Source organism: Frankia sp. QA3 (genome assembly GCF_000262465.1).
Lineage (GTDB): Bacteria > Actinomycetota > Actinomycetes > Frankiales > Frankiaceae > Frankia.
This window is the reverse complement of sequence record NZ_CM001489.1, coordinates 2,507,295-2,622,637: the sequence shown is the minus strand read 5'-3', so window position 1 is coordinate 2,622,637 and position 115,343 is coordinate 2,507,295. Positions and strand designations below refer to the sequence as shown.

General features: G+C 70.5%; 77 protein-coding genes and 9 pseudogenes (1 of these 86 only partly in view). 46 read left to right on the top strand and 40 right to left on the bottom strand.

What is annotated here, in order from left to right:
* The first annotated feature begins 30 nt into the window (after positions 1–30).
* Complete coding sequence (locus tag FRAQA3DRAFT_RS10685) at positions 31–609, top strand: DUF2867 domain-containing protein (protein WP_009739065.1); 579 nt, start codon at positions 31–33, stop codon at positions 607–609.
* A gap of 62 nt (positions 610–671) precedes the next feature.
* Positions 672–2,603 carry an acyltransferase domain-containing protein gene (locus FRAQA3DRAFT_RS10680; RefSeq protein WP_009739064.1) on the top strand — a complete coding sequence of 644 codons (1,932 nt, stop codon included), beginning with the start codon at positions 672–674 and terminating at the stop codon, positions 2,601–2,603.
* A gap of 169 nt (positions 2,604–2,772) precedes the next feature.
* Here FRAQA3DRAFT_RS10680 and FRAQA3DRAFT_RS10675 read toward each other — a convergent pair whose 3' ends face one another.
* Positions 2,773–3,351, bottom strand: a complete 579-nt coding sequence (locus tag FRAQA3DRAFT_RS10675; RefSeq protein WP_009739063.1) for a YdeI family protein — start codon at positions 3,349–3,351, stop codon at positions 2,773–2,775.
* A 434-nt stretch (positions 3,352–3,785) separates the two neighbouring features.
* Between FRAQA3DRAFT_RS10675 and FRAQA3DRAFT_RS35935 the strand changes: the two genes are divergently transcribed.
* Entirely contained in the window at positions 3,786–3,989 is a 204-nt protein-coding gene (locus FRAQA3DRAFT_RS35935; protein ID WP_035920832.1) for a DUF6011 domain-containing protein, read from the top strand.
* 32 nt (positions 3,990–4,021) lie between these two features.
* Here the strand turns inward: FRAQA3DRAFT_RS35935 and FRAQA3DRAFT_RS34885 are convergent, their stop codons facing one another.
* The 3 genes from FRAQA3DRAFT_RS34885 to FRAQA3DRAFT_RS10660 form a co-directional block, all read right to left on the bottom strand.
* On the bottom strand, positions 4,022–4,207 hold the full coding sequence (locus tag FRAQA3DRAFT_RS34885) for a hypothetical protein (protein ID WP_009739062.1): 186 nt from the start codon (positions 4,205–4,207) through the stop codon (positions 4,022–4,024).
* Positions 4,186–4,482 (bottom strand): hypothetical protein, encoded by a 297-nt coding sequence (locus tag FRAQA3DRAFT_RS34880; RefSeq protein ID WP_157467279.1) that lies wholly within the window; start codon positions 4,480–4,482, stop codon positions 4,186–4,188. Before FRAQA3DRAFT_RS34880 ends, FRAQA3DRAFT_RS34885 begins: the two co-directional genes overlap by 22 nt.
* 578 nt (positions 4,483–5,060) lie before the next feature.
* Positions 5,061–6,008, bottom strand: a complete 948-nt coding sequence (locus FRAQA3DRAFT_RS10660; protein ID WP_232292000.1) for a helix-turn-helix transcriptional regulator — start codon at positions 6,006–6,008, stop codon at positions 5,061–5,063.
* Between FRAQA3DRAFT_RS10660 and FRAQA3DRAFT_RS10655 the strand changes: the two genes are divergently transcribed.
* From FRAQA3DRAFT_RS10655 to FRAQA3DRAFT_RS10645, 3 genes and pseudogenes are all read left to right on the top strand, one after another.
* Positions 5,994–6,611, top strand: a complete 618-nt coding sequence (locus tag FRAQA3DRAFT_RS10655; protein WP_009739059.1) for a class I SAM-dependent methyltransferase — start codon at positions 5,994–5,996, stop codon at positions 6,609–6,611. The genes FRAQA3DRAFT_RS10660 and FRAQA3DRAFT_RS10655 overlap by 15 nt on opposite strands.
* An 11-nt stretch (positions 6,612–6,622) precedes the next feature.
* Positions 6,623–7,570, top strand: coding sequence for a daunorubicin resistance protein DrrA family ABC transporter ATP-binding protein (locus FRAQA3DRAFT_RS10650; RefSeq protein WP_009739058.1), 948 nt, complete (start codon positions 6,623–6,625; stop codon positions 7,568–7,570).
* Positions 7,567–8,423, top strand: a pseudogene (locus FRAQA3DRAFT_RS10645) (ABC transporter permease). Before FRAQA3DRAFT_RS10650 ends, FRAQA3DRAFT_RS10645 begins: the two are co-directional and overlap by 4 nt.
* A 46-nt stretch (positions 8,424–8,469) precedes the next feature.
* On the opposite strand, the pseudogene FRAQA3DRAFT_RS10640 reads toward FRAQA3DRAFT_RS10645, so the two are convergent.
* Together FRAQA3DRAFT_RS10640 and FRAQA3DRAFT_RS10630 are read right to left on the bottom strand one after the other, a co-directional pair.
* A pseudogene (locus FRAQA3DRAFT_RS10640) lies at positions 8,470–9,646 on the bottom strand (IS3 family transposase).
* 274 nt (positions 9,647–9,920) lie between these two features.
* Entirely contained in the window at positions 9,921–10,589 is a 669-nt protein-coding gene (locus FRAQA3DRAFT_RS10630) for a thiopeptide-type bacteriocin biosynthesis protein (RefSeq protein ID WP_009739056.1), read from the bottom strand.
* On the opposite strand from FRAQA3DRAFT_RS10630, the gene FRAQA3DRAFT_RS10625 reads away from it, so the two are divergent.
* From FRAQA3DRAFT_RS10625 to FRAQA3DRAFT_RS37065, 9 genes and pseudogenes are all read left to right on the top strand, one after another.
* Entirely contained in the window at positions 10,530–10,778 is a 249-nt protein-coding gene (locus FRAQA3DRAFT_RS10625; RefSeq protein ID WP_035920824.1) for a type II toxin-antitoxin system RelE/ParE family toxin, read from the top strand. The two genes, FRAQA3DRAFT_RS10630 and FRAQA3DRAFT_RS10625, sit on opposite strands and share 60 nt — an antisense overlap.
* Positions 10,771–11,067: a helix-turn-helix domain-containing protein gene (locus FRAQA3DRAFT_RS10620; RefSeq protein WP_009739055.1), complete on the top strand. Its 297-nt coding sequence runs from the start codon at positions 10,771–10,773 to the stop codon at positions 11,065–11,067. Before FRAQA3DRAFT_RS10625 ends, FRAQA3DRAFT_RS10620 begins: the two co-directional genes overlap by 8 nt.
* Positions 11,068–11,356: 289 nt before the next feature.
* On the top strand, positions 11,357–11,587 hold the full coding sequence (locus tag FRAQA3DRAFT_RS10615) for a hypothetical protein (RefSeq protein WP_009739054.1): 231 nt from the start codon (positions 11,357–11,359) through the stop codon (positions 11,585–11,587).
* A gap of 822 nt (positions 11,588–12,409) precedes the next feature.
* On the top strand, positions 12,410–16,360 hold the full coding sequence (locus FRAQA3DRAFT_RS10610; RefSeq protein ID WP_083873572.1) for a WD40 repeat domain-containing serine/threonine protein kinase: 3,951 nt from the start codon (positions 12,410–12,412) through the stop codon (positions 16,358–16,360).
* Between the two features lie 71 nt (positions 16,361–16,431).
* Positions 16,432–17,343 (top strand): tetratricopeptide repeat protein, encoded by a 912-nt coding sequence (locus FRAQA3DRAFT_RS10605; RefSeq protein ID WP_009739052.1) that lies wholly within the window; start codon positions 16,432–16,434, stop codon positions 17,341–17,343.
* A gap of 185 nt (positions 17,344–17,528) precedes the next feature.
* Positions 17,529–18,980 carry a protein kinase gene (locus tag FRAQA3DRAFT_RS10600; RefSeq protein WP_198287067.1) on the top strand — a complete coding sequence of 484 codons (1,452 nt, stop codon included), beginning with the start codon at positions 17,529–17,531 and terminating at the stop codon, positions 18,978–18,980.
* A gap of 337 nt (positions 18,981–19,317) precedes the next feature.
* Entirely contained in the window at positions 19,318–19,782 is a 465-nt protein-coding gene (locus tag FRAQA3DRAFT_RS10595) for a hypothetical protein (protein ID WP_009739050.1), read from the top strand.
* Positions 19,783–19,921: 139 nt separating this feature from the next.
* Positions 19,922–20,053: a hypothetical protein gene (locus FRAQA3DRAFT_RS38055; RefSeq protein ID WP_255347007.1), complete on the top strand. Its 132-nt coding sequence runs from the start codon at positions 19,922–19,924 to the stop codon at positions 20,051–20,053.
* A pseudogene (locus FRAQA3DRAFT_RS37065) lies at positions 20,017–20,322 on the top strand (IS630 family transposase); the annotation flags it as partial. The gene FRAQA3DRAFT_RS38055 and the pseudogene FRAQA3DRAFT_RS37065, both read left to right, overlap by 37 nt.
* Before the next feature lie 25 nt (positions 20,323–20,347).
* On the opposite strand, the pseudogene FRAQA3DRAFT_RS34870 reads toward FRAQA3DRAFT_RS37065, so the two are convergent.
* Positions 20,348–20,569: pseudogene (locus FRAQA3DRAFT_RS34870) on the bottom strand (hypothetical protein); the annotation flags it as partial.
* Positions 20,570–20,816: 247 nt separating this feature from the next.
* Positions 20,817–21,326: pseudogene (locus FRAQA3DRAFT_RS38670) on the bottom strand (LysR family transcriptional regulator); the annotation flags it as partial.
* A gap of 183 nt (positions 21,327–21,509) precedes the next feature.
* Between FRAQA3DRAFT_RS38670 and FRAQA3DRAFT_RS38665 the strand changes: the two are divergent.
* From FRAQA3DRAFT_RS38665 to FRAQA3DRAFT_RS34855, 3 genes and pseudogenes are all read left to right on the top strand, one after another.
* Positions 21,510–22,237, top strand: a pseudogene (locus tag FRAQA3DRAFT_RS38665) (SDR family NAD(P)-dependent oxidoreductase).
* Positions 22,238–22,881: 644 nt separating this feature from the next.
* Positions 22,882–24,120, top strand: coding sequence for a hypothetical protein (locus FRAQA3DRAFT_RS10565; protein ID WP_009739048.1), 1,239 nt, complete (start codon positions 22,882–22,884; stop codon positions 24,118–24,120).
* Positions 24,121–24,674: 554 nt separating this feature from the next.
* Positions 24,675–25,469 carry a hypothetical protein gene (locus tag FRAQA3DRAFT_RS34855; protein ID WP_083873570.1) on the top strand — a complete coding sequence of 265 codons (795 nt, stop codon included), beginning with the start codon at positions 24,675–24,677 and terminating at the stop codon, positions 25,467–25,469.
* 711 nt (positions 25,470–26,180) lie between these two features.
* Here the strand turns inward: FRAQA3DRAFT_RS34855 and FRAQA3DRAFT_RS31460 are convergent.
* From FRAQA3DRAFT_RS31460 to eccCa, 3 genes are read right to left on the bottom strand one after another with little or no spacing between them, the layout of a single operon-like run.
* Positions 26,181–27,488 carry a hypothetical protein gene (locus FRAQA3DRAFT_RS31460; protein ID WP_009739046.1) on the bottom strand — a complete coding sequence of 436 codons (1,308 nt, stop codon included), beginning with the start codon at positions 27,486–27,488 and terminating at the stop codon, positions 26,181–26,183.
* Between the two features lie 2 nt (positions 27,489–27,490).
* Positions 27,491–28,360 (bottom strand): hypothetical protein, encoded by an 870-nt coding sequence (locus tag FRAQA3DRAFT_RS10550; protein ID WP_009739045.1) that lies wholly within the window; start codon positions 28,358–28,360, stop codon positions 27,491–27,493.
* Positions 28,357–32,484 (bottom strand): type VII secretion protein EccCa, encoded by a 4,128-nt coding sequence (gene eccCa / locus FRAQA3DRAFT_RS10545; RefSeq protein ID WP_051054258.1) that lies wholly within the window; start codon positions 32,482–32,484, stop codon positions 28,357–28,359. Before eccCa ends, FRAQA3DRAFT_RS10550 begins: the two co-directional genes overlap by 4 nt.
* A 238-nt stretch (positions 32,485–32,722) precedes the next feature.
* Here eccCa and eccD point away from each other — a divergent pair, with 238 nt between their 5' ends.
* From eccD to FRAQA3DRAFT_RS10525, 4 genes are all read left to right on the top strand, one after another.
* Positions 32,723–34,135 carry a type VII secretion integral membrane protein EccD gene (gene eccD / locus FRAQA3DRAFT_RS10540; RefSeq protein WP_051054256.1) on the top strand — a complete coding sequence of 471 codons (1,413 nt, stop codon included), beginning with the start codon at positions 32,723–32,725 and terminating at the stop codon, positions 34,133–34,135.
* A gap of 60 nt (positions 34,136–34,195) precedes the next feature.
* Positions 34,196–35,650: a type VII secretion protein EccB gene (gene eccB, locus FRAQA3DRAFT_RS10535; RefSeq protein ID WP_009739042.1), complete on the top strand. Its 1,455-nt coding sequence runs from the start codon at positions 34,196–34,198 to the stop codon at positions 35,648–35,650.
* A 123-nt stretch (positions 35,651–35,773) separates the two neighbouring features.
* On the top strand, positions 35,774–36,115 hold the full coding sequence (locus FRAQA3DRAFT_RS10530) for a hypothetical protein (protein WP_009739041.1): 342 nt from the start codon (positions 35,774–35,776) through the stop codon (positions 36,113–36,115).
* Positions 36,116–36,157: 42 nt separating this feature from the next.
* Positions 36,158–36,472: a WXG100 family type VII secretion target gene (locus tag FRAQA3DRAFT_RS10525; RefSeq protein WP_009739040.1), complete on the top strand. Its 315-nt coding sequence runs from the start codon at positions 36,158–36,160 to the stop codon at positions 36,470–36,472.
* 26 nt (positions 36,473–36,498) lie between these two features.
* On the opposite strand, the gene FRAQA3DRAFT_RS10520 is transcribed toward FRAQA3DRAFT_RS10525, so the two are convergent.
* Positions 36,499–38,208: a right-handed parallel beta-helix repeat-containing protein gene (locus FRAQA3DRAFT_RS10520; RefSeq protein WP_009739039.1), complete on the bottom strand. Its 1,710-nt coding sequence runs from the start codon at positions 38,206–38,208 to the stop codon at positions 36,499–36,501.
* A gap of 116 nt (positions 38,209–38,324) precedes the next feature.
* Between FRAQA3DRAFT_RS10520 and FRAQA3DRAFT_RS10515 the strand changes: the two genes are divergently transcribed.
* The 5 genes from FRAQA3DRAFT_RS10515 (at position 38,325) to FRAQA3DRAFT_RS31455 (ending at position 46,325) form a co-directional block, all read left to right on the top strand.
* Entirely contained in the window at positions 38,325–38,981 is a 657-nt protein-coding gene (locus tag FRAQA3DRAFT_RS10515) for an SseB family protein (RefSeq protein ID WP_009739038.1), read from the top strand.
* A 227-nt stretch (positions 38,982–39,208) separates the two neighbouring features.
* On the top strand, positions 39,209–39,622 hold the full coding sequence (locus FRAQA3DRAFT_RS10510) for a YbaB/EbfC family nucleoid-associated protein (protein ID WP_009739037.1): 414 nt from the start codon (positions 39,209–39,211) through the stop codon (positions 39,620–39,622).
* A complete protein-coding gene (locus FRAQA3DRAFT_RS10505) occupies positions 39,609–39,959 on the top strand; it encodes a hypothetical protein (protein WP_009739036.1) in 351 nt (116 codons plus the stop codon). The genes FRAQA3DRAFT_RS10510 and FRAQA3DRAFT_RS10505 overlap by 14 nt, the downstream gene beginning before the upstream one ends.
* A gap of 28 nt (positions 39,960–39,987) precedes the next feature.
* Positions 39,988–44,397 (top strand): hypothetical protein, encoded by a 4,410-nt coding sequence (locus FRAQA3DRAFT_RS10500; RefSeq protein WP_009739035.1) that lies wholly within the window; start codon positions 39,988–39,990, stop codon positions 44,395–44,397.
* Positions 44,394–46,325: an SMI1/KNR4 family protein gene (locus tag FRAQA3DRAFT_RS31455; protein ID WP_009739034.1), complete on the top strand. Its 1,932-nt coding sequence runs from the start codon at positions 44,394–44,396 to the stop codon at positions 46,323–46,325. Before FRAQA3DRAFT_RS10500 ends, FRAQA3DRAFT_RS31455 begins: the two co-directional genes overlap by 4 nt.
* A gap of 237 nt (positions 46,326–46,562) precedes the next feature.
* On the opposite strand, the gene FRAQA3DRAFT_RS38660 is transcribed toward FRAQA3DRAFT_RS31455, so the two are convergent.
* On the bottom strand, positions 46,563–48,194 hold the full coding sequence (locus FRAQA3DRAFT_RS38660) for a hypothetical protein (RefSeq protein ID WP_369809409.1): 1,632 nt from the start codon (positions 48,192–48,194) through the stop codon (positions 46,563–46,565).
* A gap of 65 nt (positions 48,195–48,259) precedes the next feature.
* Between FRAQA3DRAFT_RS38660 and FRAQA3DRAFT_RS38655 the strand changes: the two genes are divergently transcribed.
* Complete coding sequence (locus tag FRAQA3DRAFT_RS38655; RefSeq protein WP_083873568.1) at positions 48,260–48,577, top strand: CATRA system-associated protein; 318 nt, start codon at positions 48,260–48,262, stop codon at positions 48,575–48,577.
* Between the two features lie 110 nt (positions 48,578–48,687).
* On the opposite strand, the gene FRAQA3DRAFT_RS10485 is transcribed toward FRAQA3DRAFT_RS38655, so the two are convergent.
* Positions 48,688–50,643 carry a M13 family metallopeptidase gene (locus FRAQA3DRAFT_RS10485; protein ID WP_009739032.1) on the bottom strand — a complete coding sequence of 652 codons (1,956 nt, stop codon included), beginning with the start codon at positions 50,641–50,643 and terminating at the stop codon, positions 48,688–48,690.
* Positions 50,644–51,456: 813 nt separating this feature from the next.
* On the bottom strand, positions 51,457–52,128 hold the full coding sequence (locus FRAQA3DRAFT_RS10475; protein WP_009739030.1) for a TetR/AcrR family transcriptional regulator: 672 nt from the start codon (positions 52,126–52,128) through the stop codon (positions 51,457–51,459).
* Between the two features lie 105 nt (positions 52,129–52,233).
* Between FRAQA3DRAFT_RS10475 and FRAQA3DRAFT_RS10470 the strand changes: the two genes are divergently transcribed.
* The 3 genes and pseudogenes from FRAQA3DRAFT_RS10470 to FRAQA3DRAFT_RS37060 form a co-directional block, all read left to right on the top strand.
* On the top strand, positions 52,234–53,187 hold the full coding sequence (locus FRAQA3DRAFT_RS10470; protein ID WP_009739029.1) for a zinc-binding dehydrogenase: 954 nt from the start codon (positions 52,234–52,236) through the stop codon (positions 53,185–53,187).
* Positions 53,184–54,635: an MDR family MFS transporter gene (locus FRAQA3DRAFT_RS10465; RefSeq protein WP_009739028.1), complete on the top strand. Its 1,452-nt coding sequence runs from the start codon at positions 53,184–53,186 to the stop codon at positions 54,633–54,635. The genes FRAQA3DRAFT_RS10470 and FRAQA3DRAFT_RS10465 overlap by 4 nt, the downstream gene beginning before the upstream one ends.
* 394 nt (positions 54,636–55,029) lie before the next feature.
* A pseudogene (locus FRAQA3DRAFT_RS37060) lies at positions 55,030–55,201 on the top strand (Uma2 family endonuclease); the annotation flags it as partial.
* 338 nt (positions 55,202–55,539) lie between these two features.
* On the opposite strand, the gene FRAQA3DRAFT_RS32915 reads toward FRAQA3DRAFT_RS37060, so the two are convergent.
* From FRAQA3DRAFT_RS32915 to FRAQA3DRAFT_RS10450, 3 genes are all read right to left on the bottom strand, one after another.
* Positions 55,540–56,019: a DUF4760 domain-containing protein gene (locus tag FRAQA3DRAFT_RS32915; RefSeq protein ID WP_009739026.1), complete on the bottom strand. Its 480-nt coding sequence runs from the start codon at positions 56,017–56,019 to the stop codon at positions 55,540–55,542.
* Between the two features lie 289 nt (positions 56,020–56,308).
* Positions 56,309–57,163, bottom strand: coding sequence for a glycosyltransferase family 2 protein (locus FRAQA3DRAFT_RS10455; RefSeq protein WP_009739025.1), 855 nt, complete (start codon positions 57,161–57,163; stop codon positions 56,309–56,311).
* Between the two features lie 104 nt (positions 57,164–57,267).
* Positions 57,268–57,723, bottom strand: coding sequence for a hypothetical protein (locus FRAQA3DRAFT_RS10450; protein WP_009739024.1), 456 nt, complete (start codon positions 57,721–57,723; stop codon positions 57,268–57,270).
* 251 nt (positions 57,724–57,974) lie between these two features.
* On the opposite strand from FRAQA3DRAFT_RS10450, the gene FRAQA3DRAFT_RS10445 reads away from it, so the two are divergent.
* From FRAQA3DRAFT_RS10445 to FRAQA3DRAFT_RS10430, 4 genes are all read left to right on the top strand, one after another.
* On the top strand, positions 57,975–58,844 hold the full coding sequence (locus FRAQA3DRAFT_RS10445; RefSeq protein WP_009739023.1) for a LuxR family transcriptional regulator: 870 nt from the start codon (positions 57,975–57,977) through the stop codon (positions 58,842–58,844).
* Positions 58,845–59,231: 387 nt separating this feature from the next.
* Complete coding sequence (locus FRAQA3DRAFT_RS10440) at positions 59,232–60,206, top strand: DUF2637 domain-containing protein (RefSeq protein WP_009739022.1); 975 nt, start codon at positions 59,232–59,234, stop codon at positions 60,204–60,206.
* 368 nt (positions 60,207–60,574) lie between these two features.
* Positions 60,575–60,991 carry a hypothetical protein gene (locus FRAQA3DRAFT_RS10435; RefSeq protein WP_009739021.1) on the top strand — a complete coding sequence of 139 codons (417 nt, stop codon included), beginning with the start codon at positions 60,575–60,577 and terminating at the stop codon, positions 60,989–60,991.
* Between the two features lie 22 nt (positions 60,992–61,013).
* The gene (locus tag FRAQA3DRAFT_RS10430; RefSeq protein ID WP_009739020.1) at positions 61,014–63,704 is read left to right on the top strand and encodes a hypothetical protein; all 2,691 of its coding nucleotides are present in this window, start codon (positions 61,014–61,016) and stop codon (positions 63,702–63,704) included.
* A gap of 794 nt (positions 63,705–64,498) precedes the next feature.
* Here the strand turns inward: FRAQA3DRAFT_RS10430 and FRAQA3DRAFT_RS10425 are convergent.
* From FRAQA3DRAFT_RS10425 to FRAQA3DRAFT_RS10370, 12 genes are all read right to left on the bottom strand, one after another.
* The gene (locus FRAQA3DRAFT_RS10425; protein ID WP_009739019.1) at positions 64,499–65,353 is read right to left on the bottom strand and encodes an ABC transporter permease; all 855 of its coding nucleotides are present in this window, start codon (positions 65,351–65,353) and stop codon (positions 64,499–64,501) included.
* Positions 65,350–66,300: an ABC transporter permease gene (locus tag FRAQA3DRAFT_RS10420; RefSeq protein WP_009739018.1), complete on the bottom strand. Its 951-nt coding sequence runs from the start codon at positions 66,298–66,300 to the stop codon at positions 65,350–65,352. Before FRAQA3DRAFT_RS10420 ends, FRAQA3DRAFT_RS10425 begins: the two co-directional genes overlap by 4 nt.
* Positions 66,297–67,337: an ABC transporter ATP-binding protein gene (locus FRAQA3DRAFT_RS10415; RefSeq protein WP_009739017.1), complete on the bottom strand. Its 1,041-nt coding sequence runs from the start codon at positions 67,335–67,337 to the stop codon at positions 66,297–66,299. The genes FRAQA3DRAFT_RS10420 and FRAQA3DRAFT_RS10415 overlap by 4 nt, the downstream gene beginning before the upstream one ends.
* On the bottom strand, positions 67,338–68,423 hold the full coding sequence (locus FRAQA3DRAFT_RS10410; protein WP_009739016.1) for an ABC transporter ATP-binding protein: 1,086 nt from the start codon (positions 68,421–68,423) through the stop codon (positions 67,338–67,340).
* Positions 68,420–69,685 carry a zinc-binding dehydrogenase gene (locus tag FRAQA3DRAFT_RS10405; protein WP_051054254.1) on the bottom strand — a complete coding sequence of 422 codons (1,266 nt, stop codon included), beginning with the start codon at positions 69,683–69,685 and terminating at the stop codon, positions 68,420–68,422. The genes FRAQA3DRAFT_RS10410 and FRAQA3DRAFT_RS10405 overlap by 4 nt, the downstream gene beginning before the upstream one ends.
* Positions 69,682–71,394 (bottom strand): nuclear transport factor 2 family protein, encoded by a 1,713-nt coding sequence (locus FRAQA3DRAFT_RS10400; RefSeq protein ID WP_009739014.1) that lies wholly within the window; start codon positions 71,392–71,394, stop codon positions 69,682–69,684. The genes FRAQA3DRAFT_RS10405 and FRAQA3DRAFT_RS10400 overlap by 4 nt, the downstream gene beginning before the upstream one ends.
* A gap of 61 nt (positions 71,395–71,455) precedes the next feature.
* Positions 71,456–73,036 (bottom strand): ABC transporter substrate-binding protein, encoded by a 1,581-nt coding sequence (locus FRAQA3DRAFT_RS10395; protein ID WP_009739013.1) that lies wholly within the window; start codon positions 73,034–73,036, stop codon positions 71,456–71,458.
* A gap of 385 nt (positions 73,037–73,421) precedes the next feature.
* Complete coding sequence (locus tag FRAQA3DRAFT_RS10390) at positions 73,422–75,038, bottom strand: nuclear transport factor 2 family protein (RefSeq protein ID WP_009739012.1); 1,617 nt, start codon at positions 75,036–75,038, stop codon at positions 73,422–73,424.
* A gap of 154 nt (positions 75,039–75,192) precedes the next feature.
* Complete coding sequence (locus FRAQA3DRAFT_RS10385) at positions 75,193–76,848, bottom strand: ABC transporter substrate-binding protein (protein WP_198287065.1); 1,656 nt, start codon at positions 76,846–76,848, stop codon at positions 75,193–75,195.
* 89 nt (positions 76,849–76,937) lie between these two features.
* Positions 76,938–77,906, bottom strand: coding sequence for an ABC transporter permease (locus FRAQA3DRAFT_RS10380; protein WP_157467273.1), 969 nt, complete (start codon positions 77,904–77,906; stop codon positions 76,938–76,940).
* Between the two features lie 8 nt (positions 77,907–77,914).
* Positions 77,915–78,829 (bottom strand): ABC transporter permease, encoded by a 915-nt coding sequence (locus FRAQA3DRAFT_RS10375; protein ID WP_232291999.1) that lies wholly within the window; start codon positions 78,827–78,829, stop codon positions 77,915–77,917.
* A gap of 522 nt (positions 78,830–79,351) precedes the next feature.
* Positions 79,352–80,020, bottom strand: coding sequence for a TetR/AcrR family transcriptional regulator (locus FRAQA3DRAFT_RS10370; RefSeq protein ID WP_009739008.1), 669 nt, complete (start codon positions 80,018–80,020; stop codon positions 79,352–79,354).
* Between the two features lie 68 nt (positions 80,021–80,088).
* Between FRAQA3DRAFT_RS10370 and FRAQA3DRAFT_RS38650 the strand changes: the two are divergent.
* From FRAQA3DRAFT_RS38650 to FRAQA3DRAFT_RS10345, 5 genes and pseudogenes are all read left to right on the top strand, one after another.
* Positions 80,089–80,346: pseudogene (locus tag FRAQA3DRAFT_RS38650) on the top strand (integrase); the annotation flags it as partial.
* A 397-nt stretch (positions 80,347–80,743) separates the two neighbouring features.
* On the top strand, positions 80,744–82,045 hold the full coding sequence (locus FRAQA3DRAFT_RS31450) for an alpha/beta hydrolase-fold protein (RefSeq protein WP_051054252.1): 1,302 nt from the start codon (positions 80,744–80,746) through the stop codon (positions 82,043–82,045).
* Between the two features lie 445 nt (positions 82,046–82,490).
* On the top strand, positions 82,491–83,837 hold the full coding sequence (locus tag FRAQA3DRAFT_RS10355) for a phosphotransferase (protein WP_009739006.1): 1,347 nt from the start codon (positions 82,491–82,493) through the stop codon (positions 83,835–83,837).
* A gap of 410 nt (positions 83,838–84,247) precedes the next feature.
* Positions 84,248–85,453, top strand: coding sequence for a patatin-like phospholipase family protein (locus FRAQA3DRAFT_RS10350; RefSeq protein ID WP_009739005.1), 1,206 nt, complete (start codon positions 84,248–84,250; stop codon positions 85,451–85,453).
* A gap of 368 nt (positions 85,454–85,821) precedes the next feature.
* Positions 85,822–86,682, top strand: a complete 861-nt coding sequence (locus FRAQA3DRAFT_RS10345; protein ID WP_009739004.1) for an SAM-dependent methyltransferase — start codon at positions 85,822–85,824, stop codon at positions 86,680–86,682.
* An 84-nt stretch (positions 86,683–86,766) separates the two neighbouring features.
* Here the strand turns inward: FRAQA3DRAFT_RS10345 and FRAQA3DRAFT_RS31445 are convergent, their stop codons facing one another.
* Entirely contained in the window at positions 86,767–88,206 is a 1,440-nt protein-coding gene (locus FRAQA3DRAFT_RS31445) for a WD40 repeat domain-containing protein (protein ID WP_369809457.1), read from the bottom strand.
* Positions 88,112–90,265, bottom strand: a complete 2,154-nt coding sequence (locus FRAQA3DRAFT_RS31440) for an AAA family ATPase (protein WP_083873563.1) — start codon at positions 90,263–90,265, stop codon at positions 88,112–88,114. Before FRAQA3DRAFT_RS31440 ends, FRAQA3DRAFT_RS31445 begins: the two co-directional genes overlap by 95 nt.
* A gap of 499 nt (positions 90,266–90,764) precedes the next feature.
* Here FRAQA3DRAFT_RS31440 and FRAQA3DRAFT_RS38645 point away from each other — a divergent pair, with 499 nt between their 5' ends.
* Both FRAQA3DRAFT_RS38645 and FRAQA3DRAFT_RS32895 read left to right on the top strand, forming a co-directional pair.
* Positions 90,765–90,992, top strand: a complete 228-nt coding sequence (locus FRAQA3DRAFT_RS38645; protein WP_051054247.1) for a helix-turn-helix domain-containing protein — start codon at positions 90,765–90,767, stop codon at positions 90,990–90,992.
* Positions 90,986–91,186 (top strand): annotated as a pseudogene (locus tag FRAQA3DRAFT_RS32895) (hypothetical protein); the annotation flags it as partial. The gene FRAQA3DRAFT_RS38645 and the pseudogene FRAQA3DRAFT_RS32895, both read left to right, overlap by 7 nt.
* Here the strand turns inward: FRAQA3DRAFT_RS32895 and FRAQA3DRAFT_RS10330 are convergent.
* The 8 genes from FRAQA3DRAFT_RS10330 to FRAQA3DRAFT_RS10295 all read right to left on the bottom strand — a co-directional run bounded on the left by FRAQA3DRAFT_RS10330 (position 91,161) and on the right by FRAQA3DRAFT_RS10295 (position 107,306).
* A complete protein-coding gene (locus FRAQA3DRAFT_RS10330; protein WP_009739002.1) occupies positions 91,161–93,407 on the bottom strand; it encodes an ATP-dependent RecD-like DNA helicase in 2,247 nt (748 codons plus the stop codon). The pseudogene FRAQA3DRAFT_RS32895 and the gene FRAQA3DRAFT_RS10330 overlap by 26 nt on opposite strands.
* A 35-nt stretch (positions 93,408–93,442) precedes the next feature.
* A complete protein-coding gene (locus FRAQA3DRAFT_RS10325; protein ID WP_009739001.1) occupies positions 93,443–96,898 on the bottom strand; it encodes an AMP-binding protein in 3,456 nt (1,151 codons plus the stop codon).
* Positions 96,895–100,152, bottom strand: a complete 3,258-nt coding sequence (locus FRAQA3DRAFT_RS10320) for a non-ribosomal peptide synthetase (RefSeq protein ID WP_009739000.1) — start codon at positions 100,150–100,152, stop codon at positions 96,895–96,897. The genes FRAQA3DRAFT_RS10325 and FRAQA3DRAFT_RS10320 overlap by 4 nt, the downstream gene beginning before the upstream one ends.
* Complete coding sequence (locus FRAQA3DRAFT_RS10315) at positions 100,149–101,717, bottom strand: carbamoyltransferase C-terminal domain-containing protein (RefSeq protein WP_009738999.1); 1,569 nt, start codon at positions 101,715–101,717, stop codon at positions 100,149–100,151. The genes FRAQA3DRAFT_RS10320 and FRAQA3DRAFT_RS10315 overlap by 4 nt, the downstream gene beginning before the upstream one ends.
* A 134-nt stretch (positions 101,718–101,851) precedes the next feature.
* Positions 101,852–102,457 carry a deaminase gene (locus FRAQA3DRAFT_RS10310; protein WP_157467271.1) on the bottom strand — a complete coding sequence of 202 codons (606 nt, stop codon included), beginning with the start codon at positions 102,455–102,457 and terminating at the stop codon, positions 101,852–101,854.
* A gap of 216 nt (positions 102,458–102,673) precedes the next feature.
* Positions 102,674–103,723 carry a radical SAM protein gene (locus FRAQA3DRAFT_RS10305; protein WP_009738996.1) on the bottom strand — a complete coding sequence of 350 codons (1,050 nt, stop codon included), beginning with the start codon at positions 103,721–103,723 and terminating at the stop codon, positions 102,674–102,676.
* Between the two features lie 478 nt (positions 103,724–104,201).
* Positions 104,202–105,239, bottom strand: coding sequence for a hypothetical protein (locus tag FRAQA3DRAFT_RS10300; protein ID WP_009738995.1), 1,038 nt, complete (start codon positions 105,237–105,239; stop codon positions 104,202–104,204).
* A 765-nt stretch (positions 105,240–106,004) separates the two neighbouring features.
* A complete protein-coding gene (locus FRAQA3DRAFT_RS10295) occupies positions 106,005–107,306 on the bottom strand; it encodes a glycosyltransferase (RefSeq protein WP_009738994.1) in 1,302 nt (433 codons plus the stop codon).
* A 3-nt stretch (positions 107,307–107,309) separates the two neighbouring features.
* Between FRAQA3DRAFT_RS10295 and FRAQA3DRAFT_RS10290 the strand changes: the two genes are divergently transcribed.
* From FRAQA3DRAFT_RS10290 to FRAQA3DRAFT_RS10275, 4 genes are all read left to right on the top strand, one after another.
* On the top strand, positions 107,310–107,540 hold the full coding sequence (locus tag FRAQA3DRAFT_RS10290) for a hypothetical protein (RefSeq protein ID WP_157467269.1): 231 nt from the start codon (positions 107,310–107,312) through the stop codon (positions 107,538–107,540).
* Between the two features lie 252 nt (positions 107,541–107,792).
* The gene (locus FRAQA3DRAFT_RS31430) at positions 107,793–109,349 is read left to right on the top strand and encodes a DUF2397 family protein (protein WP_009738993.1); all 1,557 of its coding nucleotides are present in this window, start codon (positions 107,793–107,795) and stop codon (positions 109,347–109,349) included.
* The gene (locus FRAQA3DRAFT_RS10280; RefSeq protein WP_009738992.1) at positions 109,346–110,650 is read left to right on the top strand and encodes a DUF2398 family protein; all 1,305 of its coding nucleotides are present in this window, start codon (positions 109,346–109,348) and stop codon (positions 110,648–110,650) included. The genes FRAQA3DRAFT_RS31430 and FRAQA3DRAFT_RS10280 overlap by 4 nt, the downstream gene beginning before the upstream one ends.
* On the top strand, positions 110,647–115,343 hold the 5' portion of the coding sequence (locus tag FRAQA3DRAFT_RS10275; protein WP_009738991.1) for an SbcC/MukB-like Walker B domain-containing protein. Its footprint extends 280 nt past the window's final position; the window shows 4,697 of its 4,977 coding nt (coding positions 1–4,697); the start codon lies at positions 110,647–110,649; its stop codon lies off the right edge, out of view. The genes FRAQA3DRAFT_RS10280 and FRAQA3DRAFT_RS10275 overlap by 4 nt, the downstream gene beginning before the upstream one ends.

Here is a 115,343-nt window from a genome sequence, read left to right as displayed (position 1 = left end):
GGTTATTCACCCGGTGAGGAGAACACTTTCATGAGAATCCTCAACTCCGAGTTCATCGACCGCCCGTGGCGAATTCACGAATTCGCCGGTGACTTTGTGGTGGAGGATGTGTGGTCGCTGCCCACTCCGGGCGGGCCGGATGATCTGGCCCGATTCGCCCGGGGATTCACCGCCCCGGGCACCGACGAGATCTCGGACCGGGCGACGAAGGTCCTGTTCGCGATTCGGTGGAGGCTCGGCCGAATCTTCGGCTGGGACGGCGAGGACAAGGGCGTGAACAAGCGTGTCGTCAGCCTGCGCGATCGGCTGCCCGAGGATCTGCAGGCCGGGGACCGCGGCCCGGACTTCTCCGACGTCCCGTTCCGCTCGGTGTACCTGACCCACACGGAGTGGGTGTCGGAGATCGCCAACCGGACGGTGCATGCGCTCATGCACGTCGGCTGGGTCGAGGACGGCAAGGGCGGCTACCACGGGCAGATGACGGCGTTGGTGAAGCCAAACGGCGCCTTCGGGAAGTTCTACATGATCGGAATCAAGCCGATCCGCTACAGAATTGTCTATCCGCAGCTGATCCGGTCGATCGGCAAGCACTGGCCACGCTATACCTGATTGCGGCTGGTGCCAGCTGTTATCCACCGGGAGTGTGGGTAACGAGGACAAGGCGGCACACTGTGACAGAAGTGCCGGGCTGGAACTTTGACAAGTTCGCCGCGGGTATCCGCGCGATGGGAGTCGGTGACGTGCCGGTTTCCGGGGTGATCCCGGGCGCCCAGCACGGCACCGACACGCTCATCTCGAACTTCGCCTCGGTGAATCTGCTCAACCTCCAGCGCCGCGACGACGTGATGAACTGCCTCATCGACGCGCCCAGGAAATACGGAGTCGGCAGCGGTGGCACCCGGGTCATCCAGGGCATTACCCCTGCGCACGTCGACATGGAACGGACCGTCGCCGCGTACCTGGGCAAGGAGGCGGCGATCAGCTTCGCCACCGGCACGGTCGCGAACATCGGTTTCGCCAACGCGATGGCCGGCACGCACCAGTTCATGCCGGGCCTTGCGATGGTCAATCGGGATGTCGTCTTCGTATTCGACCGGGACGCGCACTGGTCGCTGTGGAAGGCCGTCGAGCGCGGCGAGGGGGGCGGAGTCGTCGTGCTCAAACGGGCCGCCGACGCGCTCGCCGATGGCGACCCGATCTACTGCCTGCTGCTCGGCGGCGCGGTGAATCACGACGGCGCGAGCCAGGCGCTGACCGTTCCCGACACCGACGCGCAACATGCCCTGCTGAGCGCCGCTTACCGGCAGGCTGGCGTCGAGCCCGGGCAGGTCCAGTACGTCGAGCTGCACGGCACCGGCACCCGGGCGGGCGATCCGGTGGAAGCCCGCGCTCTGGGCAGGGTGCTCGGCGCGAGCCGGCCGGCGGGGCGGCCGCTGCTGGTCGGCTCGGTGAAGACGAACATCGGGCACCTCGACGCGGCGGCCGGCGCGGCCGTTCTGATCAAGGTCGCGCTATCGGTACGGCACGGCCTGATCCCGGCGAGCCTGAACTTCGCCGAGCCACACCCGTCGATCCCGCTGGTCGAGTGGAACCTGGCGGTGAACATGGCGGCGCGGGCCTGGCCGGGGGGCGGGCCGGCACTCGCGGGTGTCAGCTCGTTCGGCGTCGGCGGCGCCAACTGCCATCTTGTGGTCGGCGCACCGCCCGAGCCGGCATCGGACCCGGGTGAGCGAGAGCGGCCGGCCCGCGCGGTGCCGGTCGTGGTGTCCGCGGGTTCCGCAGCGGCGCTGCGCGCCCAGGCATCCCGGCTGCGCGACTGGCTGAGAGCCAACGAGGAGCTGGGAGTCGACGACGTCGGCTACTCCATGGTCACCACCCGCTCCCTGCTCGGCCACCGTGGCGTGGTCGTCGCCGAAGACCGCGACGAGCTGCTCCGAGGCCTGGAGGCGCTGGCCAACGACCTGCCCGCGGCGAGCGTCGTGACAGGCGGTGCGACCGGCGCGGCCTCGGCTGCCGCCTCGGGCGTGGTGTGGGTGTTCCCTGGCCAGGGCTCGCAGTGGGTCGGCATGGCGCTGCGACTGTGGGACGTCTCGCCGGTGTTCGCGGCCCGCATGGCCGAGTGCGCGCAGGAGCTGTCCGGGCTGGTCGACTGGTCGCTGCGGGCGGTCCTCGCCGACGAGGAGGCGCTGACCCGGGTCGACGTAGTGCAGCCGGCGCTGTTCGCGGTCATGGTGTCGTCGGCCGACGTGTGGCGCTCGGCGGGTGTCGTGCCGTCCGCGATCGTGGGCCACTCCCAGGGTGAGCTCGCGGCCGCCTGCGCGGCCGGCATCATCTCCCTCGCCGACGGCCTGCGCCTGGCGGTGGCTCGCAGCCGGGCGATAGCCGTTGGCCTGTCCGGCAGCGGCACGATGGCCTCGCTGGAGCTGCCCGGCGGCCCGGACCGCCAGGCGTTCGGAACGCTTGCTCTCCTCCGTGGACAATGTTCTGATCGGCACGATCACCGAGCATCGTCCCTGTTCGGGGCCCGCGTAGGCCTTGCTGGGCGACGACGCATAGGCCGCCGGTGCATACCGCGGTGCTTCCCTCGCCCGTGGCGCTGGTGAAGGCACTGATTGCCCGCCAGCGTTCCCCATCCCCATCGCGACCCAGCGAAGACGGCGTGTTTGACCTCCGCTGGGCGCGCGGCGGCCGAGCACTACGGACATCATCGACCAGGCCACGCCCAGCCGACACCGCCATCGCCACGATCTTCCTCTCCCTACCTCGCCCAGGTCACAAGATGATAGCTGCTGCCTGACTCACCTCATGCTGACGGATAGGGTTGGCCCGGGTCTGGTCCTTCTTGGCGCTGGTCACCCACCAGATGGCGGCCCTGCGGTAAGAGGCGGGCTGGCCCTGGAAGAAGGTCCACGCCAAGTCGTCGGCCTTCAGCCGCTTCTCCGGGTCGGGCTCGAAGGCGACAGAGTCCCTGTCCTGCTCGTAGGAATACGACCCGGCCTTCGCCTCGGACCGATCCTGGAGCGCCTTCTCCCCGGCGGGCCGCCTCCGCCCCTCGGCGCGCAGCTCCGCCACACGCCTGCGGTTCACGTCGCTCCACACGTTGCCGGGCTTGCGCCGCGTGAACCGGATGACGTAATACTGCTCATCCACCCTCTGGCGCCTGCCGTCGATCCACCCCACGCACAATGCCTCGTCGACCGCCTGGGCCCACGTGATGCCGGTCTTGTCTGCTCCCTTCTGGTAGAAGCCGACCCACGCCTCGCCCGCCGTCTCGTGATTCGCCTCCAGCCAGCTGCGCCATTCGTCGGAATCCGTGAAGTACGTGGCCTTGGGCTCCGGGCTACTGGACAAGACCCCTCCCGGGAGATCGCTGTTGCGGCCGACGCTACCCGGCTTGTGACGTGCGCCGGGGCTCGGCCGCCGAAGCGGGAAATCCGGTCGGCTGTCGGCTGGAGCGAGCCCGGCGGAGCCGCCTGTGTGGATGACCGTGCGGAGGTACGGACTTCTACCATCGAGTGGGATGTCTTGCCGGGCGTGAGCTTCCCACGCCGACTGAATGAAGCTGACCGAGAAAGCCGTCCGCCGGCCATGATCTCTTTCATGGCGAGGTTCGGAGATGGGGTGGATTCGTAGGCGGCCGGAACCTCCGCGCAAAGGCGGCCGGCCCTCATCTCCCGTCTACGACATCCACCCAAAGGTCATCTACGGGGGACTGACCTGACCTCGTTCCTGTTGCCAGCCGTCCAGCCATCCACCATCGTTCCCGTCCGAAAGGGCGTGCACGAATGACCACCACCATCAAGGCCGGCGTCACCTGCCGGCGCTGCGGTCGCCCCCTGAACTCTGCTCCGTCCCGAGCATTCGGCATCGGCCCCGGCTGTTCCCGCGTGCTGCATCCGGCGACCCTCGAAGCCCTCGCCGCCACGGCCGCGAGGACAACCGGCCAGATGCCCCTGGAATTCGGCGACGACGGCCGGGCGGCAGCATGACGGCCCGGCCAGCCTTCACAACCCAGACCGCGTCACTCGTCCGGCGTCGGCTCGTTCTTCGGAGGAGGGATCGGGTCGCCGGGCTTCCACGGCTTGCCGTCCGGGCCGTACGCGATGCTTTCACCCGGGCCACCGACGAACCGCTCGAACCTGTCCGGCAACTCGTCATCCGACCCCTGATCATCGTTCCGGTGCATCACGTTCTCCTTCGCCACCATCGCCGCTCGGGCAGAGCCTCGGCGACCACCACGGCCGGCAGTCGCCGGGAGTATGCGTCGTACTCCTCGTCTCCCGGATACAGCACGGTCGGGATGAAACAAGCGATGAACTCCTCGGTGGCCTCGGCCGTATACGCCAGGATCCCAAGGTCGGCGAGCCGGCGCGGCACCACTTCATCTGGCCCGGGCACATCGCAATACCGCCGCGCCCGTGGACCCGGCACCCCGTCCTCAACGTCCCAAGGCTCCAGCCCCTGCCGTACGTCCCCCGTCACCCGGACATCGTATGGTCGGCGTCGGCAAAGGCGTGAAGGCGGCGGTCGTCGTGCTCGCCCCCGCTACCGGGCACGCCATCGATGTCTACCTCGACGGCCGAGTCGACGGGCCGCTGTTTGCCACGTCAACCGGGCGGCGCCTGGACCGGCCGGCGGTGTGGCGCAAGGTTCGCCAACTCGCCCGCCACGCGGGCCTGCCCCAGACCCGACTCTCCCCGCGCTCGACGCGGGCCACCGCCATCACGCTGCTGCTCGACGCCTCGCACACCCCACCTGAGACACGCTCTTACCAGCGGAAACAGATGACGGTGATCCCGTCGGGAAAGGTCCCTGAGTGGTGGTACCCGGTTGGTCCCCAGAACGGCTTGCTCGGGGGATGGCCGCCGACACCGTCCTGGCCGCCCCGTGCCCGTCGAGCGCAGCAGATGCGCGTACAGGCTCCCCGGCACCGATGTCGAAGAGCGACCAGGCCTCTTCGACGAGATCGTGACGTCGACTCCCTTGCCGAGCAGGATCGACGCCGACCCGTGCCGAAGGTCGCGCAGCTGCTTGCGCGGACAGCAGCCGGTCTCCGATTGTCAGGGGCGTGATCCTTCCCGTACGTGATGGCGGTAGTCGCTGGGGGACTGGCCGGTGTAAGCGGTGAAGGCGCGAGCGAACGCGCTGGGGCTCGCGAAACCGACGTCGGTGGCGATGCGCAACACGGTGCCCTCGGTCTCGGCCAGCATCGTCATGGCCCGGAGCAGCCGGCTGGTGAGCAGGTACTGCCGCCATGTCATGGCGGTCTCGGTGGCGAACCGACGCCGCAGCGTCCGTTCGGAGACGGCGGCGGCCGCGCAGACGTCGGCGATGCCGACCGTGCGCAGGTGGCTGTCGGTGTAGCGCATGGCCGCGGCGACGACCGGATCGTTGCTGGTCGGCAGATGGAAGGGCACCTCGTGCTCCAGCCAGCCTGCCACCAGGGTCGCCATGGCGCGGAAGAAGAGGTCCGCCGCGGGATCGCTGCACTCACGGTCGATCGGCCAGCGGACGGCGTATCTGATCATCTCCCGCAGGACGGGTTCGATCGCGAGCACGCGGGCACGCTCGCCGGCTTCGGTGACGGTTTCGGGCTCGAAGAACACCGAGACCGTGCTGACCTTCTTGATCGTCGTCCGGTGGGCCAGACCCGCTGGGATCCAGACCGCTCGCTGGGGTGGCAGCACGTAACGGGTGGTCGAGGTCTCGACCTGGACCACGCCTTCGATCGCGTACTCGATCTGATGAAGATCGTGGACGTGCCAGTCGGTCGTGAGGTCGACGGCGGTGTAGGGGTACGTCCCGGCAGCCACTGACGTGGTGGAGCGTGGCGAGATCATCGTGGCAGTGGCCGCGAAAGGCGCATCATCGGCCGATAGTGCGGCGACGGTCATAGTTGAGAACAGTATCAATACTGGCATGACATTTTTGTTCCTGACCGGATCTGACGACGCCGATTCCAGCGACACCGATTCCAGTTGGGCCGTGGCGCTGTGAACCAGGGGCATCTGGACTACCTGGCGAGCCCCGAATGGGCGGCGGCACTGCGAACCGACCTGCTGCCCTGGCTCGAGACGGTCGCCGAACTGGGCGACGACGTCCTCGAGATCGGCCCTGGCCCGGGTCTGACGACCGATGTGCTCCGGGAACGCTGCGCATTGGTCACCGCCGTCGAAATCGACAGCGGTCTCGCCGCGGCCCTGGCCGAGCGGCTCATGGGGACGAACGTGGTGGTGATCTCCGGTGACGCGACGGAGGTGGAATTGCCGCCAGGCCGGTTCTCCGCCGCGACCTGCTTCTCGATGCTGCACCACATGCCGTCCCCTCAGGCCCAGGACCAGCTGTTCGCCGAGCTGCACCGGGTGCTGCGCCCTGGCGCGCCGCTGGTCGGGGTCGACTCGGCGGACACCGATCTGGTTCGGGGCGCTCACGTCGACGACATCTTCGTGCCGCTCGAACCCGAGACGTTGGGCGAGCGCCTTCACGCCGCCGGTTTCACCGCCGTGACCGTCACCGCGGCCGGACCGCACCAGATCCGTTTCGACGCCCGCAAGCCCGAGGCGGCACCGGGCGCTGGCCGCCCGGCCTCCGGGCACGGCGGTGCCGCGTAAGTACGCCGGTCATCGAGGCCGAGGGCCTGACGAAACGCTACGGGGAAACCCAGGCGCTGGCCGGCGTCTCGCTGGCCATCGCCCAGGGAACCGTGCTCGGCGTGCTGGGCCCCAACGGCGCCGGCAAGTCGACGACCGTCCGGGTACTGACGACGCTGACTCGGCCGGACAGCGGGTCGGCCCGTGTCGCGGGGTGGGACGTACGCGCCGATCCGGGCGAGGTCCGGCGCCGGATCGGGGTGACCGCCCAGGACGCGACCGTCGACCAGGCGCTGACCGCACGCCAGAACCTGATGATGCTCGCCAGTCTGAGCGGCCTGCCGCGCTCCCGTGCGGCGGCGAGAGCGGCCGAGCTGCTGGAACGCTTCGAACTCGGGCACGTCGCGAACCGGGCGGTGAAGGGGTACTCGGGCGGGACACGTCGCCGCCTCGACCTGGCCGCGGGGCTGGTGGCACGTCCGCCCGTGCTGTTCCTCGACGAACCGACCACGGGCCTGGACCCGGTGAGTCGGCAGCGGATGTGGGACGTCGTGCGCGAGCTCGTGCAGGAGGGCACGACCGTCCTGCTCACCACGCAGTACCTCGACGAGGCCGACACCTTGGCGGACCAGATCGTCGTCATCGACCACGGCCGCGTCATCGCCGCCGGCACTCCCCGCGAGCTGAAGAGCACCACCGGCGGCGCGCGCCTGGAGGTGACACTCAGCTGCGCACACGGCGCGGCAGCGCGGGCTTTGGGACCGCTCGTGACGGGGACGGTCGAGGCCAGTCAGGACGGTCGGCGGCTGCGGGCCGCCGTCGAGGGGGGCGCGGGTCTGGCTACCGCGGTCGTCCGGGCGTTGGACCAGGCCGGAGTCCTCGTCGACGACGTCGCCGTCCAGCCGCCGTCGTTGGACGACGTGTTCCAGGCCCTGACCGGCACGCCGGTCGACTCCGACCGAACGGTGGTCTCCGCATGACGTCCAGCCAAAGCGTCGCGGTCCCGACCAGCGCGCTCGGCGCGGTCGACCCCGGCAACGCCCTTCGGCGCCTGAGTCGCGAAGTGTCGGCGCTCACTCACCGTAACCTTGTGCACGTGGCTCGCGAGCCGCTGCAGCTGTCGGACGTCACCATCCAGCCGGTCGTGTTCAGCCTGCTGTTCGTCTACGTGTTCGGCAGCGGCGTGACGATCCCGGGCGGCAGCTACCAGGATTTCGCGCTCGCCGGGCTGCTCGCGCTCAACCTCACCACTGCGACGAGCGGGACGGCAGTGGGCCTGAGTACGGACCTGACCACCGGCGTCATCGACCGCTTCCGCACGCTGCCGATGTGGCGTGCCACCGTCCTGGTGGCACGCTCGTTCACCGACCTCCTGTCGTACATCGTCTGCCTGGCTGTGGTCTGGTCACGGGTCTCGCGATCGGCTGGCGCCCGGACGCGTCGCCGGGATCGACGGTGGCGGGACTCGCCATCCCGCTGTTGTTCACCTATGCGCTGTCATGGATGACGGCCTGCATCGGCATGGTCGCCGAGGGGCCGGAGAGCGCGCAGAGTCTCGGTCTGGTTCTGTTGTTTCCGCTCGCCATCGTCTCCAACGCCATGGTTCCCACCCAGGGCATGCCGGGTTGGCTGGAGACCGTCGCCAACTGGAATCCGGTCAGCGCCGTCACCGCGGCCGCTCGCGACCTGCTCGGAAACCCCAACCCCTCCAGCGGACTCGACGCCTGGCCGATGCAGCACCCGCTCGCCGCCGCACTCATCTGGTCGTTCGCGATCATAGGAATCTGCGCGTCGCTCGCCGCCGTTCTGTACGGCCGGCGCACCAAGGACTGAGGTGCTGCTCGTTCCACGGACACACGATAGTTGGACTATATCAGCGTTATGCCGCCTCTGGTATCGATGTTTGCCTCGTCAGGTAGAGGTGCTCGATGTGTTCCGGGGTGTGGTAGCCGAGGGTGGAGTGGAGTCGCTGCCGGTTGTAGAAGACTTCGATGTATTCGGTGATCGCGGTGCGGGCGGCGCGGCGGGTGGGATAGTTTTCCCGGTGGAAGAGTTCGTTTTTCAGGGTGCCGAAGAAGGATTCGGTGGCGGAATTGTCCCAGCACACGCCGGTGGCGCCGGCGGAAGGTCGCACGCCGTGCCGTGTCAGGATGCGCTGGTAGGCGTCGGACGTGTTTGCGCGCCGCGGTCGGAATGAAAGATCGCGTCGGGTGTGAGGGCGGTGCGGGAGGTGGCCATGGTGAACGCGTCGATGATGAGGTCGGTGCGCATGTGGTTCGCCATCGACCAGCCGATGACTTTGCTGGAGTACAGGTCGATGACGGTGGCGAGATACAGCCATCCTTCGCCCGTGCGGATGTAGGTGATGTCCCCGACGAGCTTGGCGTCGGGCCGGGTGGCGGTGAAGTCGCGGCGGAGGAGGTCGGCGGGCGCGGGGGCCTGGCCGGGGATGGTGGTGCGCCGGTAGGCCCTGGGCTGGCAGGGCTTCAGCCTGGCCCGGCGCATGATCCGCCGGGCGAGGCGGACCGAGGTGGGCTGGCCCGACGCGGTCAGGGCTGCGGCGATCCGCCGCGCGCCGTAGGTCTGGCGGGACGCGGTGAACAACGCCCGTACCTGGGTGTCCAGGGTGGTGCGCCGGCGGGTCCTGGGCGGCACCGGCCGGCGGTACCAGTCGTAGAACCCAGACGTGGACACCACGAGCCGCTGGCACATTTTGCGTATCGGGTAGGTGTCCTTCTCCACGGCGATCAGCTCGTACTTGTCGGTCACTGATGGCGTTGCGCGAAGAAGGCTGCCGTTTTCGAGGGGAACTCGCGCTCCATCCGGAGTTCCCGGTTCTCCTTCTCCAGCTCCTTCAACCGTGCGCGTTCGGACAACGACAGCGGCTCTTCTTCGTGCTGGTGGGCGCGGCGCCAGGTGGCGACCCAACTCCCCAGGGTTCCCTCGTTGATGCCGAGATCCTTCGCGATCGCCGACACCGGCCGACCCGAATCGATGACGAGTTTCACGGCCTCGTCCTTGTACTCGGGCGTGAACCGCCTTCGCGACTGACTCATTGATCTCCTCCGCCCACGGATCGATTATCCCACATAGGGATCACTGTCCGAAGAACGGGGACCACCTCAAGTGGTCATCAACGTGTCCTTGTCGGAGGGAGAGTTGGTCGCGAGGGATGCAGCAGGGGACACCGTTGATCGGAGCAGGGGGCGCGAACAGCGGCGCGTCGGTCCGGTTGCGAGTCCGGCAGGCCCGTCCTCCGCCCATGTCCGCCGGTTTCTCCGCCGGGAACGGAACGGGCCGGAATCATCGGCCGGTAGTGAACGGGCGCGCTCATGCGGGTGCCGCCTGGTGGGAGGTGCGCCAGGCGAGCGCGGCGCCGCGGGCCAGCCGAAGGCAGGCAGCCTCGTGGTCCCGGTTGATCCCGCGGTGCCGATTGTAGGAGAGGTGCAACAGGGACCCCGCGACCGTCACGGTGTCCATCTGGCCGGGTAACGCCGCACGGTAGACAATCAGAGCCTTAGCACGGGCCGCCCAGGCATCGGCGAGGTCGCCGAGTAGGTGCGGCAGGTCGCGGGGTACGCCGTGGCGGGCCAGCCGGGTGGTCTCGCCGACGATCCGGTGATCGATGGTCTGCGGTTTGGCGATGACCCGTGCGGTCAGATAGTCGGCGGCCGGGCGCATGCCGCCGAGGAAGGCGGCGGCGATGTCGAGCATCGACAACGCCACGACGGTGTCGCGATGCAGGCCGGCCGGTGGCTGGCGCAGCGAGATGATCGCGGCGGTGGTGTCGGCGCAGAAAACGGCCTCGGCGGCCGCGAGAGCCGCGTCGGCACCGTAGCGGCCCGCTTCCGGGAAATAGGTATCGAACGCCACCTGCCCGGCGGCGCCGGTCCTGGCCAGCGTCGCGGCCCACGCGCTGAGGGCAGTCGCACGGGTCGGATGGTTCGGCCCCCGTACACGCGGCAGCTCGACGGCAAGCTGCGGGAGCTGCGGTTTCATCTGGAGGGCCGGGCGATCCGGGTGACCTACTGGATCGCGCCGGGTCGGAGGGTGGTGCTTCTGACGGTGTTTGCCAAGTCGCGGATGAGGGAGGTCGCCGAGGTGTCCAGGGCGAGGCGCGCGCTGGCACGCTGCCCGACAGGGCCGCACACGGTGAGTGAGGACGAGGGGGGTGACGGCGATGGCTGAGCGGGCGGGCTGGGCGGGGCTGAGGGAACGCCGGATGGACGAGCCGGGCGCGCGCGAGGCCTACCAGGCAGCCAGGCTGGCATTTGAGCTGGGTAGATCGGTGCGGGAGCTGCGCCAGCGGCGCGCCTGGAGTCAGGCCGAACTGGCCCGCGCGGCGGGCATGACGCAGTCGGCGGTGGCGTGGTTCGAGGCCGGTGGCACCGTACCGACATTGCCTGTGCTGGAACGGCTCGCCGAGGCTCTCGACGCCGACCTCGACGTCCGAGTCATCCCCCGTTCAGCGGCGTAGCGGGTGTCCTGGCATGCCGCTCGCCCGCACGTGAGCCGGTAGTTTTCCGCCCGCCTCGCCGGGCCAGCTGCATGCGGCGAGTGAGACCCGGCCACGATTATGGTCACCAGGCGGGCCAGGGCGGGCGTCCGGACCCACCAGACCCGCGGAACGCGGGTTCGACTCGATGGATGATGTTGTCGACCGGAGACTCACGGGACCTCGTCCCTGACCAGGAGCCTCGTGGAGACCGGTCGGACAGTGATTTCGGGTCCCTGAACCAAGATCAAAGGGTTCTTATTGTGGTGCGTTGACCACGTTCAGCCTATCCAGACTCTTCGCCGCCATCTACCCCGAAGCGGTCGACATCGCCGCAATCCTCACCTCGACCAACTGGCGCCAGGTCGTCACCGAGAACACGCACCGACAGCAGCATGTCGCCGCAGAGATCGGCCGCCGCATCAGCCAGCCCAATTACTACCCCTACCAGCCTCCCCAGCCTGATGACGACCAGCCACCCACCGACCCGGTCATACGCTGATCCAGACCGACGGCGGCCAGCTTCCCATCCGACCGCCGGCCCTCTTCACCCCCGCGCGTATTCGCCGTCCCAGCCGCGTCAACGCGACAAACCGAGCAATGCTGCGCGGACACGGCAATCGAGTCCACTGGTTCGCGCGTGACCGCGACCCCCGCCACGCCCTTCTCAGCCACCAACACCTTCGACCCGTCCTCACCAGCCGGTCAGTCATAAGCCCGATCCGAGCAGCACGACAACCATCCTGACCGGCGGGAGGACCTCCGCAGCCGTTCAAGCCGCCAGGTAATTCTGGACAACTCGGCGGCCAGCCGTCCGGACCCATCTGGCGACGCCCAGCTCGGCGCGCACGCTGTTCGCCATCTGCGCCTGGACAGGACACGTGCGACCGACGGCGCGGTCGCCGACGTCGGCGCCGAGCGGCCTCAGCCTGAGCGCGACCCCACGATCGCGGTCACCAGACAGCCCGCAGGCTCCGGACCTACCAGGTGTGCGGAACGTGTGTTCGACTCGGTCGCTGACGCCGCCGGCCGGGCGGTCGCCGGGCATCGCCCCTGGCCGGGTGTCGTGCGGAGACCGGTCGGACGGTGATTTCAGGACCTTGATTCAAGATCAAATAGTCGGATTGTGGTACGCAAGGTCCATCACAATCTGTAACTAGTGCGTGGCCTTGCCGACGCGTCCACCCCTCCAACACATCGCGCTGAGCGGCGACAACATGATGGGTTCCGCGCCAGCGGGCCGAGGAGGACGGCGATGCGCGGTGTCGTGTTCTGGACTCCATTGCGGGAGGTTAAGTCGGATTCTTCGTGACAGAATTCGCGCATGGTTGATGCGCAACGCGGCCGGAACTTCACGGCCGGCGGGTCAGCCCGCACGTGGCGTGTCGGCGAGGTTGTGCTCCGTCTCTACGACGTTGTCGATGTCGTCCGGACTGGCGGGATGGGCCTGGTGTACAAGGTCCGGCACCGTGGCTGGAACATCGACCTGGCGGTCAAGACACCGCGCCCGGAGTTCGTCGCCTCGGAACGTGGCCGGGTCGCTTTCGAGGCCGAGGCCGAGGCATGGGTCGGCCTCGGCCTGCATCCGCACGTCGTCAGCTGCGCCTATGTCCGTCGACTCGACGGTGTGCCGCATGTGTTCGCCGAGTGGGTGGACGGCGGCAGCCTCGCCGATGCGGTACGGAACCGGCGGATCTACCGGGGTGGGCCGTCGGCGGCCCTGCGCCGCGTCCTCGACGTTGCGATCCAGTTTGCGTGGGGGCTGGCCCACGCCCACCAGCACGGGCTGGTTCACCAGGACGTGAAGCCGGCCAACGTGATGCTGGCCCGGGACGGAACCGCCAAGGTCACCGACTTCGGTCTGGCCAAGGCGCGTGTTCTGGCCGGCGAGCGGGCGAACGCGGCCGGACAGGCGATGCCGGTCGGCGGGACCGTGCTGGCCACCTTCGCCGGCCGCACCCCTGCCTACTGCTCTCCGGAGCAGGCGGACGCGGCGGCAGGCCGGTACGTCCGGGTGAGCCGTGCGACGGACGTCTGGTCGTGGGCGGTGAGCGTGGTCGAACTGTTCGCCGGAGAACCGTTGACGAGGTTCGGTCAGGTCGCGGGCGAGGTGTTCGAGGCGTTCGTCAAGCAGCCACCGGCGGCCCCGGAGCTGCCGGCGCTTCCCCCCGAGCTCGTCAGCCTGCTGCGACGCTGCTTCCAGGAACAGCCCGCGGCCCGTCCCTCGGGGATGGACGAGCTCGCCGACGAGCTGATCGGCATCTACCAGCGGGTCACCGGCGAGACCTACCCGCGAGCCCGGCCGTCCGGCGTGCACCTGCTCGCCGACGGCCTGTCCAACCAGGCGTTGTCGATGCTCGACCTCGGCCATCCCGAGCAGGCCGAGGCGCTGTGGGCGCAGGCCCTGCAGGCCGACCCGCACCACGCGCCCGCCATCTACAACCGAGGCCTGCACCGGTGGCGCGCGGGCCTCGGCTCCGACGCACAGCTCGTCGCCGAGCTCGAGGATGTGCGGACAGGGCACCGCCGCCAGCAGGCCTGGGGCGACGACTACCTGCTCGGATGCGTGCACCTGGAGCGCAATGATCCGGACAGTGCGATCCCGCTGTTCGAGGCGGCGGCCAGGCGGTCAGGCGACGGCGACGACGCGGGATCCACGGTGGGAGTCGCGGAGGTGGACACCGCACTGGCGCGCGCACGGCGGATGCCGAAGCCGCGTCAGCCCGAGGTGCTCACCGGCCACGGCAACTGGGTGGCGGTGGTCGCAATGAGTGAAGACGGCAGGATCGCCGCGTCCGCCGACCGGGAAGGGGCCAGGCCGCCCCGATCGAAGGGCGCTCAGGTCGACATCCGGGTATGGGATGTCGCCACCGGCCAGTGTCTGCAGGTCCTGCGCGGTCACGACCGCAGCGTGGAGACGGTGGCGCTGAGCGGGGACGGCCGACTACTGGCATCCGGGGGAGTGGACCAGGTCGTCATGGTCTGGAATGTGCCGTCTGGCCGGCTGCTGCACCGGTTGACCGGCCACACGGGTTCGGTCAGGTCCGTGTCCGTCAGCCCGGACGGTGCGGTGCTGGTGTCGCTGGCGGACGATGGCAGGATCCTCGTGTGGGAGACCGCCGCTGGGCGGCTTGTCCGGACGCTGCGGCAGGAACGCCCGTCGGTGACGAGTTTCGGCGAGTCGGTCACGGTCACCGACCAGGGTCGCCGGGTCGTCAACTGGGACCGCCCGACCCGGCGGCTGCGAGTCTGGGACCTGCGCACCGGTCATCTCGAACATTCGGTTCAGCTCTTCCATCAGGACGCCGTGGTCGGCGTCGGGGGGCGTCGCGCGCTGGTGACCGGCAAGGGCGTGATGCAGGTCTGGAACACCGAGACCATGCGCGCGGAACGCGAGCTCGAGCTTGACCGCGAATTCGGCGCTGTCAGCGCTGACGGCCGTCAGGCGGTGTGCGGCAGCGCGGCCGGGACGGAAGTGTGGGACCTCGCGGTACCCCGATGCCTCAGGACGATGCCGTTCACCAGCCACCACATCGCGCTGAGCGCGGACGGCCGGTCCGGGATCTCCCTGGGGAACTCGGATCTGCGCCTCTGGACGGCGGGCGCGGTCGGGCCGCCGTCGCCGTGGAGCTACGCGAGGCCGAGGCCGGCCACCGAGATGTCCCGCGACGCCGAGGTCGTCGCCATCGCCATGGCGAGGTCGCAACGGCTCGCCCGGCGAGGGCGGTGGGAGGCGGCCGCGGACGAGCTGCGCAGGGCTCGCGACACCCCGGGATACGAATACGAACTCGACCTTCTCGACCAGTGGGCGAAGGTAGGCCGGCACGGCCGGCGCGTCGGGCTGCTCAGTGCCTGGCATCTGCGCGACCTCGCCGAGGCTCCCGATGACCTGAGTGCCGGGCTGTCCATCCCGGCCGGCAGCACGAGAAGCTTCTCTCCGCTGCTGGAGAACGGGTTCGCGCTGAGCCCGGACGGCCGGTTCGCGCTGACCCGGCACGGCTTCAGCTTGCGGATCCAGGACACGGCGACAGGCGAGGTCCACCAGACGCTGTCCACGTACGGACCCCCGTTCCGGTGCGCGGTGTTCAGCCCGGACAGCCGGTCGGTGCTGACCGGGAACAGGGACGGCTACCTCCAGCTGTGGGACGCACAGTCAGGCGAATGCCGGGTCGCCCTCGGCGACCACCCTGACTCGGTGGAGGCGGTCGTCCTGAGCGTCGACGGACGGCTTGCGATCGCCGGCTGCCTGGATGGCACGATCAAGGTGTGGGACCTGGCGACGCAACGGTGCCTGCGCACGCTCCGGGAGGCCGACAGGTTCGTCACCGCGCTTGCGGTCAGCACCGACAGCCGCATTCTGATCTCCCACGAGTTCGAGCTGACCGGCGGCTACTACGACAGTCTCCACTTCGCGCAGGTGTGGGACCTGGAACGAGGACGGCTGCTGCAGACCACACCCTGCTGGGAAGTCAGTGCTCACTCCACCAGGATCAGTCGTGACAGTCGGATCGGGCTGAGCATCAGCAGCCTCGGGAACAGTCTGCGCATGTTCGACCCGCTCACCGGCCGTCTCGAGACCCTGCTGCTGTCCGGGCCGGAGAAGCTCGGCAGGGTCGTGATGACGCCGGACGGGCGGCTTGGCTGCTCGGCGGGCCTCGAAGGCACGCTGACAGTGTGGGATCTGGCCGCGGTGAAGCGTCCCATGCACGTGCTCACCGGCCATACCGGCGCGGTGACCTCGCTGGTGCTGACGCCGGACGGCCGGTTCGCCCTGACCGGCGGGGCTGACGGGACCATCCGGGTCTGGGACCTGGCGGCCGGGCGCTGCCTGCGCAGCCTGGCGGCGCACACCGGCAGCGTGCTGTCGGTGCGATGCGGCTCCGACGCGCGCACGGTGTTGTCGCTCGGCGAGGACAAGAAGGCGAAGGTGTGGCAGCTGGCGTGGGACTACGAGTTCCCGCCGCCGGCTGACTGGGACGAGGACGCCCGCCCGTATGTGGATGCCTTCCTGGAACGTCACCGGTGGATCGACGTGTCCTGGACGGACGACGACGTCCATAGCCTGCTGGACGGCCTGCAGGCAGCGGGTCTGGGCTGGCTGCGTCCTGACGGTGTCCGCGCGGAGCTCGCACGCGCGGCCGCCGTGAGGAATGCGGAAGGTCCGGGCCCGCCCGCGGGCGGTTCGGGCCTGCCGGGCCACGGTCCGAATGATCGCGGCCGGAGGCTCGGACTGCGTGGAAGAAGACGGCATAGGCCGGATCTTCCCGACGACTAGCAGCGCTGGGAGACCGGGATCGCTCGGGTCCCTGTCTGCTCAGCCGGGACAACACATCTGGAGGACGCGACATGCTGCTGTTCTGTGGCGGCTACGGCTGCCCGAGGTCGATCTCCATCTCTGTCATCCCGGGCGGCAACCCGACCGCGCTGGAGAACCCGGACGAATTCTCCATTGTCTACTCGGTGTGCATGGACTGCAGGGCCCACTTCTGCGACCGCTGCGCGCCGGCGGCGCGGGACAGGCCCCGGGGAACGGTCCGGTGCCGACGGTGCACCGGTGAACTCGTCGACGGCCAGGGGTGGGAGCGGCAGGGAAAGTCGCGTCACCCGGAGGCCGTCCTGCGGTACAACGAAGCGGCGAAGCACCGGGAGGACGGAGCCAACGAGCTGGTGGTAGCGGTGCTCGACAAGGCGATCGCCCTCCGTCCGAAATTTGCCGCGGCGCACACGCTGAAGGGCCGGGCGCTACGGGACCTCGGCCGCAATCCGGACGCGGTCGCCGCCTTCGACATGGCAATTTTGATCGATCCGCTGAACATCGAGGCGATGCTGGAGAAAGGCTGGACGCTCGGGCACCAGCAGCCGGGGCCGGCTCTGGCCGCCTACGAGATGGCGGTGGCCGTCGAACCGCGGTTCCTGCTGGCACAGCTCGAGAGGGCCTCAATCCTCAACACTCTCGGCCGGTACGAGGAAGCGCTTCGGGTGGTCGACCAGGCTATAGCGATCGAGCAGGGAAAACTATACGTCGGTCAGGTCGGCTATGCCCGGTCGAGAGCGTTCGGAACGAAGGCTATGATCTTGGTTAATTTCGGGCGAGACCAGGAGTGCCTCGCCGCGGTCGACATCGCCATCGACTCCGGTCCCGATTTCCCCTTGAACTACAAGGTGAAGGCCCTCGCACTCGAACGGCTCGGACGCGTCGAGGAAGCCCGGCTGGCCAGGCGGATCGAAGAGGAGATCCTTCGCCGATCCGGGGCTTAGCAGGCGGGCGGTGCTGGCATCTCAAGCGGCCGCGCCTGTCCGAGCGCACTCATCCCGATCGGCGCCGCATTACCATCAGCATGACGGGTTCCGATCATCGCCGTGCGCCGTTCTCGGCATCGTGCGTCACGTCCACAGACAGGTAGGGAAGGGAGGCAGCGATTTCGGCGACGGTCGTCCTGACGGTGACGGCGGGCGCGTTGATGGAACGGGAGTACGCCTACGCCGAGCGCACCACCTGCATTCTTGGCCGGGCGCCTGACTGCTCGCCCGTACTGCCGGACGACGCTGACCACCGCACTGTCTCCCGGCATCACTGCCTGGTGGACATCAACCCTCCGGACATCCGGATTCGCGACTTCGGGAGCCTGAACGGCACCTACGTCAACGGAGTCAAGATCGGTCAGCGGCAGGCGGGTCAGACCCCAGAGGAAGCGGCAGCGACACCCTTCTCCGAGCACGACCTCACCCACGGTGATAAAATCAAGCTCGGGAACACCGTGTTCGCCGTGGCCATTCGGCTGCGCTGTGACGACTGCGGGCGATCGATGCTGGTGGAGGCCAGCGCGAACGGTTACAAGGCCGGCGGGAAGGACCAGTGCCGGGCCTGCCGTGCGGTGCCGTCCGGCGCCGGACCGGAACAGCCGTCCGTGGGGCCGACGCCGGAGGACGGCTCGCGCTGTGCCGGCTGTGGCCGTGAGCTGCACGGCGATCAGCGCGGCGGCGGACTGTGCGAGTCGTGCCACTCCACCGATCTGGTGGAATTCGCCCGGTTCCTACTCCGCAAGGTCAGCGAGGGCGACCGTGCGCCGACCGCGACGTACACGCTCGTGCGCGAGCTCGGCCGCGGCGGGATGGGCGCCGTCTTCCTCGCACGAAACGACGTCACCGGCAAGTCCGTGGCCCTGAAGATGATGCTGCCCAGGGTCGCCTCCCGTCCCGACGCGCGGGCACGGTTCATGCGTGAGATCGACCTGAGCCGTGCCCTCCGGCACCGGAACATCGCCTCGTTGTACGACGCCGGAAGCGTGCGCGGCGCCTTCTACTTCACCGTCGAGTACTGCCCTGGAGGCAGTGTCGACAAGCTGGTGGCGCGCCGCGGCGGCAAGCTCGCGGTCGACGAGGCGGTGTCGCTTGCGCTGCAGGCGCTCGATGGGCTGGACCACGCGCATGGTCTGAAGGTGGTGCACCGCGACCTCAGCCCACAGAACATCCTGCTGACCGGAGAGAGGTCGCCGGTGGCGAAGATCTGCGACTTCGGCCTCGCGAAGGCCTTCGACGAGGCGGGCCTCAGCGGTCTGACCCGTACCGGCGCCGCCGCGGGCAAACCCTGGTTCATGCCACGCCAGCAGGTCCTGAACTTCAAGCACGCGAAGCCTGACGTCGACGTGTGGGCGCTCGCGGCCAGCCTCTACTGGATGCTTACCGGTGCCCTTCCTCGCGACTTCCCGGTCCGCCGCGACCCTTGGCACGTGGTACTCCAGACCGAGGCGGTGCCGATCCGGCAGCGCAACCCCGCCATTCCGACCGCGTTGGCGGACGTGATCGACCATGCTCTACGGGACCAGCCCGCGATCGGCTTCCAGTCGGCGGTAGAACTCCGACAGGCGCTGGAGCAGGCCCTGCCACCAGGCTGAACGCGCCTACGGCCGCCGCGTCACCACGAGGCGCCGCTGGCATGCCAAGCAAGGCGCACCTTTTTGCACCGGGCGGCGTGTGTTGTAGTGCCGCGTGTACTCGGCCAGAACGGTGCGTAGGAACTGCCGCCATGTCGTGTTCTCGGTCGCGAGCCGTTCGATGAGGGTCGCGGTCTCCGTGCTGACCGGTGGCCGTATGCCCTGCTGCGGCGCACCGCCAGCGCATGGTCGACATCTACCGCGGACGGGAGCCGTCAGGGGTACCCGATAGGGAGTAGTGCGCACGAGCCGTAAAGCATGCGACTATTCGGATATATCGGGCAGTCTGGAGGTGTCGGTGCCCACCACCCGCTACTTCGACAGGGCCGGCCAGCTGGTGAGCAGGCCGGCGTGGGAGACGTTGTCCGGCCGGTGCGGTTACGGCCACGTCGCGTTGGATGCGGTGGTGGTGGCGGGGACCGGCGTGCAGGTCCACACCTTCTGGACCGGGATGACCAGCGACGACACGGGTAGCCACGGCCGACCGTTGATCTTCCGGACCATGGTGCACGGGTTGCGACGTGGACTGCTGACCTGGGGCTGGACCGACGTGCGCGCGGCGGCGGCCGGTCATACCGCCGTGCTGAGCTGGGTCCTCGGCGACGGGCCCATCCCCATGCCCCAACCCTCACCCCGATCTGCGGGTACCGTTCTCCCCGTTCGGCCTGTGCCTCCCTGCGATGCCCCGCGGGAGGATGCGGGGATCGCCGGGCAGGTGACGAACCGACACGGCATTCTGAAACAGAGAAGATGCGAATCGTGACGATCCCGTCGTAGGGGTTGTGGCCACTGGACAGGCCGGGGGTGAGGCCGACGTGGCGCGGTCTGCTGATGCGGACGGTCCGGACGACGATCGGCCGGGTCGAGGACAGTCAGGCGGTCGTCTCACGAAGGCTGGTCAGGTGGCGGTGTTCGTCGATTTCGAGAACCTGGTGCTCGGCGCCGGCCGAGGATTGCCCGGTCAGGCCGCCGACCCGCTGCCAGCGCCGGCGCTGACCTGGACAACTACGCCACCCACAAGACCCCGGCGGTGAAGAACTGGCTGCTGCGCCACTCGCGGTTCCACCTGCACCGCACCCCGACCTCTGCGTCCCGGATGAACCTGGTCGAACGCTGGTTCGCCGAACTGACCGACCGCAAACTCCGCCGCTCCACGCACCGCTTCGTCGTCGAGCTCGAAGCCGACATCCGCCGGTGGATCAGCGTGGGGAACAAGGACCCGAAACCGTTCATCTGGACGAAGACCGCCGACGAGATCCTGACCACCCTCGCCGCCTACTGCCGGCGAATTAACGACTCAGGACGCCAGGGCGCGTATTTGGTTGTGATCAAGGGTGGTGCGCGTGAGCTCCTTGATCCAGATCATCGATCTGGATCATTGAGGTGCGGAGGTGGAGGCCTGCGAGGTAGCTGCCTGGGGTCTTGTCATAACGGGTGGCGATGCCTCGCCAGGCCTTCAGCTTGTTGATCAGACGTTCCGCGGTGTTCCGTTCCTTGTAGAGGTCGGCGTAGAGGTCGGCGTCGTGGCTGACAGGGCGCCCGCCCCTGACGAACCTGGGTACCCGGCCTGTGGGCCAGGTCCTCAGTGTGTCGAGGAGTCGGCACAGTACCGGCGTCTCGTCGCGTGAGCGCCAGGCGGCGAGCGAGATGATGTGTGGCCCGCCGTCGGCCATCGCAAGGTAGCGGACGTCCGCGGCGCGCAGCACCCGGGTGGAGGCAGGCACCAGCGCGACAGCCAGGCCGGCGGCGACCAAGTCGATGGTCCGCCGGCACCGCTACGACGAACGGCTCGTCGGCGATCTCGGCTACGGCGACGTCGTCCCGGTCGCCGAACGGACCGATCCGGGCGGCGAAGGCAAGATCGATGATGCCGGAGCGCAGCAGGTCAGACGGGTCGCCGGGCGGCAGCTCCCGCAGGCTGAGCTCGACCTGCGGATGGCCTCGCTGGTAGGCGGCCAGCACCGGTAGGAACGCCTGCGACGAGGCGGTGGGCGCGTCGCCGACCCGGAGCCGGCCGATCTCGCCCCGGTGGGCTCGTCGCGCCGCCGCCACTGCCGCCTCAGCCTGAGCCAGGGTCCGTCGTGCCTCGGGGAGGAAGGCCCGCCCGGCGTCGTTGAGCGCCGTGCCGCCGGGCCCCCGGACCAGCAAGGTGGCGCCGACGGCCGACTCCAACTGCTTGATCTGCTGGGACAGCGCAGGCTGGGCCACGTGCAGCCGCTCTGCCGCGCGGGTGAAATGCAGTTCCTCGGCCACCGCGACAAAGGCCCGTAGATGGCGAAGCTCGATGTTCACGTGCACCTCCAACATCGAGTGTTCACAGGCGACGACCGTGGAGCGCCGTTCATTCCTCCTGCTTATGACATGGGCAGATCCTAGTCTTGGACGATATCGGTCCGCTGCTCCTACGTTGACGCCATGACGCATAGCGGCAAGGACCAGATCGAGCCGGGAACCTACGAGGGTCGGCGTGCAGGCGGCGTTAGCGGGGGACTGGTGGGCAAGGTCGCGCTGGTGACCGGCGGAAACCGCGACATCGGCGCCGCCGTCGTCACCCGGCTGGCGGCGGAAGGCGCCGACGTGGCCCTGACCTATCTCAGGGCCTATGACCAGGCGCGGGACGTCGCGAACGGGATCAAGGCAGCCGCGCGCGGCCTGATCATCCAGGCCGACAGTGCTGACCCGGCGGCCGTGGTGGCCGCCGTCGAGCAGACCGTGGCCGAGTTCGGTCGGCTCGACATCCTGGTGAACAACGCGGGGGTCTTCCCCACGGCCCGATCGAGGAGGTGACGGTAACCGAGTTCGATCGGACCTTGGCCGTCCACGCGCGAGCGGCGTTCTTCTCCGCGCAGGCCGCCGTGCCGCACATGCGGGACGGCGGACGCATCATCAGCATCGGGACGTGCCTGGTGGAGCGGGTACCAGCCGCCGGCATGACCCTCTTCGCCATGAGCAAGTCGGCCCTGGTCGGCCTCACCAAGGGACTCGCGCGTGACCTGGGCGGTCGAGGGATCACCGTCAACCTCGTCCACCCGGGTCCGGTCGACACCGTCACGAACCCCGCAGACAGTCCCCCGGCGGCGGGCAACCGGGCGGCGACCGCGTTGGGCAGGTACGGCACCGGCGCGGATGTCGCCGCCACCGTCGCCCACCTCGCGGGCGAGGGCGGGCGATGGATCACCGGGGCGCAGTTTGCCGTCGACGGCGGCTACACCGCCTAGTACTGAGTCATTTTCGACTCAGTACTAGCGCGGAGCGGAAGGGCTGGCAGGTGGCGTGGACGGGCAGGCAGTCCGGCCGCGCTCAGCGCGTCGACGGCCAGGCGGGCGGTGGTGGACTTGCCCAGAAACATCCGTCGCGGCCACTAGGAGCTCGGCGTGGAGGGCGCGCGCGGCTGCGGGTGTCGGCTGCCTTCGCCGAATTCGCCTGGGCGGTCTGATCAGCCGCTCGGTGGGCATGCCATGCCGTGACTGCGCGCAACGCGACAGCCCCGTCACCCACGGAAAAGCCGGCAGCGCGCATCAGGGCACCACCCGGCGGACTACGATGTTTGAAGTTCGCGCCGCGAGCGGCGGACGCCACGGGGGAAACAACCATCATGTCGCACGGCACTATGGGCGGACCACCGCGCTCTACGAACCGGTCTCGCGGAAGGTCCCTGAGCGAGCGTGCGACGGGGGACTTTCCGAACCGGCAAGAGCGGACCGACCGGCAAGAGCGGACCGACGCCCGTTCACGGCATGCGTCGCAGGGTTCATCGGCGGCGCCCCATCGCCGCTCACCGACGGTGCCGAGCTTCCGGACATGGCCGCGGCGACGGCCCCAGGACACGAGCCGGATACGGCCCCGCCGGCAGCCCGGCCGGGTGGGGCACCTGACCGTGACCCGAGTGCTCGTCGTGGAGGGTGCGGTCCTCCTGCTCGTTTTCTTTTTCCTCCACCCGTCGTTGATCCGGCTGGCCGGAGCCTCGCTCGGCATCGGTGGGGCCACCGCGGCCTGCTGGCGACGCCATGGCCAGTGGTGGACAGACGCTCTGGTCCGTGGCCACGACCTGCGTCGCCGGGCGACGAGCGGCCGGCTGGCCACGAACGATCCGAGGCTGCGAGCCCTGCACCAGATTGTTCCGGACCTGGCGATCGAGCCGGTGACGATGCCCGACGGCGCGTCGATCGGAGTCTGCCGCGACGGCGGCGGCTGGTTCGCTGTTGCCGCGATCACTCCCGACCCGGGTGGGACCGGCAGCGGCGGCGTCGGGCTGCCCCTCGCCGAGCTCACCACGCTCCTGACCGAGGCAGGACTGCCAGGGCTCGGGATGCAGCTCGTGATCCGCGCCGAGCAGTCCCTGCCCGGCGCGGTCGGACCAGGTCACCTCGCGGGCGCGTCCTACCAGGAGCTCATGGAACGGATCGGCGACGTCGTCCCGGCTTCCACCGACATGTGGTTGGCAGTGCGGGTGGAAGCAGCCGCCATGACCCTGACCGGAGTGGATCCCGGCAACGCGGAGAGTGACCTCCCCCGGGCGCTTGCCACCACGATGCGTCGCGCGTGCCGAATCCTGAACCGGGCGGGCTCGCCCTGCGTCCCGCTCGACGAGCAGGGCGTGCTCGAAACGCTCGGACGGTGCCTGGATCTCCCGGCCGACGCGGCCGACGCACCCGACGCGGCCGGCGCACCCGACGAGGCCGGCGCACCCCACGAGGCCGGCGGCGCCGAGGCGGCGCCCGGTCGGCTGCCGAGGCCGACCGACGGACCGGGCCGGGAAGACGGGCCAGGCGAGCGGTGGTGGGCTTGGTCGTCCGCGAAGCTCACGCACGCGTCCTTCTGGCTGGAGGACTGGCCGGAACCGGAGGATGTCGGTCCGCTGCTCGATCTGCTGCTGCGGACAGCGGCCGCGGTGGTGCATCTCGCGCTGACCATCCGCCCCCGGCCCGACGGTACGGACCTGCGCTGCCTCGTCCGGATCTCCGCCATCCCGCGCCTGCTCGGCCCCGCCCATGACGAGCTGCTGCGCGGTGCCGAGTCGTTCGGCTGCCGGCTGCGCCGGCTCGACGGGGAACAGGCGGTCGCCGCTTACGCGACCGCGCCGACGGGCGGTCCAGCGTGACCGACTCCGCGGAGACGTCCGACGCCGACGGGCCTACCCCCACCGGTGGCGATTCGGGCAACGCCGGCCAGCCCGATGCCACCGGCGGCTGGCTGCCCACGGTCAACCAGCCCCTGCCGGGGCCGGACGCATCCGCTCCCCCCTCGCCCGCCCGGCCCGCCGCCGGCGCCCGCTCCACCGATCCGCCCGACCAGCGGCATCCGCGCCGTCCGGATACCGCGAGCCCGCCCCCAGGCCGAGCTGTAGCTTCCGGTACCGCCTTTTCCGTCAGGCGGATCCCGCCAGCCACCGACCAGGCCGCGCCGACGGTCCCGCCCTCGGACAGCGCCCACGGCGTGGGTGAGCACACGGCGGAGCGCTCCCCGACGGAACGCGCGCGCCGGTTCGACCCCACCACGCCGTCCGCCCGCCTGGTCTGGCCCAGCCCGCCCACCCCCCGGCCGCCAGGCCCCCACCCCCCGACAACGGACGGGGCTCGTGAGCGCCCGGGACAGGTCGCACCGCGCGACCCGTCGACCACCACGCGGCCCGCGCCGCGCCGTCGGACCGCACGGGTGCGGCCCCTTCCGGCGCTGCGGATCGGGCACCATGTCACCGCGCCGGAGACGGTGCGTGCCATCACGCTGCCGTCGCTCGGCGCCGGGCTGCTGCTCGGCTACGACGAGGACAGCCGGCCGGTCAGCACCCGGCTGTTCCGGCCGACCGGCACCGAGATGCTGCTCGTCGGCGGCCTGTGGATCACCCGCCTGCTCGCGCTGCGGGTGCTGGCGCTGGGCGCCCGGATCGTCATCCACACCGATCGGCCGGAGATCTGGCTCGGCTTCGGGCCCTGGTCCACCGGCCGGCAGGACCGGTTCACCGTCGTCCCGTCGGTGGGCACGCCGTCCGCCGTGGCCGCCACCGCCGCGGTCACCACATCGGCATCCGCCGCGGCGCCGGTCCTGGTTCTGTATGACGGAGGCCAGCCGCCCGGCGCCGCACCGCCCGGCGCCGGAATGCCCGGAGCGCCCGGTAGCGGCCGCGACCGTGGGGATCCGACGGCGCCAGGGGCGTGGCAGACCCGGCTACGGGTGTTGCCGGACCTCGGACCGAGGTCCGCGTCGGCGCTCTCAGCGGCAGACCTCGTCGTGCTACAGCGGATCAGTCGGGCCGAGGCGGCCGTCGCGTGCGCCGCGCTCCACCTGCCGGAACACACCGAAGCTGCCCTCCCGGAACTCAACGACGAGATGTTGCTGCTGCATACGGCCAGTGCCGGCAGGTGGCTGTGGAGCGCCCCCACGAGCGTCGAGCAGCGCCATTTCGGCCCGTCGAGCCGGTCGTGGGACGGGAGTCCACCGGATCGCCGGTGACCGCCCACGGTCCGGCGGCGATCTCCTAACGATCCGCAGGGTCGTCCGACGAGCCGTCGGCGCGTCTGCCGGCCCGGGTGCGCTCGACCGGGCCCGGCGGCGCGAATCCGCGCCGATCGCGCGGACCGTCGGCCTCGACCATCCCTCGACCATACGGAGAACCGATCCCGGACTGAACCTCGGAGACCGGGCGGCCCGCTGGCCTGTCCGCGCCTCCCCAGCGCGGTGCGGCGCTCCCGGGCGTCGACCGGGGCGGCACCGTGTCGGCCGGCCGGGGCGGCGTCCAACCCGGTCCCACCGGTCCGGCCGGTCTCACCGGTGCGGCCGGTCTCACCGGTTCGGCCGGTCGGGGTGGCGTCGCCGATCCCACCCGCGTCCGCGACCCACCCGGTCGGGCGAGGCCACCCGGTCGGGCGAGGCCAGGCGGTCCGGCGGTGTCCCGCGGCACCACTGGTCCAGACACCGAGGGCCGGCCCAGCAACGGCGGCGGCAGGAAACCGGAGCGATCGACCGGGCGGGACGGTCCAGAGCCGGGTGGCCAGGCGGCACCGGTCGGCTCGAAGGGCAAGCCGGCAGTCCGCGGGTTCGGGTTCGGGTTCGGCCCGGCCGATGCCACGCCTCGGGGAAGCAGTCCGGGGGGTGGCAGGGGTGGGCCGGGAGGGATGGACGGTGCCGCAGGTCGGCCGTCCGGGCTTCTGGTGACGCCGTTACTCACAGGCCGCAGTGGTGGCGCCGGTGGCATCGACGGCATTGCACCGCGCGGTAGTCCACCCGGGGGTAGAGCGCCCGAGGACGACGCCAGCGGGACCTCAGGGGAAGGCGGCGGGGCGAGGCCAGGCCCGACCCGGCCGAGCGGCGGCGCCGGGACACCTCGCGCGTCGGGTGCCGCACGCGGCAGCCCGGGCGGTGTCGCGTCAGCGAGTGGACCGGTCCGCGCAGGCGGCGGCCCAAGCGCGGCAGGCGGCGCTGCCAGGGGCCGCGGCGCGGCGGCCGACAGCCCCCCGGATGCGGGGGTGCCGCGAGCCCAGGCGGTGCCGCGAGCCCAAGCGGAGCCATGAGGCCAGGCGGAGCCATGAAGCCAAGCGGAGCCGCGAGCCCAGGCGGTGCCGCGAGCCCAGGCGGTGCCGCGAGCCCAAGCGGAGCCATGAGGTCAGGCGGAGCGGCGAGGCCAGGCGGAGCGGCGGGCTCAGGCGGTCGCGTCGAGGGCAGTGCCGGCATCGGCGGGCGCGGCTGGTCGGCGATTCCGTCCAGCGGTGCCTCATACACCCCGGCGACGCCCAGCCGCAGCTCGAGCTCGGCGTCCTGGTAGCCCGTGGCCAGCCCCCACTCGATGAGCTGCGCCCGGTGCTGGAACCTGCCCGCCACATCTCGAAGGCCGTTCAGATAGGTCTCGCCGAGATCTTCCGTCCACACGGCGATGGTCGGCGTCGGGATGTACTCCTTCCCGCCCTTCAGACCGTCGATGTCGGCCGCGCCGTGCTCCTTGAGGAAATCGCTCTTGTAGAGGCGCGCCGCGGCCAGGTACTCCTCCCACAGCACACGCATCTCGTTCTGCTTTTTCTCGATCACGCCGGCTACCAGTTCCAGGCTCCTGATATTGCGCTGGGCCGCCTCGATCCAGTCGTCCAGGGACTTCAGCGCCGCTCCCGGCCCGGTGGGCAGAAACTCGGTGGCCCCCGGTGAGCGCCAGTGTGCGCGCACCTTGTCCGTGTGGTCCTTGAGCTGCCCGGCGGCGGATTCCAGCGCCGTGTACGCCGTCCGCCAGTAGTCGGCGATGCCACGGACCGCGGACGCGTTCTGACTCATCACCCTCGGGTAGATCAGCTCGATGTCGTCGTGCTTTGCTCCCTTGGCCTTCTTCCATTTTTTCGGGTCCGGATCCGGCTCGTACGTGGGGACGTAGGAGCCGGTCGACGGCTCGTTGGTGAGCGGGTACGACTCCGGGTCCACCGGGCAGGCGTTCGCCGGTACGGAGCCTCTCGCCGACGTGTAGCCGTAGTACGGCTCGTCAACGGACATGGTCAGGGCCTGCGGGCGTTGTCGAGGCCCAGTTGCTGGACCGCGTCCTGCACCGGCCCGGCCGGATCGGGCGGCGGGGTGGCCGGCTGCGCGGCCGGAGCCGGCAGCTCGCGGGTCGTCGTCTGACCGCCGGAGGTGATCTCGATCCGCACGGAGCCATCGGCCGCCGTGCTGGTCGTCGTGATCACCCCGCCCTCGATCACTGTCTCGACCCTGCTGCGGTCCGCGCGGGTCAGCACCCTCTCGGTCTTCTCCGCGACCGGCTGGCCGTCTGGTCCGCGCACCGTGGTGACGGTGGTGTACACGGTGTCGCGGCCGTCCTGCGACGGCGCGGAGGTATCGACCCGGGTGATGACCGAGCCGTCCGCGTAGACGGCTTCGTGGTAGCCGTCGCTGCCGTACTGGTTGGTCGGATGGGTGGGATCTCGCTGCGCGTCCACCATGGACTCCTCGCGTTGCTGGCGCAGCGTCTGGGTTGCGATGGACGGATCCAGGCCGGGCGGGCGGGTGGTGGCGTCCGGCCGGGCGAACGCGAAGCCGACGAGGTTCATGCTCTCGGCGGACCGCGTGTCGGTCGCCCGGTAGGCATCCGCGCACAGCTGGGCGGCGTTCGCTATCACCTGGACGCCCAGTCCGACGTCGCGGAGGAACTGCTGGAACCGGTCGACGTTGCCGGTCACCGCATCCGCGATCATCGCTCCCTCGGGAAAGGCGCCCGCGTCGCTGTCCCTGCCCCGGAACGCGTCGAACGTCGCCGGCATGATCCGCGCCAGGGCCGCCTGGACATCCAGCACCGGGTTCGTCATGAGCAGCGGCAGTTCCGCCGCGTAGTGGGAGATCTCCGCCGGGTCGGCACGCAGCTCGTCGCTCATGTGTCCTCCGGAGGCGTCGTGGGCGGCTGGCCGGACGGCTGCCGCCCGACCGGGGACCCCGGCTCGGGCAGCCAGCTGAGTTGGACGAGTTCACTGGTCCCGCGCCGATCCACCAGCAGGCCCCGGCCCCTGGGCAGACGCCGTGGCCTGACCTCGAACAGCGGACCCTCCTCGGCCGGGCAGGACAGCAGGATCGCCGGCGACCCGCAGTTGCGCAGGGCGGAGATGACGTGGTCGAGGAGCGCACGCCCCGCGCCCCGCGCCGCGCGGGCCACGACGACGTGCAGGCCGATCTCCTGGCCGTCCGGCAGGTACGGGATCAGCGCGGCGAGCGGGTTGGCCATCGCCATCGAGATCCGCTCGTAGTCGTCGACGAGCACGAACATCCGCGGCGGTCGCCGCTGCCCGGCCCCGCCGGCCCCGCCCACCGGCGCGCGCTGGATGGCCTTGCTGCGCCTGGACATGACCTCGACGACGCCGACCATCAGGTCCGTGAGGTCCTGCGCGGTGGCCGCGTGGCCCTCGCCCTCGCACAGGTACTCGTCCGGCACGACCCCGCGCAGGCCCCGGCCGACCGTGATGATCTGTGCTTCGTCCGGCGGGTAACGGCACATGATCGACCGGGCGAGCGCGCGCAGGAACGCCGTCTTGCCGCTTTCCACGTCGCCGAACAGCAGGCAGTGCGGGTCGGCGTCGATGTCGAGGGTGACCTCGCGCAGGTCGCTCTCGGCCATCCCGACGGGCAGCCGGGAGCGGTGCGCCGGCACCGCGACCGCGGGCGGGTCGACGTAGGGCAGGACCTGCGGCAGCATCCGCACGCGCGGCGCCGGCGGCCGGGTGCTGTAGTGGCCGATGGCCTCGACCAGCATCGCCACGCCGGCATCCAGGGTCGCCGGGTCGCGATCTCCGTCGATACGCGGCAGTGCCCCGTGGAAGTGCAGACCGGCCGGGGTGATGCCGCGTCCGGGCGACCGCTCGGGGATGTTGAACGAAGCGCGGCGGTTGAGGGTGTCGGCGGCACCGTCGAGACGCAGCTCGAGCTTCTCTCCGAACATGTCCTGCTGGCGGAGGTCCATCCACCGACTGGCCGTGACGATCAGGTGGATGCCGTAGCCGAGCCCGCGGCCGGCGAACTCGGCGACGACCGGTTCCAGGTCCGCGAACTCCGTGCGCAGGGTGGCCCACCCGTCGACGACCAGGAACACGTCGCCGAACGGGTCATCGGTGATCTCGCCGTCGCGGCGCATCTGCCGGTAGGCGCCGAACCCGACCCGCCGGCCCACGAAGCGCCGCTCCCGGTCGAGCAGCACGGCACGCACCTCGGCGACGGTGCGCCGCACCCGGTCCGGGTCGCCGCGCGACGCCACCCCGCCGACGTGCGGCAGGTCGGCCAGCGTCGTCAGCGTGCCGTCGCTGAAGTCCAGGCAGTAGAACTGGGCCTCGGCCGGCGTGTGGCACAGCGCCAGGCTGGCGATGACGGAGCGGACGAGGGTGGACCGGCCGCTGCGCTGGCCGCCGACGATCGCCAGGTTGCCATTGCCGGCGTCCCCGGACAGGTCGATCCGCAGCGGGTCCTGCGTGCGTTCGCGTGGCCGGTCGACGTGCCCGACGACGGCGGTGAGCGCCCCCCAGGTGGAGCCGGCCGAGGTGGTCAGACCGCGATCCGGATCGACGATCAGCCGGGGAAGCAGCTGGTCGAGGGTGGGTGGTACGCCCAGCGGGGGCAGCCAGATCCGCTGGGCCGGCGTCCCCTGGTCGGCGAGCCGGCCGACCAGGATGTCCAGCAGCGTCTCCGCGCCGTCACCGGCCGCCTCTGCGGGGAGGTCGTCCCCGGCCGCCACGCTGCCGTCGGACAGCGCGCGGTCCCGCACCGCCCCACGGTCCCCGACCGGCTGGAGGTGCCGGGTGCCCCACGGGTCGTCGCCGTCGTCGTCGGCGGAGTCGTCCGCGACCGATGGCGCCTGGTAGTCCGTGCCGTAACCGACCACCAGGTCGCCCGGCGCGGTCGCGCCACCGGCCAGACCCGTCGCGCCCGCGCCCGTCAGAGCGGAGACGTAGGCGGACCGGAAGCGGACCAGCTCGTCGGTGCCGACCTTCAGGTAGCCCAGGCCGGGCACCCCACGCGGCAGTCGGTAGGCGTCGTCGACGCCGAGCACCGCGCGGCTTTCCATGGACGAGTTCGTCCGCAGCGCGATCCGGTAGTCCAGAAACGTGTCGAGGCCGCGCAGCCGCCCCTCGTCCAGCCGCTGCGAGGCGAGCAGCAGGTGCACCCCCAGCGCCCGGCCGATCCGGGCGATCTGGAGGAACATGTCGAGGAAGTCCGGGCGGGCCTGCAGCAGTTCCTTGAACTCGTCGCAGATGACGAGCAGGCTCGGCAGCGGCTCGAGCCGCGCGCCGAGCAACCGGGCCCGCTCGTACTCGTGCTGCGAGTCGAAGGCGAACTGCTTGAGCAGCTCCTGGCGGCGCAGCAACTCCCCTTCGAGCACGTCCTTCATGCGATCCACCAGCGGCCGCGCATCCCGCAGGTTGGTGATCACGGCGCTGGTGTGCGGCAGTCGGTCAAGCTTCGCGAACGTCAGGCCACCCTTGAAGTCCACCAGCACGAAATTGAGGGTCTCCGGGTCGTGCGTCACGGCCAGCGAGAGCACGAGAGTGCGCAGCATCTCGCTCTTGCCGGACCCGTGGTCCCCGATCAGCAGGCCGTGCGGCCCCATTCCCTTCAGCGCCGATTCCTTGAGGTCGAGTTCGATCCGCCGGCCCTGCCCGCCGACCCCGAGTGGTACCCGCAGCCGGTCCCGGCTCGACCGTCGGCGCCAGGTGTGCGCCGGGTCGAAGGCCCGCGGGTCGCCGAGTTCGAGCAGCTCGGTCAGGCCCATGTCGCGGGCCATCGGCTCGCCCTCCTGGGCATCGGCCGACAGCCGCAGCGGCGCGAGCTGGCGGGCCAGCGCCTCCATCTCCACCAGGCTGAGGCTGTCCGCGACGCCCAGCTCGCCGGCGTTGTCGAGTTCGCGTCCGGCGATGCGACCGCCGTCGTCCACGGTCAGCGCGAAACCGCCCTCGTCCAGCACCCGGGGCGGCGTGACCAGCAGGTGGACGACGGTGACGCCGGCGAGCCCGCCCGCCGTGGTGAGGTGGTCGGCGCCCAGATCGTCCGCGCCGTCGACCACCACCACCAGGTGCGGTCCACCGGGGCGCACCGTGTTCGGGTCGAACCGCGGGCGCGTCGGCAGCAGGTCGTCCAGCAGCGCCTCCAGCAGGTGCAGGGACGGTGTGATCAGCCGGACCGGTCCGGCGCGGTCCCGCTTGCGCGGGTGGAACGCGTGCGGCAGCCACTTCGCCCACTGCCACCACTCGCGGTGCTCGTCGGCGGCGCACACCGCGATCAGCAGGTCATCCGGCGCGTGGAACACCGCGAGCTGGGCCAGCATCGCCCTGACCAGCGCGCGGACCCGGTCGGGCGGACCGTCCACGAACAGGTGCGCCTGCGTCAGCAGCGGCAACAACTTCGGCAGCTCGTCAACCGACCGATACGCGCGTTCGAAACCGACCAGAGCCTGCGCACACACGGTCTCCAGCTCGTCCCAGTGCCGCAGCGGCGGCATCCTCAGCTCGGTGTGCAGCGGGTACGAACCGATCCCGAACCGGACCACGGCGAAGTCGGCATCCGTCGGCCGGCGCTCCCACAACCGGGCGCTCGCGGCTGTCGACCACAGCGAGTCAGGCGGTGGATGGGCGTGGTGGTAGGCGGCGCGCTGCTCGCGGACGATGGCCCTGACCTGCTCGCGGGTCCGGCTCAGCCGGCGCATGTACCCGCGGCGGACCTCCATCAGCTCGCGCTTGCCGCGCCCGCCGGTGCCATGGGCGAACTGGACGGCGATCATCCCGAGCATCGACAGACCGAACAGCCCACCTGCGAGCCAGCCGAGCGCGCCACCGCGCCCGTTGCTCCACATCATCGCCATGGCGCCGCCGCCGGCCATCATCGGCAGGAACATGAGCACGCGGGTCCAGCTCGTCGTGCCGACCGCCGGCACCGTGGGCGGTTCTTCCAGCTCCACCGGGCCGTCCACCGGCAGGGCGGGAGCCGGCTGGCGCGTATACCGCCTGATCACGGTCGTAGTCACAGTGAAACCACGTTGGCGAGAACCCCCGAGCCCCTCCGGTCCGCCGGATTCCGGTGCGACCGCGAGTAAACCGTGGGCCGGATTCTACCGCCGGCCGCGCTGGCCGGATGTCGGAATCGAACTGGCCGCGTCGCGTCGGGTGCTACCGTCTGGGCGGGGGAGAGCCGCACGAAGACCGTACTTCCCCGTTTGCCTCGGCTGCTACGGGGGGGCTTTGAGAGCGCCGGTCGGAATAGGATTGACGCGGGTCACCGTCGAGGCACCCGGAAGCCGGATCGATGTGGCGCTGCCCGATGCGGTCGCCGTCGCCTTCCTTCTTCCCGACCTGTTGCGCCGGGCTGGAGCCCATCTCGCCGACGACGGGGAGCGGCACGGCGGTTGGGTGCTGCACCGGGCGACCGGCCAGCGGGTGCGCACGCAGGAGAGCCTCGGCGCCCAGGAGGTGCGCGACGGCGAGGTGCTCTACCTGGTACCGGGCCGGACGGACTGGCCGGAGCCCGAGTACGACGACATCGTCGACGTCGTCGTGGCGGGCGCCCGGCAGGCGGGCGCCGCCTGGGACGCGTCGGCGACCCGTCGGTGCGCGTTCGCGGCGGCGACCGTCGCGGCGGCGCTGGGCGCACTGGGTCTGACCTTCGCGGGTGGACCACGATGGCTGCTCGGCCTGGTCGGTCTCGCCTTCGCGTTCGCCGGGATCGCCGCCGCGACGGCACTCGTGCGCGCCAACGGCGATCTCGACGCGGCCGCGGCGGTGGCCGGCAGCGGGTTGCCGTTCGCGTTCGTCGGCGGCGCCCTGCTCACCGCGCCGCGTTACCAGAGCGGCCTGATCGACCTCGAGTCCCGCCAGGTGCTCCTCGGCTCCGCGGCGCTGGTGGTGTCCGCGCTGGCCGGCCAGCTGGGAGTGGGCGCCCGGACCAGGGTGTTCGCCGCCGGCGCCGGCGCCGGCCTGCTCGGCGTCGTCGCCGGCGTCGTCGGCCTCCTGCCGCTTGCGGAGGACCTCCCCGAGCTCGGCCTGCCGCAGATCGCCGGGATCGTCTGGACGGTCGCGGTCGCGCTGATCCCGGGCTGCCCGTTCGTCGCGATGCGGCTCGGCCGGGTGCCGGTGCCGTCGCCGCCGCGGCGCGAGCAGGACGCGCGGGCACCCCACCCGAGCCTCGACCAGCGGGTCATGTTCGACGCGGTGATCCGGACCGCCGAGATCCGCACCGGACTGCTGATCGCGATCTCCGTGGTCTGCGTGGTCTGCGCGTGGGCGCTGGTGCTGGCGTCGCCGCCACGCACGTCGACGATCCTGCTGACGCTGGTCGGCTCGCTCGCGCTGCTGCTGCACGCGCGGCAGTTCCCGACCGTGCGGGAACGGCTGAGCCTGCTCGCCGGCGGCGGTGTCGGGCTGGTCCTGCTTGCGGTCGCTCCGGTGTTCGCCCGCGTCGGCGAACCGGATTCGCGGCCGCTTCCGGCCGTCGTCCCGCTGCTGGCCGCCGCGGTCTGCGTGGCGGCGTTCACCGCGGGGCTGCTCTTCACCCGGCGGGAACCCTCACCCCATCTGGGCCGGATCGGCGACCTCGCGGACATCGCCGTGATCGTGGTCCTCCTGCCGCTGGCCTGCGGCGTCGCGGGCCTTTTCGACTACGTCCAGCACGTCCAGCCCTGACCAGGAGCGCGGCGGGGACGGGGAAGCCGGCGAGGACGAGGCGGGACGGGGACAGCGACCATGGCGACGCGACGCGATCAGCTCCACTCGCACCAGTTCCAGGTCCAGCGGGTCGTCTCGGCGCTGGTGATGCGGGAGCGCGACCCGGCCGACCCACCGCTGCGCCGCGGGCGCGGCGCCGTGCTCGCCGCGGTGATGGTGGCCATTCTGATCGCGGTCGGCTCCTTCGGCTACGGGATCTGGAAGGGCAGCGAGAACGCGGCCCTGCGGGGGAACGAGATCCTGCTGGAACGCGAGACCGGCGCACTGTTCGTGTACCGCGACGGGGTGCTGTCACCGGTGCCGAACTACGCCTCCGCGCGCCTGCTCCTCGGGGCCGGAGCACCGCTGCGCGCGCTGTCCCGCGAGACGCTCGCCGTGGTGGTCTCGGCGGACACCCGGCAACCGCCCCGGCGGGGACCCTCGCTGGGGATTGCCGGTGCGCCGGGCTCGCTGCCACCAGCGCGGGAGGTCGCGGGCGGGCCCTGGACGATCTGCGCGACGACCCCGACCACGGAACGACCCAGCGTGTCGATTCTCCAGATCGGCCAGGCGCGATCGGAACCGGCGCTGTCCGCCGACGCGGCGCTCCTGGTACGGGACAGGACGCAGGGCACTGTGTACCTGGTCGCCGGCGGCCACCGGTTCCCGATCGTCAACAGTGTCGTCCGCGACCTCTTCCCCCGGGCCTCTCCGGTCACGGTGGATCATGCCTGGATCGAGGGCCTGACCGAGGGAGAGCGCATACCTCCTGTGGTCGACTACTTCGGTGTGCGGTTTCCCGGAACCGACCGCAGTGTCGGTGATCTGCTGAGCACTCAGGGTCAATATCAGATCCTGTTGGAGAACGGCGCCTACCCGCTCGGCCGTCTACAGCTCGCCGCCTATCGGGAATACCTCGCGAAAGGCGGTCACCATATCGGCGAGGAGAATGACGTTCCGAACATATCCGGGCGTTTCGGCAGGTCGTCATACGCCGCGGGGCTGGCGCGAGCTCCGGACGGCATTCCGTCGGTCGTCCCGGCGGGCAAGGGCGTCTGCGCCGAATACGGCGGGCCGGACGACCCGCCGACGATCCGGGTCGCGGCGGATCTGCCCGCGGATCTCGGCGTCGCGACCGGCACCGGGGGCACGAGCGGGGTGGACCGCGTCGCGTTCACGGCCGGCGGGATCGCCGTCGTCGCGTCGGACGGGGCCGCGCCCGCCTCCGGCATGCCGACGCCGAGTACGCCCGAGCCGTCGAACGCCTCGGAGTTCACGCTGGTGACGGAGGCCGGGACCCGCTTCCGGGTGCCGTCGGTCCAGGATCTGGAAAGACTCGGCTACCCCCCGAAACGCTCCGTGCGAGTACCGGGCAGCCTGCTCGCACTGCTCCCGGAAGGGCCGGTACTCAGCGCGGACGACGCCGCCCGCGCTCACGACACGGCGGGCACGGACCGCGCGCGTGCGGGTCTCCCGCCGAGCAGAGGTTCCTGACCGCGCCCGGACGGGGCGGGAAAGCGCCCTGGAAACAGCCGTCTTCCCCACACCCACCGACCCGTGGTGAGATCATGAGTCACCGGAAACTGTACGTCCCGTCACAGAACTGAGGGAGGAAGCGTGGCGACCTCGCTGACGCCGCTGATGCTCGCCGGTGCCGCGCACAAGGCACGGGATGTCGGCGCGGGTATCGGCGGTCAGCTCGCGAATCTGCGCACCACCATCGAGACGCAGGTCGGCGTCTCGCTGCGGGGCGGTGCGGGCACGTCGTTGACGGCCGTGTCCGTGCAGCTCGACGAACAGCTGCGGCGGCTGCTCAGCGCGCTGAACACGATGGCCGACAACGTCGACGCCACCCGACGGGATCTCGGCGCGACCGACGCGGAATCCGCCCGCGCCATCAACCAGGTCCTCGGCCAGACCTCACCCCTCACCGCCGCCGTCATCCGATCACTCGGTTGACCCGGACGGCACGGAGTTCCTCGGAAGGGAGCGTGACCTGGCATGGTCAACGACGCGGATGACCTCATCTACAACTACGACGGCATCGACACGGTCGCCGCCGCGATCGCGGCCTTCGTGCGGCAGATGGACGAGAACCTGCGCGAAGTGGACGGGGCGTTCAAGGATCTGCTCGCCAACGGCTGGACGGGCGCGGGCGCCGATGCGTTCCATCAGGAGAGCACGCAATGGCACGCCGCCGCCGATGAGATCGCGACGACGCTCGGGCTGCTCGGCACGGCGGTCGGCAACGCCGGGCTCGACATGCGCGCGGCGGACGGTCGCGCCGCCGGGCGGTTCTTCCCTTCGGGCGGCTGATCGCGCGCGGCGGGCGAGGCCCGGCGTCAGGCGGTGGCGGCCAGCAGGTCCTCGACGAGCAGCGTGCGCAGGTCGTCGCGGCTCGGCCTGCGGCCAAGCCGGCTCAGCCGGCCGGCCTGTGCCTTACGCATGCCCTCCAGCAGCCTGCGTGCCTCCCGCGCGTTACCGAAGCCACGGCCGCGCGGTAGCTGGGTGAACCATTCGAACAACGCTCCGTCCAGGCCCGCCGCGAGCATGTAGTCGTCATGGCCGGCGATGCGCTCGCAGATCATCACCAGTTCGTCCGCGGAGTAGTCCTCGAACTCGATGCTCTTCGCGAACCGCGAGGCCAACCCGGAGTTCGCCGCGAGGAACTCCTCGATCTCCCGGGTGTAGCCGGCCACGATCACCGCGAGCTCGTCGCGGTGATCCTCCATCATCTTCACCAGCTCGCCGATCGCCTCCTGGCCGAAGTCGCCGGGGAGCCCGCCGGACAGCGTGTACGCCTCGTCGATGAACAGGACCCCGCCCATCGCCGACTCGACCACCGCGGCCGTCTGCGGCGCGGTCGCTCCGACATACTGGCCGACCAGGTCCCGCCGGGAGACCTCACGGAAGGTCCCGCCGGGCAGTACGCCGAGCGCCCGCAGCAACTCACCGTAGATCCGGGCGACCGTCGTCTTACCCGTGCCCGGGGACCCGGCGAAGATCAGGTGATGACTCACCGCGCTCACCCCGAGCCCGGCCGCGCGCCGCCACTCGTTCACCCGAAGCTCATCGATGATCGCGCGCACCTCGGCCTTGACGGCGGCAAGACCGATCATCGACTCCAGCTCGGCGAGCAGCTTCGCGACGAGCTCCGGATCCCCACGCGAGGTGCGCTCGATCGCGGGGCCGGCCGCCCCGGCCCCGATCTGGCCGTTGCCACGCCCCGGGCCCGCGGACTCGTGCGCACGCACCGTCGGGTTCGCGCCGGAGGCGATGTCGACGCCGGGCGGCGCCGTGTTCTCCACCCGGGTGTCCGACAGCAGGCCGCCGCAGCCCGGACCGAACCGAACCCCGGCGTCGCGCGTGTCGTGAATCCAGCAGTCGATGATCCGCGGCGAGCTGCTGTGCGCGATTTCCAGGCCGAACCCTCCGCTGCGGGAGATGTCGCAGCGTTCGATGACGGGGCGCGCGCCCTGGTAGACGTAGACGCCGCGGTTCCCGCAGCGTTCGATGGTGCAGTCCCGGATCGTCGGGTCGGCACCGAGCCGTACGATGATCCCGTCCTCGTCGACGTCGGTGATCTCGCAGCCCTCGACGAGGCCGCCGGCGTCCTCGATGACCAGCCCGCCGCGCCCACCGGTCACCCGCACGCCGGCGAGGGCCAGCTCGGCCTGGTCGCCCGCGACGATCCCGTGGCCGCCGGCCGAGGCCACGGTGCAGTCCCGCAGCGCGAGCCGCCCACCGCTGACCGCCACCGCCGGGGCGTCGACCGCGCGCAGCACGAGACCGGTGACGGTGACCGTCTGGCCCGCCGCCAGTTCACCGGCGAGGGCCGACCGATCGTGATCACCTGGTTCGACCACCACCGAGCCCGGGTCACCCAGGACCGTCAGCAGCAGATCGCGGTTGTCGGCGGTCAGGACGAGGGATTCGGCGTATTCACCGGGCGCGATCCTTATCGTCGCACCCGCCGGCGCGGCGCAGACCGCGTCCTCGATCGTGCCGAAGGCGCCGTGCTGGCGCGGCGAGACCAGAAGAACGCGCGTCATGGCTCCGTCCGGGACGAGTTTCCCAGCGAACCCTAACGCAGCCGGACCCGGCTGTAAGCTTCACCGGACGATTGCCCGGGATCACCGGCCGCCGGCGACGGGGAAACGCTTACATCATGCGCGACCAGGCATACCGCGACCAGGCATCGCCCGGCGGAACACCCGCAGACGGCGAGGTGCGCGGCGGAGCGCGAAGCGGCGGAGCGCACCACGGCGAGGCGGAGTCCGGCCCGGGGCGGAGCGAGGACGCGCGGGTCGGTGGGACCGATGCCGGCCCGCCGCAATGGCAGCCTGCCGACGCGGCCGAGCGGGCGCTGCTGGACGCTGTGTCGCGTGCGGACTGCGCCGCCTTCTTCACGATGGTCATGTCCAGCCGGCTGCGGATACCGACCCGGTCGACCGGAGCGCCACCCGGTCCGGCTGCCACGACTTTCTGTACCTGGCAGGTGGGTGACCGTCGTTTCCTGATCGCATTCACCTCGCCGCGGCTTCTGATGGCGAACATGGCTGACGTCGCCGACGGATTCCTTTCCCTGTCGTTCGACGAGCTGGTGGAGACCTGGCCGGATCCGCACCTTCGGCTCGCCCTCAACCTCGGCACGCCGATCGACGCCTTCGTCCGGATCGACACGGTCGCCCGCGCCGCCCGCGGTGACCTCGAGGTCGCGTTGCCCGGCGGACAGCGCAGCGCCGGCCAAACCGCGACGATGACGCCGAGCGCGGCGGCGATACCGCCGTCGCGACCCACGCCGCCGTCGCCGTCACCCCCGTGAGGGAATCCCCGCCGGGGGAGTCCCCGCCGGGGGAGTCGCCGCCGGGGGAATGCGGCCGATGCCGTTGTCGTCGGTCCCCATTTCCGGTCCAATGGGAGACGGGCGGGAACCGTACCGCAGGACGCGGTTCGTGCCGGGCGGTCCGGTGAAGAGCCGGGCCCCGGCGGGGGGATCGGGCCACCAATGCGGCGAACCGGCCGCGGGTTCGGAGAAAGAGCGGGCAGGTGATGGATCATTCCGGTCGGCCGGACTGGGACAGTCTCGTCAACCTGACCACGGGGCTGCGTGCGCAGCTACGCCAGATGCAGGACGTCCAGCGGGAGATGCTCCAGGTCACCGGCACCGCCCGGTCCCCCGACCGGCTGGTGAAGGTCGTGGTCGGGCCGCGTGGCCAGCTCGTCGAGCTCGACATCGACCCGCTCGCGTACCAGCGGCTGAACGCCGCCGCGCTCGCGGCCACGATCCTGGCGACCGCGCGGGAGGCCGCCGACCAGGCGATGGCCCGCGGCCAGGAGCTGCTGGCCGCGCACACGCCGGCCGAGCTGCGGGCAACCGGTCTCGGCGCGCTGAACCTGGACGTCGTCCTGCGAACCCGCGACTCCGACCTGATCAAGGATGGTGGCCTCGATGGGCTTTCTTGAGCTCCGCGGCGGTGCGGCCGACGTCCGGGCCCACGCGGCGAGCCTGACCGAGGCCAGCGTGTCACTGCAAGCGGCGCTGGACGCGGTCGCGGGAACGATCGACAGCGCCGAGCGCGCCGCCCCATGGGGACACGACGAGTACGGCGAGCAGTTCGCCGGGACCTACTACCGGGCCGGGGCCGGCTCGGGACCGCCGCCCGCGGACGCCGCCCGTGACCTGCTCGGTGACCTTCCGGGCCTGCTCGCGCGGATCGCGGACGGCGCCAGCCTGGCGATGGTCGACATCGAAGCGGCGGACGGCCGCAGCGAGGCCGTGATCCGGTCGCTGGCGCCGTGAGGGCCGCGAGGGCCGCGAGGGCCGCCCCGTGAGCTCCGCCCAGCAGGCGCTGGACGACGTCCTGGAATACATCCGCCAGTTCGAGAGCCACGTACCCGTGGCCGGCGCACTGCTGCGGATGCTGGCCGAGATTCCCGAGGGCCGGGAGCTGGAGCTCTACGATCTCGCGGATGCGTACGGGGCGGCGGCCCAGGCGCTGGCCGAGCATCTCGACGCTGTCGCGGACGCGGGAAACGCCATCGCGATGAGCTGGGTCGGCGACATCGGCGCCCAGGCCTACGCCCAGGGCTGGACCGCCTACCTGCAGAACGTCACCGCGACGGCAAACGCCTACGCCGAGCTGCAACGCGGCGTGCAGGAGTTCGGCAACGAGATCGAAATGATGAAGTTCGAGGCGGTCGTCAGCCTGCTGGTGCTCGCCGGCACGCTGTTCGCGGCGGTCATGGCCGTGCTGCCCACCGCCGGTACCAGCCTCGGCGCCGTCCCGGCCGCCATCGCGGCCTGCGAGCGGGCGATCGCCGCGCTCGCCGCGAAGACGCTCGCCCGACTCGCGCTGCGGACGGCGCCGAAAGCCATCGAGCGGGTGACCGCCGAGGCCGTGGCCGATGCGGCGGAGCGTTCCGCCACCGGGCTGGGCCGCCAGCTCGGTGGAAAGCTCGGTAGGCAGGCGCTGTGGCAGGGCGGCACGGAGGCCCTCCAGACCGGCTTCGGTGAGGGCGCCGTGCAGCTCTACCAGATCGAGTCCGGTCACCGGGAGAACTTTGATATCGACGAACTCGCCGGTGACTCGTTCGAGGCGTTCGGTATCGGCGCCCTCAGCACCCCGTTCCGCCACGCGTACCACGGACCGGGCAGCGGGATCTTCTCGCAGGCCGCCGGCACGTTCACCTACGACCTCGGCGTCTACGCCGCCCGCGACCGGGACCAGGTCAGCTTCACCGACTGGCTGAAGGGGGAGAAGGACCGGGTCGCGAAGGCGGCGGTTTCCGGCTCACTGAACGACGTCAACCACGTCCGTAGGGAGCACCAGGCCGGGCAGCAGCAGGCGGCCCTCGTCGCGCCCGAGGATTCCACCTCGCCGCAGGACTCCACCTCGCGCGAGGACTCCGCACCGCGCGAGGACTCCGCACCGCGGACCTCCGGACGGCAGGAGCCGGTGCCCCGGCACTCCGCGGGCGAGGAACCCGTAGGCCAGGACACTGCATCCGGTCAGGAGCCGAGGACACCGCCGGCGCTCCAGGAACCGGTGGGAACGCCGAGCACGGCCGCCCCCACCGGCGCAGCCGAGAACACCGCCGTCGAGACCGTCACGGCTACCGGGGGAACCTCGGCTCAGGCTCACGACCCGACGGTCGCCAACCCCGACCATCATCAGGTCACCGCCGATCCACCGACGACGCAGAGCACGCTGGCGGCACATCCGCCGGAGGGCAACCAGTCGACAGCAGACCTGCCGCAGGCCGGCGACCGGCAATCGGCTCGGCCCTTGCCACCCTGGGCCTCGGAGGAGCTTCAGACCGGATCGGCGGGCGTCGACGCGGCGGGCACTGCCCGCATGCCCGCCGGCTCGGGGGCCATGGGCGGGCACGACGGCAGCCCGCACCCCGGCGGCGACACGTTCGGCGCGCAGACACCGCTTCCTCGGGCACCCGACGGTCAGGCGCACACCGGTCACACTCCCGTCGGCGCGTTGCCCGGCGGCCAGACGTCCGTCGGTGAGAACGTCGGCGAGAACGCGACGCTGCCGAATCGACCCGTGGTGGTCCGGGCCGAGCCCCCCGCCGCACCCGCGCCTGTCGGTGCCGAGGGCAGCGCGACGCCGTACGGGCCGCCGGCGCCTCCCGTCCTCGCCGCGCCTACCGGCGGTGGGTCCGCGCATCCTCCCGGGGCAGGGCCGTCGGATGGCCGGGCAGGCGACCGTTTCGTCGCCCGGCACACGCCGGTCGACGAGGACCTCATCGGTCCGCGGCTACGCGAGCTGCGTCAGCACGGCGCGATCGGCGAGACGGTCGACGTCACGTCCAGGGCGGCGGAGCTGACCAACACGTTCCGCTCCGGCACCTACGAGGTGTGGGAGACCGGCGAGCCGAGAACCTTCTACCGGTCTGTCCAGCTTGGTGACGGTGAGGTAGGCGAACTGCGTCGCCGGGTCCAGGACGCGGTGGGCGACGACCCCACCCGGTGGGAGGAGGCCAGCCGGCGGTTCTCCGAGGAGATCGACGCCGCACTCCTGGGCAGGGCTCTGCACGGGAACTACTTCACCGCCGAGCGCCCGGCCGGCCCGCGGGCGTTGACGGATCAGCTCGCCGTCGCGCCACAGTGGCGCGACGGCGGTGTGACGTACGGCGACGACGGCTACACGGCGATCATCGCGATCGAGGTTCCCGCCGGTCATGAGTACCTGCGCGGCCCTACCGCGCCGCAACGCCTCTGGAAGCCCGACCAGCCGGTGGCGGGGCGCCCCGACGTGCACGCCGACCTGGCCGGTGGGGGCGAACAGATCGTCCTGCTGGGGCCCAGGTCGACCGACGGCGCACCGTTGGTGGGCGACGGGTCTCGGGGATGGCGCAACGCGTTGCCGGCGACCGTCGTGGGTGAGTGGGGTACGCGCCCGGAGTACGGAAGAGGAAGCGGCCCGGAGCGACCGCCTCCGACCGGCGGCCCTCCGACCGGCGGCCATCAGGACGGCGGCCATCAGGACCCCGGCAGCCCGGACCCTCGGCACCCGGGCCCCGGACACCCGGACACCCGACGGCCGGCGGGCCCGCCCCTCGGCAGACCGGCGCATCAGGCGGGCCTGACCGCCTCGGCTGCGGCGGCAGGCGGCGATCGGATCGATCCGGCCGACGTCGGCGGCGACTGGTTCCGATCCGCCCGCCACGAGACCGACCAGACGACGACGCCCGGGCCTCGCGATCGCCCCGCCGGTCGTGAGCTGATCGTGGTGACCACCACCGACGGGACGCATCATTTCGAGGTCACGACCCATCCGGCCGAGCCCGCCGGGCCGGACGGCGACGTCCTGGCGCGGACCCGGACCCGCCAGGGCAGCAGAGAGGATCCGCATCTGCTGACGGTCCACGAACGGCTGGCCGACGACCATCTGGTCACGACGCTGGCGCGGGAGATCAGCGAGACCCATCACGAGTATGCGGACTGGCGGAGCTGGCGTGAACGTACCGCCGCGGATCCGGTGCCGATCTCCGCGGACGAGCTGGCCGACCCGTCTCGGTTGCTCGACAACCCGACGGTGCGCTACGAGATCGAGACCTGCGTCCTCGGTTCACGCTACCCCGACGGCACACCCGTCGGCGCCGCCGCGGGCGTCTGGCTGATCTATGACGACACCACGACGAGCATCTCCACGATCAGGTTCACCGGAGGTGAGATCGAGCGGCTCGTCGAGGCGATGCCGACGCCACGCGACGCGCTGCCCGCCCTGCCCACCGGCCAGAAGGTCATCGGATACTTCCGGACCAACACCGAGAGGAGCGCGGCGCACGCGGACCTGGTCAGGGTCCTCCCCGCGCAGGAGCGCGCGGCAGCGGCGGCGCTGGGGATCGACGTCTTGATCTCCGTGCACGACTACGTCCGTAGGACCGAGTACCAGGACGGGTCCGTCACCCGCGCCGACCGCGAGGAGCGGGAGAAGGGCCTGGTGGAGTACAGGTACATCGTTCATCTGAGCACCCCGGCCGCAGCCTCCGCCGCCCCTGCCGCGCGGCTCACGCGCGAGGAACAGAGGGAGGCGGCGACGATCCATCCCGACTCCTCGGACGACCGCGGGATCTTCACCAACAAGCTGGGCAGCCGGTTCACGGTGGAGGCCGACGAGGCGCGGGGCACCACATCGTCGTCCGGCAGGGACACCCGGTGGATCACCGGTCGTGACCGCGGCGCGACCGACGCGCCCGACGGACACCTCCCGGGCGCGGGCCTCGACAAGGGGCACGGCGGCCCGGCCTACGCGGGGTTCCCCGGTCACGCGGAGTCCGGAAACGTCTTTTCGACCTCCGCGCAGTACAACCGGTCCGCCATGGCGGAGGCGGAGCGGCATGCCCGCAACATGATCGGCCACCTGGCGAAGGTGGGCCGCCTGCGCCGCGCCGAGGTCGTGGGAACCGAAACGGTCGCCTGGGAGCTGGTCGGTCTTCGAGATCTGATGGCGCGCAACGCGACGGGCGGCGACCCGCCGGCGGAAGGGCCCGCGATCGCCCCGGAGGTGACCGAATGGCCGCTCCGGCCATCGGCGGGTAGGAACATCCGGAGGTATGTGACGGCGCGGGAAGCGGATGACCTGCGGTTACCCCGATGGGTCACGACCGAACGGCGGTATCGCACACCTCGCGACGAGCACGGAATCAGCCTCATCAGTGCGACGCTGACCAGCTATCTCGGTCCGGACAACGTGTCCGCGATCATCGTTGACGACGAGTGATCGACATCGGCGGCCGGGATCCGCGGCGGCAGGCCGCACGCGGTGGCGCGAAGATCGAGGTGACGCCACCGCCGCCACCACCAGACCGAGCGCCCGGCGAACCTTCGGCCCCGCCGCTGGCCCGCAGTCGGGCCGAGGCATTCCTGTACCTGGAACTGCGTTCCTGCGAGGCGTGTGGAGGTCCGCCGCCACCGCGATGGCTCGGCGCGCTCCACGAGCTCGACGGTGTGGCCGTCCGTCGCTACACCGGGACCTGCCCCGGCTGCCGACGCGACCGTGAGTTCCGGTTCCGGCTGCCGGAACGGCCGCTTTCGGGCGGCACCGGGCCGGCGCCGATGTTCGGCGGGCAGGGGCCATCCGAGCTCATCGACGCCGGCCAGTGGCTGCTGGTCGCGGACGCGTGCGCCCGCGCCCGCGCGGCCGAGCCGACGCCGGCACTCGCCCGGCTCTCCCGCCGGCCGCCGTCGCCGGGACGGATCCAGCCGAGCCCGGCTCTCGCGCTCGCCGCCGTCGAGGAGGTGCTGCGGTTCGTGCCCCCGGACGCGGACACGGTGCCTGTCTCGGCCTGCTGGACCGACGCCGGCCGGGCGCTGCGAAACCGGGAGCCGCACCGGTTTCGCCGAGAGCTTCTGGTCGCCCTGCGCGAGGCCTGGCGCCGAGCGCTGGCTACCGAGGACGACGACGAGGTCCGACCGGCCGAACCGCGCGAACCGGCGGCGTCCAGCGCCGAACCGGCGGCGTCCACCGCCGGGCCGGCGGTGCCCGGGGCCCGATGGGCGGGGCACCGACGGCCGTTCGACTCTCCCGTGCTGAGGGTCCGCTACCGTGCCGGCATCGAGATCGACGGGGCGGGGTTTCCCCGCTGGGAGCCGTTCGCCCGGACCGTGGTGACGCTGCCCGACCCGCCGGCTGCCCTGACCGTCGACGAGATCCACGTCCTGGACGTGCTCACGGCGAACGCCGTGGTGGCCGCGACCGGACCGACGTGGATGCCGACGCCCGGCGACAGCACCCGCGAGGAGAACCACACCCGCGAGGAGAACCACACCCGCGAGGAGAACCACACTCGCGAGGAGAACCATGTGGGCGCCGATGACCGCGCCTCCGGCACGGGTCCGTACCCCACGGCGTCGGGATGGGTGTGGACACACCTGCCCGCCCGCCACACCGCCGCCGGCAGCGGTCGCCGGATCGCGCTCGTTCCGGCCGAGGCCCATGGCGCGTTTCGGCACCGCGGCGGCCTCGCCGGGCTGGCCGGGCTGGCTGGGCTGGCTGGGCTGTCTGGGCTGTCTGGGCTGGCTGGCGGCCCTGACCCAGGAGGGCAACCGGCGGGGTCGGCACCCGTCGGGCTGATCGGGTCGCAACGGGTGGCCGACGCGCTGGTGCGGACGATGGAAAGCCGACTCGGCTACCGCCTACCGGAGGCCTACCGCCTGTTCCTGGTCCGGACCAACGGCGCCGCCCCGGCCAGGCCCGCGGTGCACCCCGACCACGGATTCGTCGTCGACCAGCCGTTCTTCGGGCTGGCCAGGACCGACCGGCACCAGGATCTCTACTACGCGAACGCCTTCTTCGACGACCGGCTGACCGCCGACCACCTCGCGATCGGATACGTCCAAGGGGGTTCGCTCGCCGTCCGCGTCCGTGGCGACGACGCCGGATCGGTGTGGTTCCACGACGCCGACGACGCACGAGACGACGACCACCAGAGCGCGGAGCAGATCAGCGCCCGGCTGCTGCGTCGGGTGGCCGACGACTTCGACACGTTCTGGTTGGCGCTGTGCGCGCCGCCGCCGGCGCTGGCCGCCGCCGCACGCGACGCGGCACTGACGGGACGGGCGAACATCGCCACCGACGTCCCGGGCCTGGCCACCGCGCTGCCCGCCACTCGTTCGCCTCGCGGCGCCGGCACCACCTCGTTCCGATGACGTCGGCTGACGTCGGCCTCGGTGAACCGGAGTCCGCTGCGAGCTGTAGGCCCTGTCCGCCAGCACCTACACCGCCCCGGGGGCTGTTGCGTCCGGGGCACCGGGGCCTGCGGAGGGCGTGCTCGGCCTGGGGCCCAGCCGGCGCGGGCGAGCTCGCGGAGGAACGCAACGGGTCACACACCGTGGCGTTGCAGATCCTGCGGGACGCAGTGGGTACGCGCCATCCATCGCTTGGAATCATCTGTAGACATGGTTGAATCGGGGGATTTCGCCTACGCCGCTCGGCTGAACGACAGGGCCGCCGTGCTGCTCACCGAGGCTGGGCGGACGTGCGACCTCGGACTCCTTGCCGCAGCGATCAAACTGTTCCGCGCGGCGGCGGCCCTGCTCGACACCGCGCCGCCTGGACCGTCCCGCCTTGGTGCCGGGGAATCGTCGGTCGGCAACGGGCCAGAGATCGGGACTGAGCCGCTGATCGCGGGCACCCCACGGGCTCGGGAGGGCGAGCTCACCGACCTGCGCGGCGCGGTGTGGGCTAACCTCGCCCTCGCGCTGTCCCGGTTGTTCGAGTGGGATGGCGATACCCGGGCGCTGGCCGAGGCGGTCACGACGGCCCGGCGGGCCTTGGCGGTCACCCCACCCGAACACCCGGCCCATCCCAGGCGGTTGACGGCTTTGGGCACGGTGTTGTTGCGGCGTTGCGAGGCCGTCGACGATCCCGTCGCCGAACGGGAGGCGGTCGCCGTACTGCGCCGGGCGGTGATGACATCCGCCGCCGCCGACCCGGGCCTGGTGATACGCCTGAGCAATCTCGCCGCGGCGCTGCTGCTGTGGCAGCGGCGGGCCCCGGACGAGCCGGTGCTGGACGAGGCGCTCGCCGCGGCCCGGCACGCGTGCGTTCTGGTCGGCGTCGCGGCCGTTCCGCCCGGCGCGGCCGCCCCGTCTGAATTCTCGCGCCCGGCTGAGGTGCAGGGCCCCCATGATGGGCTCGGTGGAGCGGATGCGGTCCCCGGGTCTGGTGCGGCAGCGGCCGCTGCTGTCGACCCCGCGGTGGACTTGGCCCGCGGCCTCCTGATCGAGGCGCTGCGGATGTTGTCGCGCCGGCCCGGTCGTTCCGCCGACGCCACGGTGGCGCTGGAACTTGCCCGGGCGGCGCTGCGGGACCATTCGCCGGGTTCCGCGGGATGGGCGGACGCTGCCGCCGAGATCGGCATGCTCGCCCGACAGCTCGGTGAGCATGCCGGCGATCTGGACCTCCTCGCGGAGGCCGTGCGCCGCGGTCGGCAGGCATTGGGGGCAACCGGTGGGCGGGAAAGCGCCCGGGCTGCACGACTTGTCAACCTCACCGCAGCGCTCGTCACCGCCTACCGCTGGCTGGGCGAGGAGACGTATGCCGCCGAGGCCGAACAGGCCGGGCAGACGGCGCTGAACCTGTTGCCCGACCGCTCGCCAACCCGCGTGCCGGCCCTGTTCAACCTTGCGACGGTGCTGCTCCTTCGTTACGAACGGTTGGGAGACGCCGAACTGCTGCGCCGGGCGGTCGAATATGGCGGCGAGGCCGTGGCGCTGGTCCCGCTCGGCCATGCCCATCGGGGTCCGTGCCTGGACGTGCTGGCCAGTGTGTTGCATGCCCGCTACCGGGAAACCCGGGATCCGGACCTGCTGGCCGACGCCGTGCGGACCGCACGCGAAGCAACCGCGTCGTTTTCGCTCGACGAGGTCGAGCGCGCGGGCTGGCTGTCCAACCTGGCGCTCATCCTGTTGTCCGACTTCGAGCAGCTCCGACGCGTGCGGCCCGCCGGTTGGCACGTACAGGTGCACCGCCAACTCGGGAGCCACCAGCGACGCGTCCGCCTCGATGCCCGGCACCCGACCCCCCGAACCCGAAGGTCACCGCGAGAAACGGTGACGGTACCCGACGATAATGTCGGCCAATGCCTGGTGGGGACGAAACGGCGACTGGTGGTTTCAGCGACGGAACGCGGCGGCACGCACTGCAGATTCTCGCGGAGGCCCTTGGGTGGCGGGCGCATCCCGTGCTGTGGCGCGACATCGCCGAGGCCGTGGAGGAGCTGTGGGCAGCGGCCGGCGGTACGGACAGTGCCGCCCTGGCAGCCGCGACGACAGAACTCGAGGCGGTCAGCCCGGAGCGGGCCAACCCGGCAGGCCAGGACTCCGGCGAGCCGCCGCCCAAGCCGGTACGGGAGCGCATCGTTGAGACGCAGCATCGGCTCGGCAAGGAAAAGAAGTAGCTGCCCATCGACGCCGTAGCGGCATCCCTTGCATTCACCGAACTCGTCCGCGCCGTCTGACAGGGCGTTGACCGGGGCTCGCGCTCCGGCCCGTCGGAAGGCGGCACCCCCTACCAGATGCGGACCCGGTCGGCCGGGTCCAGCCACAGCCCGTCGCCGGGCGCGGTGTCGAAGACCTCGTGGAACTCGTCGAGGTTGCGCACGATGTTGGCGCGCAGCTCCGGCGGGCTGTGGGGGTCGGTGGTGAGGTACTGCCGCTCGAGCTCGAGCCGCCGCTTGGTGCGCCACACGTAGGCCCAGTTCATGAACAGCCGCCGCCGGTCGTCGCGCGACGCCTCACCGTCCTGGGAGATGACGTAGGCCCGGTGCGCGATGGTCAGGCCGCCGAGATCACCGATGTTCTCGCCGACGGTGAGTGCGCCGTTCACCTTTTCGCCCGGCAGGTTGCGCGACTCGAACGCGTTGTACTGCTCCACCAGCGTTTTCGACTTCACCTCGAAGGCAGCCTTGTCGGCGGGGGTCCACCAGTCGTTGAGGTTGCCGGCGCCGTCGTACTGCGCTCCCTGGTCGTCGAAGCCGTGGCCGACCTCGTGGCCGATGACCGCGCCGATGCCCCCGTAGTTCTCGGCCGGGTGGGCGTCAGGGCTGAAGAACGGCCTCTGCAGGATGCCGGCCGGGAAGCAGATCTCGTTGGTGCCGGGGTTGTAGTAGGCGTTGACGGTCTGCGGGAGCATGAACCACTCGTCGCGGTCGACCGGTGCACCGATCTTGGCCAGCTGCCGGTCGGTCTCGAACGCGGCGGCGGCCAGGGCGTTGCCCATCAGGTCGCCGCGGCGGACCCGCAGCCCCGAGTAGTCCCGGAACTGGTCGGGGTAGCCAATCTTCGGCCGGAACGTCTCGAGCTTGTCGTACGCCCGGAGCTTGGTCTCCTCCGTCATCCAGTCCAGCCGGGAGATCGACTCGCGGTAGGCCGCGAGCAGGTTCGCGACGAGGTCGTCCATCTGCGCCTTGGCGCGCGGCGGGAAATGGCGGGCGACGTACTCCTTGCCGACGGCCTCACCGATCGCGCCCTGGACGAACGCCACCGCGCGCTTCCAGCGGGCCCGCAGCTCGGGCGTGCCGCTGAGCGTGCGGCCGTAGAAGTCGAAATGAGTCTCGACGAACGCGTCGGGCAGGTACGACGCCGCCGTTCGCAGCACGCGGCTGAGCACCCAGTCGCGCCACACCTCGATCGGCGTGTCGGTCAGCACGGTCGAGAGGTGGGCGAAGTACGACGGCTGGCGCACGCACGCCTCCGCCAGCGTCGCGTGCGGGCCGGTCAGCTGCCCACCGAGACCGGTGACGTAGGCGTCCCAGGCGAAGGCCGGGCACAGCGCCGTCAGCTCCTCGGCCGTGGTCAGGTTGTAGGTCTTCTGGACGTCGCGGGTCTCGGCCCGCTCCCAGTGGCCCTTCGCGAGCAGGGTCTCCAGGGCGAGGATCCGCTGCGCGGCGCCCTCGGGGTCGGGGTGCTCTCCCAGCCCGAGCATGCGGGTCAGGTAGGCGACGTACTTCTCGCGCGTCGGGGCGAACCTGTCGTCGCGGTAGTACGACTCGTCCGGCAGGCCGAGGCCCCCCTGGCCCAGGTGGAACAGGTAGCGGTCGGAGTTGCGGTCGTCGGTGTCGACGTAGGAGCCGAACAACCCGGGGCCGCCGGTCCGCTCCAGCTCGCCGAGGAACGCGGCGAGGTCGCGGACGTCGCGCAGGCCACGCGCGCCGTCCAGCAGCGACCGCACCGGGCCCAGGCCGAGCGCCTGGATCGCCTCGGTGTCCAGGAAGGAGTTGTAGAGGTCGGCGATCTTCCGGGCGTCCTCGCCCTGGGTGGCCGGGTCCTGCGCGGCGAGGTCGGTGATGATGTCGCGGACCTGCTGCTCGGCGGCATCGGCCAGCTGCACGAACGGGCCCCAGCTTGAGCGGTCGGACGGGATCTCCGTCTCGGCGAGCCACCGGCCGTTCACGTGGCCGAACAGGTCGTCCTGCGGTCGTACGTCGAGGTCCATGCCCTCGCGGGCGTCGTCGAGGATGCTCACAGAACGGAAGTCTCCAATCGATTGGGCGTTCAGGGAAGGACCCCGCCGAGAACCCCTCGACCGACAGTACGTTCCAACCGGCTCTCGCGAGACCCTCAGCGCTTGGTGAGCAGGTGCGGAGGGGGGAGGGCCGAAGCGTCCGCGGAGGAAGTCGAACAGCGCCCGCAGGCGCCCTTCGAGGTTCCAGTAGGGGCCGCGCCGGGCCGGTACGACTGCGCCCGAGGCGAGGTGCCACAGCGCGATGCAGAGCGGGCACGCTGCTCGTCTTCAACCGGTCACGACGAGGGTTCTCCGGGCGGGCCCGGGAGCTGCTCGATCTCGTCTCGCCTCTGGTCTGCCAGGCGATCGTGCACCGGGAGCGGCTCACCCGGCTGGCCTGCAAGCCCATCCTGGCAGCGCTGACGGACGCCGGGCTGACCACCGACGATCTGGACGGGTTCACGATCTACTCCAGCTCGATCGACCCTTTCACGGTCGGCTCGATCCTCGGCGTGCCGGAGGTGAAGAACGGGACACCTCGACCCCACGGAGTGCAACAGAGCTCCTCGCGGAGCCGTTGTGTTTCCGCGCTGAGCGTCCGCCCCTGGCCTGGCAGGGCACCGCCCGCTTCCCTGAGGTCAGCCGCGGGCCTCGATCGACTGATCACCGTGGAAGTGGGTGTTCACGACGATCCACGGTACGGCGTCGGTCACCGTGGCTACGGCAGCCCGTAGCCCGCGGGCCCGTCGAGCTCTGCTCGAGAAGACGGCGGCCGCCACCGGCGTGACATGGTGGGAGGTGTTCCCGCCCTCCGATCCGTCGACCGTACCCTTCTCAGCTCGGGCCGCGGACCCAGCGTTCGTCGAAGAGCTCGTCGGTGGGCGCGGGGCCGGGCAGCGGGCGGACGGCGCCGCCTGTGCGCAGACCGTCCAGGCAGATGGCAATGAGTCGGTTGCGGGCCCGGGTGGCTGCGTCGATGAGGTCGTCACGGCCCTGTCGGCGGAGCTGGTCGAGGACCGGCGACCCCCCGAGCTGTTCGATGAGCAGGGAGACGTCGACGGCCGTCACGTCGGGGCGCAGCACGCCGGCTGCGCGGGCGCGGGCGACGAGCGTGGCCAGCAGGGCGTCGCCTTGTGCGCTCCTGGCCGCCATCTCCTCCGTGATCTCGATCGTCCCGGCGATCGGTGCCAGCGTGCCCTGTCCGAACTCGACGCATGACGTGATGAAGCCGACCAGTCCGTCCCAGGGGTCGGCCGCGGCGAGGCCGCGTTCAGCGGCCTCGTTCCAGTGTTCCAGGGAGAGCAGGGACAGCCGCTGGAAGAGCTCCTCCTTGCTGCGGTAGCGGCGGTAGAGGCTGCCGATCCCGACTCCGGCGCGGGCGGCGATCGCGGCGACGGAGGCATGGGAGCCCTCGAGAGCCAGCACGTCCCGGGCCGCCTGCAGCAGAGCCCGGTCATTGCGTTCGGCCTCGGCCTGGCGAGGCGCGCGGCGTCTGCTCCCGGTCACGGGCGCAATCCTATCGTTGCGGAGCAAATCGCTCCGTTATAGTGTGCGGGCAATCGGAGTGCATTGCTCCGATTGAGGTGGCAGGAGAGGGGAGGTGCTCAAGGCGTGCACGCTGTCGTCATGGAGCGGTTCGGTGGCCCGCAGGTGCTCCAGTACCGCGAGGTGGCGGACCCCTCGCCGGGGCCGGGGCAGGTGCTGGTGACGGTCGAGTACGCCGGCATCACGTTTGTCGAGACGCAGGTGCGGGGCGGGCGAGGCCCGGCAGCCCGGCAGCGCCCGCCGTTGCCGCGGATCCCCGGCAACGGGGTCGCCGGTCTGGTTACGGCCGTCGGCCCCGACGTTGCGGGAGATCTCGTCGAAACTCCGGTCGTGACCACGACGGGCGGAACCGGTGGCTACGCCGAGCTCGCCGTCGCCAACGTGGCCGACATCATCCCCCTCCCGGCCGGGCTGTCGATGCGCGACGCCGCGGCCCTGCTCGCGGACGGTCGCACCGCCGTGATGCTGCACCGGCGCGCGGCGGTGACGCCGGGGGAGCGGGTGCTCGTCCTCGCCGCCGGCGGTGGGCTCGGCAGCCTGCTCGTCCAGCTGGCGGTGAGAACGGGGGCGAAGGTAATCGGCGCCGCCGGCGGCGAGGCCAAGGGTGCACTGGTGACCAGACTCGGTGCGGTCGGCTATGTCGATTACGGAATGCAGGGATGGGAGCGGGAGGTCCTCGCGGCGACCGGCTCGGGTGTCGACCTGATCTTCGATGGTGTCGGCGGCGAGCTCGGTGCGCGGGCCGTGACGACCTTGCGCCCGGGTGGACGGGTGAGCCTCTACGGCATGGCGGCCGGGAGCTGGACCGATCCCGGGCCGCAGCAGGTGCGCGTCGTCCCCGACGCCGGCGTGCCGAGCCCGGTGGAGATCCGCGGCTTCGCGCAGGAGGCACTGAGCCTCGCGGCTGCCGGCCACCTCCACCCGGTGATCGGTCAGACCTATCCGTTAGCCGAGGCGGCGCAGGCTCACCGCGCCATCGAGGGACGCACGACCATCGGCAAGACCCTCCTGATCCCATGACCGGGCCGGCCGGGCCGGTGATCGGCACCCGCACCGGTGCGGAAGCCGCGAGTATCGTGCCGCTGGCCACGACGCTGCTCGTCGGTGCGATCGCGGCACTGCTCGACACCACGATCGTCGCCGTGGCGCTCGACCAGCTCCGTCACGATCTTGATGCGACGGTGACGGCGATCCAATGGGTCACCACGTCGTACGTGCTGGCGATGACCGCGGTCATTCCCGTGGTGGGCTGGTCCGTGGGTCGGTTCGGGGCTCGAAGGATGTGGGTGTCGGCCCTCGGACTGTTCCTGGCCGGTTCGGTGCTGTCCGGGCTGGCCTGGTCGGCGACCGCCCTGATTGCCTTCCGGGTGCTGCAGGGGCTGGGCGGCGGCATGATCCTTCCCCTGACTCAGCTCATAGTGGCGCGGGAGGCCGGGCCGGAGCGTTTTGGGCGTGTGATGGGCGTCGTGGGCCTCGCCGGGCAGCTCGCCCCCGTGTCCGGGCCGGTGCTGGGCGGCCTACTCATCGACACCTGGGGGTGGCGATGGGTATTCCTGGTCAACATCCCGATCGTGCTGATCTCGCTGACCATGACCTGGCGCTGGTTCCCACGCGACGAGCATCGCTCCGGCCAGCCGCTCGACGTCGTCGGTCTACTCCTGCTCCCGGCCGCGGTGGTCGCGTTGATCTACGCGTTGTCCAGCCTCGAGGCCGCTCTGTCCGGCCGGCCGGCCGGTTCGGTGGCCGCCCTCGTCGTCGGCGCGGCCCTCCTGACGGCGTTCGTCGTGCGATCGAGGCGCCGCGGCGCGGCCAGCCTGATCGATCCGGGACTTTTCAGGGACCGGTCGTTGCGGGGCGCCACGATGATGATGTTCGTCCTCGGAGTCACGACCTGGGGCCCCATGCTCCTGTTCCCGCTCTACTTTCAGCAGCTTCGGGGGTTGTCCGCGCTGGATGCGGGTTTCGCGCTCGCACCCCAGAGCATCGGGCTGGGGCTGGCGTTCCTGGTGGTCGGGCGCTATACCGATCGGGTGGCTCCGCGTCCCGTCGCGGCCGCCGGTCTGACCGTCGCCACCGCCGCCACCGTGCCTTTCGTCTTCGCAACCGATCACAGTGATCTGCGGATGCTCGGCTTGGCCCTGTTCGTGCGCGGCCTCGGACTCGGCGTCGCCAGCCTGCCCGTCAGCGTTGCCCTCTACACAACGTTGCGACCGACAGCGGTCCCCGGGGCCACCAGCGCCAGCACCGTCGTCCAGCGTGTCGGTGCCGCCTGCGGCACGGCGCTGACCGCCGTCATTCTCCAGGCGAGTGGCTTCGCCTCGGCACTTACTTGGATGCTCGTGTTCACCGCTGCCGCCCTTGCCGCGAGTGCGCTGCTGCCCGGACGCGCGCCAGCGAGACCAGGGTGCCTCGAGCGCCAGCCGCGGGCGGTGGACGAGCAGCCGTCGACGAAAAGCATCCATCCATGACCTACACCGAAGGTCTGGCCCGGGTCGACCAGTTCCACCCCGGCCAGCGCGTCCAGGGCTGCGACACAAGCCCACCGGCTGCCGTAACCACGTGACGACACGGCGCCGCCTACTCGGCCACCCACAGCGGGGAGTGCGGATCGGGATATTCCCGCCAACCAGTATGAGACCGGGGGCGGACGCCGCGAGGTCGTGACGCCCGCCCCCGCGAATCCGGCGAGCAGTTTCGGGCAGCTCTCGACCCGCTACCCGAAGGTCACCGGATCACCAGAACGACGCGCCCAACGGGACCTCGTTGCCGACGGCGAAGTAGTCGTGCCATGTGACCGAGGTGCCGACAAATCGGGAGCCGTTACTGAGGGCCACGAATACGTTCGCGGCCATGAGGCCGAGTAGCGCGTCCAAGCGTCACAACCAGTTGGTCAAGATCCTCGCGGTCGCGTTTGGAGGCTGCTGTCGGGCCGGCCTGGAACGCGGACTTCGACGTCGACGTCCGGCTTAAGGATGTGCCGCTGACCAGTCGGTGTCCGGACGTCGTCGTCTACCGTGCCCACGCCCTCGACATCGTGCACTATAGCCGACGCCTACTGGGCGAGCGATCGCTTCCCAGAGCGGCTGTCGGCGCCTGGGGGTGCGGTGGGATCAGTGGCCGTTGGAAGGCAACCGGCATGACCGAGACTCAGCCCGCAGGTCGAGGTCGATCTGCCTCAGCCTGGAAGGACATTGATATTCTTCCCGCGAGTCCGCTGATGCGGGAGCTGGTCGGGACGACCACCGGCGCAAGCACGTGCGGCGAGGTGCCGGTCCCGCTGCTGTCCGGCCTCGGAGTGGATGATGGCTCGGCGTTCGCGATCGGGACGATGAGATGGCCAAAGTTGATGTCAACTAGGCCCGCAGGAAACCTTCAGTAGTGTTCCAGTCCTTTCCAGATCTTTTCTCTCGGCAGTCCTTCGGAACGTTTGGCGAGGTGCTCGAAGAATCTAAAATAACCGATCGGTCTTTCTCTGTCCCGTTCCGCCATGATGTACGGCCGGAGCGCCTCCCAGCTGTTTAGTATGGCGAAATGCTGGATTGCCATCACGAATTTCTCGTCCACCACTCCGTACTTGACCAGGCAGGCGATCGAGTTGAAGAAGTACGCTACGTCAAGTGACTTCTTGCGCACCGGCTCGGGAAGCCCTGCCAGTCCTTGGGACGGGCTGTGCGAACCGAGTTCGTCTCGCACGCACGCATAGGAATCCTGAAAATCTGGCGTCCGATACCACTGAATGATGTCGACGGCCAGCGGTAGATGGTTTGCCTGGCGAGCATACCGCGCCTGCCGTACTGAGACGACAACGGCAAGGAAGGACAGTATGAGTGCCGTAATGCTGAGCGCAATCATGATCTGATCATGGCATGACGGTGGGAAGGGGCGCCTCGGCGGGTCGCGTGGAACCAGCTCGGTCGGGTCGCTCGCGTTGTCTCAGCGTTGGTCGAGGGCTTGTTCGAGCGGCGGGATGACCGTGTCGGTGTCCGCGCCGGCGAGTGCTGCGAGGACCCGAACCAGCACGCCACCGGCAGGCCGCCGGTCTCGGCGATCAGCGGGTATCGGGTCTACGCCCGATGCCTACGGGTGATGGCAGAACGGGCGTCAGCACCACGTGGATGATCGTTCCTGCCTGGCTGCGACGTCAGCGCTTGGCGAGCAGGTGCGCAGGGGGAGGGCCGAAGCGTCCGCGGAGGAAGTCGAACAGCGCGCGCAGGCGCCCTTCGAGGTTCCAGTAGGGGCCGCGCCGGGCCGGTACGACTGCGCCTGAGGCGAGGTGCCACAGCGCGATGCAGAGACGGATGAACGCGTGGTAGCGGCCGGAGTGCTCCCGCACGAGCAGCAGGGTGTTGCGAAGTTGCAGGTAGTCGATCGCTGCGGAGGTCGAGCTGATGTGCGGGTTGGTGACCATCGCGCCCCGCACGAGTCCGGATTCCCAACCGGCGGACCTCGCCCGCAGCGCAAGGTCCGCCTCCTCGCAGTACGCGAAGTAGCGCTCGTCGAAGATCCCGACCTCGTCGAGGCACGCGCGCCGAGCGAACATCAGCGTGCCGTGTGGGTGGCCGGCCGGCTCCCAGCCTTCGTCGACGCTCGCCGGCACGAGGATCCCGCCGAAGTAGGGGTCGATGACCGGCGTCGCCGCGTCGCCGACGTCGGCGCACGCCAACCCCGCGCGTGGCTGCTCCGCCAGCACGCTCAGCATGTGGCTCAGGCATGTGACCTCGGGCAGCGCGTCGTGCGGCGCGAGCACCACCCACTCGCCCGCGTCCTCATCGGCGAGGAACGCCCGGTAGCCGACGTTGGCCGCCGGTCCGAACCCCAGGTTGGCGCCGGCCAGCACGACCGCGACGTCGGCGGCCTCGACCGGCGGCACGACCGCTGATCCGTTGTCGACGATCGTGATCGCGACAGGAACGTCCTGCGCGCGGAACGCGTCGATCGTGTCGACGAGTCGCTTCGGCTGATCACGGTGAACGATGACGACCGAGAGAGGCTGCACGAATCCAGTGCTACACCAGCGCCACCGAGAAGCGAGGTTCACCCGCGAGCTGGGCACGGCGACGGCCGCCAGGGGACCGGCCGCCGCCGTGCCGGCGACGACCGTCAGCAGGTGACGGTCAGGTGGAACGGCAGAACCGCCTTGGTGAGGTCGCTGTTGCGCATCGCCACGAAGACGCCGTTGGCCTTCCCGGCGCGCTGCGACGCGGTGATGAACCCGGGCGGCGGCACGTCGTTCGCCTTGCCGCCGATGGTCGCCGTGTAGGCGCAACCTCGGATGTCCCGGTCGAACAGCACCTCGACGTTCTGCGCGCTGGTGAGACCGGCGGTGACGCCCAGGCTGCCGCGGACCACCTGGCCGAACTGGTCGATCACGGCGAAGCGGGGGGCGTCGACGGGCAGCGCGCTGGCCGCCGGCGCGTTCGACGTGCGCGGCGACGACTCCCCGGTGTTGTCCGCCTGGGAGTCGGCGGCGAGCGCCGTCCCCCCGAGGGCTCCGGTCACGGCCAGCGCGGTCGCGGCGACGAACAGACGGGAGCGGGTGACGATGGAACGAGACATCTCGGTCGACCTCTTTCGAAATGGGCCACGCCGCACTCGTCGAAGCGTGGCCGCCTGAATGTGTCGACCTCACCGAACCAGTTCGGTGGGCCACCGAGGAATACGCACTTCTGCGTAGCCGGGGCCCGAGTCCCACGGCGACCAGGAATCATTGTGTCTTCTGGCGGACAACCGCGTCCCCAGGCTAGCCGTGTATGGAATCCTCGCGCAAGGAACCGCGTGCGCTCGCGGGCGCAGGAGGAGGTGTGGATATGCCGGCGGAAGCCACCAAGAAGGACTTGCGAGATATTCTGGAGCTGGTGGGCGTCCTACACGCAGACACTGTGGGCGGCGAGATGCCGACTCCGGTGCTGGCGCGGCTGGCGGCCATGGTCGGCTGCGACTCGGCGTCCTACTGCCGGGTTGACCACGCCAGCCGGCGGCTGCTGGCGACCGTCGTCGAGCCGGCGAGCACCGACCTCAGCGAGTCGGCCGCCTTCGCCGCGGTGCTCGGGCAGCATCCGGCGTTCGTCGCCCACCGGGAACGACGGCTGCCCACCGGCAGCTCCGTGGCTCTGACGGACCTCGTGGACCTCCGCACCCTGCGCAGCCTGCCGATCTACGCCGACTTCTACCGGCCACGCCAGACCCATGACCAGCTGCTGAACATCGTGACGGTCGGCCGCCACCAGGGCACGCTGCTCGTCTTCAACCGGTCACGACGAGGGTTCTCCGGGCGGGCCCGGGAGCTGCTCGATCTCGTCTCGCCTCTGGTCTGCCAGGCGATCGTGCACCGGGAGCGGCTCACCCGGCTGACCTGCGCGCTGCGGGATGCCCAGCGCCACGCCTCGGCGTCGGAGCGGGCTGCCGGCCGCCTGTCGGGGCTGACCCCCCGGGAACGTGAGGTGGTGGCTCGCCTCGTCGACGGGATCGGTGACCGCGAGATCGCCCGCGCCCTGGGAATCAGCCCGCGCACCGTGAACAAACACCTTGAGCAGATCTATCGCAAGCTGGGCCTGCAGAGCCGGGCCGCCGTGGTCGCCATGATGCGAGGGGCACAGCCGGTCCCGGAATCAGCGGCCGAACACCACGCCCCTGCGACGGCCGGCGTCACCAGAATTGCGGCGCAGAGAAGATCATGATTCGCGGCCGGCTCCGTCGCCCTGCCGGCCGCGATGCACCGGAGCCGATCGCGGTAGAGATTAACGAGGAATTCCCTACCTGCGTTCATGAGCTCACCGGACAGGGCGGCCGGTGGTGGAGTAATGGTTCGAGTCCCCCGGGCCGCACCTTTCCGCCCGGCCGGTCCGGTCGAGGAGCCGACTGGGTGTAACAGGCCAGGTCCGGACGGTCAGGGCTGGCGGTCGCGCGCTGTGACCTGGGAAATGCGTGGGTGGACCGGTCTTTCACGGTCGGCACCAGGGCGAATACGAACATTCCGCACCGGTTGGGGTGTCCGGACCGTGCGGCCGGCTTCGGAGCAGGATGTGTCCGGACGTGGCTTTTCCGGAGCAGGCGAGGAGATCGGTGTGGACGGTGATCAGCCGGTGAGCGAGGGTCGATCCTCCGGTGTCCAGGCGGAGCGGGCGATCCGGGTCACCACGGTGGTCGCGGTGGCGACGGTGGCGGTGGTGGCGGCCTTCGTGTCCTATCGGCACATGCGCGGGGTCGCGATTGCGCACGGGGAGGACCCGATGACCGCGGCGGTGCTGCCGTTCAGCGTGGACGGGCTGATCGTGGCCGCGTCGATGGCGATGCTGGCGGACCGCCGCGCCGGGCGGAACCGGGCCTGGCTGCCCTACGTCCTGCTGGCGCTGGGGGCCTGCGCGTCGCTGGTCGCGAACGTGCTGCACGCCGAACCCACGTTCACCGCCCGGATCATCGCCGGTTGGCCGCCGCTGGCCCTGCTCGGTTCCTATGAGCTGCTCATGCGTCAGATCCACCCGGCCGCACGCCGGACCGCCGACGATCCGGTCACCACCGTCCTACCGATCCCGCTGCAACGCGGCCCGACGCCCGCCGCTACCGCCACCGCCGCTATGACCACCACGGCGGCGCCCCCGCCCGCCCCGGCGCCAGACGCGGCTGACTACCCGAGCCGGACCGACAGCCGTGGACCTTCGTCCCGGGCGGACGACGACACCGATCGGGGGGACACCGATCGGGGGGACACCGATGGGGGGGACACCGATCAGGCGGGTACCGACCGGCCGGATGCCGCGCCGCCCGCCGGGCTGGACGGCGCGGCGGACCCGGCCGCGAAACGTGAGGCGATCGTGCGCACCCTGGACCAGACCGGCGGGTCGGTCACCGAGACGGTCGCGGTGCTCGCCGCCCAGGGCATCACGGTCAGCAAGAGCTGGGTCTACCAGGTCCGTAGGAACACCCCGTACGCCGACGTCAACACCGGCCCGTCCGCCCGGCCCGCGCACCGGCCCGCCGTCCGCGGACGGCGCCGCGGCATGGCTTCCGAGCGGACCCTCGTCCCCAACCACAGCCAGTAGCCGACCCCGAAGGCCGTCACAGTCAGGGACGTCGAGGAGCTGCTCGCCGAGCGTCGAACCTCGGCTACGGCTGGCGAGGGCGTTCGTCGAGCTTGCCACCGCCGTCCGATCACGACACCGGCGAGGTCAGGCGCGCCGCAGCTCCGGACAACGCAACAGACCCGACTGTGCTGAGGCTGCGCACCTCCGGACGACCTGTTGCGTGTGCACATCGGGGACACCACTTCGCCCCCATTCGCCTGCTGGGGCGCCGGAATGCCGGTTGGCCTGACCCTGGAAGGAAGAATATGGGTGTGTGCTTGGCCATTGCCCGGATCAGATGATTCACGATGCTCGTCTCGTCCGCCGAGAAAGGGAAGGAGGCCGTCATGGCGAGAATCGGTCGGCAGAGTGTGATCGCGGGTGTGTCGACGCTGGTCGGTGTGCTGGTCGGGGTGATCGCGGGTTTCGTCTCCGGTGGGTTCCACTGGGCGGCGTTCGTGTGCCTGGTGGGGACCGCCGTCATCTGGGCGCTGCTGGAGGCTTGGCGGGCCGGCGGTGGCGCGCGGGACCGCCGGTCCCGCAGGGTGTCGACGTCGGTGCGGGGGACCGGGGGAGGGGCGGTCCAGGGCTCGCCCATCACGGTGGGTTCACGAGCGCAGGACGTGACCGCGACGGTGCGGGCCGGCGGACGGGGACGTGTCACGCGCTCCGGGATGAGGATCCTCGGGCGTGGCCGCATCCGCTCCCAGGTGCTTGCGGGTCGGGGTGGCACGGTGGAGGACTCGCCGACCACCATCGAATGACCGTCATCCGGTCGTCCGCGTGATGAGCGTGTCTGGCCCGGCCGGGGCGTTCACCGATCGGACAGTCGAGATCGGGTATTTCCGGCGGCTGCTGGACCCGGCGGACGACCTGCAGGTGCTGGTGTTCTTCGGCGGTCCGCTCATCGGCAAGAGCGCGCTGCTGGTGCACCTGTCCGATCTGGTGCAGCGCCGGCTGATGGTCGACCTGACCGATCCGACCTACAACAGGAGCGACGACGACCCGGCGCTGCGCCTGCTGGAGGTTCTGGCTGACCAGATCGAGCGTCAGGCCGGGAGGCCGCTGTCCCGATACCGGCATCAGAGGTCGGTGCGCCCGAAGGCGGAGCGACTACCGCGGATCAGCGTACGCAGCCGCGTCATCGCGCTGTTCGGCGGCCGCATCGAGCGAAGCCCACTGAGCATCGTCGTGGGAAGCAACGAGTTCCTGTTCCACGTACGGCGGCTACGGCGCGAGCGCATGACCCAGGCGTTCTCCGCCGACCTTGCAGAGCTCCGCCTGCCGGAGACCTGCGTCTTCTTTGACGTCGCGGAACGCATGTCCCGGTTCGACGGCCCGGTGCCGCGGGAGACCCGGGAACCCGACGCCGGGGACTGGGGCGGGTTCCGGCTGAGCGGTCACTGGCTGTCCACGGACCTCCTCCGCTGTCTCCTCCTCGCCGACGTGAAGGTCGTCTTCGCCGGGCAGGGGGACGTCGCGCTCCCCAGGGAGGTTCGGGCCCTGCATGCCGCGGTGGAGCCGTGGCGCTCCGGGGACACCGCCGCGTTCCTCTCGTCCCGCCGTCTCGGGCCGGTGGACATTCGTCAGGTGGCGGCGACCTCGCAGGGAATCCCGGGCTGGGCGGCCGCGCTGGCGGACCTTGTGCAGGGTTCCGGCCGGCCGCTGCGCATCGAGGACCTCGAAGAACGCACGCCTGAGGGGATATGGACGGGCCTGTTGAGCGAGCACATCCCGGTCCGGCTCCGACAGGCCATCTACGCGGCGGCGGTCCCTCGCCGGATCGTGCACGATGAGCTGCTGAGGACGTTGCTGGAGGTGCTTGCGGAGGAATCTGGTGCGCCAACGGCCGGCCGGGTCGGACGCAGCATGTCCGATGCCGAACTCCAGCGCACGAGGGACGCGCTGCGCTCGCTGTCGTTCGTGCAGCGGTCGCCCTCTGGCGACGCGACGGGCGAGCCGGCGTGGTACGTGCATTCCATGATTCGCGGCAGTGTGCTCAACCACCTGCGCGGCCAGCCCGCATGGGACGCGCTGCACCGTGCGGCCGCGGAGTACTTCGCCCGTACGGGATCCTTCGACGCGGAGCTGTACCACCGGTTCGCCTGCAACGACTTCCAGCGCAGCGACGAATGGCTCGCACGCCTGGACGCGGCCTACCGGGGCGGTGACATCCAGGAGGCCCTGCTGTTGGTGGATGCCGTACTGGCCCCGGAACAGCGCGGCGGGCTGCGTCGTCACCGCCCGGCCCTGCTACAGGCCGGTTACCAGTACGGCGCCGACCTGGCCCGCATCCAGGGCAGAATCGACGATGCCCATCGGTTCGCCAGCAGCGCCCAGTCGATGGCCAGACTTCGGGCCGACCATCGGGCTCTCGGCCGTTCCCTGCTCGAAACCGCGACCCGCACGATGCGCCACGGAAGCCTCCGTGACGCGGAGGACCTCCTTAACGAGGCGCGAGAGTCACTCGAACGTTCCGGCGATCCCGCCGAGGAGATTCCGTGGTATCGCCGGCTCGGTGAACTGGCGACGGCGCGCGGTGACCTCGCCGCGGCGAAAGCCGCCTTCGACCGCTGCCTCACCCTGGTCGACGAGGGTCTCGGGCTGGGGTACGCCGTGCATGGCCTCGGCGCCGTCGAGCTGATCGCGGGTGATCTCGCGGAGGCGGGCCGTCGGCTCGGCCAGGCTCGGGATATCTTCGAGGCGAGCGGTAACATCTATGCCCGCGCTCTCGGGGAACGCACGCACGGTGAGCTGGCGTCGCTGCGTGGCGAGCGCCGCGCCGCGGAACGTCGCTTCGGGACCGCCTTGGCGATGTATCCGCAGACGGATGTCCTGGGGCGGGCCGCCACCAGCCGCGCCCGTGCCGAGCTGCACCTCCGCTACCAGGAACGGCGGTCGGCGCATGAGCTGTCCGGACCGGTTCTCGACGACTTCCGGCGTAAGGACCTGCCGCTCGGCGTGGCCGACACACTGCGGCTGCGGGCCTGCATCGCAGTAGAGGAAGGGAGGCTGGCAGACGCTGCCGCCGAGTTGGACGAGGCATTCCTGATCTACACGCAGGCGGGCTGCCCGCTCGGTGCGGCGCGCGCCGAGGCGGTGCGGGGACGCGTCGCCCTGGCCTCCGGCGAGCCCGCGGAGGCAGGGACGGTGTTCCAGACTGCGGGCGAGAAACTCGACGCCCTGGGCGCGACGCTGGACGGATCCCTCGTGCTGCGCTGGCTCGCTGCGGCACGGACCGCGAGCGGCCATCCACAGGAAGCCGAGCAGATCCTCCGGACTGCCCTCGCCCGGCACACCGCGGCCGGCCTGCCCGTGGAGAGCGCGGACACACTATGTGATCTTGTCGAGGCCCGTCTGCGACGCCGGGAGACCGCCCAGGCCCGGCGGCTGCTCACCCGGGCAGCGCGACTATGCGAGCAGGCTGACTACGCCGTAGGACTGCGCCGGGTCGAAGGACTGCGGGACACGATCTGAAGGGACCAGGGCCTGACGAGAGGGACGCGAGCGATCTGTCGCGCGCCTGCCGCCGTGAGCGCGGCGCCCGCTGGCGACGTCCGCCCGCGGACCGCCAGGCCCTGCTGGTGCTCGCGCATCTGCGCTGCGGGCAAGCTCCACCACCCGCATCACCAGCCTCGTCCACGCCGCAGGCCCCGGCTCCCCAGACGCAACAGCCCCGGTGTGGGTGTGGAACACGAAGGTTCCGTCACGGCTCGTCGAGCGTGGCCTTCAGCCGCACCCGACCAGCCCGGAAGGAACACTCCCAGAGTCCTCCCTCGAACTGAAAAAGGAGTGTTCGCCCCGACGATGTAGTCGAATCCTTCGATCAGATCCCGGTTTTCTACAGGTTCATCCGCATGTTGTATGATCTTCAGGTCGGACGTGCCAATAAAGGTCGGATCAATAGTCGCCGTCGCGCGTGGATTCGGTATGTCCGGCAGTTTTGTCACTTTGATAAGAAAATAAACAAGAGTTCCTTACCCGTCGTGGTCGTGGATGGCTCTCCTCGCCGGGTGGGCCGGGACCCAGGGGAGTGGGCTACGTCCTCGCGGTTGCCCGCGACCGGACGGTGTCCGACCGAGTGCGGCCGATTCCGGGTGGACACGCCGGCGGGTATGGTTCCCGTGGGCACGTGGGAGACCTTCTCCGCGGCGGACGGTACGAAAGACGCCCGGTTGTACGACTGGGCTCTGGTCGCGAGCACGGTCGTCCCCGAGAAACCCGTCAGCCACGTCAGGTCCTGATCCGCCGGGCATCGAAGTGCCGGGTCGTCAGGGCCGTCCGGCGTCGGCGCGGGATCGCAGCCATTCACCGATCGTGCTCAGCGCCAGGATGGTCAGAACGAGCGCGCCTGCCGGAACGAAGACCAGGTGGGGGCTCGCCTGCAGGTAGCCGCGTCCTTCCGCGATCATGTTGCCCCAGCTTGGGCGGGGCACCGGCACCCCCAGCCCGAGGAAGCTCAGGGATGCCTCCACGATCACGAGCACCGCCATGATCGCTGCCGCGTACGCCAGGACCGGCGGCGCGACGGCGGGCAGGATCTCGCGGCTGAGCAGGGTCCGGTTCCTGGCGCCGAGACCGCGCGCGGCGAGGACGAACTCCGCCTCGGCCACCCGCAGCGTGCCGGCGCGGGCAAGGCGGGCGAACGGTGGAAAGGCGATGATCGACAGCCCGAGCACGATCGTGCGCAGCCCGGGGCGCAGCACGGCGCCGAGGGCGAGCAGCAGGATGAGCCCGGGAAAGGCCAGCACGGTGTCGAAGAACAGCCCGAGCAGGTGGTCGATCGTTCCCCGGAAGTAGCCGGCGAGAATGCCGAGGGCGAGCCCGATCACCAACGCGATGCCGACGGAGGCGCCGGCCGCGGCGAGTGAGACGCGGGCGCCGTACACCACCCGGGACAGCAGGTCGCGGCCGAACGCGTCGGTGCCCAGGGGATGGGACCACAGTTCGAACGGCGGTACCCGAAGGCCGGCTCCGGCGTCGACGTCGGGATCGGTGAGGGGCAGCAGCGGTGCGACCAGGGCGGCGAGCGTGACGGCGACGAGCCACACCACGGCCACGACGAGGCCGACCGGCACGTGGCGGTCGGATCTGGCCGGAGGTCCTCCGGATCCGGCGGTGGTCACCGCCCGGTCCTGGTGCGTGGGTCGAGGACGCCGTGGAGCAGGTCGGCGCAGAAGTTGACGGTCAGCACGACGACGGCGATGAAGGCGACGACGCCCTGCACGACCACCAGATCCTTGTTGGTGATGGCGTCCAGCAGCAGCGTCCCGAGGCCGGGCAGGACGAAGATGCTCTCCACGATGACCGTTCCGCCGAGCAGCCGGGCCAGCGTCAGCGCCGAGAGCGTCAGCAACGACAACGACGACGGCCGCAGCGCGTGCTTCCACAGGACGGTGCGGTGGGGAAGTCCCTTGGATCGGGCGAGGGCGATGAAGTCCTGACGCAGGGTTTCGATGAGTTCACTGCGCAGGACCCGAAGCAGGATGATGCCTTCGGCCAGGGCGACCGAGAACACCGGGAGCACGACGCCGCGCAGGTTGCGGAACGGATCATCGTCCAGCGGCGTCCAACCCAGGATCGGGAACATCCGCAGACGGTAGGCGAACAGATAGACGAACAGCATCGCGATGACGAACGAGGGCAGGGAGATCGCCGAGGAGGCGAGCGCGGCGACGACGCGGTCGAATCGTGATCCGGCGCGTTGCGCCGTGGCGACGGCGAGCGGGACGGCGATCGCGAGCGCGACCACCGTGGCCAGGACGGCCAGCTCCACGGTCACCGGAAGACGCTGGCGGATCGCGGCGAGGACCGGCTGGCCGGTAAGGTACGACGCGCCGAGGTCACCGTGGAGGACACCCGCGAGCCAGCGGCCGTAACGCACCGGGATCGGATCGTCGAAGTGGTACTTCGTGTTGATCGCCTGGATGACCTCTGGCGCGGTGTTGTCGCCCGCCATGAACACGGCCGGCGAGCCCGGGGTCAGTTCCAGCATCAGCGTGGTCGTGAAGGTCACGAGCAGGAAGGTGGCGCCGAAGCGGGTGAGCCGCAGGGCGATACGCCGCCCGCTCACCTCGGTGTGTCCACGGCGACGGCCACCGGCTGCGTGACCCCCTCCGGTTCGACCGGGTGGTGGCAGGCGACGAAGTGGGCGGGTTCGATCTCCCGCAGTTGCGGGAGCTGCTCGGCGCACCGCCGACTCGCCCGGGGGCAGCGGGTGCGAAACCGGCAGCCCGAGGGCGGGGCGAGTGGGGAGGGCTGCTGCCACGGCCGCGGGTCCGCCCGGTCGGGAGGTACACCGTCTCGCGCGTCGAGGCCGGGCACCGCCGCCACCAACGCCCTGGTGTAGGGATGGCGGGCCCGCCGGTACAACACGTCCGGCGGGGCGACCTCGCACAACCTGCCCAGATACATCACGACCACCCGGTCGCTGATGTGCCCGACCACCGCCAGATCGTGCGAGATGAAGATCATCGACAGGTGGTACTGCGTCCGCAGCTCGACGAGCAGGTTGAGGATCTGGGCCTGGACCGAGACGTCCAGCGAGGACACCGGCTCGTCGCAGACGAGGACCTGCGGGCGCAGCACGAGGGCGCGCGCAATGCTCAGCCGCTGGCACTGGCCGCCCGACAGGTGCGTCCGCCGCCTGCGCGCGCGGGGGTCGTAGCGCAGGCCCACGGCTTCCATGGCCTCTGCCACCCTGGCCGCGCGTTGTCTGGCGTCGCCCTGACGCCAGATCCGCAGCCCGGCTCCGACGATGTCCTCCACCCGGTGACCGGGGTTGAGGGAGGAGATCGGGTCCTGGAACACCATCTGCAGCCGCGGCCTGGCCCGCCGCAGCTCGTCACGGTCGAGGCCGGCCAGGTCGCGCCCGGCCAGGTGCACCGTGCCCGAGGTGGGGCGCAGATGTTGGGCGATCACGCGCGCCGTCGTCGACTTTCCACAGCCGGACTCGCCGACCAGCCCCACGGTCTCGCCGGGACGAAGGTCGACGCTCACGTCGGAGACGGCGTGCACCTTCCGCCCGCCGGCGGCCGGAAACTCCACCACGAGGTGTTCGGCTCGCAGGAGCGCATCCGTCCGCAGATGGGCGGTCCCGGTACCAGCCATCTAGTCCCGCCTCCGGGTCGTCGTCGGGATCGGCGCCTCGTGGACATGCGCCTCATGGGCCGGTGCCTCGTGGGCCGGTGCCTCGTGGGCCGGTGCCTCGTGGACCGGTGCCTCGTGGACCGGATGCCAGCAGGCGAAGCGGTGTCCCGGCGTGGACGCCTCGCGCAGCGGCGGCTCGTCGACGACACAGCGGCTGCTCGCCCGGTCGCAGCGGGACGCGAAACGACAGCCCGGCGGGGGATCCAGCAGTCCCGGGGGCTGGCCGGGGATCGTCCGCAACGGCCGGCGCGGGCCGGCGTCGAAGCGCGGGACCGACCGCAGCAGGGCCTCGGTGTAGGGCATGTGCGGGCGTCGCAGGACCACTGCGGTGGGACCCTCTTCGACGATCTTCCCCCCGTACATCACCGCTATCCGGGTCGTGCGGGTCGCCACCACGCCCAGGTCGTGGGTCACCAGCACCACCGCCATCGACCGCTCGCGCTGCATCTCGGCCAGCAGGTCGAGGATCTGGGCCTGCACCGTCACGTCGAGCGCTGTCGTGGGTTCGTCGGCCAACAGCACCGTCGGTCCGCAGGCCAGCGCGATCGCGATCGTCACCCGCTGGCGCATCCCGCCGGACAGCTCGGCGGGGTAGCGGCGCAGGATGGTGTCCGGATCGGGCAGCCGCATCGCGGCGAGCAGCTCCCGGGCGGCCAGCCGGGCCTGGCGGCGCGACAGCGACCGGTGCAGCCGCAGCCCCTCGGTGAGCTGTGCGCCGACGCGCATCACCGGGTTGAGTGAGGTCATCGGGTCCTGGAACACCATCGCCAGCTCGGCCCCGAGGACCGACCGCAGCTGCGCCGCGGACAGGGTCACGAGATCGCGGCCGTCGAGGTGAACCTCGCCGGTACGCACCGTCCGGGTCGCCAGCGGCAGCCCCGCGATCGCGCGGGTCAGCGTCGTCTTACCGCTTCCCGACTCGCCGACGATCCCGAGGGTCTGTCCCTGGTCGACGGCGAGGCTGACGCCGTCGACCGCACGCACGGCTCCGCGCCCGGTGAGGTACCACAACCGCAGGTCACGGACATCGAGAATCGGATCGCTCATAGGGTCTGGTGCGGCTCGATCGTGACGAGCCATTTGGTGATGTCGGCGCCTGCCTGGTGGCGTTCGAGCAGGTCGACGGCGTCGTTGATGGCCGTCAGCGGGTAGCGGTGGGTCAGCAGCGGGGTCGGATCGAGGCGGCGGGCCTGCAGGTGCGCCAGGATCTCCAGCATGTCGCGGCGGCTGTGCCCGCGTTCGCCCAGCAGCCGGTACTGGGAGACGGGCATGGCGTGGGCGTAGTCGAATGACAGGTTCTCGCTGCCGTCGCCGCCGTACATCACCGCGGCGGACCCGCTCGCCAGGCCGAACAGCGCCTGCGTGGTGATGGTGTGCCCGGCGGGCAGGAAGTCCAGCAGCGCGTCGGCACCCTGGCCGCCGGTGGTGTCCCGGATGGCCCGGGTCAGGCCGCCGCCGTCCGCCCAGTCGGCTGGCAGCTCCTCCAACGCGAGCGGCTCGACGATGTCGGGCGCCAGCGTGCGCAGGGCCTCCAGGCGGCGGGCCGAACGGCCCACGGCGATCAACCGCCGCACGCCGAACGTCGTCGCCGCCAGGACGGCGGCCGCCCCGCTGCCGCCGGTGGCCCCGGTCAGCACCACGGTCGCGTCGAGCGGCAGCCGCGCGCTGCTCAGCGAATGGTAGGAGACGCCGAGCAGGCCGAGCCCGGCGGCCACGGTGAACGGGATGTGGTCGGGGACCCGGTTGAGGGCGTCCGCCGGTACCCGCCAGTACTGCGCCAGGCTGCCCCAGGAGTACTGGGCGTAGCGGCGCAGGGCTCCTTCGCTGGCGGTGGGCCCCGGATGGGAGGCGATCACCACGACGCCCTCCCGGCAGGACACCCGCCGGTCGGCGATGCACTCGGCGCATCGTCCGCACGACAGGGTGGGATCGACGTGCACCCGCTCGCCGACCTCGACCCCGAAGGCGTGCCGGCCGACGGCGGCGACCGTGCCGGCCGCGTGAATGCCCAGCACGCCGGGCAGCCGGAAGAAGTGGGTGAAACGCCGCCAGCGCAGGAGGGTGGCGTAGTTGATCGCGGCGCCCTCGACGCGGACCAGCACGTCGCCGTCACCGATTTCGGGCAGCGGAACCTCCTCGAGGCGGAAGCGCTGCTCGCCCTCGTAGGAGACCGCGGCGAGCATGGTGCCGCCCGGGTCGACCAGCGCCGGCCGGGCCGGTGCGGGGGCGGTCGGCTGCCGGAGGGTTTCGGGTCGGCCGGTGGCCGGCGCGGGCGCGGCGGGCGCGGCCGTGGCGGGCTGAGTAGTCAACGGTTCACCGTTTCGAAGAGGTGGTAGGAGGGATCGGTCCGGTCTCGCCGGCTCGTGCGGTCGAGGTCGTAACCGCCGGGCGGCAGCGGCTGCCACCAGCCGGGGATGCTGCGGCGGTACCGGATGCGCCAGACGCCGTCCCGGCGCTCGAACAGGTCCAGGCAGCGACCGAAGCTCTGGACGAGCGAGGTGTCGGGGCCGACCGTCGCGGGGATGACGAGCACGGCGTAGTACGTCTCGCAGGACGCCAGGTCGCCGCGCACCTCGACCAGGGGATTGAAGATCAGGTGCTGACTGAAGCCGTGATCGTCCCCGCGCGCGCGTTCGGCGAGGAACGGGACGATCTGCGGGCCCGTCAGCGTCACCTCCTCGCTGCCCCAGACCTTGGTCGTGACCGTGGCGTCGGGGTGGAAGGCCGCGGCGATGGCGTCGACGTCGCCACGGTCCACCCCGCGGCAGTACCGCACGACGGCCTCGTAGATCTCCCAGCGGGCGGTGACGTCCTCGAGGCTGGTCGCCGTGGCGGTGGCGGGTGCCCTGCCGGCGGTGGGTGTGCTGTCGGCTTCGGGGGTGCTGTCGGTGGTGGGCGCGCCGTCGGCTTCGGGGGTGCTGTCGGTGGTGCCGGCCCACTCGAACACGTGGTAGGACGGGTCGCGTCGGTCGCGGGTGCTGACCTCGGCGTCCCAGCGGGTCCCACCGGGAAGCTGCGGCTGGCTCCAGCCGCCGATGGCGCGCCGGCGCAGGATCCGCCACTGGCCGTCCCGACGTTCCAGCACGTCGAGGCAGCGGCTGAAGCCCTGATGGTCGGTGACCGTGCCGTCCGGCTCCTTCCAGGGGGCGATGACGCCGAGCGCGTAGGTCTCGACGGCGGCCCGGTCGCCGCGCACCTGGATGTAGGGGTTCGACAGCCCGTGCAGGACGAAGCTGTCGCCGAAGGCGGCCCTGGCCTTCTCCGCAGTGACGGCGGCGATGGTGCGGCCGTCGAGAGTCACCAGCTCCTCGCCGCCCCAGCTCTTCACGGTCGTGGAGTCGGGGTGGAACACCGAGGCGATCAGATCCTGGTCCCCGCGGTCGACGCCACGGGAATAGCGCAGCACGGTCTCGTAGATCCGCCACTTCTCGGCGAACTCCTCGACGGCGCCGTCGTCGGTGCCCGCGGTGACGGCGTCCCCCGTGTCGGCGTCCCCCGTGTCGGCGTCCCCCGTGTCGAGGACCTGGTAGGACGGGTCGTCACGATCGCGCGATCCGTCGTCGGGACGCCGCCAGTGACCACCGGCGGCCAGCGGCTGGTGCCAACCGTCGATGACCTGACGACGCAGGATCCGCCACCCCCCGCCGCGACGTTCGAACAGGTCCAGGGTGCGGCCGAAGGCAAGCTCGACCCCGTCGGGGCCGGGCTGACGTGGCACGGCCAGCTCCAGGTAGGCGGTGTCGCACGTGGCCCGGTCGCCGCGCACGTCGATGACGGGATTGAAGGCCAGGTGCAGGCTGAGCGAGCCCGCCCGCTGCGGGGTGTCGCGGGTCAGCACGGCGGGGATCTCGGCGCCCGTGAGCGTGGCCACCTCCGTTCCTCGGGCCTTGGTGGCCACCGCGTCCGGATGGAAGCCGGAGGCGACGAGTGCATGGTCGGTCCGGTCGACGCCGCGGCAGACCCGCACGATGGTCTCGTAGATCCGCCACCGGTCCGCGGCCGCTCGCAGGTCCGTCAACTCCGCTCCCTCGTTGTCTCGTCCGCCATTCCTGGTCCCGTCATCTCCTGAGCTGGTCCCGTCAGTTCTTGAGCTGGAGTTGAGCGAGATCGACCTGGGACGGGTCGTGCAGCACGATGTTCGTCAGGTCCTTGCCGACGAGAGTCTCCTGGCCGGGCCGGTAGAGCATGACGAACCAGTGCAGTTCGGAAAGGCGCTGCGCGGCCGAGGTCATCAGCTTCCGCTGCTCGCTCTGATTGTTCTCCGGTCGCGCCTGCATAAGGATTTTCTCCAGCTGCGGGTCGGACCACTTGAAGTAGTTCTGCGCACCGCCCGCGCCGAATGACGCGATCATACCCTCCACGTCGTTCGCGCCCAGCGAGTTCAGTGCTATCTGGGCCTGGCCCTGGATATTGCGCTGGTTCCATACCTGGCCGGTCACCTGCTCGATCTCGGCCTTGACGTCGTGGAGGCGGTGCCACTGCTGTTGCAGGGTCGTGAACAACGGAAGGTTGGTCGGTGACGCCAGCAGGGTGACCTTCACCGGGCCGCCTTTCTCGGCCACGTACTCGTCAATCAGCCGCTGCGCCGCCGCGAGGTCGTTCGTCCGCTGCGTGCTGGCCTTGGCCGCTTCGGCGTCGTAGAACACCGACTTCTCCGAGAACCACGTCCTGGCCGGGGTGACCAGGCCGGCGAAGTTCTTCCGGTTTATCTCCTCGAGATCGGTGGCCAGGGTGAGGGCCGTGCGGACCCGGACGTCATCGAGCGGCGCCCGGGCGGGGTTGAAGGTGACCATCGCCGCGCCACTGGTCAGTTCGACGTGGTACTTGTAGCCGGCCTGCACGTAACGCGCCACATCCGGGGTCCAGGCGCCGACTCCGGCGAGCGCCGCCGCTCCGGTCAGCACGGCGTTGACGGAGGTCGTGATGTCCGGGGACGGCTTCACCGTGATCCCGTCGAGATACGGGCGCGGAGCATCCCAGTAACCCGCGTTCCTGGACAGCGTCAGGTGGTCTCCCCGCACCCATTCCTTCAGCACGAAGGGACCGGCGCCGACGGTCGTCTCGGGACTCGTGCCGTAGCGCGCCGCGTACCGGCGCAGTGCTGTCGGGGAGGCCACGTTGGTGCAGAAGCCGCCGCGTACCTGACCGCTGCTGAACAGCTGCTGGGGGAAGGCGCTGCGCCGTTCGGGAAGCCTGATCACGAGTGTCTGCGCAGCGGTGACCTGGTAGGACTTCAGTCCCTTGATCGTCGAATAGCACGGCGAGGCCAGCGCCGGGTCGTCCCGGATCCGATCCCAGTTGAACCGGACGGCCTCCGCGTTCAACGGGGTCCCGTCGCTGAACTTCACGCCCGCACGGATCTGCAGCGTCCAGACGGTGGCGTCCTCGTTCGGGGTCAGGGACGTTGCGAGCCGGGGGATGAACCTGCCGGTCGAGTATTCGATGCGGAACAGGTTGTCGTAGACGGCATAGCCGACGGATCCGTCGCTGCTTCCCACGGAGGCGATGGTGGCGGGATCGAAGGAGGTCGGTGAGAACCCCTGCAGCACCGTGATCGAACGGGTGGCGGAGGATGAATCCGACGACCCGCAGGCGCCGATCACTCCCGCGGCGACGGTGGCGGCCGCCAGCGCCGCGACGGCCCGCAGCCGCCGGATCACGGCCGCGCCCGTCGGGAGCGGCGGCTCGCCTCCGCGTGGTGGCGGTGGCCGCCCCGCGGCACGAACAGGAGAAAGGGTAACGGCCCGCGCCGTCTCGCGGCGCGGTGGGAGAACGTGATGAGCTCGGGTGGCACTCGGATTTCCTCGGATTCTTGTTCCTCGGGGTCCTGGATTCCCGGTGTTTGAGGTCCCGGTTTTCGCGGCGTTCCACGGCGGCGTGGCCGGTCGGAACCGCGGCGCCGGGAAGGTGCTCAACGCGGCTGGCCGTCGGCGAATTCGCCGTAGGATATGGCCGGCGTCGTACCGGTGATATGGAAGAGCATAACCTTTAACCGTTCCCTGTTGCAACAGCAGAACAGATCGGTCCGTCTGAGGTTCGTGTTAGTTAGTTCGGTCGGTGAAGAACCGGATGGGGCTCATACCAGCCGGGGATGATCTGACGGCGCAGGATGCGCCAGCTCCCGTCGCGGCGTTCGAACAGATCCAGGCAGCGGCCGAGACTCTGGTGCACGACCGCCGTGTCGTCGAGCTGCCGGGGGACGACAAGGACGGTGAGGTGGGTCTCGCAGGCGGCGCGGTCGCCGCGCACCTCGATCCAGGGATTCATCGCCAGGTGCAGAGTGACGCCCTGCCCGAGGTGGCGCAGCAGGGCGGCGGCGACCTCCGTACCGTGGACGTCGACGGGGCCGTCCGCACACGTTCTCGTCGTCAGGCTGGCGTCGGGATGGAACGCCGACGCCAGCAGCCGCTCCTCGCCCCGGTCGATGCTGTGCCAGGTCCGGACGACCGTCTCGAAGACCTGCCACTTGTCCGCCACGAGGTCGGCGTCGCTCTCCCCGGCGGTCTCGGCCACGGCCGGCCGGCTCGGCCACGCGAGGAACCGGTAGCTCGGATCCGAGCGGTCCTGCCGGCTGTCGGCGGCGTCGATCCGGCGCCCGCCGGCCGGCCCCGGCTGGCTCCAACCGCCGAGGACCCGCCGGCGGCGCACCCGCCACCGCCCGTCCCGACGTTCGAAGAGGTCGAGGCAGCGGGTGAGGCCGCGGGAGGCTCCCGACCAGTTCTGGCTGGAGGCGAAGTCGCCGCGGATCTCGATGAGCGGGGTGGTGACCGAGTGCAGGGTGAAGGTGTCCGTATAGGCCTCCCGCGCCTTCGCGATGGTGATCGCGGCGATGTCCGCGCCGTCGAGGATGACCACGTCCGGCTCGGCGGCGCTCCAGACCTTCGCCGTGGTGGAGTCGGGATGGAACACCGCGGCGAGGAGGTCCTCGTCGAAGCGGTCCACCCCACGGCAGTAGCGGACGACCGTCTCGTAGACGAGCCAGCCGTCGACGGCGTCGCGCAGTGCGGTCTCCTCCGCGCCGTCGTCGCGATCGCGATCCGGGTCGCCGGCGCCGGGGCTGTCGGCGCCGGGGCTGTCGGCGCCGGGGCTGTCGGCGCCGGCGGTCTCCACCTCGTCGAAGAGGTGGTACGAGGGGTCGCTGCGGTCGCGCCGGCTTTCGGCGCGCCGCGGCCAGCTCCCCCCGTCGACAGGGCGGTGTACCCAGAGCTCCTCGACGTGGTGGCGCAGGATCCGCCAGATCCCGGCGCGGCGCTCGAACAGATCCGTGCAGCGGCCGAACGTGTGCTGTGCCCGGCCCCGCCCGGTGACCGGGTCGAGAAGGCCGACGAACGCGGTGCGGTACGTCTCGCAGACGGCCCGGTCCCCCTGCAGCTCGATGCGGGGATTGAAGGACCTGTGCGCCACGAACGCGCCTGGATCCGCCGGGGCGCGGGCCAGGAGGGCCGACGTCACCCGCGCCGCACCGCGCAGGACGATCTCCTCGTCGCGGGCCGTGACGGTCGCCTCGGCCTCGGGATGGAAGGTAGCCGCGACGATCTCCTCGTCCACCTGGTCGAGCCCGTGACACAGCCGGATCGTCGTCTGATGGATCTGCCACTTGTCCGCCAGCTCGCGCAGGGCGGCGCGGCGGGCGGCCGTCCCGCCCTCGGCGACGTCCGTCATCTCCGTATCCCGCTTCCGATTCCGTCGGTGTGCCGTCCGGGGCGGCGGCACGGGCTCGGGGAACTCGCCAGGGTCAGGGGCGGGTTCGACTCGGGCCGTGCGTGCTCGGCGCCCGGTGCGGCGTGGTCAGTGCGGCGTGGTCAGTGCGGCGTGGTCAGTGCGTGAGGAACACGTCGTTCAGCGGCGCGATCCGGGAGTCGGCTCCCTGGCTGACCCCGTGGACGTCCTTCGCCGTCGCGATCACGGTGGTGAACTCGATGAGCGGGATGAGGTAGCTCTGGTCGACCAGCCGCCGCTGAAGCTGGGCCAGTATCTTGTCGCGATTCGTCGGGTCGGCCGCGGCGCGCTGGTCCTGGAGCAGCCGTTCCAGCTCGGGGTCGGCCAGCCGGTAGGCATTGGTCCCTTCGGTGGAGAAGGTGGTACGCAGCAGATCGGCGTCGGCCCGGGACTGGTTGCCGAAGGTCAGGTCGTAGTAGCCGGCCGTCTGGCCCGCCGGGATGCTCGGATTGGTGAGCAGCTGCAGATCGACGCCGATGCCGACCTCGCGCAGTTGCACCTGGATCTCCTCGACCGCCGTCTGGCTGGGCGCGAAGAAGGGCGCATAGCCCAGGGTGAGCGCGAGCCGCCGGCCGTCCTTCTGCCGGATGCCGTCGGGGCCGCGGCGCCAGCCGGCCTCGTCCAGCAGCCGGCCCGCTTCGTCGCGGTCACGCTTGATCTGCTCGGACAGATCGGTCCAGCCGGGCGTGGTGGCCGACAGGGAGCTGGTCGCGACCTTGAAGTCGGAGCTCAGCGCCGCGGCGCGGACCTGCTCGGGGTCGAGGGCCCTGGCGATGGCCCGCCGGACCCGCACCTCGTCGAGCGGCCGGTGGGAGACGTTGGTGTAGAGGCTCAGCGGAATACCGGGGTTCGCCCGGGTGAGGAGCTGGAAGCCCCGCCCTCGCAGGGTGTCGGTGTCCTGTGGGGGGACGTCGACGATGCCGGCGATCTGGCCCGAGACGAGACTCCCCGTGCGTACGCTCGCCTCGGGCACGATCCTGAAGATGACCTTGTCGAGGTAGGCCTCGCCGGTGTTGGTCCTCGTCGGTGCGGGCCAGGCGTAGCCAGCCCGTTTCGTGAGCACCACCTCGCTCTTCGGGGTGTAGTGGTCGAGGACGAACGGGCCGGTACCGATGACCTTGCGGGCCCGGTCCTCGAAGGGCAGCGCAAGGGTGGCCGGCGCCAGCGGCCCGAGCGCCTTGGTGGACGTGGCCTGCAGGAACGCCACGTTCGGTTGCTTGAACTCGACCCGGAAGGTGTCCCGGTCGACCACCGTCGTGCGGTCGTAGCCGAGGAACTGGGCGATGGCCGAGTCCGCCTTCGCGCCGTTCTTCACGATGTCGTCGAAGTTCTGCTTGAACACCTCGGCGGTCAGCGCCGACCCGTCCGAGAACGTGACCCCCTCACGCAGGGTGAAGGTGAACTGAGTGGCGTTGTCGTTCACCGTCCACTCGCGGGCGAGCCAGGGCCGCAGCTTGCCGGTCTTGGGATCCTGCGCGGTCAGCGTGTCCACCAGGTTCGCGCCCATGGGGTCGGTCCCGGAGCCCCCGCCCTGCGGGTTGAGCGAGATGGGATCGGCCCCGACCGCCAGGGTCAGGGTGCCGCCGCGCACCGCAGCGGCGTCGGAGCCGGCGTTCGCGTCGTCGGTGGAGCCGCCGTCGCTACCGCTGCCGCAGGCGGACAAGCCCAGCGTCACCGCGGCGAGCGCGGCGACGAGAAGCCGGGCCGGTGGCCGATGCCGTCGGGTGCGCGGAGGGGAACTGTCGATCATCATGGGCCTTTCGGCATGGCAGGTGCTTCGGCACAGCGGACAGGAAACAGCGGAAGGATTACGGGTACGAGCGGCGGGACATGCCGGAGCGGTCATCGTCCGTTCAAAGCGCGGGCGACGCGGTTTCCCGCCAGCACGGTCAGCAGGATGGTCAGTCCGGGCATCGTGCTGAGCCACCAGGCCGTGGCGAGGAAGTCGCGTCCGCCGGCGACCATCGAGCCCCATTCCGGCGTCGGTGGACGGGCACCGAAACCGAGGAAACTGAGCGCGGAAACCGCCAGGATGGCCGGTCCGAACTGCAGCGCCGCCAGGACCACCACCGGGCCGGCGGAGTTCGGCAGTACATGGCGTCGCAGCACCGCCGACCGACGGGCACCGCAGACGAACGACGCTTCGATGAAGACGCTCTGGCGTACGTGGATGACCTCCGCGCGCATGGTCCTGGCGCACACCGCGATACCGGACACGCCGACGGCCACGGCGATGTTGATGGAGCCGCCGCCCAGCACGGCGATGAGGGTCAGCGCCAGCAGCAGGCTCGGCACGGCCAACAACACGTCCATCACCCGCATGATCACGACGTCCACCCAGCCCTGCAGGAAGCCGGCGAGCAGACCGAGGAACGCGCCGATCACCAGCCCGACCAGTACCGACAGCACCGCTGTGCGCAGCGACAACGAGGCGCCGTGCACCATGCGGGAGAACAGATCCCGGCCGAGCTGGTCGGTGCCGAACAGGTGGTCCGGGCCGGGCGGCGCCAGCCGCCGCCTCGCGGTGGCCCGGGTCGGTTCCGAGGGACTGACGACGTCCGGCAGGACGATCGCCAGAACCAGCGCGATGATCCACGCCACCGAGAGCACGAGCCCTGGCTGGCGCAGGGCCGGCCGCAGCCGGCGGATGGCGGAGACCAGGTGCTCTCGACGCGGTCGCCGCCTCGACGGCGCCCCGGATCGTGGCCCGGCCGCGGGGACGGCCGGCTGGGCGCCGTCGTCCTGGAACGTCCCGGCATGGCCGGAAGGTAGGGCCGGCGACGGGGTGAGCGCGAGGTCTTGTTCGGTCACGGATGGCTTCACGCTCCGCTCGGCACCGGGCGCGAAAGACGCGCGACCCGTGGATCAAGTAGTGGATAGGTCAGGTCGACGGCGAGGTTCACCAGCACGTAGACGATGGCCGCGAGGAGGACCAGGCCCTGTACAACCGGCATGTCCTGAGCTGATATCGAGGCCGCGGTGAGCTGGCCGATCCCGTTGCGGGAAAAGACCGTCTCTATGATGACGGAACCCGCGAACAGGTCGCCCACCACGAGTCCGAAAATCGTCAGCGCCGGCAGTGTGGCATTGCGGGTGGCATGCCCGACGAGAATCCGGCCGTGACCGAGGCCCTTGGCCCGGGCTGTCTGGATGTAGGTCTCCGCCAGAGCCTGCTCCAGACTCTTCGCGAACACCTGGGCTATCTGGGCGCCGATCGGGATGGCCAGGGTGATCGCGGGCAGCGCCATCGTGCGCCATCCGCCGTGACCCGTCGCCGGAAACCAGGTGATTCGAAAAGAGAATATCTGCAGCAGCACCAACCCCAACCAGAACGAGGGCACGGCGACGCCGAGCGGGGGCAGGCTCAGCAGTGCCTGGCGCAGCCACCCGGCCTGGACGTAGTTGGCCAGCAGGGCGAGCCCGGCGCCGAAGAACAGGCCGACGACCAGCGCCAGGCCGGCGATCTGCAGCGTCCACGGCAGGGCCTCGCCGATAAGCTCGACGACCGGCCGCCCGTTGACCAGCGACCGTCCCAGATCGCCGGTGAGTACGTCGGCGGTGCGGTGCAGGTACTGGCTGACCAGGGACTGGTCCAGCCCGTACTCCGCGCGCAGCGTGTTCATCTGCTCCGCGGTGATGTCCGTGGGCTCGTAGCGGGTACGTTCCAGAACGGCGTCCCCGGGAATTCTGTACAGGACGACGAAGGAAACCGTGTACGTGGCCCAGAGAACCATTGCCGCCTGAACGACGCGTCCTAGCGCGTAGCGCAGCATTGCCAGGGGCACCCTTCATCTGGACTGCACGGTCACGTTCATCGGGAATCCGCGGGAGGGCAGGTAGATAGCAGCAGAGGTTCCGTGTCGAGACCCTGCGGGGACGGGCGACGGGCACCGTTTGCCGCTGGTTTCCTCGGAGTCGACGGAAAACACCACACGATTCGAGCGTGCGGAGATGGTGGACGGCCGGGATTTAGTTCGCCCGGCGGGGAACTAACAGTTTGCGCTGACGATCCGCATGAGGTCGACGAAGCGACGCCGCACCAGTGACATGCGGCGACAGTAGCCCGACCAGGCCCGCGCTTCAACATTCGTCCAGAAAGGTGGACGCCACCGTAGCGTTTTCTGGTCGTCGCTCGTTCGCGCGTAACGATATAGATACGCAGCGAAACTACTCTGGCGTCTACTGATCACGCCTGGGCGCGGCCGGACCGCCGTCGACGGGCAGCGCGGCCGTGCGGGTGTGCGGGCGGGCCGTCCTCAGGCCTCGCGGGCCGGTGGACCGAAGGCCTGAAGAAACGTCGAGACGGCGTCCCGGGCGAGGGCGTGCAGTTCGCGGTCGGAGATCCGCCGGGTACCCAGCCGTGACCTGGCGTCGGCCGGACCATTCAGCAGCGCGCTGAACTGTTCGGCGGCGAGCAGCGGATCGCCGGTGGTCAGCAGGCCGGCGATGGTCAGGCGGGCGAACCGGTCGGCGAGCACGCCGACGATGCGGCTCATCGCTCGCTGGTCGGCGATGTCGAGCAGGTCGGGAAGGCGGCCGACCTCGGCGACGAGGATCCGCCGAAGCTGCCATGACTGTTCGTCGCAGTGGCAGCGCAGAAGCTGATAACCCAGCTCCTCCAGGGCGGCACGCAGGCGCGTCCGGTCGGGGACGAGCCTCTCGATCGCGGCGATGTTGCGGGCGGCGACGCGCTCGGCATCCGCCGCGACGGCGTGCCGCAGCAGCGTCTCCTTATCGCCGAAGTGGTTGTAGATCGTGGTCTTGGCGACGCGGGCCTCCATGGCGATCGCCTCGATGGTCGCGTGGCTGTAACCGTCGCGCGAGAACACCGTCCAGGCTGCCTGCAGGATTGCCTGCCGTTTGTCGATGCGACCACGGAAACCGTCTCGCTGCAGGGCGCGATCGGCCGCGCGCTCCAATGCCATGGCAAGGAGACTACTACTGATACTGAAAAAACCTACGCGAACGACTAGATTTCTGGACCGGTGGTGCAGTGTGGCTCTGCCTCACCTTGACGGATGCATCCTGGGTGAACCCGGTCGAGGCCCAGCTCGACCCGCTACGCACCTTCGGCATGGGCAACTCCGACCACCCGAACCACCCCACGCTCGCCCGGAAGCTGCAGGCCTACCTGCGTCGGCGCATCGCCAACTCCCGCCACCCCACCGTCCTACAAGCCCAACGCCGCGAACGCGCCCGCGCCCGCGCCGAACGCCAGCAACGCTGGGGACGACCACGCACCCAAGCCGCCCATGCTGGAGCCACACAGGGCCGGTGGCGCGTGGCCGGCCAGCAGGTAGGCGAGGTCGCGCTCGCCCAGCGTCGGGCGCAGCGCAGCCTCGGCCGGCCCGTCGTGCAGGGCGAGGCGCCGAGTCCTTACCGGACTACCGCAGATTCGGTGAGGGTGATATGAAATGTGGTCGTGGCCCACGGGCCTTGTTCCCGATGTCGAACATCGTCGCGATAGGAACGTGTATCGCGACGCGGTGTACGCCCGGTTCCCGGGTGTCGGCCGTTGATGCTCGATCTGGCCGTGCCGGCCGCGCCCGGCCCAGTCGCGGTCATCAGCACCCGGCCGGACCCGACTCACCTGCTACCTTCCCCGGAGTTTCAATGCATCATGACCTGCCGGCGGACGCCGGATGAACATGGGCACCGCGCCTGAGCGGGCCTGGCGCACGACGCCGCGGAGCCCGCGGGCGGGAGCGATCGAGGCCGCGAGTGCCTCGCCCGCCCGGTTCTGGTCCGACGTGGAACGCTCGGGCGCCCCGTTCGTCGACGAGGTCGCCGACGATCCGGACGCGCTCGATGTGACCTTCGTCCTGCGGGCTGGACCCGCGTCCGGGCCCTGGACTCTGGCGGACGGGGTCTCGCCCAGCGCGTCGTCCGCCTTCACGCTCACCAACGTCGCCGGCACCGACGTCTGGTACGTCACGCTGCGCCTGCCCCGGGGGACCAGGGTCACCTACACGTTCACGACCGATGTGGGCCTGGGCGCGGGCCGGCGCTCGTTCGACCTCGCGAGCCACTTCGCCGCCCGGGTGGTCGACCCGTACAACCCGCGCACCATCAGCTATCCGGAGCAGGGCATCCTCAGCCCCTGGGGACGTACCGTGTCGTTTCTCGACCTGTCCCCGGCCGCCCGGGACGGCGGTGCGGACGCCCGGGTGGACCGCCGTGACGGTCAGGCCGCGGCCGGCCCGGTCAGCGTCCGTGAGGTCGCCAGCGCGGCCCTCCGGCGAGCGGTGCCGGTGTACGTGTACGCCCCGCCCCGGTCCACGATCGATGCGTCGACTCCACTGGTCGTCCTCTTCGACGGCTGGGAGGCGGTGGCGATCGGGTCGATCGTGTCCGTGTTCGAGGAGCTGGTCTCCAGCGGCGCCGTCCCCCCGTTCGTCGCGGTAATGCCCGATCCCCGTGAATACCGAGCCGATGATTTCAATCTCTCCGACGCGTATGTTGCCTTCCTCACCGACGAGCTCGTGGGCTGGGCGCGTGCCGAGCTCGGTGTCGCGGCCCGGCCCTCGGCGACGGTCGTCGGCGGGGCAAGCCTGGGCGGTCTGACCGCGCTCTACGCGGCGCTGCGGCACCCGGACGTCTTCACCGGCGCGATCTCCGTGATCGGCGCGGTCGGGGCCCACCGGAACGGCGAACGGGACTGGTTGATCCGGCACTACGCGCAGTCCCCCCGGCTGCCGGTCAGCCTGTACGTCGCCGCCGGCCTGCTCGACGACGACACCTTCCCGGGCGGGCTGCCCGCGATGCTGTCTGCGAACCGGCGCCTGCGCGACGTGCTGGCCGAGCGCGGCTACGACCTCACGTACCGGGAGTTCCCCGGAGGCCACGACTGGGTCTGGCTTCCCGAGGAGTTCGGCCGGGGCATCGCGAGCCTGCTGGGCGGCCCGGACCGAAGTGTCCGGCCAGGCTCCGCCGCCGACGACGGACGGTGAACACGGCCGCCGCGGGGCGGTCTGGCTACTTCACGTGCAGCTATCAGTGGCCGGCAGCCGGGAGCGCGGGGGTTCACCCCGCTGCCGAAACGGTGGAGGGTCGAGCGGACGTTCGACACTCTGATGTTGCACCGGAGGCTGGCCTGGGGCTACGAGGCGAAACCGGCTGCTCGGCCTGCCGGCACCCGCGTGGCTGCCGACGTGGCTGGGCTGGTGCGGACCGCTCGCCGCGCTCTGGGCGTGGGCGCTGGCGCTGCTGTGCTGGCACTGGGCCGTGCCAGTTTCGGTGATACCCGTGACACCTGGTGCCGCAACGCTCATGATGACCTTCGTACCCCCGCCAAGCGAGCCGAGCGAGGTCCGAAGACCGAGAGACCGTGGCAGGTCGGTGACGAGCGCGGCGTGTGTGCGCGGGCCTCGGCCGCGATGAAGCTGGGAGGCCAGGTTGCCTGACCGCAGTGACGGGCACGCCAGGTGGATCATCGACTGGTTGGAACGTGATGTGGGCGGGAAGGTCGTACGCATCGAGCGGCAGGCTCGATGGCGCCCGGCCTGGTGGGTCGACGTCGAACGCGACGGCGTGCTCCTGCCCTTGTACGTGCGTGGCGAGCGGGTCGACTCGCCGTCGGCGTTCCCGCTGCGGCACGAGATGCGTTTCCAGTCGGTCCTGCAGGAGCACGGCATTCCGGTGCCGGCCGTCTACGGCTGGTCGGAGGAGCCGCGGGCGTACGTCATGGCGCGCGTGGAGGGACGGGACTCCTTCGAGGGTGTGCCGGACGATGAACGTCGCCGGGCGATGGACGACTACATCGACATTCTCGTCCGACTGCACGCGCTCGACGTGGCGCCGTTCGTGGACGCGGACATCGTGCGCGCCGGTGCCGGCGAGGATCCCGGCTCGGTGGGCCTACGGCACTTCGAGGAGACCGCCTACCGGAAGTTGAAGAAGCGTCCCGACCCCTTCCAGGAGTTCGTGCTGGGTTGGCTGTCACGTCATCGCCCCGACTCGCGCGGCCGCGAGTCGGCCATCGTCTGGGATGCCGGCCAACTCCTGCACTCCGACGGACGCATCACCGCGCTGCTCGATCTGGAGTTCGGGCACATTGGCGACCCCATGCAGGATCTCGGGGGAATGTGGGTACGCAGCCCGTTCGTCGCCCTGGGCGACCTCGCCCCGCTCATGCGCCGCTATGAGGAACGCAGCGGCACTCCGGTGGATCTCCAGGCCGTCCACTACCACTACATTCTGTGGGCCCTGTCGAACCAGCTCGAGTTCCACTCCGTGCTCGCCGATCCGGTGCCCGGCACGGACTACATGCTCAACCTGCACTGGTGCATCGAGACCAACCTGATGGCGCTCGAAGGAATCGCCACTGTCGTCGGGGCCGAGCTGGCGGAGGTGGAAGAACCCGAGCCGGTCGTGTCGGCCTACGGGCCGGCGCACCTGCACCTGACCCGTTCTCTCGAGCGGCAGGACCTCGGCGCCGGCGCGCAGCGGTACCACAACCGCATGTCCGTGCGGCTCGCCCGACACCTTCAGCGGATCGACGAGATCGGGGCCGCGGTCGTCGCCGCGGACCTCGACGACACGGCCGACCTGGTGGGCCGGCGCCCGCGGTCGTGGGCGGACGGCGAGCGGGAGCTGGAGAACTTCGTCCTCGCCGACGAGGGCCGCCACGACGCCGAGCTCGTCCGGCTGTTCCATCGCCGCCTCCACCGGGCCCGCATGCTCAACGGCCCGGCGGGCTCGTGGATCACGCGGCACCGTGACGTCCCGCAGCCCAGCCTGTGAGGGGCGGGCGCCCACCCGCGACCGGCCGTGGCCGCCCAGCGATAGCCGAGGGGTAGAAACGGTCCGAGGCCCCAGAGGGCCCCGGAGCGCGACGAACCCTCGGCAGTCGTCACCGTCCCTGTCCGGTCTGGAAAGGGCCCGCACCGCCATCAGGATGTTCGACCGCCGCGGCGCAGCGGTCACCCGGCTCGAAGTGTCTCTCAAAGCGCTACGCGGCGAGCTGGAAGATGGCCGCGATATCGGCTGGATCGGTGGCTCGACCCGAAACCTCCGTGTTCACCGATCCTGGCCGTAACGTCTACGGAAACCCGTGGCTGGCCCATGTGCCATGGCGCGCCTCGGTGCAGTGTTCTAGGGTCGCGGAGCACCTCATGAACCGCCAGGCGAGCAGGCCACGGAGCAGCGAGAATATGCCGAATGTGAAGAATACGGTCCGAGCAGGCGAAGTACTCGGCATCGTAATCGCGGGAGCCGCAGCACGTGGAGCGTACGCGGCGGGTGCGCTCGCGCACCTCGCGCCAACGATCAAGAGTTACGAGCGAGTAGTGATCGTTGGCACGAGCTCGGGGGCCGTCAACGCCGCACTGCTGGCCCAGAGTGCACACGACGTCCCGCAAAAGATCGCCGCCGACCTGACAGACGCCTGGAGAAAGATCGATTCCCGGAAGGTGTTCAATCCCATACTCTCCGCCCTCACCCTGGCCAGGAGAGCGCCCGGGTTCTTTTTTTCTCCCAGAATTACCAGCATAGCTGACACGGCCCCGCTGCGTAGAACTGCGCAGGATCTCTACCGCCCGGGCCAGGTCGCTCAGAACGTCAGCAAGGGATACCCCGAGGCCGTCGGTGTCGTCGCGACGCTGTGCCAGCAGGACGGGACCGGGGGGCGCAGCCGGGTGTTCCTCCACAGTAACAGCCCCGCGCCGCAGGTGGCCGCGGGCGGTGCTTTGGACTATGTACGGACACCGCTCAACTACAAACATGTCATCGCGTCCTCGGCGATACCCGTGTTCTTTCCTCCCGAGAAAATCGATACCCAGGGCGCGGCGGGTTTCTACATCGACGGCGGGGTTCGGCTGAACACGCCTATCAAGCCTGTCCTCGACCTCGGAGCGACACGCGTGATGATAATATCCAGTCACGCGACGGACTATCCTCCGCCGCCCGCGGGTCCCACCGGTCGTGCACCCGATGTCCTGAGCACAGGCGCGCAGTCGCTGAATGCGGTGCTCGGCGACGCCATGATCGAGGATATCGGAAACCTGCGGCGCGTCAACCACCTCGTCAAACTCGCGGGCAATAAAGCAATTTCGCCGAGCGGCAACCTGTACAAGCGTATCCGTTTTCTTCTCGTTTCGCCGGGCAGTGGCCAGCTCGCCGGCATGGCGGCGACTATATTCCGCAACCGCTATCGGGGGCTCCGGGCGATCTCACCCCTCGGCTACCTACGTGATACCGACTATCACGCGCTCGGTCTGTTGCAGACCGTGCTTCCCTTCCTGCGTATCGGTGGCGACGACCGAGAGTTGCTCAGCTTCCTGCTCTTCGACCCCCAATACATCGGAGATCAGATTCAACTAGGTGAAGCTCAAGCTGGCGCCGCATCCTGGCAGTACTAAATTCGCGGCGGTTCATCCGACGGCACCCGCGTTGCTGACCGAGTTGGACGGGGTCGAACCTGCTATTTCCGCTTCATCGTCGCCGATCACGGCCGTCGCAGCCGCGCGGAGGTGATGGCGTTGACCAGAAAATGGCTTCCGGGGTAGCCGCCTCGCGGTTGGCGTGCCCTACCGGCACGGCGCGGTGGGCGAGGGCCACCCGGAAGCAACCGGTGTTGATCAATCCGCCGGCTGTGGGCGGTCCGTCCGCAGCGCCTTACTCGCGCCGCGGTGACCAGCCGGCCGAGTACCGCTGCCGCGATCTCATAGGGTCGCTACATTAGGATGATTCGCGAGGATCATCCGATACGTGAGGGGGTTGGTCGCGGGTGACGAGTGCGGATCCACACGGCACGCAGGTCGGGACGTGGTGGAAGACCTTGGCCGACGTGCGCAACCCGGTCGACCTGCAGACCGACCAGCCGCATTCGGCCCGGATGTACGACTACTACCTCGGGGGCAAGGACCACTTCCCGGTCGACCGGGAGGCGGCCGAGCGGACCCTGGCCGTGTTCCCGAACGCCCGCATCGCCGCTCAGGCGAACCGGGCGTTCATGATCCGAACCACCCGTTATCTGGCCGCGCAGGTCGGGATCCGCCAGTTCCTCGACATCGGCACCGGCATCCCCACCAGCCCGAACCTGCACGAGGCCGCCCAGGGCATCGCGCCGGACGCCCGGGTCGTCTACGCCGACAACGATCCGATCGTGCTCACCCACGCCCGGGCCCTGCTCACCAGCACCCCCGAAGGGCGTACCGCCTACCTCGACGCCGACCTGCACGACCCCGAGAGCATCCTCGACGCTCCCGAGCTGCGCGCCACCCTCGACCTCACCCGGCCGGTGGCCCTCTCCCTGATCGCGACGATCCACTTCTTCCCCGACTCCGACGACCCTCACGCCATCCTGCGCCGTCTCCTGCAGGCGCTGCCAGCGGGCAGCCATCTGACCCTCACCCATGCCACCGCCGACTACGACGAGGGCATGGAAAGGGTTGCCGCCACCTACCGGGCCGGCGGCATTCCCGCCCAGCAACGCGGTCGCACCGACGTCGCCCGTTTCTTCGACGGCCTGGACCTGCTCGATCCCGGCCTGCAGATCGTGCACCGCTGGCGTCCCGACGACGACACCCCCAACGACCTCACCGACGCCCAGGTCAGCTTCTACGGGGCCGTCGGACGCAAGCCGTAGAAGCCATCATGGCGGCGGCCATCCCGCCAGCGCCGGTACCACCGGCACCGTCTCGACCGCAGCGGGGACCGCCAGGGGTCGGCGTCACGCGACCGCGCCAAGCCCCGGCGCTTGCCACAGAATGACAGATCGGTCGTCACCGGCGGAGGCGAGCAGCACTCCGTCGTGGGCGAGCGGTACCACGGTCAGTGCATTCACGGCATCGGTGTGGCCGGTGAGTTCGTTGATCTGTGCGCCCGTTGCCGGGTCCCACAGCCGCACCGACCGATCGGCACCGGCGGAGGTCAACCGTCGCCCTCCGTCGGCGAGCGGCACCACCGTCAATGCGTACACCCAGTCGGTGTGGCCAGGGAGTTTGCCGGTCTGCGCGCCGGTAGTCGGATCCCACAACCGCACCGGATTCTCAGCACCACCGGAGGCGAGCAGGACCCGGCCGTCGGCGAGTGGCACCACCGCCAACGCGAACACCGCGCCGGTGTGGCCGGTGAGTTCGTTGATCTGTGCGCCCGTTGTCGGGTCCCACAGCCGCACCGACCGATCGTCGCTGGCAGAGGCGAGCAGGACCCGGCCGTCGGCGAGCGGTGCCACGGTCAGTGCATTCACGGCATCGGTGTGGCCGGTGAGTTCGTTGATCTGTGCGCCCGTTGCCGGGTCCCACAGCCGCACCGACCGATCGGCACCGGCGGAGGCAAGCAACACCCGGCCGTCGGCAAGTGGCACCACCGCCAACGCGAACACCACGCCGGTGTGGCCGGTGAGTTCGTTGATCTGTGCGCCCGTTGTCGGCTCCCACAGCCGCACCGACCGATCGGCACCGGCGGAGGCAAGCAACACCCGGCCGTCGGCAAGCGGTGCAACTGCCATCGCGTTCACTCCGTCGGTGTGGCCGGCGAGTTCCGATGTTCCGGCGGTTGGATCCCACAGCCGCACCGAATCGTCGTCGCCGGCCGAGGCAAGCACCACCCGGCTGTCCGCGAGCGGCACCACCGCCAACGCGTGCACCCAGTCGGTGTGGCCGGAAAGTTCGCCGATCAGTGTTCCGGCCGTTGGGTCCCATAGCCGCACCGAATCGTCGTCATCCGCCGAGGCAAGCACCACGCCGCCGTCAGCGAGCGGCAGCACCGCCAACGCGCGAACTGCTCCAGCGTGGCCAGTGAGAATGAGAGTTCGTGTTCCGGTCATTGGATCCCATAACCGCACGGAATCGTCGTCGCCGGCGGAGGCAAGCAGCACCCGGCCATCGGCGAGAGGCACCACGGCCAGCGCATTCACCGCGGCGGCATGGCCGGTGATCTCACCGGTCCGCGCACCAGTAGCCGGATCCCATAACCGCACGGAATCGTCGTCGCCGGCGGAGGCAAGCAGCACCCGGCCATCAGCAAGCGGCACCACAGCCAGCGCAAACACGATGCCAGTGTGGCCGGTGAGTTCACTGATCTGTGTACCGCTCGTCGGATCCCACAGCCGCACGGAATCGTCGTTGCCGGCGGAGGCAAGTAGTATCCGGCCATCGGCGAGGGGCACCACGGCCAGCGCATTCACCGCGGCGGCATGGCCCGGTGAGTTCACTGATCTGTGTACCGCTCGTCGGATCCCACAGCCGCACGGAATCGTCGTCGCCGGCGGAGGCAAGTAGTATCCGGCCATCGGCGAGGGGCACCACGGCCAGCGCATTCACCGCGGCGGCATGGCCGGTGAGTTCACTGATCTGTGTACCGCTCGTCGGATCCCACAGCCGCACGGAATCGTCGTCGCCGGCGGAGGCAAGTAGCACCCGGCCATCAGTGAGCGGCACCACGGCCAACGCGCGCACCCCGCCGGTATGGCCGGTGAGGTTGCGGTGGCTGCTGCCTTTCCACATGGCTCGTGTGACACGCCATGATGATCTGTCGAGGAGGGATGCGGCATTGTCGGCAAGAGCGTGGGCGCGCATCTTTCGGGCGGACACCTCGATCCACCGAAGACGCGACGCCTGATCCTCGCCATGACCAGCCGCGAGTTCCAGCGCGGCGAGCGCCTTCGTCGCCTGCTCTGCGGTCAGATGCCGCCGTTGACGAAGCAGGGAGGAAATGCCGACAAAGATTCCGAACTCCGGATCCATAATCAGGTCATCGAGTCGGTAACTGAGAGCGGCATGCTCGGCAAGATAGGTCTGCGCGTAATGGTCTGCAGAGTTCCAACGTCGCTGGCCGACAGGGCTCGAGGGCTCCAGAGCCATGGAAATACGGCGATGCGCTGCGCGGGTCGCGGCGGCCAGATCGTAGGCCAGCTCCCGCAGCCGGTCCACATCGTGGTCGAGCAGAGTCGTGCCTTCGCAGAATTCGCGCAGGCTTTGATGTCGTGGGAAGTACAGATCGGGATCACCGCCCCGGCGCACTGCAAGGAACGGTTTCATCATCTCCCGCAAAACGCCGCGCGCCTTACCCGGAGGAACATCGGACCAGGCGGCGATCTTCGCTGCGGAGGTGGGTTCCCGGATCGCGGCGAGCGTTGCCAGAACCGGTAACCCGACGGTTTCCCAGCCGTCCTCACCGAGTTCATCCCGCCAGCGGCGCATATTGTCCGCGTAGTACGCCGCCAACCCGATGGGCAGCCGATCAACCTCGTCGGGCGACCAGCCTTGATCACGAATCTGGTCGAGGACGGACAGAGCGTAGATCCACACGCCTCCCGACCGATGCAACAAGGTCCGGCAGAACCGGCTTGGATCCGTCCCGGCTCTGGCCAGGGGGCCAGCCAGATACGGATCGCGTGCGGTGACCGAGGTCAGATAGGCCAGCAGATCGGACCGGTTCGCCTCGCTCTCCACGTCGATCCGTTCCACCACCCTCGACCCCACTGGGATCGGTACCGACTTCGGCCGTGTCGTCGCGACGATCACCGTGCCCGCCGGCAGGTTCGGTGGTAGGCCCAACGGCAGATCGCCACCTGCGGCGAGAGGCGCTTCATCCAGCCCATCGACGAGCAGCACCACCGCCGCCCCCGGCTCGCCTCGGTCTCGTGCTCTAGCTGCATCACACAACCGACCATGCAACCACCCGGTACTTTCCGAGTTCTCCGGGAGCATCCCACCCGGTGCCGCGTCCTGCAGCTTCCACCGGGCGATGAGCTGGGCGGCCAGGTTCCGCCGGGCCGCTTCCGGCACGCGGCCGTCAGCAAGCCGGGTGAAGTGCGCCGGCCACGCCCTTGTGAACGCCAGGTAGGCCGCCAGCGCCGACTTTCCCATTCCCGCCTCGGCCTCGACCAGGAGGAAACCACCGCGCCGACGCTGTACGCACAGGGCGAGGAAAGCGTCGATCTTCTCGATCAGCTGAGTCCTGCCCTGGAAGAGGCCCACAGGATTATCCGGATCCTCCGGACTAACCAAGCGTAGATCGCCCGGTAATGGATCGAGGGCGATCGTCGCCTGCCGCAGTAACCGTAACGAGCCCTGGAAATACTGGTGCAGGGCGGTACCGTAGTTGACGCCGATCCCTTGCCCGCCGCCAGGCGCGGACACATCACCTACCATGACGCGAACCTTGTCGTCGGATAACGACGCAGCACCGGGAACCGCGGGAGTCACCTCGGGCTTGTGGTTCATGAATGGCCGCCCTGGCCTTGGATTAACTGCCCGTAGTTAATCCCCGCAGCCTGACCGCCGGGCGCCACGATGTCACCCACCCGCACATCGCCCATCCGCGGACCATCCGGTGAGGGCGGACCATCCGGACCTGTGTCGCCCGACGGTCGCACAGGATCGGCATCCGTGGTCCGCCATGCCACCCAGGACGTGGCCACCCCGCCGACAAGCAGCGCAACCAGCAGGCATACCCACGCCCACAGTGCCTTGTCACCCAGCTGACCACCTGCCGCCCCCGCCGCGCCTGCCATCACGAAGGTGACGCCGCCGCCCACCGCCCCAACTCGTCGACGTGACATGTGCGCCCCCGTAGACCATCCAGTGTTGGGCACTGACAGCTGTGATCGTAGCCTTCGCGGGAACAAAGGTGTCGGTCCCGGGAGGAACTCGCCGGGACCAGTGTCTCGTGAGCCTGTTTTCTTTACTCGATCGAGTCGGGTGGAATGATTTTCTGGAGTTGGTGACGGAACGGCGGGCAGAGTTGTCCGGGCTGGTGAACGGTCGCGATACCCCGGCGAACGTGGCGACGCGGGCGCGGATCGTGTTGTGGCATGCCGACGGCCTTCCGAAGAGGCGGATCGCGGCGTTGGCGGGAGTGTCCCGGCCGACGGTCGATCTGTGGATCGGCCGGTACGAGGCGGACGGCGTGAGCGGTCTGGTCGACGTCGTCGCGTCCGCTGCCGGCTGAGGGCCCGCCTCCGCCCGATGCGCGGGCTGAAACGGCTGCGTTCCGCCCGGACGATCAGCTCGGGGCATGCGCTGGTCCAGAACATCCGCCGCGGGCACGACGAACTCGGCGTCGACGCTGACCCGCGCGTGCGGCTGTCCGCAGGGCCTCGTGGCTCCACTGGGGCTCTCACGACAGGGCGACGCGGTGGGTGAGGGCAGTGTGACGACGCCCGGCTCCCGGGGTCCGGACCGCAACCGCCAGCGCCTTGCGGGAGCCGACCAGAACAACAAGTTTCTTGGCGCGGGTAACCCCGGTGTAGAGGAGGTTGCGTTGCAGCATCATCCACGACGAGGTGGTGAGTGGAAGCACGACGGCAGGGTATTCGCTGCCTTGGGAACGATGGATGGTGACGGCGTAGGCATGGGCGAGTTCATCGAGTTCGGAGAAATCGTAGACGAGACTTTCGTCTTCGTCGGAGAGCACGGTCAGCGCCTGTTCCTCGGAGTTGATGCCGGTGACGACGCCGAGGGTGCCGTTGAAAACCCCGGCCTTACCCTTCTCGTAGTTGTTACGAAGCTGGGTGACCTTGTCGCCGACCCGGAACACCCGCCCCCCGTAGCGGCGCTCGGGAACGTCTTCCCGTGCGGGGGTGAGGGTTTCCTGCAGCAGGATGTTGAGGTTACCGGCCCCGGCCGGTCCGCGGTGCATCGGCGCCAGTACCTGAACGTCGCGGCGGGGATCAAGTCCGAAGCGTTTCGGGATGCGGTGGGCGACGATGTCCACCACCAGTTTGGCGGTCTCCTCCGCCGGATGCAGACCGGAGTCCTCGGCCGGCTCGCAGGTAAACCAGAAGAAATCACCGAAACCGTTCAGTTGCGGTGGTGTTCCGGCGTTGATGCGGTGGGCGTTGACCACGATGCCGGACTGCTGCGCCTGCCGGAAGATCCTGGTCAGCCGGACCCTGGGGATGGTGTCGGCGGCGAGCAGGTCGCGCAGGACTTCTCCGGCGCCGACGGAGGGAAGCTGGTCGACGTCGCCGACCAGCAGCAGATGTGCTCCCGGCGCGACCGCTCTCACCAGCTTGTTGGCCAGGACGACGTCCATCATCGAGGACTCGTCCACCACCACCAGATCGGCGTCCAGCGGATTGTCGCGGTCATATCTGGGGTCGCCGCCGGGTTGCAGTTCCAGCAGCCGGTGGACGGTGGAGGCCTCATGGCCGGTGAGTTCAGCCAGCCGTTTCGCGGCCCGCCCGGTCGGCGCGACCAGCACCACGGTGGCCTTCTTGGCCCGGGCAAGCTCCACCACCGAACGGACGGTGAAGCTCTTGCCGCAACCAGGCCCACCGGTGAGCACCGCAACCTTGCGGGTGAGCGCGAGCTTGACCGCCTCTGCCTGTTCGTCGGCCAGGTCCTGACCGGTCCGGCCCCGTAGCCAGCTCAGCGCCTTGTCCCAGTCCACGTCCACGAACGACGCCAACCGTTCCTGGCCGGCGTGGAGCAGGTGCAACAGCCCGCCGGCGAGGGAGGTCTCCGCCCGGTGGAACGCCACCAGATAGACCGCTGGGACAGTGGCGTCTGCGGCCGGGACCCCTTCGCGGATCACGCCCTCGTCGGCGGCGAGCTGGTCCAGGCATGGGCCGATCAGCTCCCGCTCGACCTCCAGGATCTTCGCGGCCTCGGTGATCAGGTTCGGTGCGGGTAGGAAGCAGTGCCCGTCATCGGCGGCCTGCGACAGGGTGTACTGCAACCCGGCCTTGATCCGTTCGGGGCTGTCGTGGGGGATGCCGACCGCCTGGGCGATGGTGTCGGCGGTCTTGAACCCGATTCCCCACACATCGGAGGCGAGTCGGTAGGGCTCGGTGCGGACCACGCCGATGGAGGCGTCCCCGTACTTCTTGTAGATCTTCACCGCCAGGGAGGTGGACACCCCCACCCCCTGCAGGAACACCATCACCTCCTTGATCGCCTTCTGTTCCTCCCACGCGGCGGCGATCCTCTTGGTGCGTTTGGGTCCCAACCCATGCACCTCGATCAGCCGCGCCGGCTCCTCCTCGATGATCCGCAGGATGTCGGTGTCGAAGTGCGAGACCATCCGGTCGGCCATCATCGGCCCGATCCCCTTGATCAGCCCCGAGCCGAGGTAACGGCGAATGCCCTGGATCGTGGCCGGCAGCACCGTGGTGTAGGAGTGCACCTGGAACTGCCTGCCGTACTTGGGATGGCTACCCCACTGCCCGGTCAGCCGCAGACTCTCCCCGATCTGCGCGCCCAGCAGCGGACCGACTACCGTCAGCAGGTCCGGGCCGGACCGCTCGGTGGCCAGACGGGCGATGGTGTAGCCGGTCTCCTCGCTGACGAAGGTGATCCGTTCCAACACCCCCTCCACCACCGTCTGTCGCGCGGCATCAGCGGAAGAACGGGCAATGGTCACAGGCAGCCATTATGCGAAGCCCTCTGCACAGCCGGTCAACACCCCGCAGCTCGCGGTGCGTTCAGCCAGGCCCGCTGGGCGAACCAGGCCCGGACCGGGCCGGCGTTGGTGACCGCGTGGGTGCCGGAGAGGAGGTCCGCGTGGCTGCCGTCGGCGGGCTGGACACGGACGTCTCCGGTGGTGAGGGCCTGCCATCCGGTGACATCGCCGGGGTGGCCGTCGGAGGCGGTGAGCAGCAGCAGGTCACAGCGGATCGTTCCGTCCAGGGGCGCCTCGGCGTACCAGCGGGCGTAGCGGGCGACAGTGTCGGCGACGCGGTCGGCACCCGTCTGGTGGACGTGCGCCGTGAGACGCGGGTCGTCGAGGACCTCCTGGACCGTCTGTGCCACGTCGTCGTCGGTGGCCGGGGTGCGCCCGGAGGGAGGTGCCGAATCGAGCAGGACCAGGCCGTCGACGGATTCGCCTCGGGCCTGCAGGGCAAGGGCGGTGGCGGCGGCGAGGACGCCCCCGGCCGAGTAGCCGATGAGGAAACGGGGGCCGCTCGTTCGGGTCGCGGCGATGAGGCCGGCGGCGGTGGCTGCGGGGTCGGCGGTGTCGGCGTCGGCGGCGTCGGCGGCGTCGGGGAAGTCGAAGCCGTAGACGCGCAGGCCGAGGTGCTGGGCGAAGCCGGCCATCGTCCACGCGTAGCCGGCGATGGGCGGGAAGCAGTAGACGGTGGCGCCGTCGCCGTCGGCCAGCAGCTTGAGCGGGCTGTCGGCCGCGGGCCGCTGGTCGATGAGTCGAGCCAGGGCTGCGGCGGTCTGGGCGTGGTAGACGTCGATGATGGACACGTCGCGGCGAAGGACTTCGCGGATGCGGATGGCCAGCAGCGCGGCACCGAGGCTGTGGCCGCCGGCGACGAAGAAGTTCTCGTCGAGGGAGACGGCGTCGTCGGCGAGCACCTCGCGCCACAACGGGAGCAGCACCCGCTCCGTGGCGGTCCGGGGTGGACGTGCGGCCGCCCGGCGGGCCTGCTCGGGAGCGGGCAGGGCGTTACGGTCGATCTTGCCGTTGGGGGTGCGGGGCCAGCTGTCCACGACGACGACGTCGGAGGGCACGGCCGCGGCGGGCAGACCCCGGCCGAGGGCGGCGCGCAGGCTGAGGGCGTCGGGCTCCTCGCCGGGTTCGGGGATGACGTAGCCGCACAGGCGGAGTTCATCGGTGCCGGGCGCGGGGCGCAGGACGGCGGCGGCCTCACGCACGCCGGGCAGCGCGCGCAGGCACTGCTCGACCTCGCCGAGTTCGATCCGGTGGCCGAGGAGCTTGACCTGGGCATCCGCCCGGCCGACGACGACGAGGTCGCCCGTGGGGAGGCGGCGGGCGAGGTCGCCGGTGCGGTAGAGGCGCTCACCGGGAAGGGACGGTGATGCGGTGGTGAACTTCTCGGCGGTCAGGGCGGGGTCGCCGACGTAGCCCTTGGCCAGTCCGACGCCGGCCAGGCATAGTTCGCCGACGACGCCGGGCGGCTGTTCGATCAGACGGCTGTCGAGGACGTAGGCGCGCACGTTGGGGATGGGCCGGCCGATGGGGACCGGCGAGGAGTCGGCCACGGCCCGTGCCGGGTCGATCCGGGCGGCGCAGCTGATGTCGGTGGCCTCCGTGGGCCCGTAGATGTTGAGCAGGATGGCCCGGCATTCCCCCGCTTCGAGCCAGGGGCGCAACCGGGTGAGGTCGGGGGTCTCGCCGCCGAGTGCGAGGTGGCGCAGCGAGCGCAGGGGGCGGAAGCCGTCGGCGGCGGCCAGGTCGACCAGCGGGTAGACCGCGGCGGGGACACCGGGGTTGAGGACGGTGACCTGCTCGCGGGCGACGAGGTCCAGCAGGGCGCGGGGGTCGTAGGCGGTGTCGGGGGCGAGGACGACGGCGGCGCCGGAGATCAGGGGTGCCAGATAGTTCTTGATGGAGGCGTCGAAGCCGCAGGTGATGACCTGCAGCACCCGCGTGCCCGGGCCGATGGCGCAGGCGTCCGTGTACCACCACAGCAGGTTGACGAGGGACCGCATGCCGACCTCGACGCTCTTGGGGACGCCGGTGGAGCCGGAGGTCTGGATGACGTACGCGGCGGCGTCGGGGCTGTGCCGGTCGTCCACCGGGGTGGCCGGACGGACGTCGAGGGCGCGCCGGTCGTACTGGCGTTTGTCGGCGGTGGCGGTGGCGGTGGCGGTGGTAGCGGAGGCGGCGGAAGCGGTGGCGGTGCGGGATGCCGTCCTGTCGACGTGGAGGAGAACGTCGTAGGCGAAGGTGGTGAGTTCGGCGTTGTGGAAGGCCATCGGGGTGATCTCGACCCGGACGAGTTCGGGGAAGTGGTGGGGAAGGTCCTCGAAGAAGGCGGCCGGGATGAACAGAGCGTCGGCGGCGGACAGGGGGCGTCCGCCGTGTTCGGGCCTGTGCCGGGCGGCCACGGTGGCGAGGAATTCCTCGCGGCGCGCGGCGTCCCACACGTGTCCCAGGTAGACGGCGCCGCGGTCACCGACTCTGGCGATGGCCTCGCCCAGCACGGTGCGCAGGTAGTTCAGGCCGCCGAAGCTCTGCACGACGCTGTTGAAGACGACGATGTCGAAGGGGCCGGCGGATTCGACGGGCAGTTCGTCGAGGTCGAGGGCGGCGAGTTCGTACAGGGAGACGTTGTCGAGGGCGTTGGCCTCGCGGGCGCGTCGGGCCCAGCGGAGCACGCCGGCCGATGGGTCGATGCCGACATACCTGCCCACGAGGGGGGCGAGGCCGGTGAGGGTGATGCCGGTGCCGCAGCCGATCTCCAGCATGGTGGCGTCCGGGGAGAGGTAGGCGGCGATCTTGTTCGCGGTGGCGCGCACGTACCGGTCGAGGGTGGCGTCGCTGAGGCGGGCGCCGGTGTAGGGGCTGCGCCAGCCGTTGGCAGCGACGGGGTCGTCGGCGTGGTCGGCGACATAGTTCCACAGCTCCAGGCTCATCCTGGCACCGGCAGGCTCCAGTTCGCCGAGGACGCCGAAGGAGTCGACGCAGATGGCGCCGCTGGTCGCGGGGCTGTTCCAGAAGAGGTCGTTGAAGGTCGTGATGAGGGAGCGTTCGGAGATCAGGACGCGGGGTGCCGTGTCGCCGACGAGGGCGTACAGCCGGGCGTCGGGCAGTTCGGGATTGAGCGGCACGTAGGCGCCGCCCGCCTTGAGCACGGCGAGGAGCGCGACGACGAGCGGGTAGGAGCGTCGCAGCAGGACCCCGACGTGGACACCGGGGCCGACGCCCTGATCGACGAGGAAGCCGGCGAGCCGGTCGGCGTCGGCGGCGAGTTCGGCGTAGGTGCGGCGGGCGGAGCCGTCGACGACGGCCACGGCGTCGGGGGTGGCGGTGGCCTGCTCGGTGAACAGGTCGCCGACCGTACGGTCGTGCGGGAAGGGACGGACGGTGTCGTTCGTGTCGTGCTCGGCGCCGGCGGCCTCGTCGTCGCTCTCCCACAGAGCCACGTCGGACAGTTTCACGCCTGGACCTCCCTTGTGACGGCTCGGGCCAGCCGCTCCAGCGCGGCCAGGTAACGCTCGACCGTGCTGCGGCGAAACAGGCGGCCGTCGTACTCGAATGCGACCCGGAACTCGTCGGCGGTGTCGTGGACGTAAAGCGTCAGGTCGAACTTGGCGGTGTCGAGGGTGACGTCGATCAGCCTCGACTGGCTGAGGAAGAGCCCGTCGGCCTTGCCACCGGCGCCGCTGCCGGGCGGTGGGTCAGCCGGGGCGGGTCCGACGACGTCGGCGAAGTTCTGGTAGGCGAACATGACGTTGGTCAGGGGCTGGGTACCCGCCGTGCGCTGGGGGTTGAGGTCCCTGACGACCACGTCGATGGGGCAGTCCTGCTGTTCGAGTGCGGCGGAGAGGGCCGTGAACGCCTGGTCGGCCAGCTCGTCGAATTCCATGTCCGGGCGGGGAAAGAGCCGGATGGGCAACACGTTGATGAAGAAGCCGACGAGGTGCTCGACGTCGGGGTGGATGCGGGCGGCGCTGCCCATGCCGACACAGATGTCCTCCAGGGACGTGAGCCGGTGCAGCAGCCAGCCGAGCAGGGCGAGGAAGACAGCGGCGGGGGTGCGCTCGGAGCGGGCGGCGAGCGCACGCAGCCGGGCGGACAACTCCTGGTCGAGGGTGCGGGCGCAGGTGCCGCCGCGGAACGCCTCCTCGGCGTCGGGTCGGGAGTCGGCGGGCAGCGGCAGATGGCCGGCGACGCCGCCGAGCCGCTCGCGCCAGGCGGGGGCGCGGGCGGCGACGTCGCGGGTGCGGTCCCACACCGCGAAGTCGCGGTAGCGGGCAGGCAGCTCGGGCAGCACGGCGGGCTGTCGGCGGCGGGCCGCCCGGTAGGCCTCGTTGAGATCGCGGGAGAGAACGACGATGGACCAGCCGTCGCAGATGATGTGGTGCAGGGTGAGGACGAGCCAGCACCTGTCCGCCGACAGCCGGACGATGACGACGCGGGCGAGCGGCGCCTCGGTGAGGTCGAACGGCGTGGCCGCCTCCGTTCTGACGACCTGCTCGGCGGCCTCGGCAGGTGCGGGTGCGGCGGAGACGTCGACGGTCCTGCGCGCAAGGCTGATCCGGTCGTGGACGATCTGGCGGGGCTCGCCGTCGCGCACGGTGAAGGATGTGCGCAGACTGTCGTGCCGATCGACGACGACGGCGAGCGCTTCCTCGAGTGCCGTGCGGTCCAGATCGCCCTGGTCCATGACGACGGGCACGTTGTAGGCGAGCGAGCCGCCGAGCTGGTGGAGGGTCCACATGCGCTGCTGCGCGTACGACAGGGGGTAGTCGTCGGCGTCCTCGGCCCGGGGCAGGTGTGCAGCGGGAGCGGTGCCGCTGTCGGGGCCGAGGGCACCAAGGTCGCGGGCGAGGGCGCGGGCGAGGGTGCGGGGGGTGGGGTGGTCGTAGACGGTGCGCAGCGGGACGGCGATGCCCCAGCGGGCGTAGATGCGGTTGGCCAGCCGCATGGCCTTGAGGCTGTGACCGCCCGCGGTGAGGAAGTCCTCGTCGGGTGCGAGGCCGGGGCGGCCGAGGACGACGCCGAAGAGGGCGGCGAGCTCCTTGTCGTCGACGGTGCCCGTGACGGCGGGCTCGCCGAGGGCGGCGAGCGCGGCCTCGGCGCCGCCGGCCGCCGCCACGGCCTCGGCGCCGCCGGCCGCCGCCGTGGCCTCGTCGGTGAGGGCGGCGCGGTCGACCTTGCCGTTCTGGGTGTGCGGCAGCTCGGCGCGGCGCAGGAAGCGGGACGGCACCATCCAGGGGGGCAGGTGGGCGCGGGCGTAGTGGCGCAGGGCGTCGTCGTCCACGCGGGCGTCGGCCGCGTAGAAGGCGACGAGGTCGCGGTCGCCGGCGCCGTCGGGCACGGCGACGACGGCCGCCTCGGTGACGCCTGTGTAGGAGACGAGCACGTTGCCGATCTCGTCGGGTTCGACGCGGTAACCGCGCACCTTCACCTGGTCGTCGGCGCGGCCCAGGAACTCCAGCTCCCCGGTGTCGGTGAGGCGGCCCAGGTCGCCGGTGCGGTACAGGCGCGGGCCGCCCGCGCCCTCGGTGACGAAACCGGTGCTGCCCGCCTGCTCGGGGTGGAGGTAGCCGCGGGCAAGGCCCGCTCCGCCGATGCAGATCTCGCCGGGTTCACCGGGCCGCAGGATGCGCAGCTGTTCGTCCCTGACGTCGACGGTGACGCCTTGCAGGGCGGCGCCGAGGCCGAGGGTGGTGCCGTCGAGGGGGGTGCTGCGGTCGACGCGCAGGCAGGTGGCGTCGACCGTGGTCTCGGTGGGCCCGTACATGCTCCACACGGTGAGGGAGCCACCGGCGGGCCGGTCGAGGAGCCGGCGCACCACGGCGGTGGGCACAGCCTGGCCGCCGGTGACGATGTGCCGCAGGGCCGTGGGGGTGTCGCCGAGGCCGACGTCGACGAGGGCGGCGAGGAAGGGGGCGACGACGTTGATGAGACCGACGCGGTGGCGGGCCACGAGCTCGAGGAAGCGGTGCGGATCGCGCCGGTCGTGCTCGTCGAGGACGAGCAGGGTGCCGCCGTTGACGAGGCAGGACAGGCTCTGCTGGAGTGCGGCGTCGAAGACGAAGGGCGCCGACAGGGCCTCGACGGTGCGCCCGCCGAGGGGCGCGTACAGCATGTTCTGCAGGCCGGTGACGAGATTGGTGAGGCTGCCGTGCTCGATGAGCACGCCCTTGGGGAGGCCGGTGGAACCGGAGGTGTAGAGCAGCGCGGCGAGGTCGCCCGGCCCTGGGACCGCCTCAGGAGCGGGTCCTGGGGTGCCGGGTTGATCGGGCGCGAGGACGGTCAGGTCGCCGTCGCCGAACTCGGGGACGGCGCGGCGCCCCGCCTCATCGGCGACGACGAGGCGACAGCCGCTGGCGGCGAGCAGGAGCCGAAGGCGTTCTGCGGGGTATTCGGTAGTGAGTGGGAAGTAGGCGGCCCCGGCCGACAGCACACCGAGCAGGCTGGAGACCGTCCACTCGGAGCGCGCGGTGAGCACCGCGACAGGCTCCCCGCGGCGGATGCCGGCGCGCAGCAGCGCGCGGGCGAGCCGGTCGGCGCGCGCGTGCAGGTCGGCGTGCGTGACGCGGTGGGTGCGGCCCTGGCGCACGCAGATCACGGCCACGGCGTCGGGCGTCCGCTCGGCCTGCCCGCGGGCGAGCGCGAGGCAGGTACGGTGCGTGGGGTCGGGGGTGCGATCGGCGGTGGGTGCATGACGGGTCGGTGCGTTCATGCGCTCTTCCGCGTGACGAACTCGTCCTTCACGACGTAGCCGTCGAGGCCGTGCTGCTCGCCGTAGGCGACGAGGTCGCTGGTGCGGTTGATGAAGCCGCGGCCGGCGAAGTTGAGGGAGGTGTTACCCAGCACGCTGTAGCCGGTGAGGTCGCGGAACGCGGTGAGCAGACGTGCGATCTCGGGATTCTGCTCGGGTGTGACGGTCTGGACGCGGGCACTTCCGTCGACGTGGGTGACGGCTTGGAGCGCATCGGTGCGCACGTCGCTGAAGTAGAGCATGTGCGGGTCGGGAAGCGCCCCGGAGAACCAGCGGTGGGCGTCGCTCTCCAGGCAGATCGGGGCGATGGGGCGGTAGCTCTCGCGCTGTTTGACGGCGTTGAGCCGGGTGTGGGTCTGCCTGCTGAAGGGCGCGGCGAGGATGGACCTGTTGCCCAGGGCGCGCGGCCCCATCTCGTAGCGGCCCTGAACCCAGCCGATGAGGTTGCCCTGTTCCAGGTACCGGGCGACCTCGGCGTGGTTGAGGGGGCGGACGTCGTAGCGGGACGGGTCGAAGGCGGCGTCTTCGACGAATTCCTCCCCCGCGTACACGTCCCACGTGACGCGGGCCGACCCGGTGTAGTGGAGCTGGGCGTCGATGGCCGTACCGAGGGCGGAGCCGCTGTCGTTGGGGCACGGCGGCACGAAGACGTAGGGGAAGAGCTCGCAGTCCGCCCAGCGCCGGTTCCACTCGCAGTTCAGGCCACAGCCGCCGGAGATGAGCAGCGGCAGCCCCTCGGTGAGGTGCTCGGCTGCGTAGTCGTAGAAGCGGGCGAAGATGGCGTCGGAAAACTTCGCCGCCAGGTTCTTGTACTCCTGCGTCTGGACGCCGATGTTGTGGTAAGGCGACCAGGACACCTTGTTCTTGGGGAGGTCGAGCAGGATGCCTTCCTGGTCGAGGAGGTACTCGATGAGTTCCTTCTCCTCCGCCAGCAGGGCGCCGCGCTCGGCGAAACCCGTCAGCGCCATCTGCTTGCCGGCGTCCTGGAAGCGGAAGTGACCGGGCAGATCGGGGAATCTGGGGTCGGCCAGCGCGAAAAGGTACGCGTACTTGTTGCCCGGGTCCGTCAGGACGTGCTCGAGGTGAGTGACCTGACCGGACTCGTCGATACGGTAGAACGAGCCGATGTTGCCCTCCCACACCAGGCAGTAGCAGGGCTGGCCCTCGGGTACGGGGCCGAGTCCGTAGGCGGTCATGATGTGGGAGCGCTCGTGGGTGGAGGAGAAGATTCGCGTCTGGCGCCCGAAGAAGGTGCCGGCCTCGTCGGACACCGAGCCGGGGCCGACGCCGAAGTAGCCGGTGCGGGTGGGGGGTTCGACCGAGTGCCAGCCCTTGACCCAGCCGCCGACGGCCACGACGTCGGGGTGGCGGCCGAGGCGGTCGCCCGCACGGACGAGCAGGTCGGCGGTGAGCCGGTCATAGCGCGGGAAGGAGTCCTTCTCGGCCTCCAGCGAGAACAGCAGCTTCCCGTCCTCGATCGCGGCGATCGCGCCGTCATGGCCTTCCTTGAACGACAGGATCAGCACGTTGCGTTCAGCTCCTTCGGGTGTCGTGGGAACGGGGCCGCGGTCGCGCGGTTCGACGGGGTCGAGCCGTACGGGCGTGCCGCCGGCCGACAGGTGCACGCCCGCCGTCAGACGGTGCACCCCGGCACGGGTCGTCAGGAGCGGACGATCCGCTCGTTCAGCTGCGTCTCGGTCGCGGCGAAGACGTCCGCCGCGATGCGGGAGAGAGCGGGTGCACAGGCGGATGGCTCGAAGGTCTGCGCGGGGGTGCGGCCTGCTGCGAGCCGCCGCCAGTACGGTGGCAGCCCGTCCAGGCGGGAGCACATGCCACCGTCCGGGTCAGGCGCAAGGTAACGCACGGTGCGGACACCGGAGTTGAGGAGTCTGACTGTGCACATCGGGCAGCACTCCAGCGAGGTGTACATGATGGTGCCGCGCCCCGAGTCCAGCTCGGGAAACCGAGCCTCGAACACGTCGAGGGCCTCCGCCTCTGCGTGTGCCGAGGTGTTCCTGCGTGGCCACAGCAGCCGGTTACGGCCCTCGGCGACGATGCCGCCTCCACGGACGACGACGGCACCGACGCCGTAGTTGCCCTCGTTCACCGACAACAGCCCCAGGACACACGACAGCCAGGCGTACGGGTCTTCGGGACCGGACAGGCCCTCGGTGTCGGTGAGCCGCTCGGCCAGGGCGCCCACCTGGCTGCCCGTTGGCCGCAGTTCGTCCAGGAGCACACGGCCGCGCTTCCAGGTTTCTTCCAACGGATTCCCCTAACCGTTCGTCCGGGCGAGCGCGCGGGGAGCGCGCGAGGCGTTCACGATGGAGCCGCCGCACCGTTGCCCTATTCGCCCTGGGCGCCGTCGTCGTTCATCGGGTGAAGCCGGTGTCGGCGCTGACGTCCGTGACCGCCTCCACGAGCGCAGGGCCGCTGGGACCGGTGTGCAGGACCGTGCAGTCCACGACCGGTCCCGGGGCAGTCACCTGTTCTCCAGCGCGAGCCCGGACGTCGCAGCGTCGGCCTTGACGAGGGGCAGCAGGTGGTGGCGGGAGCTGACGAAGCCGTCGCCGTTCATCACGATGCCCTGCTTGAGGAGCCGACGGGTGAAGTCCTCCCTGGCCCGGTACGTCCTGTCCTCGTCCGACAGGCCTTCCGAGGTCAGGCCGAGATAGACGGCGATGCCCTGACCGCGCTTTTGCTCGGCGAGGGCGATGATGTCGGACAGCCGCGGCGGCTGGTAGTTCTCGACCTTCTCCGCGCGGCTGGCCCACTGCGTGCCGCGGGCGACGTACATCGGGTTGAGGCGGATCGTCAGTGGAACACCACGCGCAGCGCAGTGCTCGTGCAGGTAGTCGATGGAGGCCTCGGCCTCAGCCCAAGCCTCCTCGTCGGTCATCACCGGGTCCGGCTTGAACAGGACGTACGCGGTCAGCTCACAGCCGGCCGCGGCCACCACGTCGAGGCCGCGGAGGAACCCCGCCAGTGGCTCGCGTTTGCCGAGGACTCGCTCGCGCAGGTCCTCGTCGAGGGTTTCAAAGCCCGTAAGGATGTCGAGCTGCTTGCCGCTTCCTGCCGCTATCTCCCGGAGTCGTTCGACGCGCAGGAACTCCAGGCGGGTCTCCAGCACGATCTTGCGTACGCGGGGGAGCCTGCGGATGGCGGCGGTGATCTGGGTCAGTGCTTCCGCGGGGAAGGTGGTCTCGTCGAAGACGGAACCCTCGTTGGCGATGCTGATGCGCTCCAGGACGCCTATAGCATGCCTGTTCTCCTCCAGCACGTGCCGGAACTGGGCGAGAACCCCAACCTCCGGAATCCACTCACGCGACGACTTGAACGGCAGGGCGCAGAACTTGCACTGGTAGCGGCAGCGTTTGGTGTTGAACAGGATCGCGAGGTCCTGTTCGCCGAGGAAATTGCGATGCAGGAAGAAGTGGGGGCGGTCGGAGGCGGGCGCCGATTCGCCCATGGTCTTCGGAGGGCCGAAGGTGCGGTAAAGTCCACCGAGGAATTCGTCGAGCGGTAGGGACATCGACTTCCTTTTCACTTGAACCGGTGTTTTTCTTCACACCCGGCGCCCCGAAGGGTGCGGTAGGTTTTTCAGGCCGACACGAGGACGCTTCCCGCGTCGGGGCGGCAGGCGTCGGCGCGTCTCGACCGTGCGGCCGATCGGGGACGTTCCGCTGGATTGACGAACAAGACGGCTCCGCTGTGCTGGTGGCAACGTAATACTTCTATCGCCGATTTTCGGCGCCTTCTCGGTGCACCTTGACGCTGCAGGTTCAACATTTCTCTGAAGCGACGATACGAATACTAATCGGGGTCTTCGACCACTGTCAACTATGTCATCCATTTATGGCTGCGTCCGTGATGTTGCTGCGAGGCAGCCGTCGGGACGGGCGGCCAGAGTTTGCCGTCGCCGTCCCAGTTCCGGCACCGATTGGCAATCCGCCCACATTTGACAGCTTTGTCATGGCGGGCGCGCGGCAGGGTTCCGGAAAAGCTGCTTGTCAGCGGAACGCAAAGCCTTCCGCCGGGTGGAGCTGAGGGGGCTGTTGCATCCGGCCGTGACAGGGTCGGTCGCGCTGGCGGATGCCGCGGTCCGGGCTGGTCCGAGGCATGATCGGGTGATGGCTCGCTGCCGTCCTCGTTCGCCGGTGCCGGTGTCGGAGTTCGCCTGGCATGACCTTGGCGCCGAGCTCGATCATGCGGTCCATGCCCGCGTCGCCGATCGGTTCGTAGGCCAGCGCTGCGAGTTCGTCGGTGCGGTCCTCGATCCAGCGCCGGCGGCGGCGACCCTGCGCCGTCAGCTTCGGCGTCGACTCCGGTGTCTCGGCCTCGGTCAGCCATCCCCGACGGCGCAGGTTCGCGACCGAGGCGTCCCAGGCCGGCGGGTCCCAGTGCCGGGAGTCGCGCAGCGCCTCGCCGGGCCACCCCTCGTAGGCGGCGTGGATGACGAGTGCGTCGATTCCGCGTAGCCCTTCGGTGACGAGCCCGGCGATGTGTCCGTCGCCCCGGTGTTCGCGCAGCATCTTGGCGGCGTGCCAGATCACCAGAGGGTCCTCGCGCGGCCAGGGCAGCGATGCGAGCCCGGCGAGCAGGGGGCGGCCCTCCCGGTTCGCCGCGGCGGTCTCGCTGGCCGCGCGTGCGAGTTCGGCGAGCTCGCCGAGTTCCGTCGGGTCGAGTGGCGCGAGCGCCGCGGCGAGCACCGGCGCGAACGCCGCCTGCTGCGCCGCGAGGATCGCCTCGGGTGACGCCGTGCGCCACACGGCGGGAATGACGCTCTCGACCAGCCGGGGACTGACGTTGTAGAAGGTCGCCACCACCACGTCGGCCGGGGCCGGGCCCAGCGGCGCGGCGCGTGTCACCAGGTTCACGACCGCGACGTCGTCGAGCCCGAGGTCGAGCCGGTGCAGCGCCGCGTGGACGGCCGGACAGAGCACGCCGGCACCGAAGGTGGGCTCGATCGCCAGCAGCGCGGGACGGGTGCGGGTCACGTCCACCCCGCCCGCTCCGCCGCCGCCCAGGATCTTCGGGTCCACGGTCACTGTTCGTCTCCTCTCGTCGCGCGGGAGTCCCGCCACAACGGCCACCTGACATGTCGGGCGCGAAGAACCGGCCGAGAAAAGAGGCGCACGCGCGTGCCGGACATCCGTCGGATGTACCGCGCCATTGTCGGCCCCGATATCGGCGTTCGACGGCCGCGAAGGACTCCGCATACCGTGCGTACGACGTCCGGCGGTGTAAAGGGGAATTGCGCTGGCGGACTACCCGGTCAGAACGAGCCGCGGGCCGCGCGGCAGCCCGTCCGTGCTATTCGGCGGCCCGCGTAAAGGTGGTCCGCCGTCAGTCATGGTGGGCGCAGTGCGTCGCGAAATGCTGGTCACGGCGGCACCGTACCACTCTCCAGCCGTGTAGTGAACAGCGTTGACGGCTGTTTTGGTGCGCCTTTCCTCCGAGGTGATCCCCGTTCGATCGCCCGGTAGAGGTAGCTCCACCGGCCGGCGACTTTGACGTGGTCTCGTCGACGAACCACCTATCCCCAGGCGTCCGGCATGGGTCAAGATAGTCAATCGTGTTGACCTGGTTCCTCGACATCATCCGGATCATGAAGCAGCGATAGCGGGGTTTGCCGTTGTTCCAGCTGCCTGGCATCCGCCGCCGGTAGATCCCGCAGTGCATGGGGCCGCGGAGCTGGTAGGGGCGGCGGGTGCGCAGCCGGGTCTCGTAGCCGAGGGCACCCTCGCTGACGGCGGCACCGACGAGGCATGCGAGGCCGGCGGCCCGGACGCGAGGATCGGCGGCGGCGAGGGTTACGGTCGCGCTGTACGGCGGGTGTCGCCAGCTCGGGAGCCGGTGCCGGCGGTGTCGGGGCCGTCGATTGCGGCCAGCAGTAGGCCGCTGTCGGCGTCATGGCGCAGCGCCGCACCGAGCCGCCCGGCGGCCAGGCGGTAGACGGGGTCGGCGAGGACGCGGCGGACGGCATCGGCGACCTTCGCCGGGGCGGCCGTGCGGGCGATCGACGTCCCGGCGCCGTGGTGCACCACCCGCGCGGCGTTGTCGGCTTGGTCTCGCCCGTGCGGCAGGATGACGACCGGCACGCCCGCCGCGAACGCCTTGACGAGGGTTCCGTGGCCGCCGTGGGTGATCACGAGCGCCGCGTCACGCAGGACCGCCGCGTGCGGCGCGGCTGGGACGACCGTCACGGTGGGGGGTGCGGCGATCGAGGCCGGGTCGATGACGGGCCCGGTCGTCACCAGTGCGCGGACCGGCAGGGTCGCCAGGGCGTCCACGACGCGTCGCAGGCAGGCCGCCTGGTCCTGGAACGTCGTCGACATCGACACGAGGACAAGGCGCGTCACTGGACGGCTCCTGCCACGACCCGATGCCCACACCGGGCCGTCGAGGGCCGGCCCGACGTATCGCACGGACGGCGGCAGTACCGCCGGAAAGTCGAACTCGGCGCTGGTGAGCACCAGCTGGCGGCGGGCCCGGTGCACCTGGTCCTGGTGGTGCCCCACCGGGCGCAGGCCATGGGCACTGCGGACGTCGTTCAGCCCGGGCAGGGCCGCACCGTCCCACAGCCGTTGGGACATGACGCCGAATACCCGGTCCCGCAGGCGGCCGAGCGGGCCACGGGCGAGCCGCAGACCCGGTCCGAACGGCGGCAGGCCGGGGGCCGGCAGCGGATAGATGTTCGGCATGAGCACGTCGAAGGGCGTCTGGGCGGCCTCTGCGGCCACCATCGCGCCGAACGCGAAGAACGACGTGAGCACGAGGTCCGGACGGTCCGCGCGGATCGCGTCGGTGACGTCACGCGCGTAGCCGGCCGCCGGGCCGACGACGAGGTGGGCGATCATCTGCCGCACGAGCGCGGTCGGGCTGCGCAGCTCCCATTCTGGATACGGCGCGTGCTCCGGCAGATGGTCCGGCCGGTTGAGCCCGTGGCGCCATCGCTGGAAGGCCGCTCCGGTCGCGGCGACGGCGGGCGCCATCGAGTCCTCCGCGAGGACCGTGACCCGGTGGCCACGGGCGACGAGCCGGCGCGCGACGCCGAGCTCCGGCGCGACGGTGCCGCCGCCGTCGGTGAGGGCGAACAGGTAGGTCCTGCTCATCGGTTGTCCTACTTCCTGTCGAGCACGCCGCGCACCAGCGCGGTCATCGTGCGGGTGGTCTCCGGCCGGCTGGAGGGTGTGGCGCTGGCCGGTCGGGATGATCTGGTGGCGGTGGGTTCCGGGAACGTGTTCGATCAGGCCATGGAGGCGGAGTCGGCGGAGGTCGCAGCTCATCTGTCCGCTGGTGATGGTGCTCGGGTCGCGGCCGAGCAGTGGGGCGAGATGCTCGCGTAGATCACGGTCGGTGAAACCGTGCGGCAGCAGACGGAAGACGAGGATTGCGGATAGGAGTTCGACTTGTTCCGCAAGCGGGTGCTGCTCGCCACCTGAACGGCCCGAGTGCCAGCCCGGTCAGAAGATCAGGACGTCCAGTTCTCGGGTGTCGCCCGCGCCGGCGACCGCCAGCCCGCCGGCTCAGGTACCCAGCGCTGTTCTGTCGGTGCGGTCGGAGAGACTTGTCCAAGGACCGTTTGCTGGGGGTGGCGAATGAGCGGCGAGCCACGGTTGTGGTGGCAGGATATCGATCCGGTCGTCTGGCGTTGCTTCGGGCAGCCTGAGGATCTTGCCCGTGAGCGGAACACCGCGTTGCTCGCCTCGTTGGAGGAGCTGTCGACGCGGGCGCCGATGTCCACCCTGAGCGATATCATTGCCCGGATTCGCCAGGTTGGTTACCACGACCCTTTGACCGATCTCGAGCTGCGGGACGCCCTCGACCATCTGACGACAGTCCACCTCGTGGAGCCTTTCCGCGACTATGCTGCGCTGAACTCGGGTCTGGACGCGGTGGTCCGTCGGCAGGAGGCCTGGGCGCTGACCCGAACCGGGCGCGCCGTGGTCGCGGCCGTGCGTAGCGCGGTCGTGGATTCGCGACGTGCCCTCCAGCTGCCGAACCGGCTGCTGGACGGCGTCGAACGTACGGTGCGGGCCTTGTTGGAGCACGTCAACGGCGACCACGGACTGCTACCCGGGGACCTCAATGACGTTCGCACTCGTATCGAGGAGCTGCAGCGCGTCACTGCCGACTTCTATGCGTCGCTCGGACGTATGGTGCAGTCGGACGTCACCGACGACCAGCTTTTCGGCGACAACCGCGACCGCATTGTCGAGGCCCTTCGCCAGTTCCCGCGCGAGTACGGCCGTGCGTTGCGTCGTGTTGAACAGGCGCTCGTCGACCTGGCCGAGGTGGGCCATCGGCAGGTCACCGAGGCGGCGGTGGCTCATGCCGGTCTGATCGACCCGCGAGACCAGCAGCACTGGGTCGACGAGCGGGTCCGTAGACTGGCCGATCTGGCGGCCTGGTTCGCACCCGCAGGCTCGGTACAGCGATTGATCACCTCCGCCACCGGCGCAGTCCACACCCTTCTCGTGGCGATCGACCGTCGGTACACGGCGCTGAGACGCGGGTCCGATCTCGGTGCCGACTTCCGCGAGCTGGCCTACAGCCTGCACGCCCAGCTCAGCGACGACGACACTCGTCGGGTCTACGCGGCGGCCTTCGGGGCCTGGCCGTCCTGGCATGCCGCCGTCCCGACCGTCGAGGAGGATGTCGCCTTTGCCACCGTCGCCGCGGCCGGCGCCTCCCGCCACCAGATCGAGGTGACTCTACGTGAGCACGAGCGCGTCGGGCCGGCCGGTGGCCGTCCGCGAAAGGTGCCCGACTCCACGCGGGACCGGAGTGCCGCCCTCAAGGAGGCTGCGGCGATCGCCGAACGCAGGAGGCGGCTGACCGCGCTTCTGGTCACCGAAGGCGAGGTGTCGCTCACCTTTTTCGTGGGCCTGGAGTCGGCGGCGGCAGCGATCCTCCTGGCCGCGGTCGAGGTCGCCGTGCAGCGCGTCGACTCGAAGACCGGGTACGGCGAGTGCCATGCCGAAGGGGCCAGCGTTCTGGTGCGAGTGCGACGCGTATCTCCCGAACGAAGGGTTACGGTTCATCTCGCGGAGGGCGACCTGACCGGCCCGGACCTGCGTGTCACCGTCACGGCTACCGAAAGCTCCAGCGCCGAGGCCACGGCCACGGCCCGCGCCGCCGGTGGTGCCGCGTGAGCGCGCGGCCGCTGGACCCGGACGTTGCCGAAGCCGCCCTGTACCTGACCAGGACCTGCCGCGTCACGGCTGTGGACGACCCGGGCCGGTACCGCGCCGTGCTGCGGGGGCGCCGTGAGCTGGTCGAGTTCTTCCGCCGCGAGCTGGGCTGGGAGTTGGACGTGCGGGAGGTGGCCGGGCTCGCGCGGCTGCACAAGCGACGTGACGACGCGCCGGGGGACCGCGGACCGCGACTGGTCCGCGCCGACCGGCAAGGCGGACTCGCCTCCGCGAAGGTTCTTGTACTCGTCGCGTTGGTGTGTGAGCAGCTATGGCGTCGGCCCCGGATCACCCTGCGGGAATTGTTGCAGGCGGTGGCGCAGGTCTGCGCCGCGGAGGCGCCGACTGGACGGCTGCCGCGCTTTCGCGTCGTCGCCAGCGACGGCGTGAGTAAGCGCGAGGCCCAGCAGGACCGCCAGGACATCGTCGACGCGCTCAAGCTGCTGGTGGCGGAAGGCGAGATCTCGGTCGACTCCGATCTCGACCTGGCCGTCGCCGATGAGAATGTCGACGTATTCATCGCCGCCGACCGGGAGCGGCTGTCGACGAAGTTCGCGTCGCTGTCACCATCGTTGCTGGGTCTTAGCGGTCGTCCGGTCGACGGACACATCGCCGCGCTCAGTGCCCCCTCACTACCGGACGCCGATTTGGCCACGGTCGCCGACCGGCTGAGCAGCGTCGAAGGACGAAGGTTGACCGCGCTGCGCCGGGTGGTGGACGACCCGTCGACTGACCCAGGTGATGATCCCGGTCCAGTCGGCTACCTGATGACATCGGCCGGCCGGGAACGCGCGCTCGCCGTCGTCGCGGCCCTCGGGCTCGTCGCCACCGTCCGACGGGACTGGTGGGAGATCATTGATCCGTCCGGCGCCGCAACGGACTTCCCTCAGGGCCGTCGCACCGAACGGCAGGCGGCCCTCGCGCTGCTCGCCGAGTTGCCAAAACGACCGGAGCCTGCCACCGACCTGCTCCTCGCAGAGATCGTGGCCATGCTGGAGCGCTGGCGCGCGGCGCTGCCGCGATGGGCCGCGTCCTACGTCGGTCGGCTGCCCGCGCTCGCCCGTGCCGCCGCCGCCGAGCTTGTCGTCGCGGGCCTGCTGACCGTCGTGGACGAGGTCGACCGGTGGCGACCGACGCCCGGGGTCCATCTGTGGCGCGTCCGTGTCCGGCACGGACAGCCCACCGGGACTGCTCCCCCGGTGCCCTCGAAGTCCGGGCAGCGGCTTGAGCAGCCCATCCTCGGCCACGGGGAGCAGCCATGACCGTACCGCGCCAGCCCTCTCATCCGACTCTGGCAGTGCCACCGAACTCCGCGGAGGCCGAGGTGGGCCGGCCGGTCCGGGACGGGCGGTGGCAGCCGACCCGCGCGGGCGTCGTGAACTCGTGGGCTTGGGCCGACGAGCAGCTGCTGTTCGCCGACGGCTGGCTTGCGCTCGCCGGGCCGAATGGCTCCGGCAAGTCGCTGACCGCGTCGATGCTCGTGACTCTCCTGCTCGATGCGGACAGCTCGCAACGGGCACTGTCGGTCTCCGGCGAGGCCACCGGAACGCTTCTGAGTCGCCATACCGACCGCAACGACCGCGAGGACCGCACGGGGACCTGGTGGATCGAGTACGGCCGGCGGGACGCGAACGGCCTCGTCGACTACCTCACCACCGGTCTGTGGCTTCGGTCGGTGGGAGGGGCACTGCACCGCGCATTCTTCGTCACGCCTGCCCGGGTGGGCGCCGGCCTCGACCTCCACCACGAGCGGGTGCCTGTCCCCGTCGAGAAACTGGCCGAGCAGCTTGCCACGACCCATGGGCAGCTGTTCACCTCCTCGTCGCGCCTTCGGCCGAAAGCCGCCGCGCACCTTTCTGTCGCCGACGAGGACCAGTACCGCCCGCATCTGCTCGCTCGGCTGTTCGCCCCTCTCGACGACGTTCAGTTCGAAGCGCTCGTCGGCGTGCTGCGCAGCCTGCGCAGCGTCCGCACCGCAGAGGCGATCTCCCCGAACGACATGAGCCGGGTGCTCACGGACGCGCTGCCCGCGCTTGACGGCGACCGGCTCGTCGTCGTCGCGGAGGCCATGGAACGCATCTCCGACCTGGAGGAGCAGCTTCAGCGGACGTTGGAGGAGACCCGTCTGCTGGCGCGGACGGACGAGTTCTACCGCCGCTATGTCAACGCCGTCACCGCGGCCGAGGCCGCACACCTCGCCAAAGCCGTCACCGTCTTCGACGATCAGACCAGGCTGGCGCGCGAGGCGGCGCATGCGCTGGAGCGGGCCAACGCCCGCCTGGCGGCGACCAGGGAGCGTCGCGCCGATCTCCGCACCGAGACAGCCGATCTTGAGGGTCAGCTCGACGGGGTCGACACCCGTCTGCGCGACCATGCGGGCGCCGAGCTGCCGCAGTTGGAGAAGAGGCTGGAAGGACTACGTGAGCAGCGGGATCGTGACGCCGATCGAGCGCGCAGGGAACGGGTGACTGCCGGTGAAGTGGTCGACCGGGCCGCCGAGGCGGCCCACACCGCGCGGGACGCACAGGTCCACCTCACGGAGCTGGGCGGTGAGCTGGAGGCCACCGGAACACGGTGGGGCGCCGATGCCGCTCTCGAGCGGCTGCTCGGTGCCGGGCGCGCCCTCGCCGACGTGGGCATCGGGCAGACCTCAAGCATCGCCGTCGACGAGGTCGGCGCCGTTCCGCTCGCGTGGGCCGACATGCGGCAGACGCAGACACGACACGTGCGGGACGCGCTCCACACGCATGCACTTGCGCAGCGTGACGAGCAGGCGGCCGCAGTGGAGCTGAGACGGATCGAGGACGACGAGGACCGGCTCCGACAGGAGGCGTTCGCCGCCGCTGAGGCGCGAACCGCCTCCGAACAGGGGGTACTCGACGCCATCACCACCTGGGATGCGGACCGTGCCGAGATCCACGCTGTTCCCGACATGCTGACCGAGCCGGACGACCGGCTGGACCCCGACCGCATCGCGGACTGGCTGCGCGGTGCGTGGGAGGACGCCCGCGACCGGATCGCGGTGGTCGACCACCAGCGTGCTGCGGCCGCCGCCGACATCGCGGCGAGGCAGACCGCCGCGGCGGCCGCGGCCGCCACCGAGGCACGCCGGCGGGCGGAAGCGGAGGCGCGCGAGACGGAGTCGTGGCGGGTGGCGATTGAACAGGACGCGGTACAGCGGCGCGCCCAGGCCCAGGCCCGCCGACGGCTCGCGCACGAGAGCCACGCCACCGCCGAGCTGGCCGCGCACGAAGTCACCACACGTGCACGGACGGGACTGAGCGTGGGCCGGGAGGCGGCTGCCGCCGCCGGCCGGACCTGGGCGGAGCAGGTCGCGGCCTGGCGGACCGGGCTGGTCCACCTGCCGGCCGACGCGGTGCCGCTCCCCGACGATCCGGACGAGCTCGACCCGGACGCGGCGTACCGCGACCTTGAACGCGTCTATGGCGAGGCCATGGCGACGCTGCGCGGCCGTGTCGTCGCCGCCGACCGGGCGGTCGAGGATGTCCGGGACGCCGTTCACGCCGTCGAGACCGAGCTGGCAGTCGCCCGCCGCGCGGCGCCGGTCCCGCCCGCGCCCCCGTGGCGGGAGGGCCGCCGGCACGCCGAAGGGTGGCCGCTGTGGTCGCTGGTTGACTTCCACCCGGGACTCAGCGAGCCGGAGGCCGACCGGCTGGAAGGAGCACTGCTTGTCGCCGGTCTCCTGGACGCTCTGGTCACCCCCGATGGGCAGGTGGTCGCCGGGGACCTCACTCTTACCCCGGATGCTCCGGTGGCGGGTGGGCGCACTCTGGCCGACCTGCTCGTCATCGAGGAGGAACCCGAGGTCGACGGTGGCCGCGTCCAAACCGTGCTGAGCGGCGTCGGCGTAGGCGGCCCGGCTGGCGAGCCCAGCGAGGGCCTGTTGCGCAACGGCATCCTCACGGCCGCCAGCCCCGAGGGCTACCGGGCGACGTTCATCGGCCGCACCACCCGGGAACGCGCGCGGCTCGAACACGTCGTCGTGCTGGAGAACCGGCACCGCGCCGCGCGGGCCGACCTTGATCGGGCCCAGGAGTGGCGGGCGGGGCTTGACACCGAGGTCCTCGCCGCCGCCGCGGAGCGGGAGGATTTCCCCGCCGCCGATGAGCTGCGTCACCGCCGCGGCGCCATCGTGGAACTGCGGGTTGCGGTCGAAGCCGCCCAGCGGCGCACTGCCGAGCTCATCACCGCCGCGGACACGGCGCTTCGGGAAGCCCTGGCCGACATCGGGGCCGACGAGGCGGCCCTCGATGTCCGCGTCGCAGACGCCGGCGAGCGGGCGGCCCAGGCCGCCACCGCCGCCGCCGACGCGGTCGTCGCTGAGGATTCGGCACAGTCCGATCTGCGCGCAGCCCGCACTGCAGCGGCAGACGCCGCGGCCCTGCGCGACCAGGCTGAGTCCGCGCAGCGACGGGCGGACGCCGAACGCGCCCGCTTTCCCTCGCTCGGTCCGCTGCGTGAGGCCCTACGGACCGAGGACTTCGCGGACCGTGCGCTGTCCGGTGCCCAGGCGGCGACCGTGGCCGCGCGTGACCGGCACCGGAGCGCGAGCGGGAAGGTCGCGACGGCGCTGCGCGCGGTGCACGACGCGGCGACGCTCCCGGACGGGGCGATGCTTCCCACCGCCACCGAGGCACTGGACGGGTTTGTCTCGGCGCTGAACCACCTGAGCCGGCGCGTCGAAGCCTGGATACACGCGGCCTCCCGCACCGGCGACCTCCTGCGCGACGCCGCGCGGGCCGCCTCCGACGCCGCGCGAGCCGAACGGGCGGCGCGGGAGTCAGAAGGTGACCTGCAACGGATCGGCCTGGCCGTCGAACGGCTCCAGGCTCAGATCACGCTGGTCCTTCAGCTGCACGGAGCCGAGTACGAGGAGCTGCGGGCAGCCCGCCATGCGCTCGTGGAGCGGATCGCCGACGCGAAGGCCGCCGACGACCAGCAGATCGCGGAATGGGAGGACGCGTCGCGCGCCGCGTTCGGAGCAGAGGCGACCCTCCGTGAGCTCGAGCCGGCCCGCACGCAGGCGGAACAGGACAGGAACGCCCGCTTCCACGCCATGGCGCTGCTCGTCACCCACGGCCTGGCGGATGTTCCCGACGGGATCCCGGTCGACGACGTCGGCCGCCCCGCGAACATCACCGCCGCGCTCACCTGGTCTCGACGGATACTCGCCGGGCGTTCCGGGGACGCGGATCGCGTCGCGGCGCTGACGAACAGCCGGGACCGGGCACTGAGTGCCCTGGAGAACAGCGCGCGCACGGTCAACGGAGCCATCGCCCGCTTCGATCAGCAGGTCGACATCGCCACCATCACCGGCACCCAGTGGCGGCGGGCCACCCTGGCCGCTCCGAACGCGGCCATGGGCGAGGACCTCCGCGTGGCTGTCGAAGCCCTGCGCGCCACCCGTACCAGACTCGAGTCCGACCTGCGTGACGACGTGAAGGCGACGCTGAAGACCTCGATGTTCACCCAGCTCCGGAGGGACATCCAGGATCGCCGGGAGCTGGCCCGGGACCTTGTCCGCCAGATCCGCACCACGCTGGCCGGTGTGCGTACCGGGGTCGCGAGGGTCGGGGTCGAGGTCGACTGGGTAGTGCGCGAGGACGCAGACGCCCGCCGCATGGTCGAGCTGATCTCTGCGCCTCCGTCCGACGAGACGTTCGAGCAGATGTACGAGGTGCTACGCCTGCGGATGGAGGACTCTCGCGGCGAGGCGTGGGCAGACCGGGTTGCCCACACCTTCGACTACCGCTCCTGGCACGAGTGGAAGATCTCCGTCACCCATGCGAGCTTTGGGGAGGAGGGAACAGAACGGTTCAGGCCGGTCAGCGCTCGATCCAATCCGCTCAAGGCGCTGTCGACGGGGGAGTCACGGCTCGCGACGATGCTGCCGCTGCTCGCCGCCGCCTGGTCGATGTACTCCGGCGACGGCTA

Coding starts and splice junctions, on each gene's coding strand:
- FRAQA3DRAFT_RS10685 (WP_009739065.1), top strand. CDS start 31: ATGAGAATCCTCAACTCCGAGTTCATCGACCGCCCGTGGCGAATTCAC.
- FRAQA3DRAFT_RS35935 (WP_035920832.1), top strand. CDS start 3,786: ATGACCACCACCATCAAGGCCGGCGTCACCTGCCGGCGCTGCGGTCGC.
- FRAQA3DRAFT_RS34885 (WP_009739062.1), bottom strand. CDS start 4,207: ATGGTGGCGAAGGAGAACGTGATGCACCGGAACGATGATCAGGGGTCG.
- FRAQA3DRAFT_RS10660 (WP_232292000.1), bottom strand. CDS start 6,008: ATGCCCCTGGTTCACAGCGCCACGGCCCAACTGGAATCGGTGTCGCTG.
- FRAQA3DRAFT_RS10625 (WP_035920824.1), top strand. CDS start 10,530: ATGGTTCGGCCCCCGTACACGCGGCAGCTCGACGGCAAGCTGCGGGAG.
- FRAQA3DRAFT_RS10630 (WP_009739056.1), bottom strand. CDS start 10,589: ATGAAACCGCAGCTCCCGCAGCTTGCCGTCGAGCTGCCGCGTGTACGG.
- FRAQA3DRAFT_RS10620 (WP_009739055.1), top strand. CDS start 10,771: ATGGCTGAGCGGGCGGGCTGGGCGGGGCTGAGGGAACGCCGGATGGAC.
- FRAQA3DRAFT_RS10610 (WP_083873572.1), top strand. CDS start 12,410: ATGGTTGATGCGCAACGCGGCCGGAACTTCACGGCCGGCGGGTCAGCC.
- FRAQA3DRAFT_RS10605 (WP_009739052.1), top strand. CDS start 16,432: ATGCTGCTGTTCTGTGGCGGCTACGGCTGCCCGAGGTCGATCTCCATC.
- FRAQA3DRAFT_RS31460 (WP_009739046.1), bottom strand. CDS start 27,488: ATGTCCGTTGACGAGCCGTACTACGGCTACACGTCGGCGAGAGGCTCC.
- FRAQA3DRAFT_RS10550 (WP_009739045.1), bottom strand. CDS start 28,360: ATGAGCGACGAGCTGCGTGCCGACCCGGCGGAGATCTCCCACTACGCG.
- eccB (WP_009739042.1), top strand. CDS start 34,196: ATGGCGACGCGACGCGATCAGCTCCACTCGCACCAGTTCCAGGTCCAG.
- FRAQA3DRAFT_RS10525 (WP_009739040.1), top strand. CDS start 36,158: ATGGTCAACGACGCGGATGACCTCATCTACAACTACGACGGCATCGAC.
- FRAQA3DRAFT_RS10520 (WP_009739039.1), bottom strand. CDS start 38,208: ATGACGCGCGTTCTTCTGGTCTCGCCGCGCCAGCACGGCGCCTTCGGC.
- FRAQA3DRAFT_RS10515 (WP_009739038.1), top strand. CDS start 38,325: ATGCGCGACCAGGCATACCGCGACCAGGCATCGCCCGGCGGAACACCC.
- FRAQA3DRAFT_RS10510 (WP_009739037.1), top strand. CDS start 39,209: ATGGATCATTCCGGTCGGCCGGACTGGGACAGTCTCGTCAACCTGACC.
- FRAQA3DRAFT_RS10505 (WP_009739036.1), top strand. CDS start 39,609: ATGGGCTTTCTTGAGCTCCGCGGCGGTGCGGCCGACGTCCGGGCCCAC.
- FRAQA3DRAFT_RS38655 (WP_083873568.1), top strand. CDS start 48,260: ATGCCTGGTGGGGACGAAACGGCGACTGGTGGTTTCAGCGACGGAACG.
- FRAQA3DRAFT_RS10465 (WP_009739028.1), top strand. CDS start 53,184: ATGACCGGGCCGGCCGGGCCGGTGATCGGCACCCGCACCGGTGCGGAA.
- FRAQA3DRAFT_RS32915 (WP_009739026.1), bottom strand. CDS start 56,019: ATGATTGCGCTCAGCATTACGGCACTCATACTGTCCTTCCTTGCCGTT.
- FRAQA3DRAFT_RS10450 (WP_009739024.1), bottom strand. CDS start 57,723: ATGTCTCGTTCCATCGTCACCCGCTCCCGTCTGTTCGTCGCCGCGACC.
- FRAQA3DRAFT_RS10445 (WP_009739023.1), top strand. CDS start 57,975: ATGCCGGCGGAAGCCACCAAGAAGGACTTGCGAGATATTCTGGAGCTG.
- FRAQA3DRAFT_RS10435 (WP_009739021.1), top strand. CDS start 60,575: ATGGCGAGAATCGGTCGGCAGAGTGTGATCGCGGGTGTGTCGACGCTG.
- FRAQA3DRAFT_RS10430 (WP_009739020.1), top strand. CDS start 61,014: ATGAGCGTGTCTGGCCCGGCCGGGGCGTTCACCGATCGGACAGTCGAG.
- FRAQA3DRAFT_RS10415 (WP_009739017.1), bottom strand. CDS start 67,337: ATGGCTGGTACCGGGACCGCCCATCTGCGGACGGATGCGCTCCTGCGA.
- FRAQA3DRAFT_RS10410 (WP_009739016.1), bottom strand. CDS start 68,423: ATGAGCGATCCGATTCTCGATGTCCGTGACCTGCGGTTGTGGTACCTC.
- FRAQA3DRAFT_RS10390 (WP_009739012.1), bottom strand. CDS start 75,038: ATGACGGACGTCGCCGAGGGCGGGACGGCCGCCCGCCGCGCCGCCCTG.
- FRAQA3DRAFT_RS10385 (WP_198287065.1), bottom strand. CDS start 76,848: ATGATGATCGACAGTTCCCCTCCGCGCACCCGACGGCATCGGCCACCG.
- FRAQA3DRAFT_RS10375 (WP_232291999.1), bottom strand. CDS start 78,829: ATGGTTCTCTGGGCCACGTACACGGTTTCCTTCGTCGTCCTGTACAGA.
- FRAQA3DRAFT_RS10370 (WP_009739008.1), bottom strand. CDS start 80,020: ATGGCATTGGAGCGCGCGGCCGATCGCGCCCTGCAGCGAGACGGTTTC.
- FRAQA3DRAFT_RS31450 (WP_051054252.1), top strand. CDS start 80,744: ATGGGCACCGCGCCTGAGCGGGCCTGGCGCACGACGCCGCGGAGCCCG.
- FRAQA3DRAFT_RS10350 (WP_009739005.1), top strand. CDS start 84,248: ATGCCGAATGTGAAGAATACGGTCCGAGCAGGCGAAGTACTCGGCATC.
- FRAQA3DRAFT_RS31440 (WP_083873563.1), bottom strand. CDS start 90,265: ATGAACCACAAGCCCGAGGTGACTCCCGCGGTTCCCGGTGCTGCGTCG.
- FRAQA3DRAFT_RS10320 (WP_009739000.1), bottom strand. CDS start 100,152: ATGAACGCACCGACCCGTCATGCACCCACCGCCGATCGCACCCCCGAC.
- FRAQA3DRAFT_RS10305 (WP_009738996.1), bottom strand. CDS start 103,723: ATGTCCCTACCGCTCGACGAATTCCTCGGTGGACTTTACCGCACCTTC.
- FRAQA3DRAFT_RS10295 (WP_009738994.1), bottom strand. CDS start 107,306: ATGAGCAGGACCTACCTGTTCGCCCTCACCGACGGCGGCGGCACCGTC.
- FRAQA3DRAFT_RS31430 (WP_009738993.1), top strand. CDS start 107,793: ATGAGCGGCGAGCCACGGTTGTGGTGGCAGGATATCGATCCGGTCGTC.